Raw genomic sequence first — 114,373 nt, 5'->3', positions numbered from 1 at the left:
CGGTATGATGGTGGTTTTGGCCCTTAGCGACGAGGTAGTTTGCGCTATTTGCGATGAGGCTAGGGCGCAGGGCAAGCAGGTTTGGGCTGCGAATTTCAACTGCGACGGACAAATCGTCGTGGCTGGCAACCGCGATGATTTGGCGAGTTTGGAAGCCAAATTTAAAGAAGCTGGCGCAAAGCGCGCAATGCTTTTAAATATGAGCGTAGCTAGTCACTGCCCAATGCTTCAAAGCGCAAGCGACGAGCTTGTGAGGCATTTAGAACCTGCGCTAAATGAGAGTTTCGCCCCAGTCGTAGCCAATGCAACAGCTAAAATTTACAGCACAAAAAGTGAAGCCCTAGGGCTTTTAAAGGCGCAACTAATCAGCCCAGTGCTATACAAACACAGCGTGAAAAACTACGAAAATAGCGTTGATTGCTTCGTCGAATTTGGCGCAAGCGTGCTAAAAGGGATAAACAAAAAAATCACCGACAAACCGACTTTTAGCATTTCAAATTTAAGCTCACTAGAAGAATTTGTAAAATTCGCAAAGGAAAACGCTTGAAAATCGCAATTTTAGGCGCAATGCCAGAGGAAATAGAGCCACTTTTGGCGAATTTAGACGCCAAAAAGATTGATTATGCAAACAACGAATTCTACCTTGCGAAATTCGGCGCGCACGAGCTTATCATCGCTTACTCAAAAATCGGCAAGGTAAATTCTACCCTTACTGCCACGCTGATGATAGAAAAATTCGGCGCAGAGAAGCTTATTTTCACGGGCGTTGCAGGCGCGCTTAAAGAGGGTTTAAAAATCGGCGAAATTTTATACGCTACCCGTTTAGTCCAGCATGATTTGGATATCACGGCCTTTGGCCACCCACATGGATTTGTGCCTGGAAGCCCGATTTTTGTGGATACTGACGCGAATCTTAACGAAATCGCACAGCGCGCGGCAAGGGAATTGGGGCTAAATTTAAAATCAGGCATTATCGCAAGTGGCGATCAATTCGTATGCGACGAGGCGCGCAAAGCTTGGATTGGGGCCGAATTCGACGCGAGCGCGGTAGAAATGGAGGGCGCTAGCGTGGCGCAGGTTTGCCATGCGCTAGGCGTTAGCTTTTGCGTGTTAAGAGCCATTAGCGACGAGGCTGGAAACAAAGCCGAGTTTGATTTCGACGAATTCGTCGTAAAAAGCGCGAAAATAAGCGCAAATTTAGCCCTAAAAATGGTCGAACTTCTTTGATAAATATCTCCAAAAAACTTTTGCGCGTGGTCGGCCAAACCAACGCAAAATACAAAATGTTCGAAGAGGGCGATAAAATTTTGCTCGGGTTAAGTGGCGGCAAAGACAGCATGTCTTTGGCACATATTTTGAAGCATTTCCAAAGTGTAAGCCCGCTAAAATGGGAGTTCGAGGCCGTCACGATAAGCTATGGTATAGGCGAGAATTTAGGCGAAATTTCAGCGCATTTTAAGAAACACGAAATCCCATATCGTATCATTGAAACCAAAATTTTCGAATTTGGCAAGGAAAAAATCCGCGCAAACACCACATTTTGCAGTTTTTGCTCGCGCATGCGCAGAGGCTATCTCTACACATACGCACTCGAAAACGGCTTTAACAAAATCGCCATAGCTCACCATTTAGACGACGCTGCGGAGAGTTTTTTTATGAATTTCACCTACAATGGCGCACTTCGCACCCTAGCTCCAAAATACACCGCCCAAAACGGCCTAGTAATAATCCGCCCACTAATCCTAGCCAGAGAGCGCCAGCTAAGCGCGTGTGCGGCGCAAAATGAGCTTCCAGTGATGAACGAAGAAGATAGCTGTCCAGCCAAACAATACGGAGGCAAGGAACCAATCGCCAGAGCCGCGACAAAGGAGCTTTTAGCCCAGTATGAAAAGGCTCACCCGAAATTTTTTATCAGCTTAGAAAGTGCGTTTAACAACATTCACGATGACACATTTTTCACACCGAAATTTTAAAATTTGGTAGTTAAATTTTAGTTTCATATTAATAAAATTTTAATAATAAATAAATTTTTCAACCTAAATTTAGACGAATTTTGATAAATTTACGCGTCAATTATCAGATTTCTTTGAAAAGGCTGTCGTGTGAGTAAAATTCATCAAATTGTAATCACAAATCCGGAGCTTTGCATAGGTTGCAAGGCGTGCGAGAAGGCTTGTGTTAAAGAATCTATAAAACGCGGCAAACTAGGAATTACACGCATTAGAGTATTCAAAGTAGAAAAAACTTCTGCTACAAACCAATGTCGCCAATGCGACGATGCTCCATGCGCCGTAGTTTGCCCAAGCGGTGCTTTGCAAAATTTAACAGATTTTGTCCATCTCAATGAGCATTTATGCGTCGGCTGTGGGCTTTGCACTGTAGCCTGTCCGTATGGCGCCGTCTCATTAGATAGCACTGGTGTTTTTGGAGTCGAAAAAGACGCGAACTATCTTAGCCAACCGGGATTTCCAAGTCTCGCTGTCAAATGCGATATTTGTGATGGTAGGCAAGAGGGCTCGGCCTGTGTCGAAGCCTGTCCAAAAGGTGCGATTATAATGCTAGATTCAAATTCGGAGCATAAAATCGGAAAAAAACTCAAAAATACGGAAAATATGCAAAATTTCATCAAGGCTATCAGCGATAGAGATGTTGATCTAAGCGAGTTCGTGGCTCCACCTGCGCCAAAACCTGCGCCAGAAGCGAGCGTGGCTGAAAAACCAGCTGAAAAAGTGGCTGAAAAAGTGGCTCCTGACACGACTTCTGCACCACAGAGTGCGCCAGCCCAAAAACCGGCTGAAAAACCAGCCCCACAAACAGCTCCTGCCCTAACTCCTGCGTCAGCTGAGAAAGTAGTCCAAAAACCAGCTCCTCAAACGGTCGAAGCAAAAACCGAGCCAAAAGCGGAAGTCAAAGCCGAGCCAAAAGTAGAAGCTAAGCCTAGTGATGAGATAAAACCGCAAAAAGTAGCCTCTAAACCGAAAAAAGAGAGCAAAGGGGCAAAAAATCCGAATTTGAAATCTAACGATAATAAGGATGACAATGCTTGAATTTATTTTTATTTCATACTTATTAATAGGCGTTATCAGCTTAGCTCTTTATAATTCGCAAAAGACTGCTTTGTATTTTGGATTTATTTCAAATGCCGCTATTTCGGTAGTGGGCGCGCTGTATTTCCTATCGCAACTGCATGGAAGTAGCGAATTTGTGCTTAGGGGATTTTTGTTTGAACCAAGCTTTTTGCTAACGCCTTTGGGTGCGTTTTTTAGTTTTATAGTATGTTTTATAGGCGCGATGAGTGCGATTTATTCGCTTGGATATTTGCAAAATTTCAAGCTGAATTTCGCTGTAAAATCTGCGCTTTTTAGCTTTTTTATGCTAAGCATGCTAATGGTTATTAGTAGTAATGATGTCTTTGGATTCGTGGTTTTATGGGAGTTAATGACGCTAGTTTCTGCGCTAATGCTCAAATTCAACGACACTCCAAGCTCAAATTTCACAGTTATGCTATATCTTGGCGTGGCGCAAGTGGGTGCGTTTTGTATCGTTATAGCGTTTTTGATTATGGCGCATAGTGCTGGAAGTTTGCATTTTAGCGACTGGAATTTCAATGCTTCATCTTTATTTATTTGCATTTTGCTTTTTATCGGATTTGGCACGAAGGCTGGTCTTGCACCGTTTCATGTGTGGAGCCCGCTAGCATATCCTCTTGCAAATTCAAATGTCTCAGCGTTATTTAGTTCTGCGATGAGTAAGGTCGCAATTTTTGGTTTGATTAAATTTATGTTAATTGCCAAAATCCCTGCCTCTTTTGCCTTAGCTATGATGATTTTGGGCGCATTTGGTGCTGTTTGGGGTATCATTTTTGCTGCGCTTCAAAACGAGTATAAAAAACTAATCGCATATAGTTCTGTTGAAAATATGGGAATTATCTTGCTAGCACTTGGTGCTGGACTTTATGGCTTGGCGACTAATAATAATATATTAGCTGCGTTTGGTTTGGCTGGTGCGATTTTGCATAGCTTAAATCACAGCGTGTTCAAGGCTGTTTTGTTCTTTGCTGCTGGAAATATCTACAATGCAAGCAAAAAGCTAAAAATCAACTCTTTGGGCGGTTTGGCCAAATTTATGCCAATCACTGCGTTTTGTTCGCTAATAGCTGTGTTAAGCATAGTCGCAATTCCGCTATTTAACGGCTTTGCGAGCGAGTGGTTGATATATAAAGCGCTTTTATCAAAAACAGATCCTGGAATTTCAAGATTAGTTTTTGCGCTTTCAACTATCGGTTTGACGCTAGCTGGCGTGCTTTGTGCGTTTGCCTTCGTTAAATTTTATGGATTAATATTTAGTGGCAAAGCCAAAGGCGAGTATAGAGAGGCTTCGATTTTCTCGCTCGTGCCTATGGTGATTTTGGCGCTTTTCTGTGTGATTTTGGCTCTTTCATCGCCTATGTTTGTGAGTAAAATTTGGTCATTTATGCCAGTATCAGATAGCGGAGCGACGCTATCGTTTTCATTGCTTTGGCTATGTTTGATTGCTATGTTAATTTTGCCATTTGTGATTTTGCTAGTTTTCAAATCGCCTTTTGATAAACCAAAACTAAGCGATCCGTGGGCGAACGGATTTAAATTCAGCAACGATTTCTTGCCAAATTCAAACACAGCCGTGGGTGATTTAAGGCGAGTTTTGGCTAAATTTATGTGCATAAAAATGCGCAAAAAAGGTGCGTCTTACAGCATTGTCGTAAAAGATGTTTTTATGGAATATATCTATAAACCAATAATTGATATAAATATGAAAATAGCCGATAAAATCGCCATTATGCAAAACGGCAAGAGTGCTACTTATGCATTTTATATGGTGCTTTATCTTGGCGTTATGGGCGTGGGAATATTTTACTTTTTTGGAGGCAAACTATGATATTACAACTACTTTTAGCTCTTGCCTTGATGCCACTATTTGACGGTATTTGTCGAAGTTTGCGCGCAAAAATCCAGTCTCGCCAAGGACCTCCGATTTGGCAAACTTATTATGATTTGTTAAAACTTTTGCGCAGAAAGCGAACGGCTCCAAATTCAGCCCATTTTGTCTTTAAATGGACGCCATATCTGCTCGTGGCAATCGGAGCGTTTTTGGTAATGCTAACGGCCGCTAGGTGTGAGAGCATTTCAGATTTGATTGTTATCGTGTATCTGCTGGTCGCATTTAGAGTTATTTTAAATTTAGCAGCATTTGATAGCCTAAACCCATTTGCGGCAATCGGCGCAAACAGAGAAAATATGCTTGCTCTTTATGCTGAGCCTATTATGATTTGCGGTGTAATCGTGGTTTGTGCGATGTTTGGCGATACAAATTTGGTCAAAATTCACCAAGCTGTGATAAATGGCGAAATCGGCGCAAAAGCATCGTTTATAGTCGCTGGGATTGTGTTTTTGTGGGCTGTTTATATTGAAATGTCAAGAAAGCCTTTTGATATAGCAGAAGCAGAACAAGAGGTCCAAGAAGGCGTCGTGGCTGAATTTAGCGGTAGAGATTTGGCACTCATCGACATTGGCGCTATGTTAAAACAATTTGCTGTAATTTGCCTATTTGTTAAAATTTTTATCCCTTTTGGGTTTAATAATTTACTACTAGATTGCATTTTTACGATAATTTTGGTCGAATTAGCCACAACGCTTGCCGTGCTAATCGATAACTTCGGTCCTAGGTATGCAATGCTTTCGACTTTGAAATTAAACGCTTCGTGGATGCTAGGACTTGGCATTTTAAGCGTGATTTTGTTTGCTGCGGGGGTTTGATATGGAAGTGTTTGCAATACTTTTGATGATGATTTCTTTGGCGGTATTTTCGTTTAGGGATTATAAAATTTCAATTTCTCTTTATGCGTTAAATACCCTTTGTTTGGTGACGCTATTTTTTATCATGGCGGCCAAATTTGGAGCTGGCGAGCTGTATTCGTGGGCGATAATCGCGGTCATTACCAAGGTGATTTTGGTGCCTGCGATACTTTTCTTTACCCTTATTAGAATCGATGAAAAGCACGAAAACGACCCATACACTGGCTTTTTCTTATCGCCTGTGATAGCTTTTGCTTTTTCGATTGGGCTAGCTTATCTTTTGACGCCAATCTTTATGAAATTTGCAATTATCCAAAATGAATTTGTCATTTGCGCTGCGATTTTTACATTTTGGATTGGGGTTTGCGGATTTATTTTAAGAAGGTCGTTTTTAAAACAAATTTTGGCTTATTGTTTGATAGAAAACGCGGTTCATCTAAATTTAGCCACAAACGCTTGTAATGCTAGTTCGCTAGTCGAGCTTGGAATTTTAAGCGACGCTGTGTTTGGAATCGCGATTATGGCTATTTTGGCGGTTAGATACAAAGAGGTCTTTGGTAGCCAAAATACGAATTTAGCCAGCGAGTTAAAGGGTTGAGTATGATAATATGTTTATTGCTTATTTTGCCGTTAATATTTGCGGCGTTGATTTATTTCGTGCCTGATAACAAGATAAAAGTCGCGAATTTGGTCTTTGCGCTAATTATTTGTGCGGTTATTTTTAAAGCTATTTCGCTTATAGGATATTCGCCGCTTTTCGCACTAAATAAAATGCTGTTTTTAGATAGCTTGGGTGGAATTTATCTGACAATCATCGGCATTACAGGGACTTTGGTAACGCTATATTTTCCTACTTATCTTGGTTGGAGAGATGAAAGTCCTAAAAAAATCAAAAAAATGCTAATTTTAGCCTATATCACGACATTTGCTATGATACTATCTGCTGTGGCAAATGATATTGCTATTATGTGGGCAGCTGTCGAAGCAACAACGCTAAGTAGCGTTTTTATGGTTGTTTATAATAAGAAAAAACAAATCGTAGAAGCCGGTTATAAATATGTAATGATCTGCTCTCTTGGTCTAGCGTTTGCTATGTTGGCTACTATTTTGCTTTATTCAAGCGGCGGGATTTTATTTACGGATTTGATTGATAAAAAAATCGATCCGCTTACGATGAAAGTTATTTTTATCCTAGCTCTTGTGGGATTTGGCACAAAAGCAGGTCTTGTTCCAACTCATACTTGGCTTCCTGATGCTCACGCACAAGGTCCATCTCCGACTTCTGCTGTGCTTAGCGGTATAGTGCTAAAAGTCGCAATGCTAGCTCTCATTAGATACTATTTTATCGCTGCAAATTCAGTCGGCATGGAATTTGTAATGGATACTATGCTAGTAAGTGGCGTGATTACACTTTATGTGGCTGGGTATTTCTTGGTAACTCAACACGATGTAAAACGCATGCTTGCTTATCACAGCGTAGTTCATATGGGCGTTATCGCATTTGCTTTGGGAGTTGGCGGGAAAATCGGCGTAGCAGCAGCACTTTTCCATTGCCTAGCTCACAGCCTTACAAAAGCCCTAGCTTTCCTTACCACGGGAAATACTTGGAGAATTTACCAAACAAACAATATGCACAAAATGGGCGGTCTAGCCTACACCGCGCCGCTTACTTGCGTGTTTTTTGGAATTTCGATTTGCTCACTTGTTGGAGTTCCAGCTTTTGCGATATTTGTAAGCGAATTTATGACTTTTACACAAGCAATTTTGACAGAGCGATATGTCGTAGCGATTATTTTTGCGATTGCATTAGCAGTTATTTTCATAGCGGACTTTTCACACTTTTTCCTAGCTTCATTTGGCAAAAACCAAAGCGAGTTAAAATACGATAAAGAGATGAGTTTGTTTGAAAATTTACCGCTTATATTTTTGGGCTTTTTTGTTATCGCTTTTGGACTTTGGAAGTTTGAGTTTTTCTGGAATTTGCTTGATTTGAGCGTGAATTTAATAAAGGATTTAAGATGATAGGTGATTTATACATTAGTCAAATCGAAAGCGAATTTAACATACTTGAAACCACTAGACAAACCGATAAACAAATAACGATTTTGGTCGATAGAAACGACCTGCCTGCTGTGGTAAATAAGCTATATTATGGTATCGGCGGTTGGTTAGTGACGATGGTAGCAAACGATGAAAGGCCTATAAATAAACATTTTGCGCTTTATTATGTGCTTTCTATGGAGGGTTCTAAATTTAGCCAAGATGATGAATTAGAAGAGAAATGCTTTATAACCGTTAAAACTTTAATTCCGGCTGATGATCCTGTTTATCCGTCAGTTACGCCACTCGTTAAGGCTGCTGTTTGGTATGAAAGAGAAGCTTTTGATCTCTTTGGGCTTAGAGCGGAAGGGTTAATCGATCCAAGAAGACTTGCTATGAGTGATGATTGGCCACTAGATTTATATCCGCTTAGAAAAGATGAGATGAATTATAAATTCCGTCCAGATCCATTAAGCGTAGAGCCTGATTATGAATTTAAAAAGCCAACTGGCGTAAATACCCAAGCTATCCCGCTTGGACCACTTCATATCACGGCTGATGAGCCGGGGCATTTTAGGCTTTATTGCGACGGCGATACGATTGTAGATGCGGATTATAGGCTGTATTATGAGCACAGAGGCATGGAAAAACTAGCCGAAAATCGTATGAACTACACTCAAATGGCGTTTTTAGCCGAGAGAGTTTGTGGAATTTGCGGTTTTGCGCACTCTATCGCTATGGCAAGAGCCGCAGAAAACGCTATGGGGTTAGAAATTCCTGAGCGCGCGCAAGCGCTTCGTATAATGAGTGCAGAAGTTGAAAGACTTCACTCGAACTTGCTAAATATCGGTTTAGCGTGTGAAGTTACAGGAAACTACACCGCATTTATGCATGTTTTTAGAATTCGTGAATATACGCTTGATTTAGCTCAAATCATTACAGGCGGTCGTAAAACTTACGGAACTGTTGCTGTTGGCGGTATGAGAAGAGATATTAGAGCAAAAGAGATAAAACAAATGCTTCATTTGCTTGTTAAAATCGAACAAGAATTTGATGAAATTTGGGATGTTATCATAAATGATGAAAGACAAATGTCTCGCTGGAAGGGAATCGGTGTTTTAGATCCGCAGGTAGGTAGGGATTACGGCTCAGTAGGACCTACTATAAGAGCTAGCGGGTTTAAAAGAGATGTTCGTTATGATCACCCTGATGATTTTACGAAAAAACTTAAATTTAATATCAATACCGAAACTAGTTGCGATGTTTATGGTAGAGTAAAAGTTCGTTATCATGATACGATAGATGCTATTAGCATAATTAGACAATGTATTGACTTGATGCCGGGCGGCGATATTATCGTAAGTAGTGATTATCGTATAACGCCAAATAGCTATGCAATCGGCTGTATCGAAGCACCACGCGGCGAAGATATACACTGGATAATGCAAAGCGGAAGCCAAAAGGTTTATAGATGGCGCGTTAAGGCTCCTACATTTAGCAACTGGCCAGCCCTAGCTCATCAGCTTCGTGGTTACACTGTTGCCGATGCCGCGCTTATCGTATGTAGCCTAGATCCGTGCTATTCATGCACCGAAAGGCTAACCGTGGTTGATATAAAAAGCGGAAAAAGCAAAATTTTAGCCGGAAAAGAGCTTAAAGCGATTTGCCAAAAAGGAAATTAGATGAAAATTTTTGATTTAGTGAAAAAAAAGGGAGTTGTTACAAAGCCTTATCCGTTAGCGCCGTATGAAATGACCGAAAATTTCAGAGGCCGCCCAGAATACACCTATGCTTTGTGCATTGGTTGCGCGTCTTGTGGCGTGGCTTGCCCACCAAACGCAATCAGCGTCAAAATCGAAGATGAAAAGTCAGTAGTGTGGCGATACGATACTGGCAGGTGCATTTTTTGTGGTCGTTGCGAAGAGGTATGCCCTACAAAGGCTATCAAACTTAGCTCTAAATTTGAACTAGGCGTGAATTTCAATCGAGCTGATTTGCATGTGTGTGGCACTATGGAGGCGCATAACTGCTCACAGTGTGGCAAGGCCTTTACTTCGAAGCGTTTTGTCCAAACCGCGCTTAGTAGAATCACGGCTTCAAATATGAGCGATGATCGCAAAAAGCTAGCCAGAGAATATACGCAAATTTGCCCTGCTTGCAAACGCGAAAACACAGCAGCGAAAATGCGAGAAAATGATTATCAAAGGATTGTGTGATGAGCGGCGATGATAAATTAAAATTTTTAAAACAAATTAGGCGAAGTTTCAGCGTTTTTCGTGTCGATTGCGGTAGCTGTAATGGTTGCGAAATCGAGATTTTCGCCACTCTTGCTCCACAATGGGATCCAGAGAGATTTGGCTTCAAGCTCGTCGCAAACCCGCGCCACGCCGATATTTTGCTCGTAACTGGACCTGTTACTAGGCAGATGTATTATCCGCTTTTGCGCGCGTATGAGGCAATCCCTGAGCCAAAAATCGTCGTAGCCTTGGGTGCGTGCGGTTCAAGTGGCGGAATCTTCCATGATAGTTACGCCGTGTGGGGCGGTGCGCAAAGCGTAATTCCAGTCGATGTCTTTATCCCTGGCTGTCCTCCGCACCCAGCTGGCATTTTATACGGGCTAGCTAGCGCGCTTGGGCTAGTAGATCAAAAGCTAAAAGAGCAGAAATTTGAAAAAAGTGAGAATTTTATTTTCACAGATAAACCTTCGTTAGTAGGCGATATGGCTTTCGAAAAATCAGCTTACCAAAAGGCAAGATTTTTGATGAGCTATGTCCATGCTGACGAGCTTTATGACAAATTTATGGACGCGCTTCGCACAAGCGGTGAGCCTAAAAACCCTGCTAGCGTCAAAACAGCTGTTTTAAACGCGATTAGCGCAGAAGAGGATCCGAGATTTAAAGAGTGCTTGGGAATTATCTACAACGATGTGTATGGCAAGTATTTTGGCGCAGAAAAAATCGATCCAAAATCTCTTGCTTGGGCGTAAATTTTAAATTTACGCCCCTTTTTTAAATTTTTTAAAAATTCTTATTTAAATTTTTATAATATCAATAAGTTTTATATTTTATATAATTTTAGTGTAATTTTAGTTTTAAATTTTAAAATGCTTTAATGAACACGGGTTATAATCGCACTTTATTTCGTTAAAAGGGGAAATCATGAAAAAACTTCTTTGTTCATTGGCGGGCGTAGCTTGCTTGGGTGCTGGCGTAGCCAGCGCAAACACGCTAGATCAAATCAAATCTAGCAAGGTTTTAAGAATCGGTGTGAGCGAGCACATGGCACCATTTAGCGTGTTGCAAAGCGATGGCTCATTTGTTGGCTTTGAGATTGACTTCGCAAAAGAGATCGCAAAGGCTATTTTAGGCGATGAGGGCAGGATAGAGTTCGTAGGCGTGCCTCAAAAAGAGCGCTTAGACTATGTCAAAGACAACAAGGTCGATTTGCTAATCGCAGCTTACACTAGAAACGAAAAACGCGCCCAAGTGGCTGATTTTTCGGTACCGTATTTTTCTATCAATCTCTCAACCGTTTCGAAAAGATCAGCCGGTATCAAATCAATCGAGGATTTAGAGGGCAAAAGAATAGCCGTCATCGGTGAGAGCAACTCAGATGTCTGGGTGCGCAAAAACCCTAATATAACCCCAGTGCCATGCCAAAACAACAAAGACTGCTACGACAAGGTCAATCGTGGCGAGGCTGACGCGTATATGCACAATATCGTCTCAGTCGCCTCTGTGCCGGTGCTAGATCTAAATTTCGAAGTATCAATCCCAAAAATCGGCGAGACATTTTTCGACTGCGTCGTGACCCAAAAGGGCAACAGAGATATGCTACAATTGGTCGATCAAAAGATTTTCGAGCTCTCGCAAGCAGGGTATTTTGATAAAAAATACGATGAGACAATCGGGCCATTTTATAACGGCAATGTCCCTAAACACTACTTTTTGTTAGATGATTTATACAGCCAATTTTTAACTATGTAATCACCGCGAAATTCGCATTGATTAAAATTTTAACTTCTTAAAAATTTGGCGCGAGTGTTAGGTCGCGCCAAATTTCAAATTTAGGCTTTTTGCCTACTAAAAATCCCAAAATACGCACAAAACGCAAAGCCAAGCGCCACCGCATACGGCGCAAATTCTGTAATTCCCTTAGCCGAGCTAGCTAGCGAGAAATTATGCGCGATAGCCCCGCCACACGCCATGCCAGCGATGAAAATCGCAGAGTTTAGGTTTCCGCTTCCAGCCTGGACTAGGTGTTTGCCAGGACAGCCTTCGCACAGAGAAAAGCACAGCCCCGCCAATGCCATGCCGGCGAAATTCCAGATAAATTCGTTATGCGCGATTGGTTGAGCTTCGAAGCCGAATTTATACTGCCCAAACGCCAAATTTGCGATTGAGGCACTCGCGATCACTGCTACTATACCCCAAAACATAGAAAAATCGCCGTTAAAAGTGCGTGAAAGTGCGCCAACGGAGCAAAATTTGCTTCTTTGCATAGCCGCGCCGATGATGATGGCTACGATTAGGGAGATAAAAATCGGCGCATGTTGCGAACCAGGGCCCGTTGTAGAGCTAAAAATCGCGCCATTTTCGCCAAATTTCACCCCGCTAATGAGTGCTAACAAAAGCAAAATTCCAATGATAAGTGGCATTGCGCCAAGCGGTTTTGAAAGCTCGTTTTCGCGCTCCGTTTCGTATCCACTAGCCTTAAAAAACCTGCCACAAGCCACCCCAGCAAATAGCCCCACCACGCCAGCGATTGCGCTCATATCGCCACCGCCTAGGCGCAAAAACGCTCTCCACGGACAGCCCAAAAACACTAAACAGCCAATCATCGCAAAAATCCCTAAGATAAATCTCGTAAATGGCGATGAGGCCGAGAGTGTGCGATACTCGCCGCTAATTAGCGAGGCGATAAAACCGCCGATGATAAGGCCGATGATTTCTGGGCGTATGTATTGCACCACGGCCGCTCTGTGAAAGCCGAGCGCACCAGCTGTATCGCGCAAGAAACACGCGGCGCAAACGCCCATATTCGCGGGGTTACCATAATGCACGAGCGCGGCTCCGCCAAGGCCAAGAAGGGTACCTGAAATGATAAAAAGTATGGTTGATTTTGGCATTAAATTGCCTTTTGGATAAGTTAAGCAGACCTGCTTTTTTCGGGGCGAATTGTAGCGAAATTTGATTAGAGTTGATTGAAAAAATTTGATTAGTTTGGGATAGAAATTTGGTTTTAAATTTAGGGGTTTTGCGGGGTTTGAGTTATTGCATTAAATTTTGGGTTTGGGCTTTGCTTTCGCGTAAAAGTAGCTTTATGTGTTTGAGCAAAATCGGCGAAGCATAAGGCAAAAGCTCACTAAATTCGGGGTCGAGCGTGGCGTAGGTTTTGGCTAAATGGTTGTAAAATCTCGCCTTGTCGTTTTCGTTGCAGATGAAAAGTTCCTGTTCGAAGATGCCTAACGCCTGAGCGATGAACGGGATTAGCTCGACTTTTAGCTCTCGGTTGCCGTTGAGGTAGTTGTAAAGTGCGGGTTCGCTTGGGATTTCGCCTGTGGAGTTTAGGTGTGGTTCGAGCGATAGAATACGCCTGACAAGCTCTTTTTTGCTGATATTTTTTTCTTTTGCGATTTCGGCGATTTTTTCGTAAATTTCCATTTTCGTCCTAAATATTCAAAATGAATAACTTCTTTGAATTTTAAATATTTTTTTATTCGTATTGAATATTTATAGACTTCGAATTGAATAAATTTATGGAAAATTGGGTAGAATTAGGGGAAATTTTTAAAAAAAGGAGAAATTATGAAAAAATTATTTCAATTTTCTATCTTAGTTGTTGCTGTAATGTTATTTAACGGCTGTGCAGAATTAAATCAAGCATTAGAAGAGAGCGTATCGGAACCTGATTGCAGAAGCGAAGGAATAAATGCTTGTGCTATGCTTTGCGAACAAAATGTAAGTGAAAATTTCTGCCTTTATACATCGTGTATGTATTTACAAGCTGGAAATGAGGCGAAAGCTCGTGAATACCGCACTAAAATTTGTGATTTTTCAAGCGTAGCTGATAAATATGGCGGTAAAATCAGTTGTATTTTAAACCAAAATGAACAATTTAAAAACACAATTCCTGATTGCAATAAATATTTGGATAAGGAATAAAAATGAGATTTTTGTCAGTTTTGTTTTGTGTATTTTCTATTTTATTGAGTGCAGATGTTTCAGCCATAAAATCAGATATTTTTTTGGGCAAAAATATCCAAAACGGATTAAACGAGTTGATTTTGTTATGCGAAAACGGGCAGGCTAGTGCGTGTGGGGCTGTCGGCGAGATAGCTGCAAGTCAAGGGGATAAAAAATTTGCTACTTCGTATTTAAGGAAATCTTGCGAACTCGGCGGAAATTGTTTATGTTATGAAAATTTTATGGCAGGAAATTCGGTAGAAGATTGTGAAAAAGAGCCAGAACAAGATATTGAAGAGGCAGAAGCTATCAAAAATGAGCTGAACGAACTAATGTTGTTATGCAAAGGGGGCATTGCTAGTGCGTGCGGAGCTTTGGGCGAGATAGCTGCAAAGCAAGGAGATACAAAATTTGCCACTCAATATCTAAAAAAATCTTGCGAACTTGGTGGAAATTGTTCGTGTTATGAAAATTTGATTGCAGGAAATTTGGTAGAAGATTGTACAAAAGAACCAACAAAAAATATTGAAGAGACAGTAATTGTCGAACAAGAGCAAACTATACAAGAACAAATTGCCCAACAACCACAAACCAAAGCAAATTCTCAATCTGCACAGGTAGCACAAGAAAAAATAGAATATACACAAACAAATGCAGAAAAAGAGCCACCAAGCATAATGGAAGGAATTAAAGCCATATTTTATGTTACAATTTTTTATATCATTTATAAAAAAATTTTGCGTCCGATATTTTCTTTTTTTGGCAGAATAAATTCTTCATTTAGCAGTGCTTCGCAAGATGATGACATATATGATGAACGAAAAATGGAAAAAATGCATAAAAAACAAATGAAAGAAATAGAGCGAAAAAATAAAGAAATGCAAGAAAAAAATCAAAGAGAAATGGAACGGAAAAATAAAGAAATGGAGGAAAAAAATCAAAGAGAGCTTATCGGTTCGGCTGTGCAAGACGGAAATTATGTGTATGTCTATAATCTAAAAGGAAGTATGTTATTTTCTAGGTTAGGAGAGCTCGTTGGCTATACTAGCACAACGGTTTCTGTTCTAGATAAAAATAGCGATGGCAAATATGGCACGGTATATGTGTATAACAATAAAGGAAGCACAATAAGCTCTAAACCATGGCGTAAAAATTAAAGGAGATAAAAAATGAATAATGATATAACGATAAAAAATTCAACCGAATTACTAGACGAACTTTGGAATACTATAAAATCGAGTGGGCTTTATGCCTACTCGAAAAATGATATTTATGATTATCTGATTTATCTGATAAACAAATATGACGAAAATCACTTTTTTGATAAAAATTCAAATGCTGAAAATGAGCGACTTTTGAAAATAAGTTCAACTAAAATAAAAAATACGAAGAAAAATATATCGCTTAAATTTATGAACGATAAAGAGTTTGATAATGTGTTTTTGGAGTATTTGGATAACCTAAACGCCGATAGGCTAAAAGATGGTAGTAATGGGAACATTAAACTTATAATTGAAAATCCCGTAATCAGAGATATTTTAGAAAATAAATTAAAAATGAGTGTCGGAAATACTTTTGAATATCATATAAATAGAGAAACTGTGGATATTAAGGCTGATGATTTTGCAAAAATGCTAGAAAAAGAATTGATAAATTTAAAAAAAGATAAAAGCGAAATTTCAAAGAAAATACAAAATAAAATCGAGCGAATATGTATAAGAGAGCTACTAGAAGATTATAAAGGCTCTCCGAAAGACATGGCTATAAAACTTATTCAAAGATTATTAAAGGGTTAAATTTAAGATATTTTGTTACAATCTAATAAATCATTTCAACTTTTTATCTTCAAAAAATCAAGTAAATAAATTTGTGTTATTTTAAAAAAGAAAATTTTATCCGCAAGGAATTAAAAAATGATAAAAAATATTAAAAAACTAAAAGCAAAACGAAAAATTAAATTAGGCATAGCGTGTGCGCCAGAAAACGATAACACAAAATATTTTTACATACACGGATATAATTCGACAGGCGCACAAACCGCGCAAAATATCGAAAAACTAGGGATTGAGGTTGAAGTTTTGGGCTGGGATAGCAGGGCGGATTTCAAAACAAACTATCAAAATTTATTAGCGCAACTTCCAGAAAAAGACGATTTTAAAATAATCGCTTCATCGCTTGGGTGCTATTATGCCAGAGCACTTGCTGAGAAAAAATACAGCGAATTGGTCCTTTTTAATCCGTGTTTTGACCCGCAAAACTACGATTTCATCACAGAACGAGCGACTTACAATTATAAATTTAACCCGTCAATTACGATTGCAATGAGTATTTTTGTATCCCAAAGCGACGAAGTTTTGGTAAATAATGTCCAAAAGGTCAGAGAATTATTCGGCGGTCGTTGTTATATCGAAGTAACGAACGAACGCCACCGAGTAACAGATTTTTCGAAATACAAAGATGCAATTTTGAAAGATAGTTGGTTATAAGTATAAAATTTTGGCGATTATTCAAAAATAATATAAATATAAAGCTTTCCTTGAAAATTTAAGGAAAGCTTGAAGAGATTTGGTAGTTAAAATTTACGATTTCTTCTAAAAATTTAATTACTTCATCGTATTAAACACCCTATCGCCAGCGTCTCCTAGACCTGGGACGATGTAGCCGTTTTCGTTTAGCTTCTCGTCGATCGCGGCGGTATATACAGGCACATCTGGGTAGATTTCGCTGAATTTTTTCAGTCCCTCAGGTGCTGCGATGATAGAGATAAATTTGATCTTTTTCACGCCTTTTTCTTTTAAGAATTTCACCGCGTCAATCGCCGTGCCACCGGTGGCAAACATCGGATCTATGATGATTGCGGTGCGCTCTTTGTAGTCAGTCGGGAGTTTTGCGTAGAAAAACTCAGCCTGCAAACTCTCTTCATTTCGCTGAAAGCCCAAAAACCCGACGCTCGCATCTGGAATTAGCTTAAAGACAGCATCTAGCATACCAAGCGCAGCGCGTAAAATAGGGCATATCATAATCTTTTCGTCTAATCTTTTTGCTGTCATTTTCGCCACAGGCGTCGTAATCGGCGCGTCTTTTAGGCGCAAATCATTGCTTGCTTCAAAAAGCATTAGATAGCTAATCTCGTCGATTAGCATACGAAACTGAAACGGATCTGTCTTTTTATCTCGCAGGATTGAGAGTTTGTGCTCGATTAGGGGGTGTGAGATTTGTTTGATATTTTTCATGATTTCACCTTTCATAAAATTTGCCTATTATACAGAAAATTGGTAATGAAAGGGTAGATTTTGGGATTTTGATTGGTGGCGGACAGGGAGGGATTCGAACCCTCGAGCCCCGGTTAGAAGCTGCACCCTTAGCAGGGGTGTGGTTTCGGCCAGCTCACCCACCTGTCCAAGTAATAAGAAATCGCATTATATCGAATAAAACTAATATAACGCTTAAAATTTCGCTAAATTTTGAAATTTTGGTTGTTTTGTGGCAGGGCTGGGGAATACTGCGCCGAGAATTCGGGCGTGCGTATAATGCGCTATTGAGCGTAAATTTTGTTTGATTTGTCATTGCGAGCGAGTGCAACGAGCGAAGCAATCTAGCACGGCGAAGCCGTAACGAAAAATAAAACCAGCTAAATTTTAAAAAGCAACGCTTTTTAAAATTTAGCCACTTCTAAGGTTTTACAGGGGTGGGGGTTGGTAAGGGGGAGGGTAGCGTCTCCTAAAAAGCGCGCCCTCCCCCTTACAGAGAATTTTAAAATTTTGCTTAAAATTTAAAAAATCGTTCAATGCTAAATTTAGGTTGAATTTTAAATTTAAATTTCCCTGGATTGCTTCGAAAACTTCGTTTTCTCGCAATGACACGGAATTTGCGTTTTGGTGATTTTAGCTCGTAGATTGCCACGAATTTTTGCTTCGCAAAAATTCTCGCAATGACAAATTAAGGGTGTGGGAATTTCTTGTTTTTGCAAAAGCTCGCAATGACAGCAAATTCGGCGCAAGGAATTTTAAAGTCGTAGATTGACTTCGCCTACGGCTCGTCCAAAACAAGCGAAGCGCTTTTTGCGAAGCAAAAATGTTTCTGTGAAATGCCCCTTCACTTCGCTTGGGTCGCTACGCTCATTTTGCTTCGGCGACAAGTCGCCTCGCAATGACAAATTTTGACAAATTTGACAAATTTGATAAATTTTAGAGATTAAATTTTAAAAAAGCAAAAATCAGGGGGCGCGAAGCCCCCGAGCAGAAATTATTTTTTTACGATTACGGAAATTCCGTTTGGAATCACAGTTAGACTCTTTTTGCCTAGCGCATGCGCCATTTCTAGGGCTTCTTCAAGGCTAGCGGCATATTTCATTTTCATATCTTCGACCATGGTTTTAATCTCAGGGCGTGTTACCATGATGACTGTGTGTTTGATCAAAACACGCGCGAGAATTTGGCTCTCCCATTGATCTGGGATTGTTTTTTCTTGTGGGGTTGCCATACATTGATCGTAAAAAGCCTGCGCGCTTTCGCAATCTTTAAGCGAGCGATAAAATCCCTCGCCACCGTGTCCATCGGCGCAGTATGAGCACTCGATGATGACGCCACCAGGGTTGCAGGTAGCCTCAGCTGCGGTCATTGATTTGACGCATTGGTAGAGATTTTGATCAAGTGGCGCGCCGCCGTTTGATGTGATGACGATGTCTGCCATTTTTGGCTCGACTTTTGCGTAACTTAGCAAAAAGTCGCAACCCGCTCTGTGCGCTGTAACATAATTTCCCGCAAATGCTGCGACTGTTTTTTTATCCTCGTCGATTACGACATTTACGATGTAGGCGAGTTTGGCAAATTTCGCCGCTGCTAGCATATCTGTGTGCAATGGATTGCCATCTAGCACACCAGTGCGGGCAAATTCGCTATCTATGAATTTTGAGCAGTGATTTCCTAGCACGGTTACTTTGTCGCAAACACCAGGCAAAACGCTCTTTCTGCCGCCACTAAATCCAGCGAAAAAGTGCGGTTCGATGAAGCCCTCTGATACCAAAAGCTCGGTTTCTACGGCGACTTTATCGATGACGCAAGGCGCACCCGATGGCAAAATGCCGATTTGTGTGTTTGAATCAGGATCGAAGCAATCATGCACCACGATTTTTGAGCTTTCATAAATTTCATCGCCTAGTTTGGCGCGAAGCTCGGCCTCTGTGGTAGGGCGGTGAAATCCAGTAGAGACTAAAAGCGTGATTTCGATATCAGGATTTCCCTCTTTTAGCTCGGCAAACATATTTGGCAAAATATCCTTGCTTGGCACTGGGCGGGTGTGGTCTGAGATGATGATGACGCAGTTTTTCTTGCCTTTGGCAAGCTCGCACAATCGCGGGCTATCAATCGGGTTCGCCATAGCTTTTTTTACGATTTCTAGGCCGCTACCCTCGGCTTTAAGCTCGTCGATTTTAGAGCGCAAAACATTTGCGTCCCCCTCGTCAAAGTCGATAAAGGTGTTGCCGTAAGGAATCTTTAACATAATTTACCCCTTAAAATGAAATGAAAATTTAACTTTTTATTATACAGCGATGGGGTGTATATTTTGCTTAAATTTCAAAATAAATTTTAAAATTTAAGTTATGAAAAATATCGGCAAAATTCCTAAAATAGGGCATATCAAGGCACATGTTTTAGAGCGAATAGCGCCAAGAGCGCATAAATTTGTAAGCACAAAAAGTGGAAGTGGAATTTGCGCTTTAAAGCTTGGAAGCGTGAAATTTAAAAAACTAATCAAAGCCTCATCAAAAACCCCGCCCAATCCGCACAGGTGCAAAACCACGCTAAGAGGGTAAAAAATCACAAAAATATATCCGATGATAATCACGCTAAGTTGCTGAAATGAAGCCAGCGGAAAGAAAAAATACACCGCGATATTCATCGCAAACCAGACATAAAGATTAAAAAGCGCTAAATTTGCGAGAGTGCCAAATTTGCCCCAAAAATGGTGCGAATACAAAAAAATATAAAGCACGCCAAGGGAGGAAAAATAAAACCCCACGCTAAAAGCTAAATGCGGAAAAACGGCTAGTAAAAGGGCAATGCTAAGGAAGAGATTGGCGAAATTTAAAAGCTCGAAATTGCGCCACAAAAGGAAAAATCCCACTACGCACATCGCCAGCGAACGCAAAAAACTAGGCGTGAAATCCAGCACAAAAAGATAGCCAATCATCAGCAAAATCGCCGTAACGCTGAGGTCAAATTTGAGATTTCGCCATGGGAAAAATCGCCTCTGCAAAATGCGATAAATCGGCGCAAAGATTAGGAAAAACGACGAAAAAATAATGCCTAAATGAAATCCGCTAATTGAGACAATATGCGCGATCCCCCAGTGCGTGATGTTTTGGCGTAAATCATAAGGCATAGGCGTGGCGAAATACAGCGCGCTGTAAAGATCGGCTATGAGGGGGTTTGCGTGCTGAGAACGAATAAAATTTATGGCTTTGGTTTTGGGCGAGTTTTCGTAAAATGGGGCTGAAATTTTAAAATTTGGCGCATAAAATCTAGCCTTCACAAAATCCAAAAAACTCAAATTTTGCGTGATGATACCCACACTCACGCGCGCGAATCGTGGGAATTCGCGCCCGGTTTTGGTCGTGGTATAAATCGTAAAATTCCCTGATTTTAGTTTTAGCACGGTGTATGTGCGGCCTTTGGCGTTTGTTTTGTCGTAAGAATTTAAAATTTGGCTTTGTAAAAATATGCGAGAATTTGCCTTAAATTCGCAAAATTTGTGGTATTTAAACGCCAAATTTAGCGCAAAAATCAAAATGATAAAAAGCGAAAATAGGCAAAATTCTTTTTTGTTATAAAAGAGTTTGAGTTTCAAAATTTTGAAATTTGGGCGAAATCACTTTCGCCCACGCGCCCCTAGCACGAAAAATTCATCTTAAACTCATACGGAGTAGGGCGTGCTTCGTATGGCCAAACTTGGGTTTTAAATTTCATGTGTTGATAGGCTTGGATAAAATCGTCGCTCATAATATCTTTGAGATACGCTCTATCGCGGATCAGCGCTTCTAGCGAGCCACGAAGCGTGTGCGGGAACTGCTCGATACCGCGCTCGCGAATCTCATCAAGGGTTAGTTTAAATAAATTTTCGTCCATTGGCCCTGCTGGCTCGATTTTGTTTTTCACGCCATCAAGTCCTGCCATTAGCATTGCAGCGAAGGCTAAATATGGATTTGAAGTGCTATCTGGGAAGCGAAATTCAGCCCGCACGCTCTTTTCGCCTGCGCCATAAGGAATTCGCACAGAGGCTGAGCGGTTTTGGCTAGAATATGTCAAAATCGACGGAGCCTCAAAGCCCGGAATTAGGCGTTTGTAGCTGTTTGTGCTGGCGTTTGTAAAGGCTGCGACGCTTCTTGCGTGAGCTAGCACGCCACCGATATACCATCTAGCGAAATCGCTTAAATTCGCGTAATTTCCCTCGCCATAAAATAGGTTTTTGCCGTCTTTCCAGACTGATTGATGCACATGCATGCCATTTCCGTTGTCGCCATAAAGCGGTTTTGGCATGAAAGTCGCGGTTTTGCCGTTTAGTTGAGCTACCATTTTGATGACATATTTTAGTTTTTGGACATTGTCAGCCATTTCGACTAGATTGCCAAATTTCACGCCGATTTCGTTTTGGCCTTGGGCTACTTCGTGGTGTCCTAGCATGACATCTAAGCCCACTTGCTCCAAAACCTGCATCATCTCAGCCCTTAAATCAGTGGCTGTATCGATTGGCTGAGTCATCAAATATCCGCCTTTTTTGCGTGGGCGGTGGCCGCTATTGTATCCTGATGAGAAGTTCGTATCGTCGTTCCACTCGCCCTCTTCGGTGTCTATCTCATACATAGCGCAGTTTGTGCTATCGACGATTTTGACATTATCAAAGATAAAAAATTCATTTTCAGCCCCGAAATACGCCTCATCGCCAAGCCCGCTATCTTTTAGGTATTTCATAGCCTTTTTTGCGATTGAGCGAGGGCATTTTTCGTAAAGTTCGCCCTTGTAAATATCGAAAATATCGCTAAAAACCACAGCCGTAGGGTCTGCGGTAAATGGATCTAAAAATGCAGTTTCGACATCTGGCATCATTAGCATATCGCTTTTATCGATTGGTTGCCAGCCGTCCATCGAGCTAGCGTCCATTGGGATACCATTTTTGAACTGATCTGGTTCGACGATTTTGATATTGTAGCTGATAGAGTGCCAAAATCCCTTCATATCCGTAAAGCGGAAATCGACAAATTTAACTTCGTTTTCTTCGCAAAATTTGAAAAATTCATCGACATTATTCACAAATTTTCCCATTTCTTCTCCTTAAAAATTCTAAATTTTGTAATTTTACCCTTTTGTTACTTAAAATACGAAGCGAAATATTTTTGTGCGAGTTAAATTTTGAAATTTGCGCAGTTTTGAAAATTTGGTGCTAAATTTAGTGATAAATTTAAAAAACCCCGCGAAATTCGCAGGGTTAGGGGAGTATGAAATTATTTTAGGAAGGCTTATTTTTTATCTTTTTTAAGCTCTTTTTGCGCTTCTCTTTTTTCCTTGCGCTCTTTTAAATTTTTAGCCAAATTTGACTTTTGCTCGCTGCTTAGCACGCCAAGCAAAGCCTCTATGACACCAGCCTCGGCGGTGATTTGCTCGGTAAATTTTTTGCTATTATTTTCGATAAATTTGGCTTTGTCAAAATTAGCGATATCTTCTAGCAAATTCTCGCGTGGCTCTGATTTTTTGGCGATTCGCGCTTCGTTTGCTTCAAACATTATTCTGCGCACCTTCGCCCATTGCTCATCGCTTAGATCAAGGCGTGGAAGCTCGCGCATAATCGCACCTGTGTAGCGGTCGTTGTGCCCCATTTTGTGGAATTTTTTCATACCTTGGCCAAATTTCGCCCCCTTTGCCTCGCAGTTTTTCATATCGCCAGCGCATGGCATTGCGCTATCGTGGAAACCACCCTTAAATCCGCCCATTTTTGGCATTAAATTTGGAGCGCATTTATGCTGGGCGTTTGCGCATGGAAGCGGAGTTTGAGCACCTTGCGGATCTTGTGCGAAAGCCCCAGTTGCCAAAACAGCGCACGCTAATGATAGAACTAACTTTTTCATTTTTTCTCCTTTGCTTTAAAGTTGGCGTGATTATACGCGCACAAACTAACCCCAAAACCCACGCTTTGCTAACCAAAGCTAACTTTGACAAAAATTTACGCTAAATTTGATACCAAACCGCTAATATCTAAACACCACCGGTTATTTTTAAACGATTTAATTATCTCATCACTCAATCCAAGAGAGTTTAATAATCTCTCCTCTGCCTTGTTTAGCTCACTAGTAGCCTTGTTAATTCTGCTAGAATTACTCATTTTTTTGTCTCCTTATTGGAAAAATTTTTGAAATTGTTGTTCGCTTAAATTTTTGTTTATATCTATATGAAATATAGCCATAATGTAGTCTCTCACTTGTTTATAATCATTTTCGTTGAAGCAAAATAAATGTATAGAATAAAGCCCTGCATTATCAAATTCCCTAGAATCATACCAATGTATCTCTTGTGCATATTCGATATTTAACTGAAATTTTAGGAATATTTGCCAAAAATTTTTAAGGCTTTTATTTGATTTTTTATAAATTCCCATAAAAACTAAAATTTCTAAAAATTCAGCTACTAACAATATGAATATTAAAAGTAATATGCCAATAAAAGCCGTTTCAAAAGTTCCTTTTATAAAATTCGCTATCAAAAATATAGCCAAAATCATCTTGCCAAAAGTTGTTGTAAATATCGTGTTTAAAAACCAAACAGCCCTTACAACTATTCCGTTGTGGCGTAAATCTTCGGTGCTAATTTCTTTAAATTTTTCATCGCAATACGCAACTTTTGAAGCGTAGTAAGTAATATATTTTTTCTTTGATTTAATGATATTAAAATAATCAATTATTACAAATCCTATCGCTAAACAAGTAAAATTAATTAGCGTTTGACTTATTTGATTTATATCTAAAATTCCACTTTCAAAATCATCTAAAAAGCTAATACAAAACAAAGAAGCACTAATCCAAAATATCAAAATTCCTAAATGATGAAATCCAATCGGAAAACCAGAATAATCACGCAAAATCAACGGCTCTTTATCATAATCTCTTTGGTTTCTATTTGAATTAGTATTTAAATTTTTATCAAATTTCTTTTTATTCCAATTTTTCAAATTCAGTCCTTTTTATAAAATTCCTTTGCAAATTTAAATTTAGGTCATATTATTTATCATCGATACGAAATGATTTAAATTTGCGATTTTGTTACTTTTACATTAGCGATTATTTCGCCCACTCGCAACGATAAATAAGGCAAATTTAATCAGATTGTTTTTTTATAAATTTTATAAAATTCACGCCATTTTCGTGCGAATAGGCGATTTCGTAGCCGTTTAAAATCGCTGTTTTTTGTATGATAAATAGCCCAAATCCATACCCGCTCGAACTTTTATGGCGCACGCTTTTATCCAATTTCCAGTTTAGTTCCAGCTCGCCGTTCGCGCTAGAAATGTCCTTGGCAAGGGGCTCGCCGCTGTTTTCGAAAACTATCGCGCCATGCGTGGCGTAAATTTTAATCTCGTGATTTGGCGAGTAATTCAGCGCATTTTCGATTAAATTTTTAAGACATATCTCCCACAGCTCGGCGCTTCCGTAAATTTTAAAATCGCGCGCTAAATCAACGCAAATTTTATCATTTTCGTGCAAATTTAGCTTTTCGCGTGTGCGCTCAAAAACCTCGCCAAAGCCCATTTGCTCGCACTCTACCGCCTCGGAGCTAACCAGACTTTCAAGAAGCCTGAAATTTTCTAACTGCTCGTTTATCTGCGCAAAAAGCCTAGCCAAATTGCCCTGATTTTGCGGGCTGGGAGCGTTTTTTAGGTAGAAAGCGCCCTTGGCAAGGGGCGTTTTCATCTCGTGCATAAAGATTTTGTTAAACATTTCTCTGGTGCCAAGAAGCTGTTTTATGCGCAAAATCGCGCTATTATAGGCGTTTTGGATACGAGAAATTTCTTTATAATCGCTTTTGATTTCCAAAATTTTAAACTCGCCGTTTTTTAAATTTAGCAAATTTGAATAAAGCAAATTTAGTGGCGCCAAAGCCTTGTTTAAAAAGAAAAAAAGTAGTGCCAAAATACCTAGCAAAACGCAGAAAAAAATGTCGAAAACCGCGAAATCTCGGTCATTATCCAAGGCGCGCAAAACCATATAATTAATCGGCGTGTATATGAAAAACAGCTCCTCGCGCCCTGATTTTACGATCTGATAGCCGCTGTTTTTATCGCCGAAGCTCTCGATGATTTTGGCGTTTTTGGTGCCGAAATTTTCGGCTAAAACAAAGCCGTTTTGCGCCAAAATTTCATCGCTTGGCAAGCTAGCGTTTAAAAGCTCTTCTTGGAAACTTTGCAAATTTAGCCGTAAATTTAGGCGCAAAGTCTCTTTGTAGCGATAATCCTTCCAGCTATGCACGCCAAACCATAAAAAAACTATCCCCAAAAACGCTACCAAAAAAAGTATCAAAATGCGCCTGAAAATGGACTTTTGCGCGCTGTTTTGCAGACTAGGTTGTGCTGAATACTGCGCTGAAATTTTTGCGCCTTTTTGCGTATCCGTTTGCGCCGAATTTTGAGAATTCATCTGCGCCAAATTTTGCTCGCTATTTGGCAAGGCGATACCCTCTACCACGAAGCGAGATTATGTGATTTGCCTCGCTGTGAGGTTTGATTTTGGCTCGAATTTTGCTGATTATCATCTCCAAATTTTTCTCATTTGCCGATACAATCGAGGGTGAGGCGCGCAAAATTTGCTCCTTGCTGACAGCGGCTGGGAAGTTGCGAACTAGCTCGCCAAGCACTTCAAACTCAGCCAGCGTAAGCCCTAAATTTACGCCGTTAAACAGCACATCGCCTAGATTTTTATCCACGCTAAACGCTAAATTTTCGCCCTCTTCTTTAAAATCATTTGCCCTGCGCAAAAGCGAGATTATGCGCGCGTATAGCTCGTCTGGGTCGTATGGTTTGGGCAGGTAGTCATCAGCCCCGATTTGCAGGGCGCTTACTTTATCGACGGTCGAGGCGCGCGCGCTCGAAACGATAACCGGGATTTTGCTTTTTTTGCGGATTTCTTTGCAAACTTCCAGCCCGTCCATGCCAGGAAGCCCCAGGTCTAGTAAAACCAAATCAAACTGCGCCAAATCCGTGCTAATCGCCAAAAACGGATCCTCGCACGCCTCCACGCTAATGCCTCGCAAGCCCAAAAATTCGGCTATCAATCCAGCAAACTCAGCGTCATCTTCGATCAAAAAAACTTTTACCATTTCTGCTCTTTAAATTTTGATATAAAGCCTTAATTATATGTAAATTTTGTAAATTTGAGAGTTCTAAATAATAAAATTTATTAATTAGATACTTTTTATTTAAATTTATCGTTTATAATACCGCCGAATTTAAATTATGAAAGGAGACATGAAAATGTCAAAAGTAACAAAACAACTAAACCAAATCCAAGCAGATGCACACGCGCTATTTGTCGCATTTCACGCATATCACTGGAATATCAAAGGCCTACAATTTGCGCCAATCCACTCTTACACAGAGGAAGCTTACGATGAGTTTGGCGTGCTTTTCGATGACGCAGCTGAAAGAGCCTTGCAAATCGGTGGCAAACCAGTAATCAAAGCCGAAGAGCTAATCAAACTAGCCTCTGCTCCAATCGATCTAAAAGACGATTATAGCGCAGAAGAAGTGCTAAAAAATGTGAAAAAAGCCTATGAATATTTGCTAAAAGAGTTCAAAAAACTAGCCGAAATCGCAGACGAAGCAGGCGATATCGTAACATCAAATTTCGCACAAGACAAACTTGGCGGATACGAAAAACGCCTTTGGATGCTTGATGCAATGCTTGCAAAATAATCTTTGCAAACCTCAATAAAAGTCGCCAAATTCGGCGACTTTTTTAAATTTAATCTCAAAATTTAAATCCGAAATCTAAACCTTGAAATTTCAGTCAAATTTAGTCTAGCATTTTCCTGCTTTTTTTAGCAATGCGTTGCATTTTTGGTTTGACGCGCCATTTGCGCCGCCGATTTTGGTGCATAGCGTATCAGAATCTAGTGCTACGACGCTGGTGAAATAGCATCTGTATAGATTGCCTTTGTTATCATTGACCTTAAAATGCACAGAGTCGATTTCGCTGACTACTGAGTCTTTAACGATTGTTAAATTTGATTTTTCTATACCTGTGGCAAGCTCGGCTCTATCCAAAAGTGAAGCCTCTTTTACAAATGGTTTTTTGACATAACCACATCCACTTACTAAAAGCGCGATAATAGCGCAACCAAAAATAGATTTTTTCATATATACTCCTATTTGGGTAAATTTAAAGGAAGTGATTGTAACCCCGCCCCTATTAAAATTTACTTAATTGTGGAGAAAATGGAAATTTTAAAATTTAAAAAAGCAGAAAAGTCGCCAAATTTGGCGACTTGTGAAATTTGTAGATTTAGAATTTATCGTGCGTATTCGCGCCGTTTGTGTTATCCCATGGAAGTTTTGTTCCACCAAGGATATGAAAGTGCAGGTGCATGACCTCTTGGCCGCTGTTTTCGCCGCAGTTGCACACTAGGCGGTAACCTGTCTTATCTAGCCCCATTTTCACAGCGACTTCCTTGATAAAACTGCTAAGACCGACCATGACCTCTGGCGGGGTTACTTGGAAGTTTTCATAACATTTTTTTGGAATTGCCAAAATGTGTATTGGAGCTTTTGGACTAATGTCGTGAAATGCCAGAAAATCGTCGTTTTCTAGGACTTTGTTGCATGGAATTTCGCCTGAAACAATTCTTTCGAAAATATTCATAATAAATCCTTTTTGGGTTAAAAAATCAGGGCGAATTATAGCTAAAAATTTCAAATTTATGAATTTTTACCTTGTTTTTATCAATTTTTAACTACAATCGCAAAATTCATTTTTTTACAAAAAGGATAAATTTTGCAAGAAATCAAAGCCAAAATCGAAGCAGCCACTAGCTTAGATGAAATCGAAAAAATCCGCCTTGAATTATTTGGCAAAAAGGGCGTTATCACCGAGCTTTTCGCTCAGTTAAAGTCCGTCCCTGCCGAGCAAAAAAAGGAATTTGCAAAAGAGGCAAACCAAAAGCGAGATATTTTTTCCGAGCTAATTAGCGCGAAAAAATCAGCCTTGGAGGCAATCGCGCAAAAAGAGGCGATGAAAAAAGAGGCGATCGATGTTACGCTGTTTAACGAAAATGTCGCTAGCGGGGCACTTCACCCTGTAATGGAGACTATGGATAAGATAATTGATTATTTTGTATCGCAAAATTTCAGCGTAGAATCTGGTCCGCTAATCGAAGATGATTTCCACAATTTCGAAGCGCTAAATTTACCGAAATACCACCCAGCGCGCGATATGCAAGATACATTTTATCTAAATTCAGGCGAGCTTTTGCGCACACACACTAGCGGCGTGCAAATCCGCACAATGGAGAAATTCAAAACTCCGCCAGTGCGTATGATAGCCCCGGGTGCGGTATTTAGACGCGATATGGATTTGACACATACTCCGATGTTTCACCAAGTAGAGGGTCTGGTCGTCGAAAAGGGCGCAAATGTGAGCTTTGCAAATTTAAAATACATTTTAGAGGATTTTTTGCATTATATGTTTGGCGATGTAAAGGTGCGATTTCGCCCTAGCTTTTTCCCATTTACCGAGCCTAGCACAGAGGTTGATATTAGCTGTATTTTCTGTGGCGGATCGGGCTGTCGCGTGTGCAAACAAACTGGCTGGCTAGAAGTGCTAGGAAGTGGCGTGGTAGATCCAAATGTGTTTAAAGCGGTAAAATGGAGCGATGTGAGCGGATATGCCTTTGGGCTTGGGGTCGAGAGATTTGCTATGCTACTTCATAGAATTCCTGATTTGCGCTCACTTTTTGAAGGCGATATTAGATTATTGGAGCAATTTAAATGATAATAACGAAAAATTGGTTACAAGATTGGATTGATTTAAGCGAAGTCTCATCAGAAAATTTAGCCCTTACGCTAAATTCGATTGGCTTAGAGGTCGATGCGCACACTCGCATGAATATCCCAAATTTGGTCGTCGTGGGGCTAGTCAAAAGCAAAAGACGCCACGAAAATTCAGACCATTTAAATGTCTGCGAAGTCGATGTCGGCGAAAAAACGCTCCAAATCGTGTGCGGAGCCAAAAATGTCGATGCTGGGCAGTTTGTAGCAGTAGCACTCGTGGGAGCGAAGCTTCCTGGCGGATTGGAGATCAAACCAGCCAAACTTCGTGGCGAAGAGAGCTTTGGTATGATTTGCTCATCGACCGAGCTTGGGCTTCCTAAGACCTTTGACGGGATTATGATTTTAGACGAAAGTATCGGCGAGCTAATCCCTGGCAAGGCGCTAAATGAGTATGAAATTTTTAACGACGATATAATCGAGATCGAGCTTACTGCAAATAGGGGCGATTGCCTTAGTATTTTAGGTATCGCGCGAGATCTTAGCGCTGGGTTAAATTTAGCGTTGAAAGAAAAAGTCGAGTTCAAAGACCCTGAAAATGCCCCGGGAATCGGCAGAATTCTAAATGTCCATACAAACGCCGAAAGCAACGCGAGATTTTCGTTTCGCGCCTTTGAAGCAAAGAAAAATTTCGGCCTTTCCTTCAAACACATTTTGCGTCTTGCGATTGCCGATTTGCTAGGCTCGTGCGCTGTGCAAAACTACTTAGCTTATGTTACGCACGCGACGGGAGTTTTGCTAAGGGCGTATGATTTCGAAAAAATCGCTGGTGGGAGCGAAAAAATTTCACTTGATATTAAACAGCTACAAAACGGCGAATTTGGCGTGTATTGCGGTGAAAAACTGCTAAGTATCGCTGGAATTTGCCAAGATGAAAATTTCAAAGCCTGCGATGAGGCAAAAATCGTAATCATCGAGGCAAACTACACCAAACCCCTTGTCATCGCAAAAGCCATAAACGAAAACAAAAGCCTAAAAGGCGACGAGCAGGTTTATCGCTCATCTCGCGGTAGCGAGCCAAGCCTAGGCGTGGGCACGGATCTTTTATTTCGCATTTTGGGCGAAAATCCTTCGATTTTGCCGTATGCTGGCGCGCAAAGAATTTCGAGCGCGTATGAGCCTGTAACGATTAGATTTAGCGACAAAGAGATTAATAAAATGATTGGCGCAGATATTTCGCGCGATCAAATCGTAAAAATTCTAAAAAAACTAGGATTTGATATCAGCATAGAGGCTGATTTTATCAACGCCAAAGTTCCGCATTTTAGGCACGATGTGTTAAATGCGCATGATATTTGCGAGGAAATCGTGCGAATCGTAGGCATTGATAATATCGCCTCAGCACCGATGAAATTCGAGGAAAAAACACGCATAAATGAAACTTATATAAATTTGCAAAATTCACGCAAAGTGCGCAAAAAAGCGGCTGCGCTGGGATTTTTCGAGTGCGTGCATTATGTCTTTGACGATAGCAAAATTTTAGCCTCTCTTGGATTTACGCCGTGCAAAAAAGAGATTTTAAACCCGATCAATAGCGAGTTAGACGCGCTTCGCCCAACTCTAATAAATCATCTTTTGGCCTCTGCTGAGCGAAATTTGAAAAATTCTAAAAAAAGCGTCAAACTTTTCGAGCTTGGCACGGTTTTTGACGCTGAGGGCGTGCAATCGCAAAAACTGGGATTTGTCGCAAGCGGACTAAAAAACGAAAGCTCTATCGCAAACGGCGCGAAACCTGCGGCTGTGGATTTTCTATACTTTGCGGGATTAATTCAAAGCGTGATTGGTAAATTTAGCGTGAAAATTCCAGAGCAAAAAATCGGCTTTTTAAGCGAATTCGAACAAGCCCTAATCGAGCAAAATGGCGAAATTGTGGGCTTTATAGGGCGCGTAGATGGCGATGTGGAAAAAAGTCGCGATTTGGAAAAAACATATTTGTGCGAGATTGATTTTGAAAAGCTAAAATTTGAAAGAATTATGGCAAATGCTTATTCGAAATTCCCTAGTATTTCGCGCGATTTAAGCATTTTGGTGCCAAATGACCTTAGATTTGAAAAGATTAAAGAGGTTATAAGCTCCCTTAAAATCGACGCTTTGAAGGAATTTTTGCCGACTGATTTATACAGAGACGAAAGCCTAAAAGATAGTGCAAGTCTGACAATTAAATTTAGTTTCCAAGACGATAACAAAACCCTTGAAGATGACGAAGTAGCGGGCTTTATGGATAAAATTTTACAAGCATTAAATCAAAATTTAGGATTAGAATTACGATGAGAATTTTCGCTCAAAAATCGCCATTAAATGCCGAAATTTCAAATATCGGCTCAGACAAATCGATCTCTCATAGAAGCGCAATTTTCGCGCTTTTATCGGATAGGACAAGCAAAATTTCAAATTTTTTGCTAGCCGAGGATACGCTAAATACGCTAAAAATCGTAGAGGCTCTGGGCGCAGAGGTCAAGCGAGTGGGTGCTTTGGTCGAAATCACGCCAAAAGGCGCGATAAAAGAGCCAAATATGCCATTAGAGTGTGGGAACTCAGGCACTACGATTCGCCTTTTTATGGGGCTTTTAAGCTCGGTTAAGGGATTTTTCGTCCTAAGTGGCGATAAATATCTAAACGAACGCCCAATGCGCAGAATAGGGGGTCCCCTAAGCAAAGTAGGGGCGAAAATTTATGGTCGCGATAATGCGAACAAAGCTCCGATTGCAATCGAGGGAAACAGGCTTGAATATTTCGAATTTGATAGCAAAATTTCATCTGCTCAGGTCAAAACCGCTATGATTTTAGCCGCCCTTAATAGCAATGGTTGCAAATTTAGCGAACCTGAGCTAAGCCGCGATCACAGCGAAAAAATGCTAAAAGCCATGGGAGCTGACATCAGCACAAACGGCCTTGAACTGCGTGTAGAGCCACTACGCGCGCCACTTAAACCGCTTGAAATTTTCGTGCCAAACGACCCAAGCTCGGCGTTTTATTACGCTGTGGCAGCCTCGATAATCCCGAGCTCGCATATCGTGCTAAAAAAAATGCTTTTAAATAAAACTCGCATAGAAGCTTACGAAATTTTAAAGAAAATGGGCGCGAAAATCAGCTACAAAAAAACCGATGAAATTTACGAAGAAATCGGTGATATCGAAATTTCTTACGCTCCGCTTCACGCCGTAGATGTTAGCGAAAATATCCCGTGGATGATAGATGAAGCCCCAGCCCTAGCCGTGGCGTTTGCCTGCGCGCAGGGCAAAAGCACCCTAAAAAACGCAAAAGAACTTCGCGTCAAAGAGTGCGACCGCATAGCTGTCATGGTCGAGGGATTAAAGGCGTGTGGCGTGAAAGCTAGCGAGCTAGAAGATGGCTTTGAAATCATAGGCGGTGGAGAAATGAGCCCAGCAATCATCACGCCTCATGGCGATCACAGAATTGCGATGAGCTTCGCTATTTTGGGGCTTAAATGCGGTATGATGATAGAAGATGCCAAATGTATCGCGACATCTTTTCCAAATTTCAGCGAAATTTTAAAACAAATCGGAGCTAGCGTTGAGGATTGAAATGGCCAAAAGCTACGGCTTTTGCTTCGGGGTAAAAAGAGCGATTAAAATCGCAGAAAACGCAGGCGAAGCCTCGACTATTGGCGAATTAATTCATAACGCAGAAGAGATCAACCGCCTAAGGCAAAATTTTGGCGTTAAAACCCTAAAAGATGCTAGCGAAGTAAGCGATGAAAAAAAGCTCATAATCCGCACTCATGGTATCCAAAAAGAGGATTTGACGCGTCTAAGAGCGCAAAATAAAGAGCTCATTGACGCAACCTGCCCCTTCGTGACCAAACCACAGCAAATCGTCGAAAAAATGAGCGATGAGGGGTATGATATCGTGATTTTTGGCGATAGCAACCACCCAGAGGTAAAAGGGGTGAAATCCTATGCTAAGGGCAGAGTTTTTGTGGTTTTAGAGCCAAGCGAATTGGACGAGATTAAGCTAAATTCAAAGGTTGCGGTAGTTTCGCAAACTACGAAAAAAATCGAAAATTTTGTCAAAATCGTGGATTATTTAATGCAAAAATCGCGCGAGGTGCGTATTTTTAACACCATCTGCAACGCAACGCTAGAAAATCAAGAAGCAGCCGCCGAACTTGCCAAAAAAGCCGATATTATGATAATTGTGGGTGGCAAAAATTCATCAAATACAAAGCAGCTTTTTTTGATTTCGCAAAGCTTTTGCAAGGATAGTTATTTGATCGAAAACGAAGACGAAATCGAGCAAATTTGGTTTAAAAACAAAAATTTATGCGGGATTAGCGCAGGGGCTAGCACGCCTGATTGGATTATCAAAAAAGTTGTTGAAAAAATCGAAAAAATATCAAAATTTTAAAATTTCATCTCAAATTTAACATATCAAAATTTAAAAAAATTTAGTTGATTAAAAGCAAAATTTAGGTAAGATTTAGTTTTTAGCATTTTTGTTAAAAATGTAAATAAATTTAAAGGAAGCTTTATGGCCGAGGTGAACGAGAAAGTTCAAAATCACGCAGATGAAGATTTTGCGAAATTGTTAGAAGAGTATGACAACCAAAAATCACACGATGAGGTAGTCACAGGTAAGGTTATCGCTGTTAAAGACAACGAGATTTTCGTAGATGTGGGTAGAAAGCTAGAAGGAGTTTTGGATGTATCCGAAGTGAGCGACGCCCAAGGAAACTTGTGTGTAAAAGTAGGTGATGACATTAAAGTCGCGATAATCGGAAGTAGAGGTGGTCGCCCGGTCGTATCATATAGAAAAGCTATAAAAAAAGAAAAAGTCAAAGCATTTATTGATTCTTACGATGAAAATGCAGAAAATGTATATGATGTCAAAATCGTCTCTTTTAACAAAGGCGGTTATGTTTGCGTTAGCGAAGATGATGTTGAGTTTTTTATGCCACGCTCTCAAAGTGCGCTTAAAAACCCAAATGGTGCTATCGGCAAGACTTTTAAAGTAAAAGTTCTAAAAGTAAATGAAGATGAGCTAAGTATCGTGGTTTCACGCAAAAAATTGCTTGATGAGGACCGCAAAGCTAGCAAAGAAATCATCGAAAAAATCGTAGCTACTGAGGGTGTTATTGAAGGCACTGTTAAAAAAATCACAACTTATGGCATGTTTGTCGATGTAGGTGGCGTAGATGGTCTAGTTCATTACAGCGAAATTTCATACAAAGGCCCTGTAAATCCTAGCTCGCTTTATAAAGACGGCGACAAAGTCCCTGTCAAAGTCGTCAAATACGATAGTGACAAAAAACACCTATCTCTTTCAATCAAAGCTGCAATGCCAGATCCTTGGAACGAGATCAAAGACAGCCTAGAAGTCGGCGACACAATCCGCGTAAAAATCAGCAATATCGAGCCTTATGGCGCATTTGTTGATTTAGGCAACGATATCGAGGGATTTTTGCACATTAGCGAAATTTCATGGGATAAAAATATCAAAAATCCAAAAGACTTCATCAGCGAGGGCGAAGAAATCGATGTAGAAGTCGTAGAAATCAACCCAGATGAAAGAAGACTAAGAGTAAGCCTTAAAAACTTGCTTCCAAAACCATTTGATGAATTTTTGGCAAAATACAAAGTCGGCGATGTGGTAAAAGGTGCAATCACAACAATCACAAATTTTGGTGCGTTTGTTAGAATCGACGGCGTAGAGGGTCTTTTGCACAATGAAGACGCTTCTTGGGATAGAAACGAAAAATGCAAAAATTTATTCAAAATCGGCGATGAACTAGAAGTCAAAATTATCAAAATCGACAACGACACACAAAAAATTTCACTAAATCGCAAAGAGCTAGGCGATAGCCCGATTAGCGATTATGCGAAATCTCACAAACAAGGCGATGTCGTAAAAGGTAAAATTCGCGATATCAAAGATTTCGGAATCTTCGTAGAGTTAGAAGGTGGCGTAGATGCGCTACTTCGCAAAGAGGATTTGGGCGATAAGAGCGCAGATGAGATCAAAATCGGCGATGAAATCGAAGCTGCGATCGCATTTATCGACGAAAAGAAAAATCGTATTCGCCTAAGTGTTCGCAGACTAGCTCACCAAAAAGAGCGCGAGCTTTTAAACGAAGTAAATAGCGATGACGAAAAAATGACTTTGGGAGATCTTATCAAAGATCAACTAAAATAACCCCGCTTGCAAGGCAGTTTTGCCTTGCAACTCCACATACAAAATAGGAGAAATTTATGAAAACTGTAATAGTTTGCGACGCAATCCACAATATAGGTTTTGAACTTCTCTCAAAAGAATCAGATATCAATGTAATCGACGCTACCGATGTCCCAAAAGACGAACTTTACGGCATGCTTGGCGATGCAGATGTAGCAATCACTAGAAGCTCGACTGCGGTAGATGAGAAATTTCTAAATTCAGGAACTAATCTCAAAGCTATCGTGCGCGCTGGCGTGGGCGTGGATAACTGCGATATCGACGGCTGCTCTAAGCGCGGAATTATCCTTATGAATGTCCCTACGGCAAACACAATCGCCGCTGTGGAGATGACTATGTGCCACCTGCTAAATGCCGCCCGCAAATATGTAAATTCGTGTAATGATTTGAAAATCAATCGCATTTGGAAACGCGAAAAATGGTATGGCACCGAGCTATACAAAAAAAGCCTAGGCATTATCGGCTTCGGTAATATCGGCTCTCGCGTGGGTGTGCGCGCACTTGGCTTTGGTATGAGCGTCATCGCGTATGACCCATACATCGATCCAGAAAAGGCCACAAAACTAGGCGTGAAATACACTACGAATTTCGACGATATCCTAGCGTGCGATTTCATCACAATCCACACGCCAAAAAACCGCGAAACTATCAATATGATCGACGAGCCACAAATTGCGAAGATGAAAGACGGCGTGCGCCTCATAAACTGCGCGCGCGGTGGATTATACAACGAAGCAGCCTTAGTAAAAAATCTAAAATCAGGCAAAATCGCATATCTTGGCATAGATGTTTTCGACAAAGAACCAGCCACTTCGCATGACTTTTTAGATATCGAAAATTTAACCGCCACTCCGCACCTTGGCGCGAATACTTTGGAATCACAAAGAAATATCGCAGTCGAGGCCGCAGAGCAAGCTATCAGCGCAGCACGCGGTATCAGCTACCCAAATGCGCTAAATTTGCCTATCAAATCCGAGGATTTACCAGCCTCAATCGAAGCGTATGTGGATTTGATATCAAAAATGGCTTATCTAGCCGCCCAAATCAACAAAGGTCCGATAAAATCTATCAAAATCGAGGGTAGTGGCGAGATTTCACAATACTTAAATTCAATGCTAGTTTTCGCTATCGTGGGCGCACTACACGATAGTTTGGGCGATTCGCTAAATTATGTCAATGCGAAATTCCTAGCCGATGAGAAGGGTATCGAGACCGAGTATAAAGAGTGCGTGGGCAGTATCTACAAAAATGAGATTGGCGTTACGATTATCACAGACAAGGATACTTCGAGCGTCGTGGGCACGGTCTTTGACGGCAAAGAGGGTCGCATCGTAAATGTCAATGGATTTAAAACTGACTTCAAGCCAAAAGGCAAGATGATAATCTTCAAAAACACCGATGTCCCTGGCGTCATCAAAAACATAAGCACGATTTTAGCCGACGAGAATATCAATATCGCTGACTTCCGCCTAGGCAGAGGCGAGGACGGCAACGCACTAGCCGTGATTTTGGTCGATTCTCAGGTGCAAAAATCAGTCCTCGAAAAGCTCGCTAAACTTGACACTTGCCTCATGGTGCGCTACGCATCGCTATAAATTTAGCCAAATTTAATGGAGGGGGTTATAATAACGATTTTATTATAACCCCAAAAGAAAGCAATATGATAAAAAATTTAAAATTCTATAAATTTTAGATGCAAAATTTTATACATTTATAAAATAGCGCAAAAATGGGACTTTTTTATAAAATTTTAAAATTTTTTCAAATTTTTTACAAAAATAATTGAATTTTTTAATTTTTTTTGCTATAATCCACGCAAGTTTTACATATATGTATGTAAAATGAAATCTATTTACAAGGAGGAAACCATGAGAAAAGGTTTCACTATGATTGAGTTGATCTTCGTTATCGTTATTTTAGGTATCTTAGCAGCTGTTGCTATTCCAAGACTAGCAGCTACTCGTGATGATGCTGAGATTTCAAAAGCAGCTACAAACGCTCAAACATTGATTTCAGACCTAGGTGCATACTATACAAGCCAAGGCAAGTGGTCAAAAACAGGTGATATTGACGCAACTGATGATTTAACTGAGATGACAAAAGTTTCTCACCCAGTTAAAGCCAAATCTGCTGAGTGTTTGACAGTAACTAAGCTAGAAGACAACGATGGTAATGCTACATTTACTTTCGGTAATACTGGTCTATGTGCCAAAGTATGGAGTATGCCTGGTTTGAAACAAATCAAAGACTCTGCTAAAGATGGTTCAATCACATTCGGTGGCAAAGGTGTGAACTTTGGAGAAGAAGATACATCTACTAGCTCAAGCTCAAGCTCAAGCTCAAGCACAGGCGGTAGCGCAGGTACTAATGGCTAATCTGTTAAAAATATACAGATATTTGCCCTCGGAATACGACTTCCGAGGGCTTTTTAAATTCTACGCAAATTATATGCGAAAGCTTTTTTAAAAATTTAAAAGCACAAAACTATCCGCTGAAAAATAATTCTAGATTTTAGATAAAGTTTGTAAAATACTCAAAATTTTAAAATCTCTACCCAAATCACGCTTCGGCGCAGTATCACCCAAAACACCAAAATCTTAAATCAAATTTCACAAAACTCGTTGTAAATTTTGAAAATTCCCGTGATTTTAAAGGTTCGTTTGCTTCGTGTGGAAAAGAAGATTGGTTGCAGAGGAGGGATTTGAACCCCCGACCTTCGGGTTATGAGCCCGACGAGCTACCACTGCTCTACCCTGCGATACAAAGATGATTTAAAGAAGTGTGGATGGGGTAGGAGGATTCGAACCTCCGCATGATTGGACCAAAACCAATTGCCTTACCGCTTGGCGATACCCCAATGCAAAAGAGCTAGTATTATACAGAAAAACAAATCAAAAGTCAAGAAAAATCGCGAAATTATATTTAAATTTTGAAATTTCGCAAAAACACTGACCTTAAATTTTAAAGTCGTAGATTGCCACGAAACGACTTGCTCCGTTTCTCACAATGACAAATTAAAGCTAATGAAATTTTTCTGGATTGCTTCGCTCATTACGCTCGCTCACAATGACAATAGCTAGCGTGTTTGGGGCAGTATTCACAGCTTGCGAAGCGTAATGACAGCAAATTTGGTGTTTGGTGATTTTAATTTATAAAATTTTCACAGAATTTAACTTAGTCTATTTTGCTAAAATGCGAGATTTAGGAGGGTTTATGAGAGTATTGCACTACGAATTCCGAAATTTTTAATCTGTATAGATTTTTGGAATCGCGCATTATCTCATCATACGAAATCTCGGTAAAAATCCGTGAGGCTTTTTTGTAAATTTCATCATCATCCTCGAAAGGCAAACTATCCGTCGCAAGCAAATTTCTTCCCAAATTCATCTCGCTCAGTATCCCCATATACCCAAGCAGAGTAGTAAAAGTATCAAACGAAGTGCCTTTTTTGTCTATCGTTATGGTGCCGTTTATGCAAATTTGCGCAAAATATTTAAAACGCCGAATTTTAGCAAATCCTTGTTTAAAATTCTCAAAATTTTATCTTTTTGCGCTACAATTCAAATTTTACAAAATTTCAAAAGGATACAATCATGATCAAGACTTGCTTATTTCCTGCTGCGGGGTATGGCACGCGCTTTTTGCCAGCCACAAAATCGCTACCTAAGGAAATGCTCCCAATCCTTACAAAACCGCTAATTCACTATGGCGTAGATGAGGCATTGGAAGCTGGCATGGATAATATGGCATTTGTTACAGGGCGTGGAAAACGCGCTTTGGAGGATTATTTCGATAGAAGCTACGAGCTAGAAGACCAAATCAAGGGCACTAGCAAGGAATATTTGCTAGATGATATTAGAAATTTAATGTCATCTTGTCAGTTTTCATTTACCCGTCAAGAGGATATGAGAGGGCTGGGACACGCGATTTTTACAGGCAAAACTCTCGTTAGAGATGAGCCATTTGGCGTAGTTTTGGCTGATGATTTGTGTATAAATACAGGTGGCGAGGGTGTGCTAGCACAAATGGTAAAGGTCTATGAGAAATATCGTTGCTCAATCGTAGCCGTAATGGAAGTAGAAAAAGAAGATGTCAGCAAATACGGCGTAATCGCAGGCAAAAGTATCAGCGATGATTTGATTATGGTTAGCGATATGGTCGAAAAACCAGCCCCAAAGGACGCCCCGTCAAACCTAGCGATCATTGGCAGATACATACTCACGCCTGATATTTTTGATATCATCGAGCGCACGCCAGCTGGCAAAAACGGCGAAATTCAAATCACCGACGCGCTCTTAGAGCAGGCCAAAAACGGCGTTGTAATGGCGTATAAATTCAAGGGCAAACGCTTTGATTGCGGCTCTGTGGAGGGATATGTCGAGGCGACGAAGTATTTTTACGAAAAAGAATTTGCAAAGAAAAAAAATGATAAAAAATAAACTTTTTTTTACCAAAGCCAAAAACGACGCGCTAAAAAATGTCGCTTTGGCACTAAAAGATGAATTCGAAGGTGGCGAGATCGGGTATTATCACCTACCAGATAGCGGCGAAAGCGCGATTACGCAGGCTAACGAGTTTTTAGCTGGCAAAAATTTTAGCGCTGTCGTAGTCGTGGGGATCGGCGGTTCGAGCGTGGGTGTAAGGGCGTTTTACGAAATGCTACGCGAAAAAATAGAGCCAAATTTAAGATTTGAAATTTTGGATAATTTAGACGATTTTAGCGTAAAAAACGCCTTAAATGGGCTTAAATTTAACGATACGCTCTTTATCATCTCATCCAAATCTGGCACCACAATCGAAACCATTTCGCTATTTAAGGTCGTTTTAGATGAGTTTGGCGCGCAGGATTTGAGCCGTAATTTCATCTTCATCACAGATCCAAATTCGGCGTTAGAAACCTACGCAAAAAGCCAAAACGCCACCGTGATAAATATGCCAGCCAATGTGGGCGGGCGATTTAGCGTGCTTAGCGCAGTCGGCCTCGTGCCAGCTCTCGCTCTTGGGCTTGATGCGCGCGCCTTGCTAGCTGGCGCAAAAATGGCGCAAGAAAGGTTCTTAGGCGAAATCCTAAACGGAAATTTCGAAAATTTAGAAAATAACGAAGTCGTGCAAAAAGCCCGCCACTACGCCACTCACAAAAATGCCACAATCAATGTGATTTTCAGCTATTGCGACAGGCTCAAAGCCTTCAACGACTGGTATGTCCAGCTCTGGGCGGAGAGTATCGGCAAAAAAATCGGCTACACTCGCTATGGGCTTACCCCAGTAGGGCTAGTTGGCTCGCGCGATCAGCACAGTTTCTTGCAGCTTATCATGGACGGCGTGAAGGATAAAACAGTAACATTTATGAAGCTAAAAAACTCTGGCACATCGCGAAAAATCCCAAATTTGAGCTTGGAAAATTTGGCTAGTTGCGACTTTGTAAATGATCTAAGCTTGGAGGGTGTGCTAAATTTCCAGTGCGACGCGACCGCGCAGGCTGTGATAAACGAGGGTGTGAGCGTCGATGTCATCGAAGTGGGCGCGCTAGATGAGACAGATGCTGGATTTTTGTTTTATTATTTTGAGCTACTAACTAGCGGGGTTGGGGCGATTTTGGGCGTGAATACCTACGACCAGCCGGGCGTTGAAGCAGGCAAACGCATACTAAAATCAATGATTTTAAATAGATAATTTTTTGAAAATTAGTGCATTAAATAGCTCCTTTCGATGACGATAATCTATCATTGCGCTTCGCAAGCCGGGGATACTGCCTCGATACGCGAACCATTGTCATTGCGAGGAGCGAAGCGACGAAGCAATCTACGAATATAAAATTTCGGCGCAGTGTTTTTGCAGAATTTCAAAAATTTAAGTGGAATTTTGCTTTAAATTTTACTATATTGCTTCGCTATGCTCGCAATGACACAAGATTCGCATTTTGGCGATTGTCGCTCGTAGATTGCTTCGAAATACTTTGTATTTCTCACAATGACAATCAAGCGACGCGCAGTCGCTGTCGTGACGAAATTTTGCCCTATCCAAACCCCATATTTCAGCGGAATTTTCGAAATTTATGAGTAAAATTTAGCCCAAATTTGGCAAGGAAAATTTATGAGAAATCCATTTCACTCCCTCAAATACCGCAATTTCAGGCTTTATTGGATTGGCATGAATCTCTCATTAATCGGCTCGTGGATGCAAACAATCGCGCTTCCTTGGATTGCGCTCACGCTCACGCATGACCCCTTTAAGGTGGGGCTTGTTAGCCTCGCGCAGTTTTTGCCCTCGCTAATATTCACACTATTTTCAGGCGTTTTGCTCGATCGCTTTGACAAGCTTCGCATACTTTTGTGCGCGCAAATCGGCATGATGATTATAGCGTGCATTTTCGCCTTTTTGGCGTGGTTTGAGGCGTTTAGCTTCGCAAACATTTTCACGCTTTCCCTCATAAACGGCGTATTTACGGCGTTTGACTCGCCCTCGCGCCAAGCCCTCGTGCGCTCGCTCATCGCTTCTAGCTCTGAGCTTCCAAACGCAGTCGCGCTAAATTCGATCTCTTTCAACCTAGCCCGTATCACAGGACCTGCGCTTGCTGGGCTGATAATGGCGCACTTTGGCGCGAAATGGTGCTTCGTGATAAATGCTATTAGCTTTTTAGCCGTCATTATCTCGCTATTTTTTGTCAAAATTTCCGAGCCCGCTAGCAAAGTGTCGCGCTCAAATTTAAGCCCCCTAGCGCTCATCAAACAGGGCTTTTCGTATATGCTTTCTAAAAAAATTTTAAGCGAAATTCTGTTTATTGTGCTGATTTTATCGACCTTCATACCTAATTACAATATCACAATTTCAGCCTTTGTGAAATTCGATTTGGCTCAGGGCGAGCGGTATTTTGGGTATTTGATGTCGCTTTTGGGGCTTGGGGCGCTGTGTGGGGCGCTGTGCGTGGCTAGTTTTGGAAATTTATCGCTGAAATCTATCCGCATTTGCGCCGTGCTTGTGTGCGTAATCTGCGCGCTGGCTGGGGCTGTGGCGAGCTTTGCTTACAATGCCGCGCTAATCGCGCTGCTTGGATTTTTTTTCGTTTTGACAAACTCGTCGATGAACTCGACCGTGCAAATGCATGTGGGCAACGAATTTCGCGGCAGGATAATGAGTATCTACACTCTATTTTTCTTAGGAAGCACGCCATTTGGCGCGCTTTTTGCGGGGTTTTTTACGGATAAATTTGGCGCGAAATTCGGCTTTTTTATCAGCGGATTTTGCGCGCTAATTTTGCTTTTGGCTCTGTTTTATCTGCGTAGAAATAAATCAAAACCTACTTAAACGCTATCTTTAAATTTGCGCTTAAAATTTGGGCAAATTCGTCGAAATTTGGCAGGTTGAGTTTGGCTTTTCGCATTTTTTTACCCCACATACTCTCAGGGAAAAAGCTGTCGTTTTTAAACCTAGCTTGCAGGTGGATATGGACTTTGGGCACATAGTTTGCGAAGCTTGCGATATTGATTTTATCTGGGTTGTAGAAGTCTCGCATGCTCCTTTCGCACTCCAAAACAGCCGCCCAAAGGTGCGCAATCTGCTCACTTGGCAAATCCGTAATCTCCTTTGCCTTAGTTTTGGTGAAAATTTTAATCCACGGGATTTCGCTCTCTTCGCGCTCGATAAAAATTATATCATCTTCGTATATCATATTTTCTCCTTATAAAAATATGGAATTTTAAACAAAATTTAATTAAAATCGCGTAAAAATTTAAAGGAAATCCGTGAAAATCGCCGTTGTAATCTATGATAATTTTTCACTTTTAAACCTAGCCCAAATTTTAAACGCCCTAAGTGCTTGCCAGCACAAAGTGCGAATCTATGCGCTCAAAGAAGCCGTGCAAAGCGCGCAAAAAGCCTGCGTGGGGGCCGATGTCAGCGACGATAGCCTCTATGGAAACGACGCCGTGATCGTCTGCGACGGAGAGTGCGAGGATTTGGTGTATAACTCAATCTTTACCGCGTGGCTTCGCTCCGGCGCAATGGCAAAAAAACTCGCATTTTTTGGGAGTGCGCACTCACTGGCCAAGATAGCAAAATTTGAAAATTTCAGCCATTTTGAAAGCTTCGATGAGGCAAAATTTCTCGAATTTTTAGCGGATTAATTTTTCTTTTTTATCCCTACGATACGCGGGCGAATTACAATTTCGCTCAAATTTGACTTGGTTTTATACGCCTCATAGGCGAAATTCGCAATCTCATCTGGGTCGATATAGGCGTGCTCATCACTGCTCGGCTCAAAGCGCAAATCCGCAAAAAATGGCGTTTGCGTCATATCTGGGCTTATGCAGGTTACGCGCAAATCCTTGCGATACTCTTCAAACAAACAGAGCAAAAATGCCCGTAGTCCCGCCTTGGATGCCGAATACAGCGCGCTAAATCGCGAGTGTCTGTGCGCCTCAATCGAAGCAATGCCGATAATATGGGCGTGCGAGCGTTTGAGCGAATTGATTAGCGCATTTAGGATTATCAAATTTGCGCTTAAATTCACGCTTATCACGCGCGAAATCTCGTCCCCACTCACCGCCTCGAAAGGGTCGAAATTCCCCACGCCAGCGCATAAAATCACAGCATCAAAGCTCTCTTTGCTCAAATTTGCTAACTCTTTTTTAAGCGAGGCAGTATCCTCAAATCTCGAATTTAAGGTTGAAATTTCAAAGCCGTTTTGGCTAAATTTCCGCGCTATCGCACTGCCGATCCCGCCACCTGCGCCCGTAATCAACGCTTTTTTCATCGATTTTCCTTTATTTTGCGCATATACGCCTCTTTCATCGCACGCTCGAATTCGTCGTTGCTGGCAAACTCGCGCCCAAAAACCTCGCCCCAGAGTGCCTCGTCTTCCATGCAAAGATAAAAAAATACTTCCTCATGCCACGCACGCAGGCTAGAATAGGCGAATTTAAACATTTCGAGTTTGATATTTTTGGGGTATGAAATTTTGCCGTTTGCCTGCGAAAATGGCATTTGCAAAATTTTGCTCTCTAACCCTCTGGCGCGCAGTTTTTTGATAACTGGTTTTATAAATGTCAGTGTGCCAAAGGATACAAGTGCTACGCTACTAGGGTCAAATTCGCGCACCAATCGCGCAAAAATCGCGCTGTATTCATCACGCCAACCTTGAAAATAAATCATCGGGTGAAAGTGAAATCCCACCAAAATGCCCTTTTGCGCCAGTTTTTTGGCAGCATTTAAGCGCTCATCTAGGCTAGCGCTGAGATGTTCTTCATTTTCGATAATGATTTGCGGATTTAGCGAAAATGTCACGATGATGTTGCGCGAAATGTCGTTTTGCAAAAAAAAGGAAATATTATTTGACTTGCTTTTAAGCTCTAAAATCACATTTTCATGCGCTCTGGCGAAGGAATTTAGCGCGCTTAAAATACCGAAATTATCGCCCCACATGAGCGAATCCGAGCTCTGACCTGTGCCGATATGATAAATTTTATCACTATCAAGGTGCAGTTTCGCTAAATTTGCGCCGAAATTTTCGTCAAATCCCACGACACCGTTTTTGTAAAACGAGCCAATCGCGCAATACGAGCAGTCAAACCCGCACGAATTGACCGCATCGAGCGTGAGTAGATTGCAGCAACGCGTCCCCTCGCTAGCGACAGGACAGCGACCAAGGGCTAGCTTTTCGCCCGCAAAACGCGATATTTCGTAGCGTTTGGGTGTGTAGTGCGGAGTGAAATTTTCATACGCAGGCGGGCGCGATTTGATTAGCTCATACGCGGATTTTATGCGCGCGAAAACCTGCTTGCAAGCGTGGTTTGAGGCGGGTTTGGATTGTAAATTTGGCTCTGAATTTACGCTAGGATTTTCGCTAAAATTTGCGTTAGAATTCCCGCTAAAATTTGCGTTAGGATTCCCGCTGAAATTCGAAGCAAAATTTACGCCACGATTTTCGCCAAATTTCGCTATTTTTAAAATTTCCCCCACATTTTCGCCCCAAGCCTGCAAATCAGCGCAAATTTCGGCGATTTGCTTGCGCTCTTGGAAGCTAAAATGCCCTGATAGAAAAAATTCGCGCAAAAGCTCGCTATTTTCGGCGTTTAGTGCGAGTTTGAACTCGCTATTTATTTCACTCATAACTCTCCTATTTTTTCCGCATGCGCCCTAAGTAGCGCACAAGTGCTGGACTTGTCGATTTTAGCGTCGATTAAATGATCGCTTACGACCTTGTAAATTTTAAATTTCACGCCAAATTTAGCGCAAATTTCTTTGAATTTCGCGCTTTCCATATCGTATAAACTTATCGTGGGCGCCGAAATTTTCGTAGTTTGCGGGGTACTAACGCAGATTAAGCTCGCCCCTTTTGGCGCACTGTTTTCGTCCCACAAAAACCCTTCGCCGACACTGATTTCATCGCTATTACAACCACAAATTCCAAAATTTATGGCTGTTTTGGGGCTAAATTTCGCCAAAATTTCGCCTAAAATTTGCGCGTTTTCGCCGTTTTTGCCAAAGCCCACACCGCAGATGAAAAGCAAAATTCCCTCGCCTAGCCACACATTGACGCTTTTTTCGCCAAATTTAACGCTACTTTTTTTTAGTCTAAATCTCTCCACCAGACCCTGCGCCTCGGACTTCGTGGCGCACACGAATACTCTCATAAACTCTCCTAAACCTCGCATTTTAGCAAGCCAAGGCTAGAAAAAAGCTAAATTTGATGAAATTTTGCGTGCATTTTGTTTATTAAAACTACATAAAATTTAGCTATAATCCACGGATTAGATTTTTTAAAAGGGGCGATGATGAGCGAAACTCAATTTTCCAACTCCGTTACCTTGCGCGATAACCGCAATGGCGCGACATACGACTTCCCGATCCTTGATGGCACAATGGGTCCTAGCGTAATTGACATTTCGAATTTTTACAAAGACACTGGAATGTTTACCCTAGATAGGGGATATACCTCCACAGCCATGTGCAAAAGCTCGATTACATACATTGACGGCGAAAAGGGCGAGCTCATGCACCGCGGATACGATATCGCGTGGTTAGCGCAAAACAAACGCTACCTCGATGTCGTGTATCTACTACTAAATAAAAAACTGCCTAGCAAGGACGAATACAACGCGTTTTTATACGAGCTAAAAACCCGCTCATTTATCAACGAAAAAATCCTAAAACTTTTCGACGCCTTTCCAGATCGCGCCCACCCTATGGCGGTTTTGCAGGCATGTATTGCGACACTTAGCGCGTATTACTCTAAGGATATGAGCTTTGATGATCCTAGCGAATACATGGAAATGGCAAAACGATTGGTAGCCAAAATGCCTACCCTTGCGGCGTTTTATTATCGCCACTCCAAAGGCTATCCTATTATTTACCCTGATTTAGCACGCGGATTTACGGAAAATTTCTTGTATATGATGCGAAGCTTCCCACACTCGCATGTAGATCTCAAACCAATCGAAGTCAAAGCCCTAGATAGCGTGCTTATGCTCCACGCTGACCACGAGCAAAACGCCTCAACGACGACGGTGCGCACGGTGGGTTCTACTCACGCTCACCCTTATGCGTGCATAAGCGCAGGTATCGGCGCACTATGGGGACACGCGCACGGCGGGGCGAACGAAAGCGTAATTCGCCAGCTAGAAATGATAGGCACACCAGAAAATGTCGATAAATACATCGCCAAAGCTAAGGACAAATCCGATCCGTTCCGCCTAATGGGCTTTGGACACCGCGTCTATAAAAACTACGATCCGCGCGCCAAGGTGCTAAAAGGTCTGCGAAATCAGCTCATCGAAGAGATCGGAATCGATACGAATTTAATCCGTGTGGCAAATAGATTAGAAGAAATCGTGCTAAATGACGAATATTTCGTATCTCGCAACCTCTATCCAAATGTCGATTTCAACTCAGGTCTAATCCTAAAAGCGCTCGGAATTCCGACAGAAATGTTTGCCGTAATCTTCGTAATGGGACGAAGTCCTGGCTGGATGGCGCAATGGATAGAGCTCAAAGAGCAAGAGAGTATCAAAATCGTCCGCCCTCGCCAACTCTACATTGGCCCAGAGCGCATAAACGAATAGCCCAAATTTAGGGCAAAATTTGGGTTAAATTTAAATGCAAAATTTAACCCAAAATTTTTGAAATAATTTAAAATTTATTAAAATTTTACGCTATAATCCTATGTTTTTATGAAAGGGGTAAAAATGAAAAGAAACTTGTTTTTAATATCTTGCGCGGTATTTTGTTTGGGCTCTTTGTCTTACGGGGCACCAGAGCTCACGGTAGAAACCATGCCAGACGCAGCGAATTTGGATTTAGGCGCATATATGACTCCTGCTAATGCAAGCGAAACAAACGCTAATAGCGAGGTTGCGGCCGAGGCAAACGCGACTGCTGCCCAGCCAAGTGCCGAGGCAAATGCTACTGATGCGGCTGAAACCGCAGCTGATACGAACGCAACCGCAGTCGCTCCTGCGCCTAGCGTAAGCCCAGAAGTGGCAGAACAAGGCGCATTGCTGTATAAAACCTGCGTAGCTTGCCACGGCGCAAAAGGCGAAAAAACCTACACAAAAGTCCCACCTATCGTAAATTTATCTAGCGAAGAGAGATTAGAGAAGCTCCACGCCCTAAAAGACGGCACTGCAAACGACGGCAAGGGATACTATGGTATGGGCGCAGTGATGAGAGGCCAACTTCGCATAAGCGACGATCAAATCGGCGTTTTAAACGCATATATCGAATCGTTTAAAAACTAATTTAACTCAAAAATTTTGCTAAATTTGGCTTTTGGCTAAATTTAGCAATCCTAAATTCCTTCAAATTTTAAAATTCGGAGTATTTATGCAAATACGAAGCGCGAAAACCGCGGATTTGGATGCTATCAAAGCCATAGAGGACATTTCATTTCCGCCAAATCAAAGGGTCAGCAAAGAGGCTTTTGGCGAGTTTTTGGCGAAATTCGCTGATGATATTTTCGTAGCCTGCGAAAATAATCAAATCATAGGCGAGATTGTGTCGCTATGCACAAATGAGCGAGATTTCGATGATGATATGTTTTTTGGCACTAAATTTCACGACAAAGACGGCGCGTGGCTAATGGGGCTAAGCCTTGGCGTGGTGCCAAAATTTAGTGGTCGTGGGGTTGGCTCTGCGCTGATAGGCACCCTACAAACACACGCCCAAGCGCGCGCAAAAAGCGGAATCGTGCTAACCTGCGAAGAGTGTTTGGTAAAATTTTACGAAAAATTTGGCTTTGTAAATGAGGGAATTTGCAAATCAAAATTCGGCGATAAAAGCTGGTATCAAATGCGCTGGGAGATTAAAAAGGGCTAAATTTAAGCGCAAATTTGAAAGAGAACATAAAATTTATCTAAATTTAACCCTAAATTCGCGCTAAATCGCGCGTTTTTTGCTTTTTATTAGCGCAATAATGCCAAAAAGTCCAAAAATAATGCCAATCACGCTAAGCAAACCTTGATATTTCGCAAAGGCTAGCTCATCGTATTTGCTAACGCCAAAATTCTCATCAATATCCACGCTAAATTCGCTTCTGTGCTCGCCGTGGTCGCTCTGCGCACTTATTTCGACGCGGTATTTCCCGGGAGCTGGTGGCAAAAAGGCTAGTTTGCCGTTTTCGTCCGTCTGTGCGATTTGCATAGCAAGCGCACTATCTCCTTGATAAATGCGAACTTTGGCGTGTTTGGCTGGGATAGAAGTGGCAAAATTTGCATTGATTATCACGGCTTTATCATGCGTGATATTGTAGCTAATCCCATGCGCAAACGCCAAAATAGCGCAAAACAAAACGCTGATTAAAACTCTCATTTAAGCTCAAATGTGATTGAGGTTTGGATTAAGAGTTTGTTGGCATTTGGGTCTGAATATTCGCTCCTAGCGCTTTTAGCAGCGATTACATTTAGCCCTTTTTCAACCGGAATTAGCGCGATACCAAACTCGTTTGTGCTAAATTCCCAATCCTCATGCACGCCGACTTCAAATTTGGTTTTTGGCGATGGTTTGCCGTTTTTGAGCACCAAAACAGGGAGTTTGTCGCCGTCTTTTAGTGAAAATGGATTTGTAAGAGCGATGATTTCGAAATCAAGGCCTATCGGGCTTAGCATTGCTTCGTTCCACGAAAAGTAAGTTTTGCCGATTTTTAGGCTTCTTGAATTTGCAAAAACCACGCCTTTAATGCTCTTTAATCCGCCTTTGACGAAGCTTCCGCCCTCATCGGTTTCTATCCAATACCCAGCGTCGTAAATTCCGCTCATTACAGCTGGTTTGCTTGCTGTTAGCACGACAGGTGTGGCGTTTGCGTCGTCAAATTTATAATCAATTCCGGTTTTGATAGGTTTTAGATTTTCATCGTAGCCGTTAGCTGCGATTAACTGCTCGCTGGCATATTTTTCATACTCGCCATGAGCCCAAAATTTGACCTCGTATTTGTTCGTGTCGATGTTTTGGATAACGATTTGGTGGGCATTTGCGCACATGCACAATGCAACGAATAAAAGTGCTTTTTTAAACATAAAATTCTCCTTGAATATTATTAAAAATGGATTAGTATTATAGCGACTAAATTTTAATATTAATTGAATTTTGGTATTACGAATATAAATTTTTTCTTTTATTGCAATATATACGAATTTTAAGCCCCTTTGTGCTAAACTAATGGGCTATTTCAAAGAAAAGGATATGTTATGTTTCACGAATACAGAGATTTAATCACTGAACTTAAAGGCAAAAATGCACGCTTTGATGCGTTGTTTGAAAAACACGATGATTTAGATCATCAAATCGCAGCCGCAGTCGAGGGCAGAGTGCATATGAGCGATTTAGAAGTGGATTCTCTAAAAAGAGAGAAACTTCGTGTAAAAGATGAAATCGGTATGTTTTTGGCTAAGATTAAAGCTGAAAAAGAGGGCAAATAAAAAGGTTGCGCACTCCGCGCAACCACAAATTTAATATCAAATTTATAAAATTACAAAAATAATTTATCTTCCAGGCTGTGTAAGCGTTGTAATCCAATATCGATGTATTCCATTAATTTTTCGTTGTTTTTGACCAAATCGTCGTAGTAAGCTTTGGCTTTTTCCTTCGCTACGAAGTCAGGTTCGACATATTTTATGCCTGATTTAAACAGACCCTTTGTCTCGACAAAATATGTGCCCCAAATCTTATCACAATGCTCAATGCTAGATTCTGTAAAGCTCACGATCGAATCATACGCGACATTTCCAAGTAACTCTTGCAATTTGTTAGCAGGATTTTTCAAAAACGAGTAAAAATCCTTAAACGGAGCAAATACCTGCTCTAAATTTTGTGCTGAGTCCTGGTAAATCCCCTTTTTGACGCGAAACATCATCATTTCTTGCGAATTTACAAATCTCTCAACGGCTTTTATAGTATCCGCTTTATTCACTGGAAATTTCCTTTGGTTGAATTAATATAAATCGCTATTATAACACAAATTTATAAAATTTATGTTAAAATACCAGAACAAAAAGGAAAATATATACAAAAATAGGAGGTAAGTATGGAAAGACCTGTTCCCATAGATGAACAAATCGAGTTGGATTTTAGCAAAATCATCATCTCAAAGACAGATCCTCGCGGTATCATTACCTATGTCAATGATTATTTTTTGGAGGTTAGCGGATATAGCGAGGGCGAACTCATCGGCAAACCACACTCTATCGTCAGACACCCAGATATGCCAAAAATCGCATTTAAGCTAATGTGGGATAGCATTTCTAAGGGCAGACCATTTACGGCTGCGGTGAAAAATCTAGCCAAAGACGGCAGATATTACTGGGTCATCGCCAAGCTCGATCAAGTCATCGACCCGCATACCAAAAAGGTCGTCGGGCACACGGCTATATCGGAGCATACGGCATTTCGCACGCCAGCACCAGCCGAGATAATCCAGCAAATCGAGCCGATTTACAAAAAACTAGTCGAGATCGAAAATAGCTCCGGCATAAAGGCTAGCTATGAGTATTTGGAGGGGTTTTTGCACGCCAATAATACGACTTATGACGAATTTATCGAAGGGCTTGTTACAAAAAAGGGATTTTTAGACAAACTCCAAGCCAAATTTGGCAAAATTTTTGGAAGATAAATTTAGGTGAAATTTAGCGTGCCGAATTTTATTTATAGAATTCGGCACTATTTTTTGTAATATTAAATCTAAACAAAATAGGGTTTTGTTACCAGGAATAATTTACTATAAAACAAGCTTCTGGATATTCTGTAATCGTATGTAAGCGAGTTTTTATTTCGCGAAGTGGTTCGCCTGTGCATTTCATAGCATCGTAGGCTTCATCGGAAAATTGAAAATTTCCGTTTGGTGTATATAAGATTCCATCCGCTTTACGATAAACATCGCCGTGTAAATATTTTCCATCAAAACCATAATATATATAATTATGATGCGATGACCAAGCGTAATTTCTACCTAGTCTAGATGTAACTAAAATTGGTATTATAGGATAATTTCGCGATGCGTTTATAGTGACAGGAGCGAAGCGAATAGGCTTATTTTCTATCCATACCTTATATTATCCTTCGAGTGGAGTAATACGATTTAAGTCGTTTTGCATGGCACTCATCCGTTGATAATTGTAGTTATATTGAGCTTCTAAGGCATTTGCGTAAGCAGATGATTGTATGATTAAAAAGTAAGCAGTAAAAATTACGCAAGCATTTACTGCTATTTTTATTGGTTTTATGCCACGATCTATGGAACCTAAGAAAATAATAGAAACAATAACTCCAAACCCCATAAAAACCCTTGGGACAAAAGTAGGGTTTGCTAAGACTAAATAAGCCCCTGTTTGCAACACAAAACTAACTACTATACAAATAATAGTTAAAAATAGGGCTAGAATTTTGTTTATTTTGCTTTTATAAACCATAAATATGATAAATGCTATGAGTAGATATCTAAGTGAAAATTTTAAAAATATTTCATTTACATTTTGGGAGCCGTTTAAAGCTAATGTCGGCACAGATAAGGTATATAAAATATTTATAGAAATGGAATCTAATAAACTATCAGATACTGCTGTGCCAGCGTAACCTGCTGCAACTGTTTTAAGAAGAGCGATTTTATAAAATAGTAGTGGTAAAATAAAACATACAAGTGCTACAAGGCAAAATTTAAAAATTTTATTCCATTTTTTACCTTCAAGAGCTATTTTTAGAGCCAAAAATATACTTATGATTATAAAAACACCATTTGCTGCTTGATATGTCATAGACATAATCAAAACAGAAAATAGCGAAATAATGGCAAAAAGTGGCAATCTTTTGACAAATAAAAATGGAAAAATCATCAACGCTAATGCTATCGCCATAAACGGTGAATTGAATTTAAAGCTCATATTTTCTAAATAAAATGGACTTAGTCCAACAGGCACAGTTGCCAAAACTGTCATAAAATTTAGTTTATTAGTAAAAATTTTACAAAGTGCTAATGAAGCTAGGCTAACTATGCCTAATGCTACTAATTGTGGAATCGGTGAAATGTCTGCGTTAAAAGTAAAATCCATATGGATGATTTTGGTAAAAAATTCGCTTCCATAACGGCTATATCCATAAACAGGATCTAAAAAGCCCGGAATACCATCTATTACTCTACGCAAATCATCTTTATAGCTAATATTTGCTCTAAAAAGTGCAAAATAACCAATCAGATAAACTCCATAAATGATAGTAAAATATTTTTTAAAATTTTTGTCAAAAAAATCTCTGCAAATTGCAAAAAAAGCTTTGATTTCGAAATTTAAGTTATGTGCTTGTTGCATCTGTCTTCTAATTTGCAGATTTTATTTTAAGCAAATTTGATAAAATTTATTGTGTAGAAAGTGGTGCGCCCGAAGGAATTCGAATCCCTGACCTTTTGAACCGCAATCAAATGCTCTATCCAGCTGAGCTACGAGCGCACAATAAAAAAGAATTTTGATTATACATTTTTATAGCTTAAATTTAGCAAAAAATAAGTAAAAATTGTGCATTTTTGCTTATTGTTGATTTTAATTTTTAGTCAAATTTACTTTGCTAGATTAAATTTTATAAATTAATCCCTAAATTTTGCAAAGTTTTTATCGCTCTTTCGCAGTTGTTGTTTTTAAAAGTGTTGCAAATAACGCAAAATGAAACTAATTTTTACTTCGCAAAAGTGAGTAAATTTTTGATAAAATCGCTTTTGGAAGCAAACGAACGATGAATTTTACACTAGCATTTCGTGCAAATTCATAAAAATTTAAAAATCCAAGATTGTAGAATTCTCTTTGCACTTTAAATTCGCTAATAGCGTATTTTAGGCCACCACGACGGCTTAGTTGCGATTTGCCTGCTCGCATTTTTACTAGCATTTCAGGGATATTGTAAAATTTCGCTCCACCTAAAAGCATTCTAACCCATAAAAAATAATCTTCTGTCATCAATGCTTTTTGGTAACTTCCAGCTTTTAAAACGCCCCCTTTTTTGAACATTACGCTTGGGTGATTTAAAGGGGAACGCATTTTGGCAAATTTAGCGATTTCATCGTGATTTTGTGGAAGTTTTCGGTAAGCATAAATTTCATTTTCGTCATTTTCAAATTCGCCAACCCATGAACCGCAAATATCTAAATTTGGATTATTTTCGAAAATTTCGAGCTGTTTTTTAAATCGATTTGGAAGCGAAATATCATCACTATCCATTCTGGCAACAAATTCAAATTTGCACTTTTCTAGGCCGATTTTTAGGGCATCACCAAGTCCCATATTTTTTTCAAGTTTCACAACTTCTAAAATTTCACCAAGCTTGTTTTTCCAAATTTCAATCATTTCATAAAGTTCGTTAGTAAGTTCGCCATCTTCGACTAACACGATTTGATTTGGCTTGATTTCTTGCTCATCATAAATGCTTTTTAAAGCTCTATTTAAAAACTGGGCTTTTTCTTTGATATAAACGGACATTAGGACGGAGAAATTCATTTAGTTTTCCTTTGTGATTGTTTATTGAATATTTCTAGTGAATTGATAAAAGAAAAAAATATTTTCAAAAATAAGACAAAACAAAACATCAATACAAAAAAAGTAAAAATAGTTAAATAATTATTTCTATTTGCGAATAGAATATACATTACTATATTTGCAGCAACAAATAATCCGTACTTTGTGTAGATAAGTTTATTTTGGACAAAAGATATAAAAAAGCCTAATATAAGAGAAAAAATAACGACACTTATCATACTTCCGCCACCAAATAGCCATATTTCCGCAACAAACGAACTGCCAAGTCCATGACCAGCTAAAAATTTATCTGGGAATAGAAAGTAGGATAAGGCATCGGCTAATGATTGATGAATAGTACCAATTCGTTCATCTTGTGGCATATAATTACCTGTAATAGCATTAAATAATCCAATTAACGGATTTAATAAAAATCCAGTGTATTGTGATACAGTTTCGGTAAAATTTTCTTTAAATTCTATTACAAAACCATTAACCAAAACACTTACCCCTAAAGAATAAAATATACTAAATATTCCGCTAAAACTTATAGTATCGTTATGTCTTAAAAGCTGTATTATTGAAGCCAATAAAAACAACGATACGACAAATAAAAATAGTGTTTTAAATTTTATTTTATATGAATATACAGTGCTATAAAGCCATAATGCATTTAATATATATAAAAAAGCCTTAGCCCTAGCACCTGATATCAAGCCTACCATAGAAAGTAAAACAAAGATTATAAAAAATATTTTTGCCTTGCGTTTTTCAATTTTATTTATCATAATAAAAATAAAACCCAAAAGAAATAAATTATCTAAAAGCGAGATTATCCAAGGCGTAGAATTATCTAAATATATAGCTTCATAACCCATAGTAAAATATATTTTTATGTAAATCATCATTTTAGCCAAATATGCAAATAAACCAATAAAAAATATTATATAGCCTAATTTAAGATTAAAAATATAGTTTGCTTTTGGGATGCTCATATTTGCAAATTTATTGTATTTTGCAAAACCTAGCAACATTCCGATATGAATTGACAACATTGTGAATAAAAGCATAAAATTTAACTCTATAAAAGTGCTATTTGAAAAAATAAAATTTGTTAATCTTGCACTTTCATTATATGCTTCATATAAATCAGGAAAAAAGAAATTTAAAATATTTCTCATATTTAAAAAAATATTAAAACAGCCTATAAATAAAATTTCCAAACTAAACCAATTGTTGTTTATTTTATAAATAGTTGTGATAGCGTATAATGATAAAAATATATTTTGAAATTCTAAAATTCTAAAATAAGTTTCACTATATCCTATGTTAAGCAAATATTGTGAAGTTATTAAAAATAAAAAAATAAAATCAACAAATAAAAATAAAAAAATATATTTTTTATTCATAAACACTCCAATTTCACATACTTATGTTTTTATGCTTTGGTTTTTGTTGTTCTATTGGTGGTAATTTCATATAATCACCATACATTTGTGTGAGATAAAAATCATAATCTTTTGGAATAGGCAATTTTAAATTTTCAAACTTGGCTAATTCCAAATTTTCGTAAATTTCACTTTTAAAATACTCCTTTTCAGTCCAATAACCAAAAATATTTCCACGATACTCATTCGAATTTTTTGGGAAATTTAAAATTTTATTTTTATAGATTGCTTGAATTTTGTCTATCAAAAAATTTGGAGTGATTGCAAAAAATATAGCAAATAAAATTCGCGCAACTTTTCCACGATTTTTTGGTGGAATTCTCAAAACACAAGCATGATAAATGTTTGCATAAAATCTTAGTTTTTTACGAGAAATATTATCGGCGGGAACTTTATCGAGTGCGAAAACATCGATTGTCGGGGATAATTCCAGCGGATATTTTTCATTTACCAAATGCAAATGTCCCATAGGCGCATCTGGAATAATATGATTTTCGCAAAATTCATAGGTATAAGGTTTTAAATTTGATAGCAGTTTTTCGGCTTTGTCAAAATCTTCTCTCCATACGGCTATATCCATATCATCATCCCATGGAATAAAGCCTTTGTGGCGAACGGCCCCCAAAACACTACCACCTAAAAGCGTATATTTTATGTCATATTTTTTAAAGAGATTATCGACTTCGGCTATCATTTTTGTCATTTCAAGTTGCATATTTTTAAGATTTAGCATCTATATCCTTTTAGTGAAAGAAAATAAAACTTCAAATATTTTAGGATTTATGTAAAATAAAATTAATTGAAATGCCATTTTTTTATTGGATTTTAAAGCAAACAATACATTTAAATTTTCACAAATATATTTATGATATTCATCGAGTTTGTATTTAAATTCATTGCTTTTATCTTTCATAACCATTTTTGCAAGCATTAAATTTGAAATACACATTTTAAGATTAGCTTCTTTTTTTAAATTGGGATATTTTTTTACAATGTTATCTGTGAAATTTTTATAAACCTCTAAAACAGCAAAATATTTTTTATTTATGCTATGCGTTATGGCTCCTGGTCTATTTTGCCTATAAAAATATAATTTTTTATTTGATATGTACATGGTATATTGATTTGAAAAAACATCGAAGTAAATAGCAACATCTTCAAATAAAATGCCAATCGGAAATCTTAAATTTTTAAATATAGATTTATGGTATAAACAACGACAATTAAAATTATGAAAATTTGTTTTAGAAATAAGATAATTTTTAAAAAATTCTTCTATGTTAAAAGCCTGTATTGTTTTATTATTAAGATTTTGTTGTTTTATTTCTTGAATATATTCTGTGTCTGTAAACTTTTCAAAACTTACCATAGAAATTTTTGTGTTATATTTTTTTATCATATCATAAAGTGTTTCTATGTAAGTTTCATCTATCATATCATCACTATCTACGAAAGCTAGATATTCACCTTGCATTACATCAAGCCCAGCATTTCTAGCGCTTGATAATCCGCCATTTTGTTTATGTATGACTCTTATACGATTATCCTTTTTAATAAATTCATCGCACATTTTGCCGCTACTATCCGTGCTTCCATCATCGATTAAAATAATTTCTAAATTTTTGTAAGTTTGATTCGTAACCGAATCCAAACACTCTTTTAGATATTTTTCCACATTATAAACAGGGACTATTATTGAGATTAATTGATTTTCATTCATCTTTTACCTTTAAATTAATTTTAGTATATTTAAACATTACCCAAAACCCAAACAAGCATGCTACCAAGTATCCTAAACCATACCCTATAACAGTGCCGTAAGCTAGAAATTTCGGTATAAAAACAATATAGCCTAAGCTAGAAAATAGCAAAACCAAAGCCCATTTATAAATCAAAATTTTGCCAAGTTGCATTTTGATAATGTAAATATTTAATGCTTCATCTAAAAATATAAGTGGCAAAACTACAAGTAAAATTTCAAATACAGGGATTGTCCCACTAAATTTTGCCCCAAAAATCAAATTTATAACTAGTGGAGATAAAAAATATAAAATAACTGCCGTTAAAATCGCCAAAACAAACATACCAAAGCTAAGCTTTAAGACATTTGATTTTATAGTTTTTATATCATCAAATTTATAGACAAAAAGTGGTGCAAATGAAATCGCTACAATCGGCGACATAGCCGTTACAATGCCTAAAAGCGACATAGCTGAAGTATAAAGCCCAAGCGAAAATTCATCGCCTAAATGTTTCAAAAACATAAAATCAACTCGCCTGCAAATTATCATCAAAATAATCCCGGCAAAAAACGGCAAACCAAGTTTTAAAAATTTATAAATTTGAGCTTTGTCATAGGTAAAAAACCACTCTTTTGTTAAAATTCTATAAACCGCTAAAAGACCAAAAGCTATCAAAAATAGCTCAAATGCCATTACAAAGCCGTAAGCATAGATATTTTTAACACCAAACATATAAAGTGCTAAAAACATTAAAAGTTTGATTATATGTGTTGCCATAACCAAAACCGAACGATATTTTATCATAGTTTGCGACTGCAAATATGCCGTAACAATCCCAAATGCTTCATTTACCAAGATGGATGAAGCCATAACAATACTAAGATAAAAAATCTTTATATCGTCTGTAAAAAATACAAACAAAAGCAACGCTAAATACGCAACCACCGACGAAACAAACCTTATAACAAAGCCGTTTCCCATTATTATTTTGCGCTCTACGGCATCAGCATTTGTTAGGCGCGGAACAACGATTTCAGCTGGATTTATATACGAAAGAGCAGAAAAAATAACAACAAGTCCTAAAATATACTGAAAATTCCCATACTCTTCTACGCTTAACACACGAGCTAAAATCATAGTAACAGCTAATCCCATTACTATTCTAACTCCGTGTTCGCATAAAAGCCAAGCTATATTTTTTACTATTTTAGGGTTTATCGCCATTTTGTTGCTTTTTAAAATTTTTTAGGCTTTTAGATTTTTTCTCGCTGCAATTTCGCTTTTTAGCAAAACCCAAAATACACCTAAAATGCCACCTAGAAATGTAGCAATCGCTACGATTAAAAGTTTTTTAGGCTTAACGGGGGATTTGCTAGTTATGATAATGTTATCTTTTATGATGACATTGCTTAAATTTTGTTTTTCTAAACTCGCCTTTAAAATCTCTTTTTGATTTTCTAGTTTTGAAATTTCATCTTTTTTTTCATCAATTGAATTTTGAATTTTAACTATATCGTCGTTTTTAGTCTGAATTTGATTTTGCAAATCCGTTTGCGATACAAGCAAATTTTCTTTATCTTTCAAAAGATTAGGAATTTTTACAAATTCGCTATCGTGCAAATCGTGCTCGAATTTTTGTTTTGTCGTCGTGGTCGCACTCATATAGCGATTTCGCAAATCATTTAGTCGCTCTTTTAGAACTATTGCGTTATTTTGATTTAAATTTGGATTTTTTAACTCTTTTTCTATGCTTTGAATTTCTGCGTCCAGTTTCGGAATTACCTTATTTATAAGCTCATCATAAGCTTTTTTGTCATTTGGCAAGACTATATTTTGTAAATTTGCGATTTCTTTGTCTTTATTTGGGATAAAAATTTTTTCTATCTGTCTTATGCGATTTTCAAGTTTAGGCAGCTGCATATTTTGGATATGACTTATTTGAATTTCGCTATTTTTTAGACTATTTTGCAAAGTTTTTATTTTTGCGTCTGCATTATAAAGAGCGTTTTTAATGCGACTTTCTTGCAAAGATATGTTTGATTTATAAATTTCTTGCTCTTCTTTAACGATTTGATTTATCAAAGCGACAGCATCGTCGTTACTTTTGCCCATAACTTCTATATCAAAAAAATCGCTTAGGTTGTTTTTTGTGCCGCTTATTTTAGCAGGAGCTATCTTTTCTACAAATGCACTCTCTTTTGGCTGACCTTTAAGAGCGTCGATATATTTGCTTTGAATTTTATTTATTATCATATCGGCTTCGACTAAAAGCTCTTTTTTGTTTTCGCTTATATTTTTGTAGTAAGGCACTGAAATTCTAGCATTTGCCTGATACCACGGCGTGGCGATTATAGTATATAAAACACCCAAAGCAAAAAATGCTAGTGTAATCATAGCAATACTAAATTTATCTTTCCAAATTTTGCCTAATAACTCGAAAATATCGATTTCATCGTTTTGTGAATTGGCTGAATTCATTAAATTTTCGCTCATTTGTTTTCCTTATCTTTTAAATCTTTTTTTATCTGTGTTGTTGAAATCTCCGGCGTTCGTTTTAGATAGACCACTTCGCAGCCTTCGTCTTTTAAAAAGTCAAATTTGCCTTCCCAGTCATCGCCGATGACGAAAGTATCGACATGGTATAAATGCACATCTTCTTTTTTTTGCTCCCATGAATTTTCTGGGATTACGAGATCTACATAGCGAATCGCTTCAAGTAGGTGTTTGCGTTTTTCGTATGAAAAATAGCATTTTTTTTGCTTTGAATTCCAGTTAAACTCATCGGTAGAAAGTGCCACGATAAGGTAATCGCCAAGTGCTTTTGCACGACGAAGCAAATTTATATGCCCGTAATGAAGCATATCAAATGTGCCGTAAGTTATAACGCGTTTTATACTTTTCAAAATTTTATCCTTAAAACCAAAATTTGCCCTAAAAATGAGCTTTGAATTTCGTTTTTTCTTTTCGAAAATTTAATCATTTCAAAATCTTAAAAAGTTCTAATTTTATCAAAATTAAACTAAAATTTGGCTATAATGTCGCAAATTTATTTTTGGAAAATTTAATTATGAAAAAATTTTATGCTATGGCTATACTTTTAGTAGCTGATGTTTTGTGTATTTTGATATCATTTTTCATCGCTGTGAGCGTGAGAAATTTCATAGAATTCGATTTTGTGGGCAATACACCGCAGCATTATACCACCTATCTTGGCTCATTTTTTATATATGTTTTGATTATCGGCACATTAGCGTATCGCAAAATTTACACCAAACGCTATGATTTTTGGCATGAAAGTTATATTGTGTTTTCATCGTGTATGTTTGCGCTGGTGATGATTTTTTTCTTGCTTGCGATTAATAAAAATGTCTCGCACTCGCGATTTGTGATATTTTTGGCGTTTGGTTTGTGCGCGGTTTTGATACCGATGTGCAAATTTTTTCTTAAAAAATACCTTTATCGCGTGGGAATTTGGCAAAAAAATGCTAGGGTTATCAACGGCGATAAGGAATTTCGCCGCGAAATCTTTAAAAACCACTATTTGGGTTATAAATTTACCCGTGGCGATGACTACGAGACCGTTTTTATCACAAATAAAAATTTAAAGAGTATTGACGAGCTAAACAGGTTGGTCGAAGAAAATGTCATCAAAAACCGTGAGGTGATTTTCACCCCTGCCCTGCAAGGATATGATTTCGCTGGCGGGGAAATTTTCAGCCTTTTTAACTCTCGCACGAATTTATTTTTGCTAGAAAATTCGCTCTTAAAACCGATAAATTATTTTATGAAGGGTTTGGTTGATTATATTGTCGTGCTTTTGGCTTTACCATTTTTGGTTGTGGCTTTTTTTGTGATTTTTGTTTTAATGAAAATCGAAGAACCAAAGGGAAAAATTTTATTTTCGCAACCACGAGCAGGCAGAAATAACAGACCTTTTAATTGCTTTAAATTTCGCTCTATGAGAGAAAACGGCGATGAAATTTTGCGAGATTATTTGCAAAAAAACCCAGACGAAGTCGAATTTTTCGATAAATACCATAAATACAAAAACGATCCACGCATTACAAAAATCGGAAATTTTATGCGTAAAACTTCGCTTGATGAGCTTCCGCAACTCATAAATGTCCTAAAAGGTGATATGAGTATCGTTGGCCCTCGTCCGTTTGTGGTCGGAGAGCGAGAAAACGGAGGAATAAGCCAGGCTGATATGAAAATTTTACTCCATGTAAAACCCGGCGTCACGGGACTAGCACAGGTTATGGGTAGAGGCGATACTGATTTTAAAATCAGAGCTAAAATGGACATTTGGTATGTCAAAAACTGGACACTTTATGTCGATTTTGTAATTATTTTAAAAACTATAAAAGCAGTTTTATTCCGTGAGGGCGCAAGCTAAAATTTGGAATTTTAAAATTCCAAATTTCCCCCAATTTTGCTATAATCCCCCTTTAAATTTCACATTTTACAAGGACACACATGAAAGCAATCGTAACAGTAGTCGGCAAGGACAAAGTCGGCATCGTAGCTGGCGTAGCTACCAAGCTAGCCGCGCTTGGGCTTAATATCGACGATATCACACAGACCGTTTTGGACGAGTTTTTCACAATGATGGCTGTGGTTAGTAGCGATGATAAAAAGGATTTCACGGCCCTTCGCAGCGAGCTTGAAGAGTTTGGCGCTAGCCTAAATGTCAAAATCAATATCCAAAGTTCGGCGATTTTTGACGCCATGCACAATATCTAAGGCGCGAAAATGAATATCAAGCAAGTAACCGAAACAATCTCGATGATCGAGGAGCAAAATTTCGATATCCGCACCATTACAATGGGTATTTCGCTTCTTGATTGTATCGACGCAAACCCCGAAAAAGCCTGCGAGAAAATTTACGCCAAAATCACAAAAAAAGCCGAAAATTTGGTAGCTGTTGGCGATGAAATTTCAGCCGAGCTTGGTATCCCGATCGTCAATAAACGCATCTGCGTAACGCCGATTTCACTCATCGGTGCAGCCACGGATTTAGATGATTACACGATTTTTGCGCGCACGCTAGATGAGGCCGCGCATGCTGTGGGTGTGAATTTTATCGGCGGATTTAGCGCACTTGTGCAAAAAGGCTACCAAAAGGGCGATGAAATCCTAATCCACTCAATCCCGCGCGCCCTAGCTGGGACCGAGCGCGTCTGCGCTAGCGTAAATGTAGGCTCGACCAAAACCGGCATAAACATGTCTGCTGTGCGCGATATGGGCGAGATTATCAAACAAACCGCGAATTTAAGCAAATTTGGCTGTGCTAAGCTCGTAGTTTTCGCAAACGCCGTCGAGGACAATCCCTTTATGGCGGGCGCATTTCACGGAGTAGGTGAGGCTGATGTCGTCATAAATGTCGGTGTATCAGGCCCTGGCGTGGTCAAACGCGCCTTAGAAAAGGTGCGTGGGGAGAGCTTTGATATACTCGCTGAAACCGTCAAAAAAACCGCCTTTAAAATCACCCGCATAGGCCAGCTTGTGGGCTCAATGGCTAGCGAGAGGCTGGGCGTGAAATTTGGCATTGTGGATTTATCGCTAGCGCCGACGCCTGCTGTGGGGGATTCTGTGGCGAGAGTGCTCGAAGAAATGGGCTTGGAGCGCGTGGGCACGCACGGCACGACGGCTGCGCTTGCGCTTTTAAACGACGCGGTCAAAAAAGGTGGCGTCATGGCGTGCAACCAAGTAGGAGGCCTATCCGGGGCGTTTATACCGGTTTCTGAGGACGAGGGCATGATAGAGGCGGTCAAGGCTGGTGCGCTAAATTTGGAAAAATTAGAGGCGATGACGGCGATTTGCTCTGTGGGGCTCGATATGATTGCGATTCCGTCCGATACGCCCGCAGCTACGATTTCAGCGATGATAGCCGACGAAGCCGCAATCGGCGTGATAAACCAAAAAACTACCGCCGTGCGCATTATCCCGCTAGGTCAAAAGGGCGATATGATCGAGTTTGGCGGGTTGCTAGGCTCTGCGCCAGTGATGAGTGTAAATTCGGCCTCATCTGCTGAATTTATCGCCAGAGGCGGGCAAATACCTGCGCCGATTCATAGTTTTAGGAATTAAAATTTTAAATTTTTAGTTTTGGTTTAAATTTGCAAATTCTCGCAGTGGCGTAAAATTTGCCATTGCGAGGCGTGCAACGCCGAAGCAATCTAGGGAAATTCCTTACTCTTGCATTTATTATTGCATTTCGCAAGCTAAAAACACTGCCTCGATGCTTGCTATTGTCAGTGCGAGGCAGCAATGCTGTCGTGGCGATTTACGAGATTAAATTTACGATTGGTTTTGTGTCATTATGAGTAAAGCTTTGCAAAGCAAAGAAGCTTTATTTAAATTGAGTATTTTTTTGGTGGGCAAGGATGCCCACTCTACAATACTCATCTTTTGTCCTTTTCATTAAAATTTTTGTTTATTAAATTTTTTTCTAAAATTTTTAAAATTTCATCGTTGCTATAACCACATAATTCGCCAGTTTGTTCTGTCTCGACAGATAACATTTTTGCTATAAAATAATTATATGGCATAAAATATTCATATATTTTTGCAATTAAATTATTATTGTAAAATACATTTTGTCTATGATATAATCCGCCTGAACTATCTAATTTACCATATATTCTTTCAATACTTATATTGCTATCATAATTAAAAGGCAATGCGTTTCCCCATCTATGATAATCACTCTCTTTTATTTCATAATCATCGCTTACAATTTCAATCTTAAAATTCTTTTTAATATCACACTCATATCTAAATTTAAGCATTTTAAACCCGTCAAATACAAATCCGCAAGTGAAAAATAAAACCATTAAAGTAGCAAAAAAACGGGCTTTACTTGCAAATAAAAATTTATCATTTTTTGAAATTTCTACTTTTTCATAAGTTATTTTTTCGTCTATTTTGTGAATTTTAACTCTGTATTTTTTCTTGATTAATGCTAAAAATAAGAAAGTCAGAAAAAATACAAAGACAAAAAATCCAAAAAAAACAAAAACAAAGAAAATTAGCAAAGCAAAGAATTTTGCAAATTTGTTTATCTGTGAATTCGCGATGTATTTTATACACAACGCACAAGCAAATGCCACAATTAAATTAACAATTAAAATATCCATATAATTCCTTTGTGTTTTTTTGCAAATTCAAATTCGGTCAGTATTTAAAAATACTGAATTTATTCGAATTCACAAATTTAAACTCAAATTTGATTATTTGAATTTAAATTTATAAATTCAAGCAACTAGTAAATTTATATTTGCAAATTTTTCATCATTGCTATCTATTATTCCGTCATTGTTTGTATCAAATTCACTTAATGCTTCAAAGCCGTTTTTACCGCTAGTATCGTAGGGTGGGCATCCTTTCCCGCCAAAAATGGAGACTATCAATCTAATTCTGACAAATCACTTTTGTTTGAGAATTATGGGCTTTAAATTTGGATTTGTCAGAGTTTATTTTATGGTCTCAAATTTTATCCAAATTTAGAGTTTTTTTATTTTCGCTATTTCATCTCTTAACGCAGCGGCTTTTTCGAATTCCAGCGCAGCAGCGGCTTCTAGCATTTGCTTTCTTAGCTCTTTTATGATTTTGGCGCGTTCATTTGCCGGCATTTTTTCTAATTTTTTCACTTTGGTTAAAATTTCAGCCCCATCATCAATTTTTAGGCTTTCTTCTATGTTTCTGGTTGCCGAGTGTGGCGTTATGCCGTGAGTGCGGTTGTATTCATCTTGGAATTTGCGTCTAGCCGTGGTTATATCGATAGCACTTTGCATTGAGCGGGTGATTTTTTTGCAAAACATCACAACCTGCCCGTTTAAATTCCTAGCAGCCCGTCCCATAGTCTGAATAAGGCTAGTTTCCGAGCGCAAAAAGCCCTCTTTGTCGGCATCAAAAATCGCAATCAAACTAACTTCGGGCAAATCTAGGCCCTCACGCAATAAATTTATACCGATTAGCATATCAAATTCGCCTGATCTTAGCCCACGAATTAGCTCATTTCGCTCTATCGCGTCGATGTCTGAGTGCATGTATTTTACTTTAATTCCTAGTTCTAGATAGTATTTACTAAGCTCTTCTGCCATTTTTTTTGTTAGCACGGTTACCAAAATTCGCTCGTTCCTAGCGATAACCTTTTTTGCCATATCGTGCAGGATTTCGACTTGATTGTCGCTATCTTTTATGAGAATTTCGGGATCTAAAAGCCCTGTCGGACGCAAAATTTGCTCCACAACCTTTCCGCCGCTTAAATTCACTTCGTATTCATTTGGCGTGGCTGAAACGAATAAAAATTTACCTTTTTTGCTGATAAATTCATCAAACATCAAAGGTCGGTTATCAAGCGCAGAAGGCAAGCGAAATCCGTATTCTACGAGCGTTTCTTTGCGACTTCGATCGCCTGCGAACATACCGCGAAACTGCGGCAAAGAAACATGGCTTTCATCGACGATGACTAGGTAGTCTTGCCCCTTGCTCTCGTAGTAATCAAACAACGAATACGGCGTCTCTCCGGCGTTTTGCCCTGTTAAATATCTCGCATAATTTTCGATTCCTTTGCAAATGCCCGTTGCACTCATCATTTCAAGGTCAAATTCGACCCGCTGTTTTAGGCGCTGGGCTTCGACGAGTTTATTTTCATTTTCAAAAAATTTTAATCTCTCGCCAAGCTCTTCTTCAATGCCTTTAATCGCCGTTTTTAGGCGGTTTTCGCCGACGATAAACTGACTTGTGGGATAAAGGATAAATTTAGCCACGCTTTTTGTTTTTTTATTTTCCAAAACATCGAAATGATACATCGCTTCAAGTTCGTCGCCAAAAAATTCTAGCCTTATGGCTTCGTCGTTAAAATACGCCGGATAAATGTCGATCGTATCGCCGTTAGCGCGGAAATCGCCACGATCAAAAAAATTATCGTTGCGTTTGTAACCCATATCGACGAGTTTGCGAAGTAAAAATTTGCTAGAAAAACTTTGCCCTAGTTCAAGGTGAAGCACCATGCCTTTGTATTCGCTAGGGTCGCCCAAACCGTAGTTTGCTGAAACCGAAGCTATCGTAATGACATCGTCAAAACTAAGCAAACTAGCCGTCGCTGAAAGGCGAAGGCGCTCTAACTCGTCATTTATGGAACTATCTTTTTCGATAAAAAGGTCTTGACGCGGAATGTAGGCTTCTGGCTGATAATAATCATAATAGCTGATAAAATACTCGACATGATTTTGCGGGAAAAAGCCCTTAAATTCGCTATAAAGTTGCGCTGCAAGGGATTTGTTGTGTGTCATTATGAGAGTTGAAATTTGCAAATTTGCGATGATATTTGCCATGGTAAAGGTTTTTCCGCTTCCAGTAACACCGAGCAGTGTTTGATATTTTTCGCCGTTTTTGATACCCTGCACGATTTTTTCTATCGCGTTTTTTTGATCGTCGCTTGGGGTAAATTTTGATGATATTTTAAAATTTTGCAAATTTTTCCTTTATTTTAAAGCTAAATTTGGTTAGAATAAAAACTTTAAATTATATCTAAAAAAGGACAAATATGGAATCAATCTTTGACGAAGAAAAAAAAGTCGAGAGTTTGGGTCAAAAGGTCGAGGAGCTTATCAGAAGATACAGCGAGGCTAGGGAAGAAAACGCGAGATTGCGCGCAGAGCTAGTTAGTATCAAGGCGCAAAATGAGGCGATTAGTATGCAGCTTGGCACGCTAGAAGAGGACGCCGAGTATCGCAAACTAAGCGACGAGGAGCTTAGCAAAAAACTAGATGAAATTTTTGCAAAAGATGAATTTGACAACTAAAAATGAGAGAAATTTCAGTTAAATTTACAAGCAAATCTTTGAGTAAAGAGTATTCTATCAGCCTAGAAGATGAGTTTGCACTCAGCTTCGAGCGGGACTGGCGCGAGATCGCAAGAGATGGTTTGCATGTAGATGTGGGCGAGCTTTTGAAGGCATATATTCAAAAGAGTTATGAAAATTATATGTTTTCTAGCAAAATAGAGGCTATTTCAAAAAACATCGATGAAGGAGTGAAAAGATGAGTAAAGGCGGAGCAGGCGGTAGCGGACTAGGTAGTCTGATTTTAATCATAGTTGTGATTTTTTTCGGCGTTAAGGTTGTGTGGCCGAAATTTACATCTCTTACAGACGGACCATTGGCGGCTTCTGCTGTGACGGATTTGGATAGGTTTTTTAAGGATATAAAAAGCGATTATGACGCTAAGGGCGAATTTAGAGAGCTTAAAAACATGACAAGCGTGCGCCAGTTTAGCGACGAGGATTTAAACGCGAAAGTCGTAGTCGGCAAGCCTATCAAATACGGCGTGGGCGTCAAATCTAAGGGAAATATGGAAATGTGCGCAGATATCACGCTCAAACACGACGGAAATTTATACTTTATGGAGCTTTATCCTATAAACAAAAAAAGCAATCTTTGCAAAACTTTCCATAATTTAGAGACATTTAAAAAATATTCTCGCTTTAATGTAGGTAGAGGCTGATTAAAAAATCAGCCCTCCAAGTCCAAATTTAATCATCAATGAAAAAATAATCAAAACCCCAAGCCCAGCGAAAAATCCAGCCAAAATATCATCGCTCATCACGCCTAGACCGCCCTTGATATCGCGATCGGCGCGCCCTATGATAGATGGCTTCCATATATCAAAAACCCTAAATAGCACAAGGGATAAAATCATCGCAAGCCACGAAAGCCCGCTAGCTTCAAAGCCAGAAATAATTTCGGCAAAATCTATCCCATACACCTCGCCTACGCTAGCACTGATGCTCATAGCGATCCACACGCCCACGACCTCGTCGATTACGATTTCGCTATTATCGTGCGAGCCGACCTGTTTTTCGTATTCGTCGATTATTTTTAGCGAGATTACAAAAACCAGAGCAGCGCACAAAAACAGCGTCGTTCCCCCCGCAAATGCCAAAATTACAAGCCCTACAATCCAGCCTGCCACGCTCCCCCAAGTCCCAGGCGCAGGTCGCAAAAGCCCACTTCCAAAAAATGTAACAAATAGCTTATTCAAATTTTCTCCTTTTAAATTTCAAATTTCAAGTTTTTAGTGCGCTGGTTTGATACAGCCTCATTAGCTCTTCGTAAAATTCGCTCTCGCTTCTAGGCTCGATAAGCCCGTCGTTAGGGAACAAATCATCGTAAAGGGCTTGCAAATCGGCGAAGCGATTAGGAAAAAGCTCGGCCAAAATCATCGCCGAAATCTCCTTTCGCATGAAAAGCGCAGGCGGCAAAATCCCAGCATAGAGCATGGCTTTTAGGTTGCGCGTGTGATAATGCACATGGTGGTGCGAGCCGTGCGGGCAGTTTTTCACGCTGGAAAGGACCTTGCATTTGTTGCAATACACATACTCTGGCATGAGCCAAATTTCAAAATTTTCGTAATCGCAAAAATCCAGCACAGAGTGCATATCGCCGTGGTCGAAGTAGCCTGCCACATGCTTGTGTTTTTGCCCAAAGACGACCTTATTTATGCCTAGATTGTGCGCTATGGCGCATTCAAGCGTGGGGTCGGAGTGGTTATTTAGCGCGCTAAAATCGTTTAAATCTATGAGCAAAACCCGCCCTTTTACAAGGAAATTTTCGCACAAAAACTCCAAGGTTTTTTTGCGTAAATTTGCGCTAAATGCGTCGCTTCTGCTCGAACCTACCAAAAAAATCACCACAAAATCAGCCTTGTCTATCATCAGGCGAAGTAACCTTTCATGCACCCTGTGCAAGGGATCTGCCATGGTGAAAAAGGCTGAAATTCTGGGGTTTTTGAAGCTTGATTTTCGCGCGAAAAATTCCGCAAACTCATCACCAATTATGCGCGAATTTAGGCTAAGCTCGCCCTTAATTGCCTCGTTTCCTGGGCGTTTGTTTTCAAAAACGGAGTTTTGTTTTTCTTCGTCCGTGATTTTTTGTGATGAAATAATTTTTAATTTTCCACAAATTTCGCCATTGCAGATTAAATTTACCTCTGCGCCAGGTCTAAATTTCCCCGCTACAAAGGCGAAATTTTTGCCGTTTTTTAGCCTTTCTTCGCCCCCAAATGCCCCAAATTTCAAAAGGTGCAGGGCGCAAAGCTCGCTTTTTGAAATCTCAATGCTATTTTTTTCGCGTGATACCATATTTTTTTCTCTTTTCCCAAAGCGATTTTCGCGAAATCCCCAAAATCGAGGCGAGCTCAGAGTCGAAATACTCGCCCTGATGCGCTAAAATCGCAAATTTCAAATACTCTTCCAGGCTTAAAATTTTGTTTTTTGCGCAGTATGGAGAGAGTAAAATTTGATTTGAGTTTTCGCTAAATTCCATAGAGCAAACCTCCAAAACTAGCCGTTTTTCGGCGAAATTTGATAAAATTTGCGCTCTTTTAGCAGGCGATGTTTTATCAAATTTTTGCACGAATAAAATTTCGTTTTTTATTTTTAAGTTTTCGCAATCCTCGCCATTAGCGATTATGATTTTTACGCCAAAATTTTGGGCGATTTGATGAGCGTATAAAAGGCGTGAAATTTCATCGTAACCCTTTAAAAAAAGCGGAAATTTGAGCTTTTGCGCGCTTATTTTTGGTGTGTCGTAAATTTCTTTTAGTGCGCGCAAGAGTTCGTCGTTTCGCTCTTTTTCATGCAAAATTTGCTTAAAATACGCGTAGTGATCGAGCTTTTTGATGAGATCTTCTATCATAAACGGCTTTAAAATATAATCCGTCGCGCCCGCATTTATGGGCGCTGTAACCGTGTCATTGCTGATGTATGATACTAGCATTATCACGATTGCGTTTTTGTGGCGCGCAATCACGCTTAGCAAATCGCCACTCCCCCACGATGATGAGAGCAAAACAGCGTCGAATTCCCCGGCGTTCAGGGCTAGTGGCAGGGTGGAAACCACGGTGCATTGGTGGTTTAGCGCGCTTAGTTTTAGGCTAAGTGAGTTTGCCAGATAGCTTTCCTTTTCGGCGATTAAGATTTTCAAAACTAATCCTTGATAAGCAGTTTTTTCCAGTCAAAATACTTTAAATTCACACTCGCAATCACCGCAATGCCCTCGCTTCGGCCCACAAAGCCTAGTTTTTCGGTGGTGGTGGCTTTGACATTTACCTTGCGCGTGGCTAAAATTTCGCACAAAGCTTTTTGCATTTGCTCTTTGTATGGGCTTAGTTTGGGTTTTTGCGCCATTATGGTAATGTCTGCATTTACGATTTCAAAGCCATAGCGGTGAATTTTATCTGTTACTTTTCGTAACAAAATTTTCGAATCAATCCCTTTGTAAGCCTCGTCTGTATCAGGGAAAAGCTCGCCAATATCGCCAATCCCAGCTGCCCCGCACATAGCATCAATTAGCGCATGAATCGCCACATCGCCGTCGCTGTGAGCGATGAGCGAATACTCGCAAGGTATTTTTACGCCACAAAGCGTGATAAACGAGCCAGCTTCTAGCGCATGCACATCAAAGCCGTTTCCGCAAAATATCTCCGAACAAACGCTAGGAAAATCAAAATTTTCTAAATCGCAAATTCGCGTGATTTTTCTAGCCGAAATTTCGCCCTTTACAAAGCCCAAAGTCCCGCCTACGCTCTTTATGGCTAAGCTATCGTCTGTGAAAATTTGCTCGCTTTGTAAGGCTTTTTTTAATAAATTTGTGCGCGAGAGTTGCGGGGTTTGGATTAGTTTAATCTCATCGCGCGCTATCTCGCACTCGCCCAAATACGCCGTGTCATTTACGCCTAAATATGGGCTTACGCAGTCAAATTTGCCTAAATTTTCAAGTAGCGAGTTTATGAGATTTTGAGAAATACTAGCCCGCGCCACATCGCTTACTAAAACAAACTCGCTTTGCACCATTTCAAGGGCGTTTTTAAGCGATTTTTGGCGCATATCGCCACCGGAGACAAATTCGAATTCATCGCAAAATGAGCGCATGTATTTTAAATCTTGCGGATTAGCTACGATTATGATTTTTGCGAAATTTGCCTTTTTTGCGAGATCTTTGGCGACATGTAGCCACAGCGGATCATCGCCTATGCGAAGCCACTGCTTTTTTACGGGGCTAGCAAAGCGCGTAGAATCCCCAGCGGCGAGTAAAACGAGTGATATTTCAGACATTTGATTTCCTAAAATTTTAAAAATGTTACGAAATTATACATATTAAATTTAAAAAATAGTGAAATTTTGGCTAAATTTTGCAAATTTTGCCAAGGGGTGTTACGAATTTAAACACGCAAAAAAGATTTAAATTTTGCTTTTTTGTAGTAAAATTCTATCAAATTTCACAAATTTTCGCACGAAAGGTCAAAAATGCAAACCCCAAATTTAAAAGACTGCGCAACCCCAACTCAACTTTTTTACGCTAAAAATGGCGTTATCACCCCACAAATGGAGGCTGTCGCAAAAACGGAGTGTTTGGAAGCTGAATTTATTAGAGCGCAAATCGCACAGGGAAAACTCATAATCCCAGCCAACATAAATCACAAAAACCTAGTTCCTATGGGCATTGGCAGGGCACTAAAATGCAAAATCAACGCAAATATCGGCTCTTCTAGCCTCAGCAGTGGCATAGACGAAGAGATCGAAAAATTGCGCCTTTCGATAAAATACGGCGCAGACACCGTCATGGATCTAAGCACGGGCGGGGATTTGGACGAAATTCGCCGTGCGATTATCGCAAACTCAACCGTTCCAATTGGCACGGTGCCGATTTATCAAATTATCCACGATATCAAGGATTTAGACAACCTAACGCCGCAAATTATGCTTGATTGCATTGAAAAACAAGCGGGGCAAGGCGTTGATTATTTCACTATTCATGCTGGATTTTTGCTTAAATTTATGCCGCTTGTTGCCAAACGCAAAATGGGAATCGTAAGCCGTGGCGGCTCACTGATGGCTAGTTGGATGATGAAGCACCACAAAGAAAATCCGTTTTACGAAAATTTTGACGCCATTTGCGATATTTGCGCTAAATACGATGTTTCGCTCTCACTGGGCGATAGTTTGCGACCCGGCTGTCTATACGACGCCACAGACGAAGCCCAAATGAGCGAACTTGCCGAGCTTGGCAAACTTGCAATTAGGGCAAACGCAAAAAATGTTCAAGTTATGATAGAAGGCCCTGGTCATGTGCCGTTTAATCAGATTGAATTTAATATGAAGGAAGAGCAAAGGCTTTGTAACGACGCTCCGTTTTACATACTTGGACCACTTCCGACCGACATCGGCGCAGGGTATGATCATATCACAAGTGCGATTGGCGGGACGATGGCGGCATTTCACGGGGCTAGCATGCTTTGCTATGTTACGCCAAAAGAGCATTTGGGTTTGCCAAACGCAAAAGATGTCAGAGAGGGCATAATAGCCCATAAAATCGCAGCTCATGCAGCAGATGTCGCACTTGGCAAAAAAGGAGCGATCGAGCGAGATCACGCTATGAGCGACGCTAGGTATAAATTTGAGTGGAACAAACAGTTCGAGCTAGCGCTTGACCCTGAGCGCGCGCGCGAATATCACGACGAGAGTTTGCCTGATGAGGGCTTTAAAAATGCGGAGTTTTGCTCGATGTGTGGGCCGAAATTTTGTGCGTATAAAATTTCGCGCCAAATCGCAGAGCAAAATTGCGAACACTTCCCAAAAGATGAGCAATGAATAAAACTGCCTTAATCACGGGAGCTAGTAGCGGTTTGGGGCGCGAGTTTGCGCGAATTTGTGCCGAAAACGGATATGATTTGGTTATCACAGCGCGAAATACTGACGCGCTAAACGCCCTAAAAAACGAGCTTGAAGCTAAATTTGGCGTGAGAGTTTTTATCTTTGGGGCGGATTTATCGCAAAATACTAGCGTGGATAAAATTTGCGAATTTGTCCGCGAAAACTCCCTAAAAATCGACATTTTGATAAATAATGCAGGTTTTGGAGATCACGGCGAATTTGCTAAAAGCGATCTGAAAAAACAGCTTGAAATGGTGCAGGTAAATATCGCTAGTTTGCTAAATTTAACGCACTATTTCGCAAAATCGATGATAGCGCAAAATGGCGGAAAAATCCTAAATATCGCCTCTGCTGCCTCTCTTACGGCTGGTCCAAAAATGAGCGTGTATTACGCAAGCAAGGCATTTGTGCGAAATTTCAGCGTAGCCCTAGGCGAAGAGCTTCGCGCACAAAATATCAGCGTTACGGCGTTTTGCCCAGGACCTGTGGCTACAAATTTTGGAGAAAGAGCAAATGTAAAAAACGCCAAAATTTTTGCGCGTTCAGATGACGCTAACGCCGTGGCAAAAAGGGCTTTTGAAGCCATGCAAAAGGGAAAAACGCTAGTGTATGATGGCAGGTTTATGCTTCTAGCGAACCTTTTGACCCGCATTTTCCCGCTTAAATTTTGCGCCAAAGTTACAGGTTTTTTAAACGGCTAAATTTAAAAAAAATTTCAAACTTTTTAAATATAATGCGCCTTTTATCAAATTTCAAAGAAAGAGGAAAAATGAGTAAAGACGAAATTTTAAACGCGCTTCGAGGCGTGATTTATCCGGGATTTTCAAAATCTATCGTTGATTTTGGCTTTGTAAAAAGCGTGAGTGATGGCGAAAATCCTGTGATAGATATCGAAATCCCAAGCCAAAAAAGCGAAATTTCAATGCAGATTAAGGCTGAAATTTTAAATTTAATCCCAACTGCGCAAATTTCGATCAAAACACCAAAACTAGCCCCCGAGCAGAGCAATTCGCGCTCTGGCAAAAATATCGCCCCACAAATCAAACATTTTGTGATGATTAGTTCAGGCAAAGGTGGCGTTGGCAAAAGCACAACTACCCTAAATTTGGCGATTTCGCTAGCCAAACTTGGCAAAAAAGTAGGCGTGCTAGACGCTGATATTTATGGTCCAAACATGCCACGCATGCTAGGCGAGGAAAACACCCAAGCTAGCGTAATCGGACAGAGATTGAAGCCGATCGAAAGCCATGGAATCGAGATGATGAGTATGGGCGTGCTAATCGAGGCAGGTCAGGGGCTAATGTGGCGTGGGGCAATGATAATGAAGGCGATCGAACAGCTGCTAAAAGATGTCGCGTGGAGTGATTTAGATGTGCTTTTCATAGATATGCCACCGGGCACAGGCGATGCGCAAATCACACTTGCCCAAAGCGTGCCAGTAACAGCCGGTGTGTGCGTAACCACGCCTCAAACCGTAGCCTTAGATGACGGCGCTAGGGGGCTTGATATGTTTGAGAAGCTTCATATCCCAGTGGCTGGAATTATTGAGAATATGAGCGGATTTATCTGCCCTGATAATGGCAAAGAATACGATATTTTCGGCCGTGGCGGTGCGCAAAAGCTAGCTAGTGCTTACAATACCAAAGTCATAGGCGAAATCCCAATCGAAATCGCAATCCGCGAGGGCGGCGATAATGGCAAGCCAATTAGCTTTTATGCGCCCAAATCTGTGAGTGCGAAACGCTATGAGCAGGCTGCGCGCGCGCTGTGGGAAAAAATCGAAGAGGTCGATAGGGAAAATTTAGCTGATAATTCAGCGATTCAACCACAGGCTTAAATTCCAAATTTCACCTACCAAACGGCGAATTTTTGCCGTTTGGTATATAAATTTTATATATCACAAATCGTTATTTTATATTTGACTTTAAATCGTTTTTATTGATACAATCTCGCAAAAATCCAAATTTAAGAAAATATATGAAATTTAACGATATTAAAATTTTACTAGCTGGAATTTGCGCATTTATTGTGGCTATCGGCATGGCTCGATTTGCTTTTACAGCACTTTTGCCACCAATGCTAGGTGATTTTTTAAGCGTAGAACGGGCTGGAATTCTAGCCTTTGCAAACTACACTGGATACTTTGTAGGCTCCTTTGCCACGGTCTTTGTGCGCGGGGGAGAGTTTAAAATTTTGCTTTTTAAACTAGCGCTTTTTCTAAGCATTTTTACGACAATTATTTTAGCATTTAGCGAAAATTACTACCTTTGGTTTGGCGCGAGAGTGGCCGCAGGAGTGGGTTCGGCGCTGGTTATGGGCGTGGGTTCGTCATTTGTCTTTGACCTGCTATCTCACAACAAACAGGCCATGGCGCTTTATTTTGGCGCGGCTGGTATTTCTATCGTGCTAACCTCGCTTGTGGGAAATTTAGCTCTTGTGTTTTTTGGCTGGAAAATCGCGTGGGTTTTTTTGATAGTTTTTTCGCTTCCTTTAAGCATTTTCGCGCTAAATACACTCACACCAAAGCGTGGTAAAAACGCCAAATTTTTGGTCGCAAAAAGCGAAAAATTGCCAAATTTGCTAATTTTGAAAATTTTAATCTTCGCATATTTTTTGGAGGGCATGGGATTTGTGGTGCAGGCTAGCTTTTTGCCCGATATCATAAACCGCGTAAAAGGGCTAGAAAATATGGGCACTTATGCGTGGTATTTTGTGGGCGTTTTCGCGATGTTTGGGCCGTTTGTGTGGGTGAATTTGGGGCGGAGATTTGGCGGGGTAGAGATGATGATAGTCTCGCTTGTGCTACAAATTTTAGGGATTTTAATCCCAGTGTTTAGCCAAAATTTAATCTTAAATTTATTAAGTGGTGCTATATATGGAAACACGATGATGGGGCTAACCGCGCTATTTATGAGCTATGGGGCGAGCCTAGCGCCCAAATCATCGGCACCGATTATGAGTGCGCTAACGGCTGCGTATGCCATAGGAACGATAATCGCGCCACTGTATTGTGCTAAAATCTTTAACATCTATCAAAGCTACGATAGGGCGCTAGTTTTAACCGCGATTTTTGTGGGACTTAGCGCGCTTAGTCTAGGGGTGATAAAATTTTTAAAAAAGGAGCAAAAATGCCACTTATCAATGTCAAAATGACTATCGAGGACGGCGGTTTGAGCGTGGAGCAAAAGGTGGATTTAGTCCGCGAGCTAACAGATGCTTTTGTGAAAGTCGTCGGCCGTGGAGAGAAAACCTGCGTCGTCATCATCGATGAAGTCAGTACCGATAACTACGCAATCGGAGGTGAGACGATAACGGCTATCAGAGCAAAGCAAAAATCATAAATTTCATAAAATTTCTTAAATTTGGAGATAAAAATGGATTCAAATTTATTAAAAATTTTTGTCGCAGTCGCTGGTGAGCGAAGCGTAACACTGGGCGCAAAAAAGCTAAAACAGGCTCAATCAAACATCACAGCTCGTATCAAACAGCTAGAAAACGATCTTGGCTTTAAGCTTTTTCACAGAGTTCCGCAAGGCGTTTTGCTTACCAAAGAGGGCGAAATGCTCTATCCTAGGGCGTGTGAGATTGTAAGCAAAATCGAGCGGCTAAACAAAGAGATTAAAAAATCCAAGGAATTAAGCCTGCGCGTAGTCTCCACAGAAGCAAACGCTGCGGTGCGCGTGGTGCCGTTTTTGCTAAGGCTTTATAATGACTTTAAGGGTGCTTCGTTAGAGCTTACCACAAATACGACTGCTGGGTGCCTTAAATGGCTACTTGATTACAAGGCTGATATTGCCTTTGTAAGCGGGATAGTCGAGCATAAAGATTTAATGACACTAAATATTTTCGATGAGACAATGGTCATCGCAAGTCCAAAGCAAACGAGCGAAAATGCGGTGTTTCTGGCATATCGCAAGGGGTGCGCTTATAATGATTTTGCGATGAAATATCTGCAATCTCGCAAAATAGAGGCTAAAATTTTCGAATTTGCTAGTTATGAGACGATTTTAGGCTGTGTGGAGGCTGGGATCGGGCAGACGATACTGCCTTTAAGCATAATCGAAAAGCTTGGATACGATAAAAAGCTAAATTTGAAAATTCTTTCCAAAAAACAGGCAAATATCCCAACTACAATGATTTGCAGGAAGGATAATGTCCCAAATATCGAGCAGTATCTACGCGATATGAAATTATAAATTCCATATCGTTTTTTTATATGCACTCTATCGTTAGTTGATATTTGATTTCATTTTATCAAAGTTGTATAATTTTTGAAATTTCAAATTTCCTAACGATAGGGGGCAAGTATGAAAGATCAAATTTCAACTTCTAGGCGCAAATTTTTGCAATCATCGGCTGTGGTAGCTAGCATGGCTGCTACGGCGTCATTTGGCGCAGAGACAAAACCTGCCAAAAGCGTCGCTCACGCTAGTGGGTATGGTGCGTTTTATGCGGATTTAGACGAGAGTGGCAAGGTCGTCTCAATCCGTCCGCAAGAATCAAACAAAGATCCTAAATTCCCAGGTATCGAGGGCTTAATCGATAGAAATATGAAAAACCGCGTGAAGTATCCTTGTGTGCGAAAAAGCTTTTTGGAGGGTAAAAACACTCCCGAGCTTCGTGGCAAAGAGGAATTTGTGCGAGTTAGCTGGGAGAAGGCTTATGAGCTTGTGCTTGAAAAATTAAAAGCCGTAAAACCAGAAGAAATTTTTAATGCTAGTTATGACGGGTGGAGCCACCCTGGTATTTTGCACAATACCGTCCCGCTTCCTGGCAGGTTTTTTAATATCGCTTTTGGCGGTGCGGCGATTACGAGTGGGGATTATAGCGTGGGTGCTGCAAGTAGGGTAAATGGCTCGATTACGGGCGATTTGGAAGTTTTTGCATTGCAAACTACGCACGAAGTGATTTTAGAAAACACCAAAACCTATGTGCTTTGGGGTGCGGATATTTTAAAATGCAATCAAATAGATTATCGTATCGCAAATCATGCAAATGTGGCGTGGTATGAAAAATACGCCAAATCAGGCATTAAATTTATCTCGATTGATCCACAATACACACAAATCGCGCAAAAATTTGGCGCACAGTGGATTAAAATCCGCCCAAATACCGATGTCGCGCTAATGCTTGGTATGATGCACTATCTATACACTAGTGGAAAATATGATAAAGAATTTATCGAAAAATATACTTATGGTTTCGATAAATTTTTGCCATATTTGCTAGGAAAAAGCGAAGACAAGGTCGAAAAAACCCCTGCTTGGGCGGCTGGTATTACAGGCGTGAGCGAAGAAGATATAAAAAATTTAGCCGATTTATTTGTAAGCGATAGAACGCTACTAGCTGGAAGCTGGTCGCTTCAAAGGGCGCAGCATGGCGAACAAATGCAGTGGGCGATGATAGTTTTGGCTTGTATGATAGGTCAAGTCGGGCTTCCTGGCGGTGGATTTGGTTTTGCATTGCATTACAACGGCAACTCACAAGCTAGAAGTGGCGTGAAAATGCCCGGTGGAATTTCACAAGGCAAAAACAAGGTTGATTTGATAATCCCTGCTTCAAGGGTAAATGAAGCGCTTTTAAACCCGGGAAAAGAGATAAATTTTAGGGGCGAAAAGATTAAACTTCCGCATGTCAAAGTTCTTTATGCAGTAGGAACAAATATCTTAGGTCATCACCCAGATACAAACGAGGTTTTAAAAGCCCTAGCCAAAGTTGAGACTATCATTTCCCAAGAGCCGTTTTGGACGCCGATGAGCAAGTGGGCGGATATTGTTTTGCCGACAACCACACAGCTTGAAAGATATGATATAGCTTATGGCGGATCGTATTCACAAGACTATGTTTATGCGCTCAAAAAGGTCTTTGAACCGCCATTTGAAGCTAGAAACGACTATGACATTTTCGCCGATATGGCAAAGATGGTTTCTGAAAAAGCGTGGCGACAATTTACCGGTGGCAAGGATAAAATGGAGCAAATAAGGGGACTTTATGAGCGTAGCGATTGTCCAAATTATATGAGTTTTGACGAGTTCTGGGAAAAGGGATTTGTGCATTTTGAGCCTGGCGAAGAGGCGCGAAAATTCGTGCGACTTGGCGCATTTAGAGCAGATCCGGTAAAAAACAAACTCTCTACCGAAACAGGCAAAATTCAAATTTATTCAGATAAATTTGCAAGTTATAATCTACCTGATTTTAAGGCGCACCCTATGTGGTTCGAACCTAGCGAGTGGCTAGGAAACAAAGAGCTTGTAGCGAAATTTCCATTTCATATTTTAAGCCCGCACCCAGCATATAGAATTCACTCAAATTTGGATAATTCTGATTTTATACGCAAAATTTGCAAAGTCGGCAACAGAGAGCCTGTAACCATAAACGACGAAGACGCGAGCGCACTTGGTGTCAAAGACGGTGATACGGTTGAGATTTACAACGATCGTGGCAGAGTGCTAGCTGGCGTAATCGTAAGCAAATCCATAATGAAAGGCGTAGTAGCACTTTGCGAGGGCGCGTGGTATGATCCAGACGAAGAGGGTAGAGACCAAGCAGGTCACATAAATGTGCTTACAACATCAATTCCTACTTCGCAAATGGCACAGGCTACTTCTGCAAATACCTGCCTTGTAGCGATTAAAAAAGTAGATGTCGCCCCATACAAAGGCATAAGCGAACCAAAAGTAATCGAGGGTTAAGATGAAAAAAATAGTTGTATTTATGGCAATTTTGCTAAATCTGGCGTTTGGCGAGACGAAATTTATCGCGGATATCAAAACCGATTTGATTGATCCAAATACCAAAAGCGTAGTTGGCGAAATTTTAGAAGGAACGCCAGTAGAAATCATCAAAGATGACGGAAAATTCGCCCTTGTCGAAATTAACGGCGAAGTAAGCGTCACAGATGATAAAATTTTGGCTCTTAAAAAAGATCCGCTCGTGGTATTTTTCAAAATGAAGGAGCAAAAGGCTACGCCAAAGGCGCAGTTTTTGGTAGATAGCACGAAGCTTGGCTCAGATCCACTTGAAGCGTGGGAAGAGGTAGAAATGCTTTACTACGATACTTGCAGTTCGTGCCATGCCGCACACAAGCCAAAAGAGCATTTAATGATCGAGTGGGACGCGCTGATTACAGCAATGCAGCTGTTTGCTAAAATCGACGATGACGAAAAAGCAAGGCTTCTTCGCTATGTCCAAGCCTACGCAAAAGACGGCATAGTCAAGGAATAAAAACTTTCTTTCAAACACTTTCGCGCTAAATTTTACTTCAAATTTGGCGCGATAAATTCTCTCCTTTATTATCAAATTAAGCTTTATTTTGATAAAATCGCGCCTTTTAAATTACAAAAAGGAAATCTATGCAAATCCCAGAAAAGGTCGTTCCGCGCGATAAAATCATCGTTCGCACAGGGCTTATTGGAATTCTTACAAATGTGATTTTGGCGCTGTTTAAGGGGGCGATTGGGTTTTTCACAAACTCCATTGCTATCGTAATTGACGCTATAAACAATCTAAGCGATGTGCTAAGCTCGGTCATTACGATTGTAGGGCTAAAACTTGCTGGCAAAAAGCCAGACAAAGAGCACCCTTATGGGCATGGCAGGATTGAGTATCTCACGGCTTTAAGTATCGGCGTGATTATCCTATATGCGGGGTTTGCGGCGCTTATTAGCTGTGTGCGCAAGATTTTTGCTCCACTCACGCCAGATTACGACGGCGTTTCGCTATTTTTGATCGCAGTTGCGGTCGTGGTAAAAATCGTGCTTGGCTCATATACCCAAAAAATGGGTGTTAGGGCGAATTCTGACTCGCTAATCGCAAGTGGGATTGACGCGAAATTTGACGCGCTAGTGTCGTTTTCGACGCTAGTGGCGGCGTTTATTTTTATATTTTTCGGCGTGGCTTTGGAGGCGTATTTGGGCGTGATTATTTCGCTATTGCTTATCAAAACAGCGGCTGAAATTTTAAAAGACACTATCAATAAAATTTTAGGAAGTCCCCTAAATATCGAGATTGCAAAGCAAATTTATACCGAAATCAAGAAAATCGACGGCGTGCTTGGCGCGTATGATTTGATGTTTCACGACTACGGCCCTGATAAAATGCTGGGCTCCGTGCATATCGAAGTTAGCGAGGATATGAGCGCGGCTAGCATAGATACACTCACACGAAAAATTCAGAGTGAAATTTTTGCCAAATTTAGCGTGGTTATCGATACTGTGGGCATTTATGCGCTAAATTTAAAAGATGAGCAAACCGCTAAAATTTATAGCGAAATTCAAAAAATAGTTTTTAGCGATGAAAAAATTTTGCAAATGCACGGATTTTACGCAAATTTGACCGAAAAAATCATCAGTTTTGATGTGATTATTGATTTTGACGCGATTAACCGCGAGCAAATCCACCAAAATATCATCAAAGAAGTCAGCGCAAAATTTAGCGATTATGAAATTTTAATCGCCCTTGATAGCGATTATAGCGCCTAAATTTTGGCTAAATTTAGCCTTTTTTTGTATAATCGCAAAATTTTAAATTCCAAGGATAAAAAATGATAGAAATCAAAGATTTAGTAATGCGTTTTGGCAAACAGCTGCTGTTCGAAAATGTAAATTTGACGCTTTTAAAAGGCCATAGATACGGACTAATCGGCGCAAACGGCGCGGGTAAATCGACGCTACTTAAAATTTTAAGTGGCGAGGTCGAGCATAGTAGCGGTGAAATACTCGTCGAAAACGGCCGTAAAATTGGCGTGCTCGGGCAAAATCAATTTGCGTTTGAGGAATTTTTGGTAAAAGACGCGGTTTTGTATGGCAACAAACGCCTATATGGCGCCGTCAAAGAAAAAGAAAAACTCTACGAAAGCCCTGAATTTACCGACGAAATCAACGACCGCTTGGCTGAGCTTGAAATTATCTGTGCCGAAGAGGATCCAAACTACGAGTATGAGACGAGAATCGAGAAAATTTTAAGCTCGCTGGGATTTAGCGAAGATGAATTTGGCAAAAAAATGAGTGAAATCGAGGCTAGCGACAAGGTTAAAATTTTACTAGCCCAGGTGCTGTTTCCTAAGCCTGATATTTTGTTTTTAGACGAGCCGACAAACAACCTTGACATCGACGCGATTGCGTGGTTGGAGTTCGAGCTAAACCGCCACGAGGGCACTATGGTCGTCATCAGCCACGATAGACACTTCCTAAACCGCGTCTGCACGGATATTTTGGATGTGGATTTCAAAAAGGTGCGCGAGTTTAGCGGGAATTACGATGATTGGTTTATCGCGGCAAATTTGATAAAAAAACAGGCTGAATTCGAGCGCGACAAAAAGGTCAAAGAAAAGGCAGAACTCGAAAAATTTATCGCCCGTTTTAGTGCAAACGCTAGCAAGGCCAAACAAGCCACTTCAAGGCAAAAATTGCTCGATAAAATCGACATTAGCGAGATTGCGACATCTTCTCGCAGGGAGCCAAGCATACTTTTTAAACTAGGGCGCGAGATTGGAAATGAGATTTTAGAACTTAGCGAGATTGATAAGAGTTTCGGTGAGATTAAAATTTTGCAAAATTTCAATTTAAAGCTTTTAAAGGGCGATAAAATCGCTGTTATCGGGCGAAACGGCGTGGGTAAATCGACGCTGTGCAAGATCATCGTGGGCGAAATGGCGCCAGATAAGGGCAAAGTGCATGTAGGCGCGACTATCGAGCAAGGATACTTCGCGCAGGATACGAGCTCGGCGGTGAGTGGCGAAGCGAAGCTGTATGATTATCTTAGAGATGAGAAAAACAAGGACTTGGACGAAATTCGCAAGTGCCTTGGGCGAATGCTTTTTAGCGGGGCTGAGCAAGAAAAAAGCGTGGGTGCGCTAAGCGGTGGCGAAAAGCACCGCGTAATGCTAAGCAAACTAATGCTAACTAAGCCAAATTTTTTGGTGCTTGATGAGCCAAACAACCACCTTGATTTGGAGGCAATTATTGCTCTTGGCGAGGCGCTGTATAACTTCGCTGGGTGCGTGATTTGCGTGAGCCACGACCGCGAACTAATCGACGCTTTTGCGAACCGCATTTTGCACCTTAAAGGAAACGGCGAGATTGTGGATTTTCGTGGCAGTTACGAAGAATACAGAGCGAGCCTGGGGGAAGAGTGATGATAAAAGTGCGCGTAAATGGGCGTGAGTGCGAGTTTGACGCCGATATGAGCGTGGAAGAATTTTTGCGCTCGCAAGGGTTTGATTTGCGCTATATCGCCGTGGAAGCCGACGGAGAGATTTTATCAAAAACGCTTTGGAAAAATTCGCAAATTTCAGATTTTAAAATTTATGAAATCGTCGAATTTGTCGGTGGCGGGTGAAATGCTGAATTTGAAAAACGAGAGCGAATTTAGGGCTGAAATTTTCGCGCGAAATCCGCGTGGCGTGAGTGAAATTCTATCACGCGTCAGGGTTTGCATACTAGGAGCTGGTGGGCTTGGCTCAAATGTCGCTATAATGCTTAGTAGAGCCGGTGTGGGCGAGTTTTTTATCATAGATTTTGACATTGTCGAAGCTTCGAATTTAAATCGCCAACACTACGCCTTAAAGCATTTAGGAAGCCCAAAAATAGAAGCTTTAAAAGAGCAAATTTTGGGAATTAACCCTTATGCGAAAGTGCAAACTTGTGGCGAAAAAATCACTAACGAAAATGTGCGTGAGATTTTGCAAAACGAAAAAATCATCTGCGAGTGCTTCGACGGAGCCGAAAATAAGGCGATGATAGCGAATTTATCGGCTGAGTATAGGGATAAAATTTTCGTTTGCGCTTCGGGTATGGCGGGACTTGGGGAGGTAAATTCTATCCAAACTCGCAAATTTGGAGCAAATTTATATATCTGTGGCGACGGCAAAAGCGATATGAGTGCAGGGCTTGTTTCATCTCGCGTCGTAGTGTGTGCCGCCCACCAAGCAAACGCTGTGGTAAATTTGATATTGAACCGAGCCTAATTTTATGGCTATATTTCGTTAATTTTCGCCTTTTGCTTGAAATCTTAAAATTAATTCAGATTTTCTTTGTATAATCTCACAAATCACAAAATTTAAAGGAAATTTCAAATGGATAAATTAGTTTTGGGTGGTAAGGAATTTTCATCTCGCTTCATAATGGGTTCTGGCAAATTCGACCACGAAATGATAGAAGCCTGTGTCCATAACGCTGGGTGTGAGATTGTAACACTCGCACTTCGTAGAGTAAGCGAGAGCAAAGATAGAAATATTTTAAATTTCATACCAAAAAGCGTTACGCTTTTGCCAAATACAAGTGGCGCCAGAAACGCAAAAGAAGCCGTGCGTATCGCAAGACTGGCAAGAGAGCTAGGCTGTGGAGATTTCGTCAAAATCGAGATTATCACAGATAGCAAATTTTTATTCCCCGATAATTACGAAACCATTAAAGCGACCGAAATTCTAGCAAATGACGGATTTATCGTGCTTCCGTATATGCACGCTGATTTAAATGTGGCTCGTAGCCTAAAAAACGCAGGAGCAGCCGCTGTAATGCCGCTTGGTGCGCCCATTGGCTCAAATCGTGGGCTTATGATGAGAGATATGATTGAAATTTTAGTCGGCGAAGTGGATTTGCCGATCATCGTCGATGCAGGAATAGGGCGCCCAAGCCAAGCGTGTGAAGCCATGGAAATGGGGTGTGCGGCTGTCATGGTAAATACCGCAATCGCCACTTCTAGCGATTTAGTCCAAATGGCAAAAGCCTTTGCAAATGCGATAAATGCAGGGCGAGACGCATATAATGCCAAATTTGGCGCCGTGCGAAATACTGCCGCGGCTAGTTCGCCACTAACAGGCTTTTTAAGGGACTAAAATGGAAAAAATAGACCACATGAAATACCTAGCACACATGCAAGAAATCGATGATAGCTTAATGCAAAAAGTGCTAAATTTAAGACAAAATTACGACCCAAACGCTTATAATGAAGCCGATGTTTTAAGGGCGATAGAGAAAAAAAATAGAAATTTAGACGATTTTGGCGCACTTTTAAGCGTGGCTGGGGCTAAATTTTTAGAAGAGTTAGCAAGGGCGAGTATGAGTGAAACTAGGGCGAAATTTGGCAATAATATCTCGCTTTTTACGCCGATTTACATTTCAAATTATTGTGATAATAACTGCGTGTATTGCGGATTTAGCAAAAAAAATCAGATTAAAAGAGCCAAGCTTAGCGATGATGAGCTAATAGCCGAATACGAAGCGATAAAAAAGAGCGGACTTGAAGAGCTTTTGGTGCTAACAGGCGAGAGCAGGGTTGATAGCGATGTGAGCTATATCGCTCATGCGTGTGAAATCGCCAAAAAATATTTCAAGGTCGTAGGCGTGGAAATTTATCCTTTAAATTCCGATGAATACGCTACCCTGCATAATTCTGGCGTGGATTTTGTAACCGTTTTCCAAGAGACATACAACACGGAAAAATACGCAAAACTGCATTTAGAAGGCAATAAGCGAATTTTCCCGTATCGCTTCAATGCCCAAGAAAGGGCGATAATGGGCGGTATGCGTGGAGTGGGCTTTGCGGCACTTTTAGGGCTTGATGATTTTCGCAAAGACGCCTTTGCTACGGGCGCACACGCGTATTTGTTGCAACAAAAATACCCACACGCCGAGATCGCCTTTTCAGTCCCAAGACTTCGCCCGATAATAAATAATAATAAAATCAACCCGCGAGATGTCCATGAAAAGGAGCTTTTGCAGGCAATTACAGCATATCGCCTACTAATTCCTAGTGCGAATATTACGATTTCGACGCGCGAAAGGGCTGGTTTTAGAGATGAAGCGATTAAAATCGCCACAAATAAAATTTCAGCAGGAGTTAGTGTCGGTATCGGCGGACACAGCCAAAAAAAGGGCGACGAGCAGTTTGAGATAGATGACGGACGAAGCGTGGCTGAGGTTTGTGCTGCGATTAGGGGTGCGGGGTTAGCGCCACTGATGAGCGAGTATATTTATCTGTAAATTTGCGAAATTTGGAGCAAAAAAGTGAAAATCACGGCGATTTCAAATTTGGAGCTTTGTGGCGGAAAAGAGGCGTTGAAAGAGAAAATTTCACGCCTTTGCGAAGCCGGGATTAGCGAAATAATCTTGCGTGAGAAAAATTTGAGCGTGAGCGAATACTGCGCACTTTTTTGCGAAGTTTTGCAAATTTGCAACCATTTTGGCGTTCGCCTTTTTTTGCATAATTTTTTGGATTTAGCTTACGAGTTAAATTATAAATTTGTGTGGTTGCCTTTGCAAATTTTAGAGCAAAAATCTAATCGAAATTTAGCCAAATTTGAAAAAATCGTAGTTTCGGCTCACAGCACAGATGAAGCCGAGCTTGCCCTAAATTTGGGTGCAAACGCACTTTGTTTAAGCCATATTTTTCCGACAGATTGTAAAAAAGATTTAGAGCCAAAGGGGCTAGATTTGATTCGCAATGTGCGTGAATTTTGGAGTGGCGAAATTTACGCCCTTGGCGGGATAAATTCCATTAATTTTCGCTCCATACTAGACGCAGGAGCCGACAATATCGCCATAATGAGCTCTGCCATGACATGCGAAAACGAAAAAAAATTTTTATCAAATTTTCAAGCAGTTAAATAAAGGATTAAAAATAATTAAATTTAATAAAATAAAATTCGGTGAGCAAGAACGCCTACCCTACGGTGCTAAATTAAAAATTGTATTTGATAAATTTAAAAGCACAGAATTTTATCAAAGGATGTTTTATCGTCCATTTCACGCAAAAACAACGCTAAGTGGATTAAGTGCAATGTTATATTATATTATTGGCGGTATATTACTAATAGTGTTATTGACAGCAATAGATGTTAAACCAAAACCTGAAAATGAATTGTATAAAACAAAAGGTATAGTAACTATGGTATCAACTACGCCTACAAATAGAAGTAATCCACATATTGAAGTTCAAACAGATGACGGAGAAAAAATTTTGTTTTCATATTCTAGGGAAGATATTAAAACAATAGGCAAGTTAAAAGGTCAGAAAGTTACTATATATTCCAATAAATTTCCTAGAAACATAAATAAACCCGGCGTTGCTAAACTAATTGATGAAAAAGGTAACAATATAACTGGCGATTATGATTATAGCGGTTTTAAATCTATCAACGACCTCATGCTTTCTAAAACACCTTTTATTATTTGTGTGTTTTTGTTGTTTTTGATTTATTTTATGAACGGAAGTAAAAAATACAAAAAAATTGATAATGAAATTTAACCAAGGAGTCTTAAAAAAATATGCAAATTTCATCTAATTTGTCATTGCGAGGAGCTGTTTTACGGCGACGAAGCAATCTATGAGTTTAAAATTTAAAGCATGCGAATTTGCTGTCATTGCGAGGCGTGAAACGCCGAAGCAATCCAGAGAAATTTAAATTCAAAATTCAATCCAAATTTAGCATTGAATTATTTTCTAAATTTTAGACTAAATTTTCTTTTCTCGTAAGGGGGAAGGGGGCTTGAATTGCGAGGTCGCTCCCCTTCCCCCTTACAATCCCCCAACCCCCGACGACGCTTTTAAGGTGGCTAAATTTAAAGCTTCGCTTTAAATTTGGCTGGTTTTATTTTTATGAAACGCCTTACGGCGTTGCTGGATTGCTTCGAAAACTTCGTTTTCTCGCAATGACAGCAAATTTAGCGATAGGAATTTTTACTCGTAGATTGCCACGCTGTGCAAAAAGCGTCTTGACGCTTTGCTTTTGCTCGCAATGACAGATTAGAGTAAATTTCGCATTGACGCAAATCAAGCTCTAAATAATAAAATTTATCGCAAAAATAAGCAACAATCAAGTTTTTTTAGAATAAAATTACAGGTTTTGTAATCTAAGTCTAAATAAATTTGAGGGAAAAAATGTCGGCAGTTATTTCAAATTTTATTTTCACCCTTGCTTTGGGATTTTACGCGCTTACCTGCTTGCAGTGGTTTTCGTATCGCGTGGAGCGTGTAATGCACCATTTCACCAAGCCTATGTGGCATTTGTATTTTTTCATAATCCCAGTTTTGGCTCAAATCGCGGCCATGTTTTGCCCGTTTTATTACGCAGCCTTGGGCGTGGTAACGGCTAGTTATATCGCTGTTTTGGCGCTTTGGCACAGAGGGCTGGATAAAAAGCTAGTCTTTACCGATCGCATAAAAAGGGCGTTTGCATACATAGCCTCGTTTGCGGTGATTGTGGGGATTGTGGAAATTTTGATTGATATTAAATTTTCAACCGATATCAAAATTCCAGCCGTTATCGCGCTATTTGTGGGATTGTTTTTTCATTTCAGATACGAAAAAACGCTTTTTAACCGCTTCAAAGCTAGCGCATTATCCAAGCTAAATACGATGAATAATCTAATCATCGTCCAAATCACGGCAAGTTACGGCAAGACGAGTATCAAAAACTTCCTTTATGATATCCTTAGCCCGCACTTTGTCTGCTACAAGACCCCGCGCTCGGTAAATACGCTAGCTGGGATTGTAAAGGATATAAATGATGATTTGCCAAAAAACACTCAGGTCTATATCGCAGAAGCTGGTGCCAGACTGCCCGGCGATATCGCCGAAATCACCGAGTTTTTGCGCCCGCAAATCGTAGTTGTAGGCGAGATTGGCGCGCAACATTTGGAGTATTTCAAAAGCGTAGAAAATATCCGCGCTACCAAGCTTGAAGCGCTAAATTCACCGCGTCTAAAACACGCATTTGTGCATTCTAGCACACTTTGCCACAACAGCGCCACGATTAGCACCTATGATATCGGCACAAAGGTGATTAGCTCGACACTAGACGGGATTAAATTTAGCCTTAAAATCAATGATGAAAATTTCAGACTCTCTGCGCCGGTGCTGGGCGAGTTTAACGCGCAAAATCTCAGCGTATGTGTCATGGTAGCGAGGTTTTTGGGCGTAAATGATGTCTATATCCACAACGCAGTCGAAAAAGTCCGTAGCGTCGAACACCGCCTCCAAAAGATCGAAAACGGCGGCAAAATCATCATTGATGACGCATTTAACGGCAATCTAGTCGGTATGCTAGCTAGCTACGAACTATGCAAAACTTACAAAGGAAATAAAGTCATCGTAACGCCCGGAATCGTCGAATCGACCAAGGAAGATAATGAAATTTTAGCCAAAAAAATCGATGAGGTTTTTGATCTCGTGATAATAACTGGCGAGTTAAATTTAAAAACACTCAAAGACAATATAAATCCTAGCAAGGTTTATGTGCTAAAAGATAAATCGAAAATGGTTGAAATTTTGGCTAAATATACCAAAGCAGGGGATTTGGTGCTGTTTTCTAACGACGCGCCAAATTTCATATAAATTTTAAATTTTGATTTTTTAAAAATTTGCGAATTTTAAAAATTCGCAAATTTGAAAGAATTCTCACAGACCGCCAAAGAGCGCTTCGAGATTTTTTAATCCCTCTTCGTTTGATACTTTTTCGCTTGATGTGCCTGTTTCGATTAGCTCGATTTCATAACCGCTTAGCATTGAGGCTAGACGGATATTTAGGCCGTTTTTGCCGATAGCTTTGGATTTTTGGTCAGGGTTGATATAGACGATTGCTTTGTTTTCATCTGTGATTTTGACCGAATTTACAATCGCAGGCGCCATTGCACGCGAGATTAAAATTTCAGGCGAGGCAGAGTATTCAAACGCGTCTATGCTCTCTCCGCCAGCTTTTTTGTCCTCTTCGCTTAAATTTTTGCTCAAAAACTTACTCACAGCGTCGATTCTAGTACCACCTTTGCCCACGGTTGCGCCCACTGGATCGATATTTGGCGAAACCGAGCTAAGGGCTATTTTCGTGCGTTTGCCAGGAATCCTAGCACATGCTTGGATTATTACGCTTCCGTCTTTGATTTCAGGCACTTCTGTGCGTAAAATTGCTTCTAAAAATTTAGGGCTTGTGCGTGAAAGTTCTAGTTTGATACCTTGATTTTTGTCGATATAGGCGTTTTTGATGACGGCTTGGACTACATCGCCCACTTTGAAACTCTCGCCTTTAATGCGGTTTTTCTGTGGCATGTAAGCCTTGATATCGTCGATTTCGACAAATGTCGTTTCGCTAGCGTCGATTTTGGTGACGGTGCCGTGGGCCAGGGTGCCGATTTTGTTTTTATAGCTTTCGAAAATTTTCTCTTCAAGCAGGCGTTGGATATGGTAATTTAGCTCTTTTGCCAAAACCTGCGAAGCTGTGCGGCCGAGATTTTCGATATTTATATCATAGCTTAGTTCATCGCCAATCTCAGCGTCCCCGTGCTTTTTGGCTTCGCTAATTGCGATGAAATTATCCTGCCCTGCGCGCTCGTCATTATCGGCTACGACCTGGACTTTTTGGTAGAGTTTGACTTTTTTCGTAACTGGATCTACCTCGCTGTCGTAGATAAACTGCTCGCCAAATAGCCTTTTTGCGGTTTGGATAAAGGCTGTTTTGACCCGCGCGCCTACATCTGAGGGATCAAGTCCTTTTTCGTTTGCGATAGACTCGATTATGTCTGTGATTTTTTCCATAATTTTCCTTTTCTTACACTGCTAAATTTTGGGATTTTTAAAATTTTCGAGTTCGGTATTATATTAAATTTAGACTTTATTTTTATTTAAACGAATTATTATATTAATTTTGCTAAACTTATCAGTTTAAAATTTGAAATACGAAAGGATGAAGCAATGCAAGTAAAACTCGCTAGAACTAGCCTAGAAGCGAAGCCAAAGAGTGCAAAAGTCGAAGATTTGGAAGCTCAAATCGCAAAAAGTGGTCAAAAAATTTTCTATTTAGATAGAGAAAATTCGCATAAAGATATCATCGCGCTGATAGAATTTTTTGAAAAAAAGGGATTTTCGGTCTATCAAAGAAGCGTGTATTATGGCCTAAATGAAAACGAATATATGTATGAGGTGCATATAGTTTGAAAAAATTTCTCTACATACAAACCCTCGGTTGTGCGATGAATGTGCGTGATAGCGAGCACATCATCGCCGAACTAAAAAACCAAAATTACGAACTCACAAACGATATTAACATTGCTGATTTGATCCTTATAAATACCTGCTCTGTGCGTGAAAAGCCCGTGCATAAGCTTTTTAGCGAGATTGGCGCATTTGACAAAGTCCGCAAGGCTGGCTCAAAAATCGGAGTTTGCGGCTGCACTGCTAGCCACTTGGGTGCTGAAATTTTTAGGCGCGCTCCGTTCGTGGATTTCGTCCTAGGCGCACGAAATGTATCGAAAATCTCGCAAGCTGTGCAAACGCCAAAATTTATTAGCACCGATATAAACTACGATGAGAGCGAGTTTGCCTTTGGCGAATTTCGGGGCAGTCCTTACAAATCATACATAAATATTATGATTGGTTGCGACAAAAAATGCTCGTATTGTATCGTGCCACAAACCAGAGGCGACGAGCTTTCGATACCAGCTAAAATCATACTTGATGAGGCGCGCAGAAGTGCTATGCGCGGGGCAAAAGAGATATTTTTGCTCGGTCAAAATGTCAATAACTATGGCAAAAGATTTTCCAACGCGCACGAAAAAATCGATTTTAGCGACCTTTTAGTAAGGCTAAGCGAGATTGATGGGATCGAGAGGATTCGCTTTACGAGCCCGCACCCGCTTCACATGGACGATAAATTTTTAGAAGTTTTTAGCTCAAATTCTAAAATTTGCAAATCTATGCACATGCCGCTACAAAGCGGTTCGACTAAGGTTTTGCGCGATATGAGGCGCGGATATAGCAAGGAGTGGTTCCTTGATCGCGCGCTAAAACTGCGAGATTTATGCCCGGAAGTCAGCATTAGCACCGATATCATTGTGGCTTATCCGACGGAGAGCGAGGCGGATTTCGCCGATACAATCGATGTGCTAAAACAGGTGAAATTCGAGCAGGTTTTTAGCTTTAAATTTAGCCCGCGTCCGCACACGCCGGCGCAGAATTTAGCGCTAATCGACGATAAAGTCGCAAGTGCGCGCCTTAGCTATTTGCAGGGTCTGCATAATGAAATTTTAGATGAGATTATGAGCGCGCAGGTAGGTAGAGGGCACGAGGTGTATTTCGAGGAACTGCGCGAAAACAATCAAGTAGCTGGCAGAAGTTTTTCGAATTTTTTGGTTTGCGTAAATGGTAGCGAGGAACTGCTTGGGCGCACACTAAATGTAAAAATCGAAAAAGCCGCTAGAATGGCACTTTATGGAAAAGTTACCCTTTAAAAAACGCATTATCTTTTTTTGTGTAGAATATATTGGGACTTTTTTGATACGCTTGATTTATCTTACTTGTAGGGTTAAATTTAGCGATACAAAATTATCAGATGAAACTTGCGTGGTGGTGTTTTGGCACGGCAGACTTGCAATGATGCCTTTTGCCTATCTTCGCTATTGGAAGCGGTATTATGGCGAAAAAAGAAAGGTAAAGGTCATCATCTCGGACCACAAAGACGGCGAGATTATCACGAGAGTGATTTCGCATTTTGGTATCGGCGCGATTAGAGGGTCTAGCTCCAAAGGCGCAGTTAGGGCGCTAATGAACGCATTTAGCGAAATCAAAAACGGCGTAGATGTCATCATCACCCCAGATGGTCCCAGAGGCCCAAGACACAGCGTCGCAGACGGAGCTGTCACAATCGCGCAGAAAAAAAATCTTAAAATTTACGCGTTAAACTACGAAGCGAGCCGTTTTTGGGAGTTTAGAAGCTGGGATAAAATGGTCTTGCCAAAGCCCTTTTCGCGCATAAATTACAGCCTAAGCGAGCCGCTAGATATCGCTGGATTTGGGCTAGAAGAGGCGAAAGAGAAAATAGCGAATTTGCTTTTTGCTCAGGCCGAAAAAGATAAAAATTTCGATTTTTAGTTTTGCATAAACGATTTTTGGTATAATTAGCATTTTTTAGGAGAAAAAATGGGACTTTTCAAGGCTAAATCTTTTCTAAGCGTGGCGCAAAATGATAGCGAGTGCGAATTTGTTTTTAGAAAACTTGGATTTAGTAAAAAAATCGTAGATGAAAAGACGCTCAAATTCAGCGTCGATAGTGCAACTGATTTTGCGGCGCAAATGGCGGAATTTAGGCAAAGCATTGCCAAGAGTTTGCACGCAAATATACTAATCGACGATCCAGCTCAAAGGGTGATTTTTTCTAGCGAGCCTAAAAGGGCGGACGAGTGCTTTTATCAAAGTGTCGATAGCGATTTTACCGTGGAATTCCCGCGTAGTGCGACAACGGGGAGCGACGAGAAATTCGGCGCGAGCTTCAACTCCTATGAAAGCCTTTTTAAGGTGCTTTATTTTTTATACAAAAATCAGCATGATATTGATAGTGTCGCGATGTTTGTGCTCAAATTTAACGACCGCGTGGCGTTTTTGGTGGCGAACAAAAAACGCGCTCTCTATGCCGATATGATTCTCATAGATGACGAAATGAAGGGCATGATGAGCGATAGCGACGAGCTATTTTATGAGATTTTAAATTTCCAAATTGATAATTTTTACCAGTCAAAAAACAGCGAGTTTTTGACAAATGTTTTCATTTACTCAGACGGCACGCTCAGCAATGAGATCGGTTATGTGATTTTTACGCGAATCCATATCAAAACAAATCTTATTAACCTAAATTTCGCCGATTTTATCAACAAAATTGCTATGGTTGAGGCCAGAAATTAGCCCTTCGCACTCTGCTAAAATTTCGCTTCTAGCGAAAATATAGGGGCGAATTAGTGGTGGAATTCGCAAAATTCGGCACTTTTCTTTGAATTTTTTATCCATTTTAGCTTTCTCAAATGGGGCGACGAAGTAGAATTTTTCGTTTTTGCAAACGCAAATTTTACCCGAAAGGACGCAATCTGTTTTTAAAATTTCTTTTCGTTGGTTTTGGCTTAAAACGATACCTAAAATTTTACACGCTTTATCGATTAAATTTAGGCTTTTTTGCGAATTTTCAAGCACAAAAAATTTATCTTTTTGATAGATAAATTCGCCTAGCAAATTCGCTTTATCGAGCGATAAAAACTCAAAACTTTTGGCTAAATTTAAAGCGTATTTTTCTACGAATTTATCGCTAAATTCAGCCCTTACGGCGTTCCTTGTAAATTTGGTATTTTCGTTTGAAATGTCGTTAAAAAATTTAATTTTATTTTCGCTTAAAAACTCTAAAATTTGCGTTTTGCTAATATTGTAAAAAGGTCGCACGAGTGTGAAATTTGTGCGATTTTCGATTTTTTCAAAGCCTAGCAGATTTGCTAAACCTGCGCCTCGTCCAAGTTGCATTAAAAACCACTCAAATTTATCGTTTAGTTGGTGCGCTGTGATAAGCGTGTCGTGTCCGAATTTAGTGCAAATTTCATCAAAAAAATCATAGCGAATTTTGCGCGCAGTATTTTCGAAATCGCCTGAATTTTCTAAATTTAGTGGAGCAGTTTTGACAAACAAATTCACGCCAAATTTATCGCAAAGCTCTTTTGCCGAAATTTCTTCTAAATCGCTATTTTCGCGGGTTTTGTAATTCACAAAGGCACAGTCAAATTTAACGCCCAAATTTAAAAGCGTGTAAAAAAGCGCCGTGCTGTCGCTCCCATGCGAAAAAGCAAGTAAATTTTTCCTACCACGCAAAAAGTCCAAAATCTCGGTGTTTATTTTTAAATTTTGCAAATAAATTTTCCGTTTTTAAAATATTTGTAATCATAGCCAAAAACTGATTTTAAAAAGCTTTTACTATCAAAATTTGCGTGAATTTATTATCTATAAATCTCGCAAATTTTGATAAAATCTTTGATAAACTATATACTATATTTATTGCACTAAATCGAATTCATTGTGACCGCATTTTTCACATTTGTAGCCTTTTTCGACTACAAAGCGAACTATCTCTTCTTTAAAAACCAACATTGCAACCCCGCCACCTATCATTGCTATACAAATAGGTAATGCCAAACCTGTTCCTGCAAAGAAATATGCCACCCAAGCCCAAAATCCACCGACAGGCAGAGCTCCACCAATGAGTTTAACGAAAAAGGAAACAGAAGTTTCAACTCTGTGGTCGCATTTTTTACATCTGATATACATAAAAATCCTTTCAAATAAATTTTTACCCATATTTTACAACTTAATAGCTATAAAATTTATAAATTTAAGGAATATATCCTTTTAAAATTAAAAATACAAGTATTATTTCCTTTGTTAGATACAAAAACTTTTATCCGTATAATTTCTGCAAAATTCAAGGATAAAAAATGCCAAAAAAATTAACAAAACGGGATATTTGTGGGATTTTGGGGATTGATACAAAAACGCTGTATAATTGGCGTAAAAACAAGCCCGAACTTTATCGCATTGTTATGCTTGGATTTAAATTTGATGAACTTCTGAAAGCCCACGAAGAAATTTACACTGAACTTTTAAAAATAGCCGAAGAAAATAGGGAATTTAGGTTGAAATAGTTTTGTCATTGCGAGAATTTGCGTAGCAAATTCGAAGCAATCCAGCAACGGCGAAGCCGTTTAAAATCAAACATTGTTTAAATTTACTAGATTGCCACGAATTTTTGCTTTCGCAAAAATTCTCGCAATGACATTAAATTTGTTTTGTGATTTTCCCTATGAGTTTTCCGCCCACAAATTCGCTAATCTCGCACTTATATAGCTGTCCGATTTGCAAATTTTGTATCTCGCTTTCGTTGATTAAAATCTCGCCGTCTATGTCTTTGTCCCAAAGAGCTAGTTTTGCGCCGTAAAAAAACTCGCCTTCACTGCTAATGCCTGTGATTTCCACGCTTTGCGTGGTGCCTACAAGCCCAGCGAAACTTGCCAAAATCGCTTTATCCACGATTTTTTCGATTTTATTTAGCCGTTTTGTGATAACGCGAGTTGGAATTTGCTCCATTTTGCAACTTGCTGTGTCTTCTTCTTTGGAGTAGGCAAAGGCTGAAATTCTATCAAATTTAAACTCGCTTAAAAACTCGCAAAGCTCGTTAAATTCGCTCTCGCTCTCGCCCGGGTGTCCGATTATCACGCCGGTTCGCAAAAACGAATTTGGCGCCAAACGCATTAAATTTAGCAAATTTAAAATCTCATTTTTAGCATTTCCGCGTTTCATAATTTTTAGCATTTCGTCATTTATATGCTGGATTGGCATATCGAAATAATTCACAAAAACGCTTGAATTTATGATAGTTTTGATCAAATTTTCGCTAGTTGTAGTCGGATAAAGATAAAGAATTCGCGCAAATTTCACGCCCTTAATCTTTTCAATGCGATTTATAAGTGCGATTAGCCCGTCTTTTTCGCCCCTATCTCGCCCATAGCTGCTCGTATCTTGCGCGATAAAGCTAAAATCATAAAATCCCTGTGCGACCAAATCCCTGACTTCGGCTTCGATGTCATCTAAACTGCGGCTTTTCAAACGCCCTTTGAAGCTTGGAATCGCACAAAAACTGCATTTTTGGTTGCACCCTTCGGCGATTTTAATGTAAGCGTGAAAATTTGAGCCAGTAATTACCCTTTTTTGCGTGGTTTGCAAGTAAGTATTAGGCGAAAATAGATTTTGTTTTTTGAGTATCATCTCATCTATTTTATCGTAGTCGCCGACACCGCTGAAAATATCGACTTCGGGAAGCTCACGCATAAGCTCGTCTTTGTAACGCTCCATCAAACAGCCAGTTACGACTAAAACGCCGTTTTTTTTCTTAAATTCGGCGAGTTCGAGTATGGTTCGGATACTTTCTTGCTTCGCCGAAGCGATAAATCCACAGGTATTTACTATCATGACATCGGCATTTTCGGGCTCGGAGACGATTTCGTAGTTTTGCAACCTACCAAGCATAATCTCGCTATCGACGAGATTTTTATTGCACCCAAGTGAGACTAAATAAAGTTTTGGCATTTTTACAACCAAATATTATCGATTAGGCGTGTTTTGCCGACCTTTGCGGCGACAAGGATAATGGTATTTTTAGGCTCGATTTGGTCTAAAATTTCGAAATTTCTATTTACAAACGCTATATAATCGACCTCTAATGGCTCTAAAATCGAAAGCATTTTATCCTTTAAAATGCTCGTGCTAATCTCGCCTTTGGCGATTAGATTGCTAGCGTTTAAGAGGGAGCGCGAAATTTTAAGCGCTAGCATTTTTTCCTCTTCGTCCAAATACGCATTGCGCGAGCTTAGAGCCAGCCCGTCGCTCTCTCTGACGATTTCGCACGGCACGATATTAATATCCATTAAAAAGCTTTTTACCATATTTTGCACGATAAAGAGCTGTTGAGCGTCCTTTTTGCCCATATAGACATTGTTTGGGCGAACGATATTGAAAAATTTATTCAGCACCATACACACGCCGTCGAAATGTCCTGGGCGAGTTTTGCCCTCTAAGATTTCAGATGTCGGGCGCACCGCTATGATTGTTGGTTCATTATCGGTGTAAATTTCGCTAACTTCTGGGATAAACATAGCGTTTATGTCTAAATTTTCGCAAATTTTAATATCTGCTTCTTCGTTTTTTGGATATTTTTCGTAATCCTCGCCCGGTAAAAACTGCGTAGGATTTACGAAGGTCGATACGATTACGATGTCGTTTTCGTTTCTGGCTTGTTTGATTAGGCTTATGTGTCCAGCGTGCAAAGCCCCCATTGTAGGGACAAATCCCACATTACCACAGGCATTGGCACGAAATGCTCGTAACTCTTCTACTGTTCGAATAATTTGCATATTTACTTCCAAATTTTGAAATTTAAAGGGCGATTATAACTCAAAAAAATTAAAATTTAACTCTGGGTTAAAAGGGTTAAAAGCTTTAAGCTGTTATAATCTCGCAAAAAATTTAAAGGCAAAACTTGGATAATTACGAATATAGCGAACTTTTGAAAAACCTTGACATAAAAATCAATAATATTAGCTCGATTATCAAACCAGATGAAATTAGCGCGCGCTTGGAGGAAATTTCAAAAATCGAAGCGGACGAGAAATTTTGGAGCGATGTGAAGCTAGCAACTCAAATCGGACGCGAAAAGACCAAAATCAGCTCAGTGCTAGCTAAATTTAAAAAGGCAAATTCTGCACTTGATGATGCGCGTGAAATTTACGAATTAGCCCTTAGTGAAAATGATGATGATACGATAAACGACCTTTTCGAGGGCGCAAGCGAGCTGGAAGAGGAAATTTCAAATTTAGAGTTAGCGATGATGCTCGGTGGCGATGACGATGATAAAAACGCGATTATCACTATCCACCCAGGAGCTGGTGGGACAGAGAGCTGCGACTGGGCGGGCATGCTGTATCGTATGTATAGTAGGTTTTGCGAGAGAGAGGGCTTTAAGGTAGAGGTTTTGGACTTCCAAGAGGGCGATGAAGCGGGGATTAAAGATGTAAGCTTTATCGTGCGTGGCGAAAATGCCTATGGGTATTTAAAGGCCGAAAACGGAATCCACCGCCTAGTGCGAACAAGCCCATTTGATAGTGCAGGGCGTAGGCACACGAGCTTTTCAAGCGTCATGGTAAGCCCTGAGCTAAACGATGATATTGAGATAAATATCGAGGATAAGGACATTAAAATCGATGTTTTTCGCGCTAGTGGGGCAGGTGGTCAGCACATCAACAAAACAGAAAGCGCTGTTCGCATAACTCACTTAGCCACTGGGATTGTGGTGAATTGTCAAAACGATAGAAGCCAACACAAAAATAAAGAAACGGCAATGAAGGTGCTAAAATCGCGACTTTACGAGCTTGAACTTATGAAAAAACGAGAAGCAAGCGATAGTATCGAAAAAAGCGATATTGGCTGGGGACATCAGATCCGCTCTTATGTGCTTTTCCCGTATCAGCAGGTCAAGGACAACCGCTCAGGCGAGGCGTTTAGCCAGACCGATGCGATACTTGATGGCGATATAAAAAAGCTAATCGAGGGCGTTTTAATTTCGCAAGCAAACAAACAATAAATTTCATTAGAAAGGATTAATATGAGTGAAGAGGGAATTCTTCTAGCATTAGGTTATACTTCAAGCGAGGCGGTGATAGCGCAACTTCGCGGTATTTTGTCAAAATGTGATTTCACAGACACAGAGTTGGAGCACATCGTTACACTAAACGATAAGCTTAAAATTTATGATGCTTACATCGCTATGTCAAATACAAATCCGTATTTTAAAATCAAAAATGAGGCCGCTACAAAAGAGCGCAAAGAGGCTGTTGTAGATATGATCAAGGCTTGGTCGGATAAATTTAATATAGCCTTAGAAAAAGTGCCGAACAAAGACACTTACTATATCTTAGGCAGATAAGGATAGCTTATGAAAAATTTAATCGCTGTGATGATTGCAGGATTATTTTTAGCAGGTTGTGTCAGCAATGCACCAAAAAGCGCAGTAAGCGCGCCAAAGGCTGGAAAATACAGCTATAACGAGGTGCAAGATGGAATCCGTCAGGTAAAAATCGAGGGTAATATCGTCCAAAGCGACGCTTGCAAAAATGGCAATGAACAATTATGTTTTAGTTTTGCCGAACAAATGTATGCCAAGGGTGATTATGCATCTTCTGCGTTCGCTTACAATGTATTGTGTGCATATGCTCAAAACTATCCAGCTTGCATGAAATTAGCTGAGATGTTTGAAAAAGGTCAAGGTGTGCAACAAAATACTTTCAATGCGATTGACATTTATACAAAAACTTGCTACCACGGATACAAAAACGCTTGCGCAAATATGAGGCGCTTGGGTTATAACGGCTAAATTTAGCCAAATTTGGGGCGAAATTTTAAAATTTATCAAATTTCGCCCTAGCTTTCAAATTTAAATTTCATAAACAAAAAATTTAATCACGCAAATGTAAAATTCGCTCCGATTTCATAAAGGAGATACAAAATGAAAATTTTAAAATTCGCAATTCTTGGCGCGATTGTTGGTCTGTTTTTCACAGGCTGTGCGCATACGAGAGCCTCAGGTAGCGTGGTGTATGATAGCGGAAGTCCGTATTATAGGGGGTATTACGAGAGCGATTATTACTATGACAGAGGATATCGTCGTCGCCCTGTGATCTATGATAGACGCCCAGTTATCGTGGATAGGCGTCCTGTCGTGGTAGATAGACGCCCAGTCGTGATCAAGGACAATCGCCACGGCCATATAAATACTCGCCCGCACACTCGCCCAGCCATCTCTTCGCGCCCACACAATCACCGCCTAAGTGATAAATCAATCCGCCACGAGCGCGAAATCCGCAAAATTCATGCTAACAACGGCGAACGCGAAATGACCTTGCGTCGGGCTAGAAGGGAAGCGCAGTTTAGCAGGGTAAATTCGAGTGGCAGAGAAATCAAAAGGCGCGAACGCGAGGCTAGGGGGTTTGATAATGACAACGGCGAACGCCACAGAAGCGCACACAGAGATATAAAACGCAGAACAAGATAGATGAAATTTGGCTAAATTCATTGAAATTTAGCCAAATTTGGCTGTTAAATTTAGCCAAATTCTCACGAAATTTTAAATTTTAAAATTCCCTATTTGCATTTGAAAGCATTAATTTTATGCGGTTTTCCTGATTTACCGCACTTGCGCCCGGGTCGTAGTCGATCGCGGCGATGTTGGCGTCTGGGTAGTTTTGCTTGATTTTGCGTATCATACCGCGCGCGATGATGTGATTTGGCAGACAGCCAAATGGCTGGGCGCAGACGACATTTTGCACACCTTGTTTCATAAACTCGACCATTTCAGCTGTGAGTAGCCACCCTTCGCCCATTTTCACGCCGTGGCTGATGTATCCCTCGGCGGCTGCGCGCACCTCTTTAAATGGCGTTGGCGGACGAAATCCGTGCCTTTTCATAGCGCGAATTAATTTTTTTTGGCAAAATTCTAAAATTTTTGCAACCCCAAGGCTACCCCAATACGCCGCACCACCCTTGCCATAGAGCTTTTTGTCATACACAGCATCATAAATGCAAGTCAGCACGAAATCCATGAGCCCGGTATTTACGGGTTCGGCGTTTTCTTTGATGAGGTAGGCGTTTAGGCCGTTGTTGCCGATAGGGGAGTATTTCAGATAGATTTCGCCCACGATACCAACCCTGATTTTTGGCTCGCTAGAACGCTCTATTTTGGCGAAATTTTGCAAGATATGGCTAAAATTTTTATTTAGTTTGAAAAATGACTTTTGATTTGTCAAATTTGCGATAAATTCGACCATTTTTTCGTAAATTTCGTTTGTTTGATTGGGAATTTTTTCGTATGGTTTGCATTGATTGTATAAATTCATCATCAAATCGCCGTAAAAAATCGCCACAAACAGCTTGATTAGCGTCATTTTGCTTAGCGCAAATCCATTTTCATCTAGCGAGCCAAAATTTAGCGAGATTACCGGCACATAGCCAAAACCGCTCTCATTTAGGGCTTTGCGAAGCAAATTTATATAGTTGCTCGCCCTGCACCCGCCACCTGTTTGGCTTATCAGAAGTGCGACCTTGTGCGTGTCAAATTCGCCACTTTTTAGCGCGTCGATAAACTGCCCGATTACGAGCAGGGCAGGGTAGCACATATCGTTATGGACATTTCGCAAGCCCTCCTCGACGATGTTTGCGCGGTTGTCCCGTAAAAGCACGCTTTTATACCCCTCATCAGCCAAAACGCTTTTCATAAAGCGAAAATGCGGATCGATCATCGTAGGGATTAAAATCGTGTGAGTGCTTTTCATATCTTTTGTAAATTTCGCAAACATCATTAGCCTTTTTGTATAAATTGAGCTTTTTCGCGCTCTAACATTGTCGCTTTTAGCGAGCGTAGGCGGATTTTAACAGCCCCTAGATTTGTAACTTCGTCGATTTTAAGCTGAGTGTAAATTTTGCCATTTGCGCGTAGCAGATCGCGCACTTCATCGCCTGTAATCGCGTCTATCCCGCACCCAAAGCTTACGAGTTGCACGAGTTGCATTTTAGGGTATTTGCAGATAAATCTAGCCGCGCTATACAGCCTTGCGTGGTATGTCCATTGATTTAGCGATTTGGTTTGAACCTGCATTAGTGGCAGGCTATCCTCGCTTAGCACGATAAATCCGAGAGAATTTAAGTAGCGATCAATCCCGTGATTTACGCTTTTGTCGATATGATATGGTCTGCCAGCAAGCACGATTGCGCTCAAATTTTGCTCGCGGATTAAATTTAGCGTTTCTTCGCCTTTGATTAGAATAGTGCTTTTGTAGTTTTCTAGCTCTTTTTTGCCCTGAAATACGGCGTTTTTGATGACATCAAGCTTAAATTTAAACCCTAAATTTGCAAGCTCTTTTCGCATAGTTTTGGCAAAAAATTCAGGCGCATTTAGATCTAGGTGCGGGTACAAAAACGCCCGCTCGTCCAGCGCGCTGACATTTGCCTTGATTAGTTCTGGATAATACGCCACCACAGGGCAGTTGTAGCAGTTTTCGCTGATATTTTCGTCTAGGTTATAGCTCATGCACGGATAAAATATAAAATCGACATTTTGTGCTAGCAAGTCGTAGATATGGCCATGCACGCTTTTGGCTGGGTAGCAGACTGTGTCGCTTGGTATGCTTTGATTGGCCAAAAACAGCGTCTCTTTGCGCGGTTTGCGAGACAGAGCGACGCTCATACCTAAATTTTCAAAAAACGCACTCCAAAACGGGATCATCTCATACATATTCAAAACAAGCGGAATTCCGACCTTTGGCGCGCCGTCTTTTGGGAGTTTTTTGTATTTTTTCAAAAGCTCGTTTTTAAACTCGAATAAATTCGTAATATCGTTTCTGATAGCCTTACCTGCGCCTCTTTCGCATTTATTTCCAGTGATAAATTTCGAATTTTCAAAATGCGTGATTGTAAGCGGGCATTTGTTTGTGCAAAGCTTGCAGATATCAAATTCGCTTTTGTGCGTAAATATTGCTAGTTTTTCGCTCGTGATTAAATTTGAGCTCTCCGGCGCGTTATCGCGCGCAAAAAGCGCAGCCCCATACGCGCCCATAAGCTCGCTAATATCGAGCCTGATGACATTTTTGCCAAGCTCTTTTTCAAAGGCTCTTAGCACGGCATTGTTTAAAAATGTCCCGCCCTGAACCACGATATTTTGCCCTAAATCGTCAGAATTTCGCACACGAATTACCTTGTAAATCGCGTTTTTAATCACACTGATTGCAAGTCCTGCGCTGATATCTTCCACGCTCGCGCCGTCTTTTTGAGCCTGTTTGACAGAAGAGTTCATAAAGACCGTGCAACGGCTGCCAAGCTTGGCTGGGTGCGAGGCAAAAAGCCCCATTTTGGCGAAATTTTTGATTTCATGGCCTAGCGAATTCGAAAATGTTTGCAAAAACGACCCGCACCCTGAACTGCACGCCTCATTTAGCACGATAGAATCGATATTGCCGTCTTTTATCGAAAAGCATTTTATATCTTGACCGCCGATATCTATGATGAAATCTACCTTGGGGTTGAAGTGGCGCGCTGCGCTGTAATGCGCGATGGTCTCAACTATGCCGTAATCAAAGCCAAATGCGGTTTTGATTAGCTCCTCGCCATATCCTGTAACGCCTGAGCTTTTGATTTTTATGCGTGAATTACAAAGGGCGTAAATTTCGGCTAGTTTTTCTTGTAAGATATTTATCGGATCGCCCTTGTTTGATGAGTAAAATTTGTATAAAAGCTCGTAATTTTCGCCGATTAAAACGACCTTAATCGTCGTGCTGCCGCAATCCACGCCCAAATACGCGTTCCCAGAGTATGAGGCGATGTCGGCTTTGGGGACGCTCGCTTTTTCATGGCGGGCGATAAATTCGTCAAATTCGGCCTGCGAGCCAAACAGAGGCTCCTCTGATTCTAAAAGCTCTTTGTTTGGGCTTTTTTGCAAAAGTTCTATGATTTTGTCCAAATTTAGCGCAGTGCCTGTTTTTTTGGCATAAATCGCTGAGCCATACGCCACGAAAAACGGCCCGATATCAGGGAAGGTGGCGTTTTCGTCGTTTAAATTTAGCGCCTCTTTGAAGCGTTTTTGCAAACCTTTTAAGAAAAATAGCGGTCCGCCTAGAAACAAAATATTGCCCTTAACCTCGCGCCCTTGGGCAAGTCCGGCGATTGTCTGCTCGACTACGGCTGCGTAAATGCTCGCGCTTATGTCTTCTTTGCGCACGCCTTGATTTAAAAGAGGCTGAATATCGCTTTTGGCAAAAACCCCGCACCGAGAGGCGATAGGGTAAATTTTGCTCGCGTTGAAACTCAGTCTGTCAAGCTCGGAAATGTCTAAATTTAGCAAATTTGTCATTTGATCGATAAACGCGCCAGTTCCGCCCGCGCACGAGCCGTTCATACGCTCCTCGACCCCGCCTGTGAGAAAAATAATTTTCGCGTCCTCGCCACCTAGTTCGATGACGATATCGGTTTTAGGAAACATCTGCCTAACTCCTAGCGAAGTGGCATAAACCTCTTGGACAAAGGGAATTTCGCAGTTTTTGGCGATACCTATACCAGCTGAACCTGCTATGGAAAGGCTGAAATTTTCGTTTGGATATCTTTTTTGGATTTCTAAAATTCGTTGTAAAACTAGCTCTTTTGGTTTGGCTAAATGTCTTTGGTAGGTTTTTTCTAAAATTTCATTATTTTCATTTAAAATTACTGTTTTTACGGTCGTGGAACCAACATCAATGCCTAGATATATCATAATTCATCACTCTTGAAAATTTTATTGAAATTTTACAAAATTTATTAAAAAAATAAGCTATGTAAAATTTAAATTTCGTGATTTTATACATTGTTTTTAAACGAAAATAAAATAATGATAGATTTTATCTCATTAGCGAGATAAAATCCTATTTTGCGCAAATTTGCGCTGAATTTTGGGCTAAAATTATTTTCTAAGCTCTTTAATTTTAGCAGCTTTGCCTTGTCTGTTGCGTAGATAAAATAGTTTTGATCTGCGGACACGACCACGGCGTAATACTTCGATATTTTCGATACTTTCGCTGTAAATTGGGAAAATTCTCTCTACGCCAACGCTGTTAGCACCGATTTTGCGGATGATAAATGTCTCGCTTACGCCTTCGCCGCGTCTAGCGATACATACGCCCTCGAAATTTTGAACACGGCTTTTGTCGCCTTCTTTGATTCTGATAGCGACTTTTAGTGTATCGCCAGCACGAAAATCAGGCACAACTTTGTTTGCAATTTGAGCATCTTCAAATGCTTGAATATACTTGTTTTTCATAAAATGTCCTTTATTTTTTGGCGATTTTTCGGTACATATCCACCCGAAAGTACCTAGTTTTCATTAGCGCCATTTGATTTTTTAAACTGTGCATTTTAGCGTGATTACCCTTTAAAAACTCTGAAATTATAGATAAATTTTTAAAAATATCAGGTTTTGTGAAAGAGGGTGCCTCTAAAAGCCCATCTTCGAAGCTCTCTTCATCAAGCGAGGCAGTATTTCCCAAAACACCGGCTAAATTTCGACTTATAGCATCGCTCATACATAGCGCGCCAAGCTCGCCACCAGTTAAGACAAAGTCCCCTATGCAAAAAACTTCGCTGACATACTCTTCGATTATGCGCTCGTCGATTCCTTCGTATCTGCCACAAATAAAGCAAATTTCACTCTGCCCAGCTAGGCGTTTTGCGTCGTTTTGGGTAAATTTTTTACCAACTGGGGTTAGGTAGATGATTTTTGCGTTTGGGGAAGTTTTTTTAAACTCATCAAGCGTCCTAGCTAGGGGTTCGGCGCCGATTAAAAGGCCTGCGCCTCCGCCTATCATATAATCATCGACCTTTTTGTATTTGTTGGTGGTAAATTCTCTGGGATTTAAAAAATTTAGCTCGATAATGCCCTTATCAACGGCTCGTTTTAAAATCGAGTCGCCAAAATATGGCTGGATTAAATTTGGAAAAAGGCTTACGAAGGTAAATTTCATGAATTTTCTAAAATCGCCTTGGCGTTTTTGGTTAAAATTTTGCGCTCATCAAGTGAAATTTGAACTACAAAATTATCTAGATATGGCACAAAAAATGTGCTAGCAAGCCCTAAATTTACAAGCTCGCTCGCTGTTTTTACCTCGAAAAGATACGCGCTGCCACTCTCCATTATGTCGCTTACTTCGCCCAAAATTTCGCCATCTTCGCAAACGCTAAGCCCCAAAATATCAAAATAGAAAAATTCGCCTTTTTTTAGCGGACAATTTTTTCTAGTGTTTTCGATAGTTTGATAAAGGGTTTTATTTACTAAATTTTGGGCTAGTTCAATGCTCTCAAAACCCACGAATTTCACAGTGGAATTTGATTGTAAAAATGCAGAAATTTCCAAAACGGTGCCATCTTGTAAGTAAAATTTGGCACCTTTTTTAAATTGTTTTGGGAAATCGCTTTTATCGTGAAGTCGCAATGCGCCTTTTAGGCCGACTGTTTTGCCGAGTTTAGCGACTTCGAGCAGGTTTTCAGGCATCTTTGGCTTTAACCGTGATTTTGTAGTTACTCGGATCCTTGGCCTTATAGCCCATGATGACCGTTTTTATGGCGTTAATCATTTTGCCGTCTTTGCCGATAAGTTTGCCAGTATCGGCCTTATCAGCGTAGATGATAATCTCTGTGAAATTATCGCCAGATTTTAGCTCGGTAGAAATCGAGTCTGGGTGATCTACGATTAGCTTTGCGTATTCTTTTATAAAGTTTTCAACCATGATTATTTGCTTGTGATTTGAGCAACTCTATCGCTTAGTTTAGCGCCTACGCTTTTCCAGTAAGCTAGTCTTTCGCTATCTACTTTGACATTGTTTTCGTCTTTTAGAGGGTTATAATAACCGATAGTCTCGATAAAACCGCCGTCGCGTCTTTTTCTGCTATCTGTTACAACTATACGATAAAAAGGTTTTTTCTTTCTACCTAATCTTGTTAGTCTAACAACTGTTGCCATTTTTTCTCCTTGAAATTTTTAAAGTTTTAGAACTTGTAAATACCCAAAATTTGGGCATTGATAAGCTCTAAAACCGAGAATTATCTCGGTTTTTGCACAATCGAGGCTAGCCCTTGCATACCGCCTTTTGACGAGAATTTTTTAGCAAGTTTTGCCGCGTTTGTGAATTGTTTCAAAAATCTATTGACCTCGACTTGCGACAAACCTGCCCCTTGGGCAAGTCTGCGTTTGCGAGAGTTGTTCAATAAATCTGGATTTTCGCGCTCTTTTGGCGTCATAGAATCAATCATTGCTTTAATATGTCTAATCTCTTTTGAATTTTCCAAGTCAATATCTTGGATTTTGTTTGCCATGCCAGAAAGTCCAGGAATCATACCGATTAAATTTTTCATATTTCCTAGCTTTTTGACGCTTTCGAGTTGCGAAATAAAGTCGTTGAAATTAAATTCGCCTTTTTTGATTTTTTTGTTTAATTTTTTTGCCTCTTTTTCATCGAAAACAGCCGCTGTTTTCTCGACCAATGTCGCTAAATCGCCCTCTCCCATGATACGGCTAGTGATACGATCTGGTATGAAACCCTCTAAATCAGCGACCTTTTCACCTGTTCCGATAAATCTAAGTGGAATTCCTAGCTGATGTGCGATTCCAAGGGCGATTCCGCCTTTTGTATCGGCGTCAAATTTGCTCAAAATCACACCGCTGATTTCAAGCACTTCGTTAAATTTAGCCGCTGTTTTCACGCCGTCTTGACCGCTCATCGCATCAGCGACATAGAAAATTTCATGCGGGTTAATTTCTTTTTTGATATTTGAAATTTGCTCCATTAGTGCTTCGTCGATTGCCAAACGACCAGCAGTATCGACTAAAAGCACATCATATAATCCAGCTTTTGCCTTTGCAAGGGCCTCTTTTGCGACTTTGATAGGATTTGTTTCATTATCTATCGCAAATAAATCAATCTCGTTTGCTTCGCAAAGTTGTTTTAGTTGCTCAACGGCTGCTAGGCGTTGCAAGTCGCAAGCTGCGATTAGCACCTTCTTTTTTCTAAGTTTTAAGAAATTTGCGAGTTTTACAGTGGTGGTTGATTTACCACTACCTTGAAGACCTGCCATAAGCACGATTGTAGGGTTCGTATCAGCAAAAACAAAGCCCTGATTGCTGCCTTTTGGCGCTGTTAAAATCATGGTTAGGTTGTTTTTGATTGAATCTAAAAATTGCTTTTGACCGATTCCGTTGATTTTGACATCGGCTTCTACTAATGCTATGAAATCTTTGGTTACTTTGTGATGAACATCTGCCTTCAAAAGTGCCTTTTTAAGGGTGTCAAGCGCATTTTTGAGCGCTTTTTCATCATCGATTGTTTTTAGCTTATTAACCGCATTTTTAAATGATTCACTGATTATCTCAAACACTATCGTTCCCTTATAAAATTATTAAACCTACGATATTACCAAAATTTAACTTAAATAGCTGTTAATATTGCATATTTTTTGGTATATCAAAGCCAAATTCGTTAAATTCGCCCTTTAATGGGGCGCAAAATTTAAGCCCTAAAATTTCGGTTTGGTATGAGTGCAAAAACATACGCTTTGATTTGCTTTTGGCGTATTTTTCATCGCCGATTATGCCGTGAGCGAGGCTGGCTAAATGCACCCTGATTTGGTGCGTGCGACCAGTTTCGATTGTGATTTTGACAAAGGATTTTTTACCGCTTACCATGAGCGGAAAAACATTTGTAATCGCCTCTTTGCCGTTTGGCGAAATTTTCGAAATCGCGCCGGATTTGCCTTTGATTGTGAGGATTGGGTCGGTGATTTTGATCTCTTCGCTGACTATGCCATTTACGAGCGCGAGATATGTTTTTTTCACGCGCATGGCTTTGAATTCGTTTATCGCTTTTTGGCGAAATTCTTCGTTCTTCGCTAGCATTATCACGCCACTTGTCCCCTTATCAAGGCGATTTAAGAGAGTTGCGTGATAAATTTTTTCTAAATTTTCGCACTCCAAAAACGCAGGTTTATCCACGGCGATGATGTTTTCGTCCTCATAAATCAGCTTTGGTTTTTCCATTTTTGCGACGCTAAAAATGGTTTTTTCGCTCATCATTTCGCGCGCGACGCTAAGTTTTTTGCCGTGCGCGCTCACAAGCCCAGCGTCTATTAGCGCCTTGGCTTCGTTGTTTGAAATTTTTTCTTGGATTGCTAGAAGTTTATAGGCTTTTTCTTGCATTGATTTCGTCCTTTATGATTTTTATAATGCGCCCTAAATCGCAAATTTGCAAAATTTCGCTCTTTTGGGGCGGGTTTTTTAGCGCGTTACCAAGCTCGCTAGCTTCGCAAATTTTGATATTTTTTACTAGATTATACAGCGCGTTTTGGTTGTGAAAATACCTGCCGCTGATGATTTTAGCGCCAAAGCTTGCAGGCTCGATTGGATTGTGTCCGCCGATATTTGGCACGAAACTGCCACCAAGGATTACAATATCGCTAATGGCGTAGAAATTTATCAGCTCGCCGATTGTATCAAGCAAAATAAAATCGCTTTTGAAATTTTTGTTTTCGCTAAATTTTTCAAAACTCAAATTTAGCTCATCTGCCCAAATTTTCGCGATTTTGGCGCAGTATTCGAAACGGGCAGGGTGGCGTGGAGCAAGGATAAATTTGAAATTTTTGTTATTTTGCGCGAAATTTTTTAACCCCGCTAAAATCAGCTCTTCCTCGCCCTCGTGCGTGCTAGCAATCGTGATAGTGGTGCGGTTTTGAAATTTTGGCAAAATTTTGCTTGGAGAGCTAGAATTTGCGCTTTTGATATTTCCAGCTACGATTATGTTTTTTGCGCCAAGCTCGCTAAGACGGGCTTTATCGCGCTCGCTTTGGGCTAAAATTAAATCAATATTTTCAAAAATTTTATTGTAGTAAAATTTAAAGCGCAGATAGTTTTTGTAGCTTTTATCTGAAATTCGGGCGTTTAAAAGCACGACAAAAGAGCCGTTTTTTTTCGCGCTTCGCACTAAATTTAGCCACAGCTCCGCCTCGAAAATCACGGTAACCTTGGCCTTTTCTAGCCAAAATGGAAGTAGATTTTCAAACGGCAAAAAGCGCGAGTTTTGCGTGATTTGCTTCGCTGCTGCAAAGCCCGTGTCTGTGGTCGTGGTAAGGGCGATATTTTCAAAATTTGCGATTAAGTTTTTAAGTGCATTTACCTCGCCAAGACTGCAAGCGTGAAAATGCACATCGCAGGGGTTGAATTTCGGATTTTTAAATAGTAAAAACCTAGCAGGCAGGCTTTTGTGATATTTTTTTTTGAGGGCTAGCACCGCCAAAAACGGCAGTGCAAGTAGCCAGATAAGAAAAGAAAAAAGTGTATAAATCACTCTGCTTCTTTGTATAAAATTCTGCCACAATACGGGCAGGTTACGATATCATCGCTTTTGATAACTGCGCTATAAACTCTGTCATTTAATCTCATGAAACAGCCATAGCAGGCTTGTTTGCGCACTGGAACGACGGCTGTGTTACTAGCCCATTTGCGGATTTTTTCGTAGAAGGATACGGTTTTTGGATCCATTGATTTGATTAGTTTTTCGCGAACTGAATAAATTTTTGATCTGCTCTCTTCAACCTCTCCCATTTGGGTGCTAACCTCTGCTTTGATCTCTTCAAGCTCTGTCTCAAATGCGCTTTTTTGCGTCTCTAAATCAGCGATTAGGGCTTTTTTGGTTTCGACATGTTTTTCTAATCTATCAATTTGCTCGTTTGCAGCGCTTAACTGCTCTTTTGTGATATCAACCTCGACGCTAAGGGCTTTGATCTCTTTTTCTGTTTTTAGCGAGGCTGATTTTTTCGCGCTACTTTTTGATTTAGCGTTTAGCTCTGCAATTTGAGCGTTTGTGAGTGAAATTTGCTCACTTAACTCCTCGATTTCACCATTTAGCACATCGATTTCGTTTTTGGCTTTGTCGATTTGATTAACTTTCGAATTTAGTCTTGCTTGGGCTGCTTCGATTTTTGGCTTGAAGCTGTCTAGTTCTTTGTCGTGTTCGCACAGCTCGACTAATTGATTTAGGTATTTGTTCATGATTTTCCTTTTAGTAATATTTAAATGGATTTTTTTGTTCGTTTATTATAACTTTTATTTTATCTTTTGGCAAGTGTGGAGCAAGGCAAGCCCCAAAATAGCGCTCACTTTCAAAGTGATTGATATCTATCAAACAGACCTTATTTTCTAAATTTTGTATCGCACTATGATATTTGATATCACCTGTGATGAAGCAATCCACGCCCAAATTTTCATTTAGCTCGCTTCCGCTTCCTGTGCAAAGCGCGATAGTTTTGATATGCGCTTTGGCATTTACGGCCCTGATTATAGGCATGTTAAATTTGGCTTTTATGTCGCTTACAAGCTCGTAAAAGCTCATATCCACGCGCATGAATTCCAAAAATTCTCTGCTTTCATAAATTTCATAGCCCAAAATTTCACGCGCGACATATTTATTTAGCAGATGTTTGTCGAAATTCGTGTGCATGGCAATGACGCTGATGTTTTTTTGGATTAGTTGATAAATCAAATTTGAGGGATAAATTAGCGGATTTAGCGATTTTAATCCCTTAAAAATCAGCGGGTGATGAACGATGAGAAGCGAGCCTGGCCAGGCTTTTTCTACTAATTCGCTTGTAACATCTAAGCTTAGATAAACTTCGCCTATCTCGCTTCCTGCTTCGCCTAGTAAAATTCCGCTATTATCCCAGCTCTCGGCGTCTTCGAAAGGCGCGAGAGTATTTAGAATTTCATAAATTTCGCCAAGTTTCACGAATTTTCCTTAGCCAAATTTTGCAAGTATTTCTCTGGATCTGCATAGCAAAGCGCGCAGTTTTTCGCCATATCACGGATTTTTAGGATATAGTCTTGTCTTTGGGTTACGCTGATTGCACCTCTGGCGTCAAGGACATTGAAGGTATGTGCTGCTAGCATGCAATAATCATACGCTGGTAGCGCTAATCCCTGCGCTAGGATAGATTTGCACTCGGCTGAGGCGTTTTCAAACTGCGCAAACAGCCTATTTGCGTCTGCGACTTCGAAATTGTATTTAGAAAACTCAAATTCGCTTCTTTTATGCACATCGCCATAAGTTACATTTTCGTCCCACGCTATATCATAGACATTGTCCTTGTTTTGTAGATACATGGCAAGTCTTTCGAGCCCATAAGTGATCTCGCCGCTGATTAACTCGCAAGGGATTCCGCCTACTTGTTGGAAATATGTGAATTGCGTAACTTCCATACCATCTAGCCAAACTTCCCAGCCTAGCCCCCAAGCGCCCAGTGTTGGGCTCTCCCAGTTATCCTCGATGAAGCGAATATCGTGTTCTTTAAGATTTAGCCCCAAACGCTCCAAGCTTTTTAAATACAGCTCTTGGATATTATCTGGGCTTGGTTTTAAAATCACTTGAAATTGATAATATGCGCCAAGGCGGTTTGGATTTTCGCCATAACGCCCGTCAGTTGGGCGGCGGCTCGGTGCTACATAGGCTACATTCCACGGCTTGTTTCCGATAGCGCGCAAAAATGTAGCTTGGTGGTATGTGCCAGCTCCACTTGGCATGTCATAAGGCTGGACAAGTAAGCAGCCTTGCTCGTGCCAGTAGTTTTGAAGTGTTAAGATGATTTGTGAAAATGTCATAGCTTTCCTTTATAAAATTATTTCGATACTTTGTGAATCTTTTTGTAATGCTTCTGCTTGTTGCGCCCTGTTTGCAAGCAGTTTTGCAGCCAAGCTCTCATTGCTTAGGGCTAGGATTTGCACGGCTAAAAACGCTGCGTTTTTCGCCCCTGCCTTGCCGATAGCTAGGGTCGCTACTGGGATACCGCCAGGCATTTGCACTGTGGCATATAGCGCGTCCATGCCTCCTAGCGCGCTTCCACCAAGAGGAATTCCAAGCACAGGTTTGGTTGTGTTTGCTGCCACAGCTCCTGCTAAATGAGCTGCCATGCCAGCAGCGCAGATAAAGACCTGTGCGCCCTTTTTCTCAGCGTTTGCGACATACTCGGCGGTGCGTTTTGGTGAGCGGTGAGCGGAGCTGATTATCATTTCATAAGCCACGCCAAATTCTTTTAGGATTTTCGCGCACTCATTTACGATTTCATAATCGCTTTTTGAACCCATTATTATCGATACAAATTTCACTTTATTTCCTTTCTTAAAAAGCTAAATTTTGGCAAATTTGCAGGAAGTTTGATTTCGTTTAAATTCCCGCTGTGAATTTCGCTAAATTCTTTATTATTTCTGGCAATCAAACGGCTAAATTTGATAAATTTTTTGCCCCCGTTTTCAAAAATTTCGCCAAATTCGTTTTGACAAGGCTTAATTTGCGCCCCATGCGGCGCGAAAATTTCATAAATTTCGCCTAGCGCGATTTTATCTTTGACGCTGATAAACTCGCCGTCATTTGAAATAGCGCAGACTTGGTGCGTGCCTTCCTCGATACTTGTGTTTAAATTTTGCGTATCATCGCGCTCGTAAGGGCGTTTGATAAGGTATCCGTCGCTAAAACCGCGATTTTTCAGCGTCGCTAGTTCGCTTTCGTAAATCTCAGGCTCAAATTTACCGCTGGCTGCGTCATCGATCGCGCGTCTGTAAGCGTTCGTGGCGCATGCGACATAATATTCGCTTTTGGTGCGACCCTCGATTTTGAAGCTATCAATCGCGCCTGTTTGGAGGATTTTTTCGGCGTGGCTAGCTAGTTTGAGATCTTTGGCGTTCATTATGTAAGTGCCGTCATTTTCGCACTCTTGCAGGCGAAATAGGGCGTTACCTTCGCTATTTTTAGCGTAAATTTCGTATTTGAAACGGCAATCGTTCGCGCAACTGCCTCTGTTGCTAAATCGCCCGCTTTGAACCGCGCTGATTAGGCAACGCCCGCTGTAAGCAAAGCACATCGAGCCATGCACGAAAATTTCGATTTCTAAATTTGGCAAATGCTCTTTGATTAGCACGGCGTCTTTTAGCGTCATTTCGCGCGCCGCTACTATGCGCGTAGCCCCTAGCTCGCTCCAAACCTGCGCGTCAAGCCAGTTTAGGACATTTGCTTGGGTCGAGATATGTAGCGGAATATCTGGGGCGAATTTTTTTGCCAAACGCGCTACGCCAAGTGTCGCGACCAAAATCCCATCTACGCGCAAATCTTGCAAGTATTCAAGGTGGCGCGAGAGAGTGTCGATTTGGACATTTGTGGGAAATCCATTTACCGTGGCGTAGATTTTTTTGCCCATTTT

At 40.2% G+C, this 114,373-nt stretch carries 121 protein-coding genes and 4 tRNA genes (2 of these 125 cut by a window edge); 65 read left to right on the top strand and 60 right to left on the bottom strand.

Translation table 11 applies throughout. The annotated features are described in order from the left end of the window. The 12 genes from fabD to OFO01_RS01175 form a co-directional block, all read left to right on the top strand. On the top strand, positions 1-547 hold the 3' portion of the coding sequence (gene fabD, locus OFO01_RS01230; protein WP_270858362.1) for an ACP S-malonyltransferase. Its footprint begins 383 nt before the window's first position; the window shows 547 of its 930 coding nt (coding positions 384-930); its start codon lies beyond the left edge, outside the window; its stop codon occupies positions 545-547. Continuing rightward, the gene (locus OFO01_RS01225) at positions 544-1,227 is read left to right on the top strand and encodes a 5'-methylthioadenosine/adenosylhomocysteine nucleosidase (protein WP_270858361.1); all 684 of its coding nucleotides are present in this window, start codon (positions 544-546) and stop codon (positions 1,225-1,227) included. The genes fabD and OFO01_RS01225 overlap by 4 nt, the downstream gene beginning before the upstream one ends. Next, positions 1,224-1,973 carry an ATP-binding protein gene (locus tag OFO01_RS01220; protein WP_270858360.1) on the top strand — a complete coding sequence of 250 codons (750 nt, stop codon included), beginning with the start codon at positions 1,224-1,226 and terminating at the stop codon, positions 1,971-1,973. Before OFO01_RS01225 ends, OFO01_RS01220 begins: the two co-directional genes overlap by 4 nt. A 129-nt stretch (positions 1,974-2,102) precedes the next feature. After that, a complete protein-coding gene (locus OFO01_RS01215; protein ID WP_270858359.1) occupies positions 2,103-3,047 on the top strand; it encodes a 4Fe-4S dicluster domain-containing protein in 945 nt (314 codons plus the stop codon). Further along, complete coding sequence (locus tag OFO01_RS01210) at positions 3,040-4,917, top strand: proton-conducting transporter transmembrane domain-containing protein (RefSeq protein WP_270858358.1); 1,878 nt, start codon at positions 3,040-3,042, stop codon at positions 4,915-4,917. The genes OFO01_RS01215 and OFO01_RS01210 overlap by 8 nt, the downstream gene beginning before the upstream one ends. After that, complete coding sequence (locus OFO01_RS01205) at positions 4,914-5,795, top strand: respiratory chain complex I subunit 1 family protein (RefSeq protein WP_270858357.1); 882 nt, start codon at positions 4,914-4,916, stop codon at positions 5,793-5,795. Before OFO01_RS01210 ends, OFO01_RS01205 begins: the two co-directional genes overlap by 4 nt. A gap of 1 nt (position 5,796) precedes the next feature. Further along, the gene (gene hyfE, locus OFO01_RS01200; protein ID WP_270858356.1) at positions 5,797-6,432 is read left to right on the top strand and encodes a hydrogenase 4 membrane subunit; all 636 of its coding nucleotides are present in this window, start codon (positions 5,797-5,799) and stop codon (positions 6,430-6,432) included. Between the two features lie 2 nt (positions 6,433-6,434). After that, positions 6,435-7,856, top strand: a complete 1,422-nt coding sequence (locus tag OFO01_RS01195) for a proton-conducting transporter transmembrane domain-containing protein (RefSeq protein WP_270858355.1) — start codon at positions 6,435-6,437, stop codon at positions 7,854-7,856. Next, entirely contained in the window at positions 7,853-9,556 is a 1,704-nt protein-coding gene (locus OFO01_RS01190) for a hydrogenase large subunit (RefSeq protein WP_270858354.1), read from the top strand. Before OFO01_RS01195 ends, OFO01_RS01190 begins: the two co-directional genes overlap by 4 nt. Next, positions 9,557-10,090, top strand: coding sequence for a 4Fe-4S dicluster domain-containing protein (locus OFO01_RS01185; protein ID WP_270858353.1), 534 nt, complete (start codon positions 9,557-9,559; stop codon positions 10,088-10,090). It abuts the gene before it with no gap. Further along, the gene (locus tag OFO01_RS01180) at positions 10,090-10,860 is read left to right on the top strand and encodes an NADH-quinone oxidoreductase subunit B family protein (protein ID WP_270858352.1); all 771 of its coding nucleotides are present in this window, start codon (positions 10,090-10,092) and stop codon (positions 10,858-10,860) included. Before OFO01_RS01185 ends, OFO01_RS01180 begins: the two co-directional genes overlap by 1 nt. 172 nt (positions 10,861-11,032) lie before the next feature. Then, positions 11,033-11,860 (top strand): transporter substrate-binding domain-containing protein, encoded by an 828-nt coding sequence (locus OFO01_RS01175; protein ID WP_270858351.1) that lies wholly within the window; start codon positions 11,033-11,035, stop codon positions 11,858-11,860. 80 nt (positions 11,861-11,940) lie between these two features. On the opposite strand, the gene yedE is transcribed toward OFO01_RS01175, so the two are convergent. Beyond that, on the bottom strand, positions 11,941-13,002 hold the full coding sequence (yedE, locus tag OFO01_RS01170; protein WP_270858350.1) for a YedE family putative selenium transporter: 1,062 nt from the start codon (positions 13,000-13,002) through the stop codon (positions 11,941-11,943). 142 nt (positions 13,003-13,144) lie between these two features. Further along, on the bottom strand, positions 13,145-13,537 hold the full coding sequence (locus tag OFO01_RS01165) for a helix-turn-helix domain-containing protein (RefSeq protein ID WP_270858349.1): 393 nt from the start codon (positions 13,535-13,537) through the stop codon (positions 13,145-13,147). Between the two features lie 144 nt (positions 13,538-13,681). Between OFO01_RS01165 and OFO01_RS01160 the strand changes: the two genes are divergently transcribed. The 4 genes from OFO01_RS01160 (at position 13,682) to OFO01_RS01145 (ending at position 16,545) form a co-directional block, all read left to right on the top strand. Continuing rightward, on the top strand, positions 13,682-14,038 hold the full coding sequence (locus OFO01_RS01160; RefSeq protein ID WP_270858348.1) for a hypothetical protein: 357 nt from the start codon (positions 13,682-13,684) through the stop codon (positions 14,036-14,038). Positions 14,039-14,040: 2 nt separating this feature from the next. After that, positions 14,041-15,216, top strand: coding sequence for a hypothetical protein (locus OFO01_RS01155; protein ID WP_270858347.1), 1,176 nt, complete (start codon positions 14,041-14,043; stop codon positions 15,214-15,216). 12 nt (positions 15,217-15,228) lie between these two features. Then, the gene (locus tag OFO01_RS01150) at positions 15,229-15,855 is read left to right on the top strand and encodes a hypothetical protein (RefSeq protein ID WP_270858346.1); all 627 of its coding nucleotides are present in this window, start codon (positions 15,229-15,231) and stop codon (positions 15,853-15,855) included. A 117-nt stretch (positions 15,856-15,972) separates the two neighbouring features. Beyond that, a complete protein-coding gene (locus tag OFO01_RS01145; protein WP_270858345.1) occupies positions 15,973-16,545 on the top strand; it encodes a YqiA/YcfP family alpha/beta fold hydrolase in 573 nt (190 codons plus the stop codon). Between the two features lie 117 nt (positions 16,546-16,662). Here the strand turns inward: OFO01_RS01145 and upp are convergent, their stop codons facing one another. The 10 genes from upp to OFO01_RS01095 all read right to left on the bottom strand — a co-directional run bounded on the left by upp (position 16,663) and on the right by OFO01_RS01095 (position 26,418). After that, on the bottom strand, positions 16,663-17,292 hold the full coding sequence (gene upp / locus OFO01_RS01140) for a uracil phosphoribosyltransferase (RefSeq protein WP_270858742.1): 630 nt from the start codon (positions 17,290-17,292) through the stop codon (positions 16,663-16,665). A 76-nt stretch (positions 17,293-17,368) separates the two neighbouring features. Continuing rightward, positions 17,369-17,460 (bottom strand) — tRNA-Ser (locus OFO01_RS01135). Positions 17,461-18,304: 844 nt separating this feature from the next. Then, positions 18,305-19,561, bottom strand: a complete 1,257-nt coding sequence (gene larA / locus OFO01_RS01130) for a nickel-dependent lactate racemase (protein WP_270858344.1) — start codon at positions 19,559-19,561, stop codon at positions 18,305-18,307. Positions 19,562-19,654: 93 nt separating this feature from the next. Continuing rightward, positions 19,655-20,908 (bottom strand): ComEC/Rec2 family competence protein, encoded by a 1,254-nt coding sequence (locus tag OFO01_RS01125; RefSeq protein WP_270858343.1) that lies wholly within the window; start codon positions 20,906-20,908, stop codon positions 19,655-19,657. 41 nt (positions 20,909-20,949) lie between these two features. Continuing rightward, positions 20,950-22,380: a type I glutamate--ammonia ligase gene (gene glnA / locus OFO01_RS01120; protein ID WP_270858342.1), complete on the bottom strand. Its 1,431-nt coding sequence runs from the start codon at positions 22,378-22,380 to the stop codon at positions 20,950-20,952. A gap of 194 nt (positions 22,381-22,574) precedes the next feature. After that, a complete protein-coding gene (locus OFO01_RS01115) occupies positions 22,575-23,180 on the bottom strand; it encodes a hypothetical protein (protein ID WP_270858341.1) in 606 nt (201 codons plus the stop codon). 95 nt (positions 23,181-23,275) lie between these two features. Beyond that, entirely contained in the window at positions 23,276-23,434 is a 159-nt protein-coding gene (locus tag OFO01_RS01110; RefSeq protein WP_270858340.1) for a hypothetical protein, read from the bottom strand. Between the two features lie 12 nt (positions 23,435-23,446). Beyond that, the gene (locus OFO01_RS01105; RefSeq protein WP_270858339.1) at positions 23,447-24,277 is read right to left on the bottom strand and encodes a hypothetical protein; all 831 of its coding nucleotides are present in this window, start codon (positions 24,275-24,277) and stop codon (positions 23,447-23,449) included. Between the two features lie 145 nt (positions 24,278-24,422). Continuing rightward, positions 24,423-25,769: a hypothetical protein gene (locus OFO01_RS01100; RefSeq protein WP_270875514.1), complete on the bottom strand. Its 1,347-nt coding sequence runs from the start codon at positions 25,767-25,769 to the stop codon at positions 24,423-24,425. Then, complete coding sequence (locus OFO01_RS01095; protein ID WP_270858337.1) at positions 25,759-26,418, bottom strand: response regulator transcription factor; 660 nt, start codon at positions 26,416-26,418, stop codon at positions 25,759-25,761. Before OFO01_RS01095 ends, OFO01_RS01100 begins: the two co-directional genes overlap by 11 nt. A gap of 154 nt (positions 26,419-26,572) precedes the next feature. On the opposite strand from OFO01_RS01095, the gene OFO01_RS01090 reads away from it, so the two are divergent. Further along, the gene (locus OFO01_RS01090) at positions 26,573-27,013 is read left to right on the top strand and encodes a Dps family protein (protein WP_270858336.1); all 441 of its coding nucleotides are present in this window, start codon (positions 26,573-26,575) and stop codon (positions 27,011-27,013) included. 105 nt (positions 27,014-27,118) lie between these two features. On the opposite strand, the gene OFO01_RS01085 is transcribed toward OFO01_RS01090, so the two are convergent. Together OFO01_RS01085 and OFO01_RS01080 are read right to left on the bottom strand one after the other, a co-directional pair. Next, positions 27,119-27,457: a hypothetical protein gene (locus OFO01_RS01085; protein ID WP_270858335.1), complete on the bottom strand. Its 339-nt coding sequence runs from the start codon at positions 27,455-27,457 to the stop codon at positions 27,119-27,121. 145 nt (positions 27,458-27,602) lie between these two features. After that, the gene (locus tag OFO01_RS01080) at positions 27,603-27,959 is read right to left on the bottom strand and encodes a histidine triad nucleotide-binding protein (protein WP_270858334.1); all 357 of its coding nucleotides are present in this window, start codon (positions 27,957-27,959) and stop codon (positions 27,603-27,605) included. A gap of 132 nt (positions 27,960-28,091) precedes the next feature. Here OFO01_RS01080 and pheS point away from each other — a divergent pair, with 132 nt between their 5' ends. From pheS to OFO01_RS01045, 7 genes are all read left to right on the top strand, one after another. Continuing rightward, positions 28,092-29,087 carry a phenylalanine--tRNA ligase subunit alpha gene (gene pheS / locus OFO01_RS01075; RefSeq protein ID WP_270858333.1) on the top strand — a complete coding sequence of 332 codons (996 nt, stop codon included), beginning with the start codon at positions 28,092-28,094 and terminating at the stop codon, positions 29,085-29,087. Further along, positions 29,084-31,414, top strand: a complete 2,331-nt coding sequence (gene pheT, locus OFO01_RS01070) for a phenylalanine--tRNA ligase subunit beta (protein WP_270858332.1) — start codon at positions 29,084-29,086, stop codon at positions 31,412-31,414. Before pheS ends, pheT begins: the two co-directional genes overlap by 4 nt. Further along, positions 31,411-32,688 (top strand): 3-phosphoshikimate 1-carboxyvinyltransferase, encoded by a 1,278-nt coding sequence (gene aroA, locus OFO01_RS01065; protein ID WP_270858331.1) that lies wholly within the window; start codon positions 31,411-31,413, stop codon positions 32,686-32,688. Before pheT ends, aroA begins: the two co-directional genes overlap by 4 nt. Then, positions 32,678-33,511 carry a 4-hydroxy-3-methylbut-2-enyl diphosphate reductase gene (locus tag OFO01_RS01060; protein ID WP_270858330.1) on the top strand — a complete coding sequence of 278 codons (834 nt, stop codon included), beginning with the start codon at positions 32,678-32,680 and terminating at the stop codon, positions 33,509-33,511. Before aroA ends, OFO01_RS01060 begins: the two co-directional genes overlap by 11 nt. Before the next feature lie 123 nt (positions 33,512-33,634). Further along, on the top strand, positions 33,635-35,296 hold the full coding sequence (locus OFO01_RS01055; protein WP_270858329.1) for a 30S ribosomal protein S1: 1,662 nt from the start codon (positions 33,635-33,637) through the stop codon (positions 35,294-35,296). Between the two features lie 56 nt (positions 35,297-35,352). Next, a complete protein-coding gene (gene serA / locus OFO01_RS01050; RefSeq protein WP_270858328.1) occupies positions 35,353-36,930 on the top strand; it encodes a phosphoglycerate dehydrogenase in 1,578 nt (525 codons plus the stop codon). Positions 36,931-37,203: 273 nt separating this feature from the next. After that, complete coding sequence (locus OFO01_RS01045) at positions 37,204-37,710, top strand: type II secretion system protein (RefSeq protein WP_270858327.1); 507 nt, start codon at positions 37,204-37,206, stop codon at positions 37,708-37,710. A gap of 308 nt (positions 37,711-38,018) precedes the next feature. Here the strand turns inward: OFO01_RS01045 and OFO01_RS01040 are convergent. The 3 genes from OFO01_RS01040 to OFO01_RS01030 all read right to left on the bottom strand — a co-directional run bounded on the left by OFO01_RS01040 (position 38,019) and on the right by OFO01_RS01030 (position 38,722). Then, positions 38,019-38,093: transfer RNA gene (locus OFO01_RS01040), tRNA-Met, on the bottom strand. 24 nt (positions 38,094-38,117) lie between these two features. Continuing rightward, positions 38,118-38,192 (bottom strand) — tRNA-Gln (locus OFO01_RS01035). A gap of 344 nt (positions 38,193-38,536) precedes the next feature. After that, positions 38,537-38,722: a hypothetical protein gene (locus OFO01_RS01030; protein WP_270858326.1), complete on the bottom strand. Its 186-nt coding sequence runs from the start codon at positions 38,720-38,722 to the stop codon at positions 38,537-38,539. 206 nt (positions 38,723-38,928) lie between these two features. On the opposite strand from OFO01_RS01030, the gene galU reads away from it, so the two are divergent. The 3 genes from galU (at position 38,929) to OFO01_RS01015 (ending at position 42,640) form a co-directional block, all read left to right on the top strand. Further along, positions 38,929-39,774, top strand: a complete 846-nt coding sequence (gene galU, locus OFO01_RS01025) for a UTP--glucose-1-phosphate uridylyltransferase GalU (RefSeq protein ID WP_270858325.1) — start codon at positions 38,929-38,931, stop codon at positions 39,772-39,774. Further along, positions 39,761-41,008 (top strand): glucose-6-phosphate isomerase, encoded by a 1,248-nt coding sequence (locus OFO01_RS01020; RefSeq protein WP_270858324.1) that lies wholly within the window; start codon positions 39,761-39,763, stop codon positions 41,006-41,008. Before galU ends, OFO01_RS01020 begins: the two co-directional genes overlap by 14 nt. A gap of 420 nt (positions 41,009-41,428) precedes the next feature. After that, positions 41,429-42,640, top strand: coding sequence for an MFS transporter (locus OFO01_RS01015; RefSeq protein ID WP_270858323.1), 1,212 nt, complete (start codon positions 41,429-41,431; stop codon positions 42,638-42,640). Here the strand turns inward: OFO01_RS01015 and OFO01_RS01010 are convergent. Continuing rightward, positions 42,633-43,004, bottom strand: coding sequence for an HIT family protein (locus OFO01_RS01010; protein WP_270858322.1), 372 nt, complete (start codon positions 43,002-43,004; stop codon positions 42,633-42,635). The genes OFO01_RS01015 and OFO01_RS01010 overlap by 8 nt on opposite strands. Before the next feature lie 73 nt (positions 43,005-43,077). Here OFO01_RS01010 and OFO01_RS01005 point away from each other — a divergent pair, with 73 nt between their 5' ends. Beyond that, positions 43,078-43,458 carry a hypothetical protein gene (locus OFO01_RS01005; protein ID WP_270858321.1) on the top strand — a complete coding sequence of 127 codons (381 nt, stop codon included), beginning with the start codon at positions 43,078-43,080 and terminating at the stop codon, positions 43,456-43,458. On the opposite strand, the gene OFO01_RS01000 is transcribed toward OFO01_RS01005, so the two are convergent. The 3 genes from OFO01_RS01000 to OFO01_RS00990 are packed head-to-tail and all read right to left on the bottom strand — an operon-like array spanning position 43,455 to position 45,966. After that, the gene (locus OFO01_RS01000) at positions 43,455-44,087 is read right to left on the bottom strand and encodes an SDR family oxidoreductase (RefSeq protein WP_270858320.1); all 633 of its coding nucleotides are present in this window, start codon (positions 44,085-44,087) and stop codon (positions 43,455-43,457) included. The two genes, OFO01_RS01005 and OFO01_RS01000, sit on opposite strands and share 4 nt — an antisense overlap. After that, complete coding sequence (locus OFO01_RS00995) at positions 44,084-45,442, bottom strand: SPL family radical SAM protein (protein WP_270858319.1); 1,359 nt, start codon at positions 45,440-45,442, stop codon at positions 44,084-44,086. The genes OFO01_RS01000 and OFO01_RS00995 overlap by 4 nt, the downstream gene beginning before the upstream one ends. Further along, positions 45,439-45,966: a hypothetical protein gene (locus tag OFO01_RS00990; protein ID WP_270858318.1), complete on the bottom strand. Its 528-nt coding sequence runs from the start codon at positions 45,964-45,966 to the stop codon at positions 45,439-45,441. Before OFO01_RS00990 ends, OFO01_RS00995 begins: the two co-directional genes overlap by 4 nt. Before the next feature lie 141 nt (positions 45,967-46,107). Here OFO01_RS00990 and OFO01_RS00985 point away from each other — a divergent pair, with 141 nt between their 5' ends. From OFO01_RS00985 to OFO01_RS00975, 3 genes are all read left to right on the top strand, one after another. Then, complete coding sequence (locus OFO01_RS00985; RefSeq protein ID WP_270858317.1) at positions 46,108-47,394, top strand: citrate synthase; 1,287 nt, start codon at positions 46,108-46,110, stop codon at positions 47,392-47,394. Between the two features lie 123 nt (positions 47,395-47,517). Beyond that, on the top strand, positions 47,518-48,069 hold the full coding sequence (locus OFO01_RS00980) for a c-type cytochrome (protein WP_270858316.1): 552 nt from the start codon (positions 47,518-47,520) through the stop codon (positions 48,067-48,069). 85 nt (positions 48,070-48,154) lie between these two features. Then, positions 48,155-48,646 (top strand): GNAT family N-acetyltransferase, encoded by a 492-nt coding sequence (locus OFO01_RS00975; protein WP_270858315.1) that lies wholly within the window; start codon positions 48,155-48,157, stop codon positions 48,644-48,646. A 60-nt stretch (positions 48,647-48,706) separates the two neighbouring features. Here OFO01_RS00975 and OFO01_RS00970 read toward each other — a convergent pair whose 3' ends face one another. Together OFO01_RS00970 and OFO01_RS00965 are read right to left on the bottom strand one after the other, a co-directional pair. Continuing rightward, entirely contained in the window at positions 48,707-49,138 is a 432-nt protein-coding gene (locus tag OFO01_RS00970; protein WP_270858314.1) for a hypothetical protein, read from the bottom strand. Beyond that, complete coding sequence (locus tag OFO01_RS00965; RefSeq protein WP_270858313.1) at positions 49,135-49,842, bottom strand: DUF4198 domain-containing protein; 708 nt, start codon at positions 49,840-49,842, stop codon at positions 49,135-49,137. The genes OFO01_RS00970 and OFO01_RS00965 overlap by 4 nt, the downstream gene beginning before the upstream one ends. A 171-nt stretch (positions 49,843-50,013) precedes the next feature. Between OFO01_RS00965 and OFO01_RS00960 the strand changes: the two genes are divergently transcribed. Then, positions 50,014-50,244: a YdcH family protein gene (locus tag OFO01_RS00960; protein ID WP_270858312.1), complete on the top strand. Its 231-nt coding sequence runs from the start codon at positions 50,014-50,016 to the stop codon at positions 50,242-50,244. 50 nt (positions 50,245-50,294) lie between these two features. Here the strand turns inward: OFO01_RS00960 and OFO01_RS00955 are convergent, their stop codons facing one another. Then, on the bottom strand, positions 50,295-50,735 hold the full coding sequence (locus OFO01_RS00955) for a hypothetical protein (protein ID WP_270858311.1): 441 nt from the start codon (positions 50,733-50,735) through the stop codon (positions 50,295-50,297). A 114-nt stretch (positions 50,736-50,849) separates the two neighbouring features. On the opposite strand from OFO01_RS00955, the gene OFO01_RS00950 reads away from it, so the two are divergent. Next, positions 50,850-51,434, top strand: coding sequence for a PAS domain-containing protein (locus OFO01_RS00950; protein ID WP_270858310.1), 585 nt, complete (start codon positions 50,850-50,852; stop codon positions 51,432-51,434). A gap of 439 nt (positions 51,435-51,873) precedes the next feature. Here OFO01_RS00950 and OFO01_RS00945 read toward each other — a convergent pair whose 3' ends face one another. The 9 genes from OFO01_RS00945 to tagD form a co-directional block, all read right to left on the bottom strand. Then, entirely contained in the window at positions 51,874-53,121 is a 1,248-nt protein-coding gene (locus tag OFO01_RS00945; RefSeq protein ID WP_270858309.1) for a glucosyltransferase domain-containing protein, read from the bottom strand. Positions 53,122-53,182: 61 nt separating this feature from the next. Beyond that, positions 53,183-53,259, bottom strand: a tRNA-Arg gene (locus tag OFO01_RS00940). Positions 53,260-53,475: 216 nt separating this feature from the next. Then, positions 53,476-54,297: a glycosyltransferase gene (locus tag OFO01_RS00935; RefSeq protein WP_270858308.1), complete on the bottom strand. Its 822-nt coding sequence runs from the start codon at positions 54,295-54,297 to the stop codon at positions 53,476-53,478. Next, the gene (wzy, locus tag OFO01_RS00930; RefSeq protein WP_270858307.1) at positions 54,294-55,724 is read right to left on the bottom strand and encodes an O-antigen polysaccharide polymerase Wzy; all 1,431 of its coding nucleotides are present in this window, start codon (positions 55,722-55,724) and stop codon (positions 54,294-54,296) included. The genes OFO01_RS00935 and wzy overlap by 4 nt, the downstream gene beginning before the upstream one ends. Positions 55,725-55,737: 13 nt before the next feature. Beyond that, positions 55,738-56,496, bottom strand: coding sequence for a LicD family protein (locus OFO01_RS00925; protein ID WP_270858306.1), 759 nt, complete (start codon positions 56,494-56,496; stop codon positions 55,738-55,740). Further along, positions 56,497-57,483 (bottom strand): glycosyltransferase family 2 protein, encoded by a 987-nt coding sequence (locus OFO01_RS00920; protein ID WP_270858305.1) that lies wholly within the window; start codon positions 57,481-57,483, stop codon positions 56,497-56,499. It lies immediately after the preceding gene. Continuing rightward, complete coding sequence (locus OFO01_RS00915) at positions 57,476-58,729, bottom strand: oligosaccharide flippase family protein (protein ID WP_270858304.1); 1,254 nt, start codon at positions 58,727-58,729, stop codon at positions 57,476-57,478. Before OFO01_RS00915 ends, OFO01_RS00920 begins: the two co-directional genes overlap by 8 nt. Before the next feature lie 21 nt (positions 58,730-58,750). Continuing rightward, entirely contained in the window at positions 58,751-59,998 is a 1,248-nt protein-coding gene (locus OFO01_RS00910) for a Wzz/FepE/Etk N-terminal domain-containing protein (RefSeq protein WP_270858303.1), read from the bottom strand. Beyond that, complete coding sequence (gene tagD, locus OFO01_RS00905; protein WP_333720414.1) at positions 59,995-60,408, bottom strand: glycerol-3-phosphate cytidylyltransferase; 414 nt, start codon at positions 60,406-60,408, stop codon at positions 59,995-59,997. Before tagD ends, OFO01_RS00910 begins: the two co-directional genes overlap by 4 nt. A gap of 164 nt (positions 60,409-60,572) precedes the next feature. Between tagD and OFO01_RS00900 the strand changes: the two genes are divergently transcribed. The 3 genes from OFO01_RS00900 to OFO01_RS00890 all read left to right on the top strand — a co-directional run bounded on the left by OFO01_RS00900 (position 60,573) and on the right by OFO01_RS00890 (position 63,595). Then, a complete protein-coding gene (locus tag OFO01_RS00900) occupies positions 60,573-61,901 on the top strand; it encodes a sugar transferase (RefSeq protein ID WP_270858302.1) in 1,329 nt (442 codons plus the stop codon). 80 nt (positions 61,902-61,981) lie between these two features. Next, positions 61,982-62,248, top strand: coding sequence for an ACT domain-containing protein (locus tag OFO01_RS00895; RefSeq protein ID WP_270858301.1), 267 nt, complete (start codon positions 61,982-61,984; stop codon positions 62,246-62,248). A 9-nt stretch (positions 62,249-62,257) separates the two neighbouring features. After that, complete coding sequence (locus OFO01_RS00890) at positions 62,258-63,595, top strand: PFL family protein (RefSeq protein ID WP_270858300.1); 1,338 nt, start codon at positions 62,258-62,260, stop codon at positions 63,593-63,595. 314 nt (positions 63,596-63,909) lie between these two features. On the opposite strand, the gene OFO01_RS00885 is transcribed toward OFO01_RS00890, so the two are convergent. The 3 genes from OFO01_RS00885 to uvrB all read right to left on the bottom strand — a co-directional run bounded on the left by OFO01_RS00885 (position 63,910) and on the right by uvrB (position 66,987). Next, positions 63,910-64,644: a hypothetical protein gene (locus OFO01_RS00885; RefSeq protein ID WP_270858299.1), complete on the bottom strand. Its 735-nt coding sequence runs from the start codon at positions 64,642-64,644 to the stop codon at positions 63,910-63,912. A 117-nt stretch (positions 64,645-64,761) separates the two neighbouring features. Then, the gene (locus OFO01_RS00880) at positions 64,762-64,917 is read right to left on the bottom strand and encodes a hypothetical protein (RefSeq protein WP_270858298.1); all 156 of its coding nucleotides are present in this window, start codon (positions 64,915-64,917) and stop codon (positions 64,762-64,764) included. Positions 64,918-65,010: 93 nt separating this feature from the next. Then, positions 65,011-66,987: an excinuclease ABC subunit UvrB gene (uvrB, locus tag OFO01_RS00875; protein WP_270858297.1), complete on the bottom strand. Its 1,977-nt coding sequence runs from the start codon at positions 66,985-66,987 to the stop codon at positions 65,011-65,013. Between the two features lie 71 nt (positions 66,988-67,058). On the opposite strand from uvrB, the gene OFO01_RS00870 reads away from it, so the two are divergent. Genes OFO01_RS00870 through OFO01_RS00860 form a run of 3 tightly spaced genes read left to right on the top strand, consistent with a single transcriptional unit; the run spans position 67,059 to position 68,016 of the window. After that, positions 67,059-67,316, top strand: a complete 258-nt coding sequence (locus tag OFO01_RS00870; protein WP_270858296.1) for a hypothetical protein — start codon at positions 67,059-67,061, stop codon at positions 67,314-67,316. A gap of 38 nt (positions 67,317-67,354) precedes the next feature. Further along, on the top strand, positions 67,355-67,558 hold the full coding sequence (locus OFO01_RS00865; RefSeq protein WP_270858295.1) for a hypothetical protein: 204 nt from the start codon (positions 67,355-67,357) through the stop codon (positions 67,556-67,558). Continuing rightward, positions 67,555-68,016 carry a hypothetical protein gene (locus OFO01_RS00860; protein ID WP_270858294.1) on the top strand — a complete coding sequence of 154 codons (462 nt, stop codon included), beginning with the start codon at positions 67,555-67,557 and terminating at the stop codon, positions 68,014-68,016. The genes OFO01_RS00865 and OFO01_RS00860 overlap by 4 nt, the downstream gene beginning before the upstream one ends. Here OFO01_RS00860 and OFO01_RS00855 read toward each other — a convergent pair whose 3' ends face one another. Genes OFO01_RS00855 through OFO01_RS00840 form a run of 4 tightly spaced genes read right to left on the bottom strand, consistent with a single transcriptional unit; the run spans position 68,017 to position 71,626 of the window. Continuing rightward, entirely contained in the window at positions 68,017-68,553 is a 537-nt protein-coding gene (locus tag OFO01_RS00855) for a phosphatidylglycerophosphatase A family protein (protein WP_270858293.1), read from the bottom strand. It lies immediately after the preceding gene. 25 nt (positions 68,554-68,578) lie between these two features. Beyond that, a complete protein-coding gene (locus OFO01_RS00850; protein WP_270858292.1) occupies positions 68,579-69,652 on the bottom strand; it encodes a sulfate adenylyltransferase in 1,074 nt (357 codons plus the stop codon). After that, positions 69,630-70,496, bottom strand: coding sequence for a hypothetical protein (locus tag OFO01_RS00845; RefSeq protein ID WP_270858291.1), 867 nt, complete (start codon positions 70,494-70,496; stop codon positions 69,630-69,632). The genes OFO01_RS00850 and OFO01_RS00845 overlap by 23 nt, the downstream gene beginning before the upstream one ends. Before the next feature lie 2 nt (positions 70,497-70,498). Then, entirely contained in the window at positions 70,499-71,626 is a 1,128-nt protein-coding gene (locus OFO01_RS00840) for a bifunctional 2-C-methyl-D-erythritol 4-phosphate cytidylyltransferase/2-C-methyl-D-erythritol 2,4-cyclodiphosphate synthase (RefSeq protein WP_270858290.1), read from the bottom strand. A gap of 192 nt (positions 71,627-71,818) precedes the next feature. On the opposite strand from OFO01_RS00840, the gene thiC reads away from it, so the two are divergent. The 17 genes from thiC (at position 71,819) to OFO01_RS00755 (ending at position 89,560) form a co-directional block, all read left to right on the top strand. Continuing rightward, complete coding sequence (gene thiC / locus OFO01_RS00835; RefSeq protein ID WP_270858289.1) at positions 71,819-73,162, top strand: phosphomethylpyrimidine synthase ThiC; 1,344 nt, start codon at positions 71,819-71,821, stop codon at positions 73,160-73,162. Continuing rightward, complete coding sequence (locus OFO01_RS00830; RefSeq protein ID WP_270858288.1) at positions 73,159-73,926, top strand: SDR family NAD(P)-dependent oxidoreductase; 768 nt, start codon at positions 73,159-73,161, stop codon at positions 73,924-73,926. The genes thiC and OFO01_RS00830 overlap by 4 nt, the downstream gene beginning before the upstream one ends. A 68-nt stretch (positions 73,927-73,994) precedes the next feature. Continuing rightward, positions 73,995-75,062 (top strand): Mrp/NBP35 family ATP-binding protein, encoded by a 1,068-nt coding sequence (locus tag OFO01_RS00825; protein WP_270858287.1) that lies wholly within the window; start codon positions 73,995-73,997, stop codon positions 75,060-75,062. A 140-nt stretch (positions 75,063-75,202) separates the two neighbouring features. Continuing rightward, a complete protein-coding gene (locus OFO01_RS00820) occupies positions 75,203-76,378 on the top strand; it encodes a YbfB/YjiJ family MFS transporter (RefSeq protein ID WP_270858286.1) in 1,176 nt (391 codons plus the stop codon). Next, positions 76,354-76,566 (top strand): tautomerase family protein, encoded by a 213-nt coding sequence (locus tag OFO01_RS00815; RefSeq protein ID WP_270858285.1) that lies wholly within the window; start codon positions 76,354-76,356, stop codon positions 76,564-76,566. Before OFO01_RS00820 ends, OFO01_RS00815 begins: the two co-directional genes overlap by 25 nt. A gap of 33 nt (positions 76,567-76,599) precedes the next feature. After that, the gene (locus tag OFO01_RS00810; protein WP_270858284.1) at positions 76,600-77,421 is read left to right on the top strand and encodes a LysR family transcriptional regulator; all 822 of its coding nucleotides are present in this window, start codon (positions 76,600-76,602) and stop codon (positions 77,419-77,421) included. Positions 77,422-77,544: 123 nt separating this feature from the next. Further along, positions 77,545-79,917 (top strand): molybdopterin-dependent oxidoreductase, encoded by a 2,373-nt coding sequence (locus OFO01_RS00805; protein WP_442868032.1) that lies wholly within the window; start codon positions 77,545-77,547, stop codon positions 79,915-79,917. A gap of 1 nt (position 79,918) precedes the next feature. Continuing rightward, on the top strand, positions 79,919-80,449 hold the full coding sequence (locus OFO01_RS00800; RefSeq protein ID WP_270858282.1) for a hypothetical protein: 531 nt from the start codon (positions 79,919-79,921) through the stop codon (positions 80,447-80,449). Positions 80,450-80,577: 128 nt separating this feature from the next. After that, on the top strand, positions 80,578-81,705 hold the full coding sequence (locus tag OFO01_RS00795) for a cation diffusion facilitator family transporter (RefSeq protein ID WP_270858281.1): 1,128 nt from the start codon (positions 80,578-80,580) through the stop codon (positions 81,703-81,705). A gap of 62 nt (positions 81,706-81,767) precedes the next feature. Then, positions 81,768-83,360 (top strand): ABC-F family ATP-binding cassette domain-containing protein, encoded by a 1,593-nt coding sequence (locus OFO01_RS00790; protein ID WP_270858280.1) that lies wholly within the window; start codon positions 81,768-81,770, stop codon positions 83,358-83,360. Continuing rightward, entirely contained in the window at positions 83,360-83,563 is a 204-nt protein-coding gene (gene thiS, locus OFO01_RS00785) for a sulfur carrier protein ThiS (protein WP_270858279.1), read from the top strand. Before OFO01_RS00790 ends, thiS begins: the two co-directional genes overlap by 1 nt. A gap of 1 nt (position 83,564) precedes the next feature. After that, on the top strand, positions 83,565-84,191 hold the full coding sequence (gene thiF / locus OFO01_RS00780; protein ID WP_270858278.1) for a sulfur carrier protein ThiS adenylyltransferase ThiF: 627 nt from the start codon (positions 83,565-83,567) through the stop codon (positions 84,189-84,191). Positions 84,192-84,299: 108 nt separating this feature from the next. Then, entirely contained in the window at positions 84,300-85,061 is a 762-nt protein-coding gene (locus OFO01_RS00775) for a thiazole synthase (protein ID WP_270858277.1), read from the top strand. Between the two features lies 1 nt (position 85,062). Further along, a complete protein-coding gene (gene thiH, locus OFO01_RS00770; RefSeq protein WP_270858276.1) occupies positions 85,063-86,208 on the top strand; it encodes a 2-iminoacetate synthase ThiH in 1,146 nt (381 codons plus the stop codon). A 24-nt stretch (positions 86,209-86,232) separates the two neighbouring features. Beyond that, positions 86,233-86,835, top strand: coding sequence for a thiamine phosphate synthase (locus OFO01_RS00765; protein WP_270858275.1), 603 nt, complete (start codon positions 86,233-86,235; stop codon positions 86,833-86,835). A gap of 169 nt (positions 86,836-87,004) precedes the next feature. Further along, positions 87,005-87,472, top strand: coding sequence for a hypothetical protein (locus tag OFO01_RS00760; protein ID WP_270858274.1), 468 nt, complete (start codon positions 87,005-87,007; stop codon positions 87,470-87,472). A gap of 633 nt (positions 87,473-88,105) precedes the next feature. Next, entirely contained in the window at positions 88,106-89,560 is a 1,455-nt protein-coding gene (locus OFO01_RS00755; RefSeq protein WP_270858273.1) for a Mur ligase family protein, read from the top strand. A gap of 63 nt (positions 89,561-89,623) precedes the next feature. Here OFO01_RS00755 and nusA read toward each other — a convergent pair whose 3' ends face one another. After that, on the bottom strand, positions 89,624-90,754 hold the full coding sequence (nusA, locus tag OFO01_RS00750; protein WP_270858272.1) for a transcription termination factor NusA: 1,131 nt from the start codon (positions 90,752-90,754) through the stop codon (positions 89,624-89,626). Between the two features lie 156 nt (positions 90,755-90,910). Here nusA and OFO01_RS00745 point away from each other — a divergent pair, with 156 nt between their 5' ends. Genes OFO01_RS00745 through OFO01_RS00730 form a run of 4 tightly spaced genes read left to right on the top strand, consistent with a single transcriptional unit; the run spans position 90,911 to position 93,892 of the window. Further along, on the top strand, positions 90,911-91,153 hold the full coding sequence (locus OFO01_RS00745; RefSeq protein WP_270858271.1) for an HP0268 family nuclease: 243 nt from the start codon (positions 90,911-90,913) through the stop codon (positions 91,151-91,153). Next, on the top strand, positions 91,150-92,445 hold the full coding sequence (miaB, locus tag OFO01_RS00740) for a tRNA (N6-isopentenyl adenosine(37)-C2)-methylthiotransferase MiaB (protein ID WP_270858270.1): 1,296 nt from the start codon (positions 91,150-91,152) through the stop codon (positions 92,443-92,445). Before OFO01_RS00745 ends, miaB begins: the two co-directional genes overlap by 4 nt. Further along, complete coding sequence (locus tag OFO01_RS00735) at positions 92,426-93,085, top strand: lysophospholipid acyltransferase family protein (RefSeq protein WP_270858269.1); 660 nt, start codon at positions 92,426-92,428, stop codon at positions 93,083-93,085. Before miaB ends, OFO01_RS00735 begins: the two co-directional genes overlap by 20 nt. A gap of 48 nt (positions 93,086-93,133) precedes the next feature. Beyond that, positions 93,134-93,892, top strand: a complete 759-nt coding sequence (locus OFO01_RS00730; protein ID WP_270858268.1) for a hypothetical protein — start codon at positions 93,134-93,136, stop codon at positions 93,890-93,892. On the opposite strand, the gene tilS is transcribed toward OFO01_RS00730, so the two are convergent. Both tilS and OFO01_RS00720 read right to left on the bottom strand, forming a co-directional pair. Continuing rightward, positions 93,839-94,876 carry a tRNA lysidine(34) synthetase TilS gene (gene tilS / locus OFO01_RS00725; RefSeq protein ID WP_270858267.1) on the bottom strand — a complete coding sequence of 346 codons (1,038 nt, stop codon included), beginning with the start codon at positions 94,874-94,876 and terminating at the stop codon, positions 93,839-93,841. The two genes, OFO01_RS00730 and tilS, sit on opposite strands and share 54 nt — an antisense overlap. Before the next feature lie 141 nt (positions 94,877-95,017). Further along, positions 95,018-95,290, bottom strand: a complete 273-nt coding sequence (locus tag OFO01_RS00720) for a hypothetical protein (RefSeq protein ID WP_270858266.1) — start codon at positions 95,288-95,290, stop codon at positions 95,018-95,020. A 167-nt stretch (positions 95,291-95,457) separates the two neighbouring features. Here OFO01_RS00720 and OFO01_RS00715 point away from each other — a divergent pair, with 167 nt between their 5' ends. Beyond that, the gene (locus OFO01_RS00715; RefSeq protein WP_270858265.1) at positions 95,458-95,664 is read left to right on the top strand and encodes a transcriptional regulator; all 207 of its coding nucleotides are present in this window, start codon (positions 95,458-95,460) and stop codon (positions 95,662-95,664) included. Between the two features lie 133 nt (positions 95,665-95,797). On the opposite strand, the gene rimO is transcribed toward OFO01_RS00715, so the two are convergent. Together rimO and panC are read right to left on the bottom strand one after the other, a co-directional pair. After that, positions 95,798-97,105, bottom strand: coding sequence for a 30S ribosomal protein S12 methylthiotransferase RimO (rimO, locus tag OFO01_RS00710; RefSeq protein ID WP_270858264.1), 1,308 nt, complete (start codon positions 97,103-97,105; stop codon positions 95,798-95,800). Positions 97,106-97,107: 2 nt separating this feature from the next. Next, positions 97,108-97,929, bottom strand: a complete 822-nt coding sequence (panC, locus tag OFO01_RS00705; RefSeq protein ID WP_270858263.1) for a pantoate--beta-alanine ligase — start codon at positions 97,927-97,929, stop codon at positions 97,108-97,110. Positions 97,930-98,054: 125 nt separating this feature from the next. Between panC and prfB the strand changes: the two genes are divergently transcribed. From prfB to OFO01_RS00685, 4 genes are all read left to right on the top strand, one after another. Continuing rightward, positions 98,055-99,155 carry a peptide chain release factor 2 gene (gene prfB / locus OFO01_RS00700; RefSeq protein WP_270858262.1) on the top strand — a complete coding sequence of 367 codons (1,101 nt, stop codon included), beginning with the start codon at positions 98,055-98,057 and terminating at the stop codon, positions 99,153-99,155. Positions 99,156-99,176: 21 nt separating this feature from the next. Continuing rightward, positions 99,177-99,497 (top strand): type II secretion system protein, encoded by a 321-nt coding sequence (locus OFO01_RS00695; RefSeq protein WP_270858261.1) that lies wholly within the window; start codon positions 99,177-99,179, stop codon positions 99,495-99,497. A gap of 9 nt (positions 99,498-99,506) precedes the next feature. Continuing rightward, complete coding sequence (locus OFO01_RS00690) at positions 99,507-99,944, top strand: hypothetical protein (RefSeq protein ID WP_270858260.1); 438 nt, start codon at positions 99,507-99,509, stop codon at positions 99,942-99,944. Positions 99,945-100,076: 132 nt separating this feature from the next. Further along, a complete protein-coding gene (locus OFO01_RS00685; RefSeq protein WP_270858259.1) occupies positions 100,077-100,622 on the top strand; it encodes a hypothetical protein in 546 nt (181 codons plus the stop codon). Between the two features lie 79 nt (positions 100,623-100,701). Here the strand turns inward: OFO01_RS00685 and OFO01_RS00680 are convergent, their stop codons facing one another. The 15 genes from OFO01_RS00680 to OFO01_RS00610 form a co-directional block, all read right to left on the bottom strand. Then, positions 100,702-101,922 (bottom strand): 2-hydroxyacyl-CoA dehydratase, encoded by a 1,221-nt coding sequence (locus tag OFO01_RS00680; RefSeq protein ID WP_270858258.1) that lies wholly within the window; start codon positions 101,920-101,922, stop codon positions 100,702-100,704. A gap of 2 nt (positions 101,923-101,924) precedes the next feature. Continuing rightward, positions 101,925-104,864 carry an acyl-CoA dehydratase activase gene (locus tag OFO01_RS00675; RefSeq protein ID WP_270858257.1) on the bottom strand — a complete coding sequence of 980 codons (2,940 nt, stop codon included), beginning with the start codon at positions 104,862-104,864 and terminating at the stop codon, positions 101,925-101,927. A 186-nt stretch (positions 104,865-105,050) separates the two neighbouring features. Then, on the bottom strand, positions 105,051-105,407 hold the full coding sequence (gene rplS / locus OFO01_RS00670; RefSeq protein WP_270858256.1) for a 50S ribosomal protein L19: 357 nt from the start codon (positions 105,405-105,407) through the stop codon (positions 105,051-105,053). A gap of 10 nt (positions 105,408-105,417) precedes the next feature. Continuing rightward, complete coding sequence (gene trmD / locus OFO01_RS00665) at positions 105,418-106,107, bottom strand: tRNA (guanosine(37)-N1)-methyltransferase TrmD (protein ID WP_270858255.1); 690 nt, start codon at positions 106,105-106,107, stop codon at positions 105,418-105,420. Then, positions 106,104-106,634, bottom strand: a complete 531-nt coding sequence (gene rimM, locus OFO01_RS00660) for a ribosome maturation factor RimM (protein ID WP_270858254.1) — start codon at positions 106,632-106,634, stop codon at positions 106,104-106,106. The genes trmD and rimM overlap by 4 nt, the downstream gene beginning before the upstream one ends. Further along, entirely contained in the window at positions 106,627-106,869 is a 243-nt protein-coding gene (locus OFO01_RS00655) for a KH domain-containing protein (RefSeq protein ID WP_270858253.1), read from the bottom strand. The genes rimM and OFO01_RS00655 overlap by 8 nt, the downstream gene beginning before the upstream one ends. A gap of 2 nt (positions 106,870-106,871) precedes the next feature. Continuing rightward, the gene (rpsP, locus tag OFO01_RS00650) at positions 106,872-107,102 is read right to left on the bottom strand and encodes a 30S ribosomal protein S16 (protein WP_270858252.1); all 231 of its coding nucleotides are present in this window, start codon (positions 107,100-107,102) and stop codon (positions 106,872-106,874) included. An 80-nt stretch (positions 107,103-107,182) separates the two neighbouring features. Beyond that, the gene (gene ffh, locus OFO01_RS00645) at positions 107,183-108,514 is read right to left on the bottom strand and encodes a signal recognition particle protein (protein WP_270858251.1); all 1,332 of its coding nucleotides are present in this window, start codon (positions 108,512-108,514) and stop codon (positions 107,183-107,185) included. A gap of 61 nt (positions 108,515-108,575) precedes the next feature. Beyond that, the gene (locus OFO01_RS00640; protein WP_270858250.1) at positions 108,576-109,331 is read right to left on the bottom strand and encodes an RluA family pseudouridine synthase; all 756 of its coding nucleotides are present in this window, start codon (positions 109,329-109,331) and stop codon (positions 108,576-108,578) included. Next, positions 109,312-110,475 carry a lipid IV(A) 3-deoxy-D-manno-octulosonic acid transferase gene (gene waaA / locus OFO01_RS00635; RefSeq protein WP_270858249.1) on the bottom strand — a complete coding sequence of 388 codons (1,164 nt, stop codon included), beginning with the start codon at positions 110,473-110,475 and terminating at the stop codon, positions 109,312-109,314. The genes OFO01_RS00640 and waaA overlap by 20 nt, the downstream gene beginning before the upstream one ends. After that, positions 110,472-111,179, bottom strand: coding sequence for a zinc ribbon domain-containing protein (locus OFO01_RS00630; protein WP_270858248.1), 708 nt, complete (start codon positions 111,177-111,179; stop codon positions 110,472-110,474). The genes waaA and OFO01_RS00630 overlap by 4 nt, the downstream gene beginning before the upstream one ends. 10 nt (positions 111,180-111,189) lie before the next feature. Then, entirely contained in the window at positions 111,190-111,912 is a 723-nt protein-coding gene (locus OFO01_RS00625; RefSeq protein WP_270858247.1) for a Nif3-like dinuclear metal center hexameric protein, read from the bottom strand. Further along, positions 111,909-112,781: a glycine--tRNA ligase subunit alpha gene (glyQ, locus tag OFO01_RS00620; protein ID WP_270858246.1), complete on the bottom strand. Its 873-nt coding sequence runs from the start codon at positions 112,779-112,781 to the stop codon at positions 111,909-111,911. Before glyQ ends, OFO01_RS00625 begins: the two co-directional genes overlap by 4 nt. Positions 112,782-112,790: 9 nt before the next feature. Beyond that, the gene (gene purE / locus OFO01_RS00615) at positions 112,791-113,285 is read right to left on the bottom strand and encodes a 5-(carboxyamino)imidazole ribonucleotide mutase (protein ID WP_270858245.1); all 495 of its coding nucleotides are present in this window, start codon (positions 113,283-113,285) and stop codon (positions 112,791-112,793) included. Continuing rightward, positions 113,282-114,373, bottom strand: the 3' portion of a protein-coding gene (locus tag OFO01_RS00610; protein ID WP_270858244.1) for a peptidase U32 family protein. The gene runs 171 nt beyond the window's last position; 1,092 of the gene's 1,263 nt are visible here — the last part of the coding sequence; the start codon falls outside the window, past its right edge — the gene reads right to left on this strand; its stop codon occupies positions 113,282-113,284. The genes purE and OFO01_RS00610 overlap by 4 nt, the downstream gene beginning before the upstream one ends.

The sequence above is a fragment of the Campylobacter sp. JMF_01 NE2 genome (genome assembly GCF_027737365.1).
Taxonomy (GTDB): Bacteria; Campylobacterota; Campylobacteria; order Campylobacterales; family Campylobacteraceae; genus Campylobacter_B.
This window is presented reverse-complemented; position numbering and strand designations above follow the sequence as displayed.

Excerpts from the sequence above, each read along its gene's own strand:
- OFO01_RS01210 (WP_270858358.1), top strand. The coding sequence starts at position 3,040 with ATGCTTGAATTTATTTTTATTTCATACTTATTAATAGGCGTTATCAGC.
- OFO01_RS01205 (WP_270858357.1), top strand. The coding sequence starts at position 4,914 with ATGATATTACAACTACTTTTAGCTCTTGCCTTGATGCCACTATTTGAC.
- hyfE (WP_270858356.1), top strand. The coding sequence starts at position 5,797 with ATGGAAGTGTTTGCAATACTTTTGATGATGATTTCTTTGGCGGTATTT.
- OFO01_RS01195 (WP_270858355.1), top strand. The coding sequence starts at position 6,435 with ATGATAATATGTTTATTGCTTATTTTGCCGTTAATATTTGCGGCGTTG.
- OFO01_RS01190 (WP_270858354.1), top strand. The coding sequence starts at position 7,853 with ATGATAGGTGATTTATACATTAGTCAAATCGAAAGCGAATTTAACATA.
- OFO01_RS01185 (WP_270858353.1), top strand. The coding sequence starts at position 9,557 with ATGAAAATTTTTGATTTAGTGAAAAAAAAGGGAGTTGTTACAAAGCCT.
- OFO01_RS01180 (WP_270858352.1), top strand. The coding sequence starts at position 10,090 with ATGAGCGGCGATGATAAATTAAAATTTTTAAAACAAATTAGGCGAAGT.
- OFO01_RS01175 (WP_270858351.1), top strand. The coding sequence starts at position 11,033 with ATGAAAAAACTTCTTTGTTCATTGGCGGGCGTAGCTTGCTTGGGTGCT.
- yedE (WP_270858350.1), bottom strand. The coding sequence starts at position 13,002 with ATGCCAAAATCAACCATACTTTTTATCATTTCAGGTACCCTTCTTGGC.
- OFO01_RS01165 (WP_270858349.1), bottom strand. The coding sequence starts at position 13,537 with ATGGAAATTTACGAAAAAATCGCCGAAATCGCAAAAGAAAAAAATATC.
- OFO01_RS01160 (WP_270858348.1), top strand. The coding sequence starts at position 13,682 with ATGAAAAAATTATTTCAATTTTCTATCTTAGTTGTTGCTGTAATGTTA.
- OFO01_RS01155 (WP_270858347.1), top strand. The coding sequence starts at position 14,041 with ATGAGATTTTTGTCAGTTTTGTTTTGTGTATTTTCTATTTTATTGAGT.
- OFO01_RS01150 (WP_270858346.1), top strand. The coding sequence starts at position 15,229 with ATGAATAATGATATAACGATAAAAAATTCAACCGAATTACTAGACGAA.
- OFO01_RS01145 (WP_270858345.1), top strand. The coding sequence starts at position 15,973 with ATGATAAAAAATATTAAAAAACTAAAAGCAAAACGAAAAATTAAATTA.
- upp (WP_270858742.1), bottom strand. The coding sequence starts at position 17,292 with ATGAAAAATATCAAACAAATCTCACACCCCCTAATCGAGCACAAACTC.
- larA (WP_270858344.1), bottom strand. The coding sequence starts at position 19,561 with ATGTTAAAGATTCCTTACGGCAACACCTTTATCGACTTTGACGAGGGG.
- glnA (WP_270858342.1), bottom strand. The coding sequence starts at position 22,380 with ATGGGAAAATTTGTGAATAATGTCGATGAATTTTTCAAATTTTGCGAA.
- OFO01_RS01115 (WP_270858341.1), bottom strand. The coding sequence starts at position 23,180 with ATGAAAAAGTTAGTTCTATCATTAGCGTGCGCTGTTTTGGCAACTGGG.
- OFO01_RS01110 (WP_270858340.1), bottom strand. The coding sequence starts at position 23,434 with ATGAGTAATTCTAGCAGAATTAACAAGGCTACTAGTGAGCTAAACAAG.
- OFO01_RS01095 (WP_270858337.1), bottom strand. The coding sequence starts at position 26,418 with ATGGTAAAAGTTTTTTTGATCGAAGATGACGCTGAGTTTGCTGGATTG.
- OFO01_RS01090 (WP_270858336.1), top strand. The coding sequence starts at position 26,573 with ATGTCAAAAGTAACAAAACAACTAAACCAAATCCAAGCAGATGCACAC.
- OFO01_RS01085 (WP_270858335.1), bottom strand. The coding sequence starts at position 27,457 with ATGAAAAAATCTATTTTTGGTTGCGCTATTATCGCGCTTTTAGTAAGT.
- OFO01_RS01080 (WP_270858334.1), bottom strand. The coding sequence starts at position 27,959 with ATGAATATTTTCGAAAGAATTGTTTCAGGCGAAATTCCATGCAACAAA.
- pheT (WP_270858332.1), top strand. The coding sequence starts at position 29,084 with ATGATAATAACGAAAAATTGGTTACAAGATTGGATTGATTTAAGCGAA.
- aroA (WP_270858331.1), top strand. The coding sequence starts at position 31,411 with ATGAGAATTTTCGCTCAAAAATCGCCATTAAATGCCGAAATTTCAAAT.
- OFO01_RS01055 (WP_270858329.1), top strand. The coding sequence starts at position 33,635 with ATGGCCGAGGTGAACGAGAAAGTTCAAAATCACGCAGATGAAGATTTT.
- serA (WP_270858328.1), top strand. The coding sequence starts at position 35,353 with ATGAAAACTGTAATAGTTTGCGACGCAATCCACAATATAGGTTTTGAA.
- OFO01_RS01045 (WP_270858327.1), top strand. The coding sequence starts at position 37,204 with ATGAGAAAAGGTTTCACTATGATTGAGTTGATCTTCGTTATCGTTATT.
- OFO01_RS01030 (WP_270858326.1), bottom strand. The coding sequence starts at position 38,722 with ATGAATTTGGGAAGAAATTTGCTTGCGACGGATAGTTTGCCTTTCGAG.
- galU (WP_270858325.1), top strand. The coding sequence starts at position 38,929 with ATGATCAAGACTTGCTTATTTCCTGCTGCGGGGTATGGCACGCGCTTT.
- OFO01_RS01020 (WP_270858324.1), top strand. The coding sequence starts at position 39,761 with ATGATAAAAAATAAACTTTTTTTTACCAAAGCCAAAAACGACGCGCTA.
- OFO01_RS01015 (WP_270858323.1), top strand. The coding sequence starts at position 41,429 with ATGAGAAATCCATTTCACTCCCTCAAATACCGCAATTTCAGGCTTTAT.
- OFO01_RS01010 (WP_270858322.1), bottom strand. The coding sequence starts at position 43,004 with ATGATATACGAAGATGATATAATTTTTATCGAGCGCGAAGAGAGCGAA.
- OFO01_RS01000 (WP_270858320.1), bottom strand. The coding sequence starts at position 44,087 with ATGAAAAAAGCGTTGATTACGGGCGCAGGTGGCGGGATCGGCAGTGCG.
- OFO01_RS00995 (WP_270858319.1), bottom strand. The coding sequence starts at position 45,442 with ATGAGTGAAATAAATAGCGAGTTCAAACTCGCACTAAACGCCGAAAAT.
- OFO01_RS00990 (WP_270858318.1), bottom strand. The coding sequence starts at position 45,966 with ATGAGAGTATTCGTGTGCGCCACGAAGTCCGAGGCGCAGGGTCTGGTG.
- OFO01_RS00985 (WP_270858317.1), top strand. The coding sequence starts at position 46,108 with ATGAGCGAAACTCAATTTTCCAACTCCGTTACCTTGCGCGATAACCGC.
- OFO01_RS00980 (WP_270858316.1), top strand. The coding sequence starts at position 47,518 with ATGAAAAGAAACTTGTTTTTAATATCTTGCGCGGTATTTTGTTTGGGC.
- OFO01_RS00975 (WP_270858315.1), top strand. The coding sequence starts at position 48,155 with ATGCAAATACGAAGCGCGAAAACCGCGGATTTGGATGCTATCAAAGCC.
- OFO01_RS00970 (WP_270858314.1), bottom strand. The coding sequence starts at position 49,138 with ATGAGAGTTTTAATCAGCGTTTTGTTTTGCGCTATTTTGGCGTTTGCG.
- OFO01_RS00965 (WP_270858313.1), bottom strand. The coding sequence starts at position 49,842 with ATGTTTAAAAAAGCACTTTTATTCGTTGCATTGTGCATGTGCGCAAAT.
- OFO01_RS00960 (WP_270858312.1), top strand. The coding sequence starts at position 50,014 with ATGTTTCACGAATACAGAGATTTAATCACTGAACTTAAAGGCAAAAAT.
- OFO01_RS00950 (WP_270858310.1), top strand. The coding sequence starts at position 50,850 with ATGGAAAGACCTGTTCCCATAGATGAACAAATCGAGTTGGATTTTAGC.
- OFO01_RS00945 (WP_270858309.1), bottom strand. The coding sequence starts at position 53,121 with ATGCAACAAGCACATAACTTAAATTTCGAAATCAAAGCTTTTTTTGCA.
- OFO01_RS00935 (WP_270858308.1), bottom strand. The coding sequence starts at position 54,297 with ATGAATTTCTCCGTCCTAATGTCCGTTTATATCAAAGAAAAAGCCCAG.
- wzy (WP_270858307.1), bottom strand. The coding sequence starts at position 55,724 with ATGAATAAAAAATATATTTTTTTATTTTTATTTGTTGATTTTATTTTT.
- OFO01_RS00925 (WP_270858306.1), bottom strand. The coding sequence starts at position 56,496 with ATGCTAAATCTTAAAAATATGCAACTTGAAATGACAAAAATGATAGCC.
- OFO01_RS00920 (WP_270858305.1), bottom strand. The coding sequence starts at position 57,483 with ATGAATGAAAATCAATTAATCTCAATAATAGTCCCTGTTTATAATGTG.
- OFO01_RS00915 (WP_270858304.1), bottom strand. The coding sequence starts at position 58,729 with ATGGCGATAAACCCTAAAATAGTAAAAAATATAGCTTGGCTTTTATGC.
- OFO01_RS00910 (WP_270858303.1), bottom strand. The coding sequence starts at position 59,998 with ATGAGCGAAAATTTAATGAATTCAGCCAATTCACAAAACGATGAAATC.
- OFO01_RS00900 (WP_270858302.1), top strand. The coding sequence starts at position 60,573 with ATGAAAAAATTTTATGCTATGGCTATACTTTTAGTAGCTGATGTTTTG.
- OFO01_RS00895 (WP_270858301.1), top strand. The coding sequence starts at position 61,982 with ATGAAAGCAATCGTAACAGTAGTCGGCAAGGACAAAGTCGGCATCGTA.
- OFO01_RS00890 (WP_270858300.1), top strand. The coding sequence starts at position 62,258 with ATGAATATCAAGCAAGTAACCGAAACAATCTCGATGATCGAGGAGCAA.
- OFO01_RS00885 (WP_270858299.1), bottom strand. The coding sequence starts at position 64,644 with ATGGATATTTTAATTGTTAATTTAATTGTGGCATTTGCTTGTGCGTTG.
- OFO01_RS00870 (WP_270858296.1), top strand. The coding sequence starts at position 67,059 with ATGGAATCAATCTTTGACGAAGAAAAAAAAGTCGAGAGTTTGGGTCAA.
- OFO01_RS00860 (WP_270858294.1), top strand. The coding sequence starts at position 67,555 with ATGAGTAAAGGCGGAGCAGGCGGTAGCGGACTAGGTAGTCTGATTTTA.
- OFO01_RS00850 (WP_270858292.1), bottom strand. The coding sequence starts at position 69,652 with ATGGTATCACGCGAAAAAAATAGCATTGAGATTTCAAAAAGCGAGCTT.
- OFO01_RS00840 (WP_270858290.1), bottom strand. The coding sequence starts at position 71,626 with ATGTCTGAAATATCACTCGTTTTACTCGCCGCTGGGGATTCTACGCGC.
- thiC (WP_270858289.1), top strand. The coding sequence starts at position 71,819 with ATGCAAACCCCAAATTTAAAAGACTGCGCAACCCCAACTCAACTTTTT.
- OFO01_RS00830 (WP_270858288.1), top strand. The coding sequence starts at position 73,159 with ATGAATAAAACTGCCTTAATCACGGGAGCTAGTAGCGGTTTGGGGCGC.
- OFO01_RS00825 (WP_270858287.1), top strand. The coding sequence starts at position 73,995 with ATGAGTAAAGACGAAATTTTAAACGCGCTTCGAGGCGTGATTTATCCG.
- OFO01_RS00820 (WP_270858286.1), top strand. The coding sequence starts at position 75,203 with ATGAAATTTAACGATATTAAAATTTTACTAGCTGGAATTTGCGCATTT.
- OFO01_RS00815 (WP_270858285.1), top strand. The coding sequence starts at position 76,354 with ATGCCACTTATCAATGTCAAAATGACTATCGAGGACGGCGGTTTGAGC.
- OFO01_RS00810 (WP_270858284.1), top strand. The coding sequence starts at position 76,600 with ATGGATTCAAATTTATTAAAAATTTTTGTCGCAGTCGCTGGTGAGCGA.
- OFO01_RS00800 (WP_270858282.1), top strand. The coding sequence starts at position 79,919 with ATGAAAAAAATAGTTGTATTTATGGCAATTTTGCTAAATCTGGCGTTT.
- OFO01_RS00795 (WP_270858281.1), top strand. The coding sequence starts at position 80,578 with ATGCAAATCCCAGAAAAGGTCGTTCCGCGCGATAAAATCATCGTTCGC.
- OFO01_RS00790 (WP_270858280.1), top strand. The coding sequence starts at position 81,768 with ATGATAGAAATCAAAGATTTAGTAATGCGTTTTGGCAAACAGCTGCTG.
- thiS (WP_270858279.1), top strand. The coding sequence starts at position 83,360 with ATGATAAAAGTGCGCGTAAATGGGCGTGAGTGCGAGTTTGACGCCGAT.
- thiF (WP_270858278.1), top strand. The coding sequence starts at position 83,565 with ATGCTGAATTTGAAAAACGAGAGCGAATTTAGGGCTGAAATTTTCGCG.
- OFO01_RS00775 (WP_270858277.1), top strand. The coding sequence starts at position 84,300 with ATGGATAAATTAGTTTTGGGTGGTAAGGAATTTTCATCTCGCTTCATA.
- thiH (WP_270858276.1), top strand. The coding sequence starts at position 85,063 with ATGGAAAAAATAGACCACATGAAATACCTAGCACACATGCAAGAAATC.
- OFO01_RS00760 (WP_270858274.1), top strand. The coding sequence starts at position 87,005 with ATGTTATATTATATTATTGGCGGTATATTACTAATAGTGTTATTGACA.
- OFO01_RS00755 (WP_270858273.1), top strand. The coding sequence starts at position 88,106 with ATGTCGGCAGTTATTTCAAATTTTATTTTCACCCTTGCTTTGGGATTT.
- nusA (WP_270858272.1), bottom strand. The coding sequence starts at position 90,754 with ATGGAAAAAATCACAGACATAATCGAGTCTATCGCAAACGAAAAAGGA.
- OFO01_RS00745 (WP_270858271.1), top strand. The coding sequence starts at position 90,911 with ATGCAAGTAAAACTCGCTAGAACTAGCCTAGAAGCGAAGCCAAAGAGT.
- OFO01_RS00735 (WP_270858269.1), top strand. The coding sequence starts at position 92,426 with ATGGAAAAGTTACCCTTTAAAAAACGCATTATCTTTTTTTGTGTAGAA.
- OFO01_RS00730 (WP_270858268.1), top strand. The coding sequence starts at position 93,134 with ATGGGACTTTTCAAGGCTAAATCTTTTCTAAGCGTGGCGCAAAATGAT.
- OFO01_RS00720 (WP_270858266.1), bottom strand. The coding sequence starts at position 95,290 with ATGTATATCAGATGTAAAAAATGCGACCACAGAGTTGAAACTTCTGTT.
- OFO01_RS00715 (WP_270858265.1), top strand. The coding sequence starts at position 95,458 with ATGCCAAAAAAATTAACAAAACGGGATATTTGTGGGATTTTGGGGATT.
- rimO (WP_270858264.1), bottom strand. The coding sequence starts at position 97,105 with ATGCCAAAACTTTATTTAGTCTCACTTGGGTGCAATAAAAATCTCGTC.
- panC (WP_270858263.1), bottom strand. The coding sequence starts at position 97,929 with ATGCAAATTATTCGAACAGTAGAAGAGTTACGAGCATTTCGTGCCAAT.
- OFO01_RS00695 (WP_270858261.1), top strand. The coding sequence starts at position 99,177 with ATGAGTGAAGAGGGAATTCTTCTAGCATTAGGTTATACTTCAAGCGAG.
- OFO01_RS00690 (WP_270858260.1), top strand. The coding sequence starts at position 99,507 with ATGAAAAATTTAATCGCTGTGATGATTGCAGGATTATTTTTAGCAGGT.
- OFO01_RS00685 (WP_270858259.1), top strand. The coding sequence starts at position 100,077 with ATGAAAATTTTAAAATTCGCAATTCTTGGCGCGATTGTTGGTCTGTTT.
- OFO01_RS00680 (WP_270858258.1), bottom strand. The coding sequence starts at position 101,922 with ATGTTTGCGAAATTTACAAAAGATATGAAAAGCACTCACACGATTTTA.
- OFO01_RS00675 (WP_270858257.1), bottom strand. The coding sequence starts at position 104,864 with ATGATATATCTAGGCATTGATGTTGGTTCCACGACCGTAAAAACAGTA.
- rplS (WP_270858256.1), bottom strand. The coding sequence starts at position 105,407 with ATGAAAAACAAGTATATTCAAGCATTTGAAGATGCTCAAATTGCAAAC.
- trmD (WP_270858255.1), bottom strand. The coding sequence starts at position 106,107 with ATGAAATTTACCTTCGTAAGCCTTTTTCCAAATTTAATCCAGCCATAT.
- rimM (WP_270858254.1), bottom strand. The coding sequence starts at position 106,634 with ATGCCTGAAAACCTGCTCGAAGTCGCTAAACTCGGCAAAACAGTCGGC.
- OFO01_RS00655 (WP_270858253.1), bottom strand. The coding sequence starts at position 106,869 with ATGGTTGAAAACTTTATAAAAGAATACGCAAAGCTAATCGTAGATCAC.
- rpsP (WP_270858252.1), bottom strand. The coding sequence starts at position 107,102 with ATGGCAACAGTTGTTAGACTAACAAGATTAGGTAGAAAGAAAAAACCT.
- OFO01_RS00640 (WP_270858250.1), bottom strand. The coding sequence starts at position 109,331 with ATGCAAGAAAAAGCCTATAAACTTCTAGCAATCCAAGAAAAAATTTCA.
- OFO01_RS00630 (WP_270858248.1), bottom strand. The coding sequence starts at position 111,179 with ATGAACAAATACCTAAATCAATTAGTCGAGCTGTGCGAACACGACAAA.
- glyQ (WP_270858246.1), bottom strand. The coding sequence starts at position 112,781 with ATGACATTTTCACAAATCATCTTAACACTTCAAAACTACTGGCACGAG.